This window comes from Pseudomonas sp. T1.Ur, assembly GCF_023516725.1.
Taxonomy (GTDB): domain Bacteria; phylum Pseudomonadota; class Gammaproteobacteria; order Pseudomonadales; family Pseudomonadaceae; genus Aquipseudomonas; species Aquipseudomonas alvandae.
Genome location: NZ_JAMGSN010000001.1, coordinates 1,313,274 through 1,428,616, shown reverse-complemented (window position 1 = coordinate 1,428,616; position 115,343 = coordinate 1,313,274). Strand labels below are relative to the sequence as shown.

At 62.8% G+C, this 115,343-nt stretch carries 72 protein-coding genes and 5 tRNA genes (2 of these 77 cut by a window edge); 23 read left to right on the top strand and 54 right to left on the bottom strand.

The genetic code is table 11. From position 1 onward, the window contains the following. From M8Q45_RS06435 to leuC, 12 genes are all read right to left on the bottom strand, one after another. On the bottom strand, window positions 1-572 hold the 5' portion of the coding sequence (locus tag M8Q45_RS06435) for an SPOR domain-containing protein (protein WP_249873988.1). The gene continues 91 nt to the left of window position 1, outside the view; 572 of the gene's 663 nt are visible here — the first part of the coding sequence; it begins with the start codon at window positions 570-572; the stop codon falls past the left edge of the window. Then, window positions 556-1,863 (bottom strand): bifunctional tetrahydrofolate synthase/dihydrofolate synthase, encoded by a 1,308-nt coding sequence (gene folC / locus M8Q45_RS06430; RefSeq protein ID WP_249873987.1) that lies wholly within the window; start codon window positions 1,861-1,863, stop codon window positions 556-558. Before folC ends, M8Q45_RS06435 begins: the two co-directional genes overlap by 17 nt. After that, window positions 1,860-2,780 (bottom strand): acetyl-CoA carboxylase, carboxyltransferase subunit beta, encoded by a 921-nt coding sequence (gene accD, locus M8Q45_RS06425; RefSeq protein WP_249873986.1) that lies wholly within the window; start codon window positions 2,778-2,780, stop codon window positions 1,860-1,862. The genes folC and accD overlap by 4 nt, the downstream gene beginning before the upstream one ends. A gap of 258 nt (window positions 2,781-3,038) precedes the next feature. Then, complete coding sequence (locus M8Q45_RS06420; RefSeq protein ID WP_249873985.1) at window positions 3,039-3,671, bottom strand: phosphoribosylanthranilate isomerase; 633 nt, start codon at window positions 3,669-3,671, stop codon at window positions 3,039-3,041. A 63-nt stretch (window positions 3,672-3,734) separates the two neighbouring features. Beyond that, window positions 3,735-4,559, bottom strand: a complete 825-nt coding sequence (gene truA / locus M8Q45_RS06415) for a tRNA pseudouridine(38-40) synthase TruA (RefSeq protein ID WP_030142027.1) — start codon at window positions 4,557-4,559, stop codon at window positions 3,735-3,737. A 377-nt stretch (window positions 4,560-4,936) separates the two neighbouring features. After that, on the bottom strand, window positions 4,937-7,528 hold the full coding sequence (locus tag M8Q45_RS06410; protein ID WP_249873984.1) for a FimV/HubP family polar landmark protein: 2,592 nt from the start codon (window positions 7,526-7,528) through the stop codon (window positions 4,937-4,939). A 211-nt stretch (window positions 7,529-7,739) separates the two neighbouring features. Next, window positions 7,740-8,750 (bottom strand): aspartate-semialdehyde dehydrogenase, encoded by a 1,011-nt coding sequence (locus M8Q45_RS06405; RefSeq protein ID WP_249873983.1) that lies wholly within the window; start codon window positions 8,748-8,750, stop codon window positions 7,740-7,742. Between the two features lie 262 nt (window positions 8,751-9,012). After that, a complete protein-coding gene (gene asd, locus M8Q45_RS06400; RefSeq protein WP_053185893.1) occupies window positions 9,013-10,125 on the bottom strand; it encodes an aspartate-semialdehyde dehydrogenase in 1,113 nt (370 codons plus the stop codon). Window positions 10,126-10,179: 54 nt separating this feature from the next. Beyond that, window positions 10,180-11,262, bottom strand: coding sequence for a 3-isopropylmalate dehydrogenase (gene leuB, locus M8Q45_RS06395; RefSeq protein WP_063320312.1), 1,083 nt, complete (start codon window positions 11,260-11,262; stop codon window positions 10,180-10,182). A 57-nt stretch (window positions 11,263-11,319) separates the two neighbouring features. After that, window positions 11,320-12,084: a class I SAM-dependent methyltransferase gene (locus tag M8Q45_RS06390; RefSeq protein WP_181289106.1), complete on the bottom strand. Its 765-nt coding sequence runs from the start codon at window positions 12,082-12,084 to the stop codon at window positions 11,320-11,322. 156 nt (window positions 12,085-12,240) lie between these two features. Beyond that, the gene (gene leuD, locus M8Q45_RS06385) at window positions 12,241-12,885 is read right to left on the bottom strand and encodes a 3-isopropylmalate dehydratase small subunit (protein ID WP_030142033.1); all 645 of its coding nucleotides are present in this window, start codon (window positions 12,883-12,885) and stop codon (window positions 12,241-12,243) included. 11 nt (window positions 12,886-12,896) lie between these two features. Then, window positions 12,897-14,315: a 3-isopropylmalate dehydratase large subunit gene (leuC, locus tag M8Q45_RS06380; RefSeq protein ID WP_003203866.1), complete on the bottom strand. Its 1,419-nt coding sequence runs from the start codon at window positions 14,313-14,315 to the stop codon at window positions 12,897-12,899. Between the two features lie 157 nt (window positions 14,316-14,472). On the opposite strand from leuC, the gene M8Q45_RS06375 reads away from it, so the two are divergent. Both M8Q45_RS06375 and M8Q45_RS06370 read left to right on the top strand, forming a co-directional pair. Beyond that, entirely contained in the window at window positions 14,473-15,363 is an 891-nt protein-coding gene (locus tag M8Q45_RS06375) for a LysR family transcriptional regulator (protein WP_249873982.1), read from the top strand. Window positions 15,364-15,430: 67 nt separating this feature from the next. After that, complete coding sequence (locus M8Q45_RS06370; RefSeq protein ID WP_249873981.1) at window positions 15,431-18,709, top strand: EAL domain-containing protein; 3,279 nt, start codon at window positions 15,431-15,433, stop codon at window positions 18,707-18,709. Between the two features lie 230 nt (window positions 18,710-18,939). Here the strand turns inward: M8Q45_RS06370 and M8Q45_RS06365 are convergent, their stop codons facing one another. The 11 genes from M8Q45_RS06365 to uvrB form a co-directional block, all read right to left on the bottom strand. Beyond that, window positions 18,940-19,392 (bottom strand): Hsp20 family protein, encoded by a 453-nt coding sequence (locus tag M8Q45_RS06365; RefSeq protein ID WP_030142036.1) that lies wholly within the window; start codon window positions 19,390-19,392, stop codon window positions 18,940-18,942. Between the two features lie 118 nt (window positions 19,393-19,510). Further along, on the bottom strand, window positions 19,511-20,470 hold the full coding sequence (locus M8Q45_RS06360; RefSeq protein WP_249873980.1) for a tRNA dihydrouridine synthase: 960 nt from the start codon (window positions 20,468-20,470) through the stop codon (window positions 19,511-19,513). Window positions 20,471-20,848: 378 nt separating this feature from the next. Further along, window positions 20,849-21,298: an acyl-CoA thioesterase gene (locus M8Q45_RS06355; RefSeq protein WP_249873979.1), complete on the bottom strand. Its 450-nt coding sequence runs from the start codon at window positions 21,296-21,298 to the stop codon at window positions 20,849-20,851. 44 nt (window positions 21,299-21,342) lie between these two features. Beyond that, a complete protein-coding gene (locus M8Q45_RS06350; RefSeq protein WP_249873978.1) occupies window positions 21,343-22,176 on the bottom strand; it encodes an alpha/beta fold hydrolase in 834 nt (277 codons plus the stop codon). A gap of 27 nt (window positions 22,177-22,203) precedes the next feature. After that, window positions 22,204-22,743, bottom strand: a complete 540-nt coding sequence (locus M8Q45_RS06345; protein WP_030142039.1) for a TetR/AcrR family transcriptional regulator — start codon at window positions 22,741-22,743, stop codon at window positions 22,204-22,206. 179 nt (window positions 22,744-22,922) lie between these two features. Then, window positions 22,923-22,998: transfer RNA gene (locus tag M8Q45_RS06340), tRNA-Glu, on the bottom strand. A gap of 76 nt (window positions 22,999-23,074) precedes the next feature. Beyond that, window positions 23,075-23,150 (bottom strand) — tRNA-Ala (locus M8Q45_RS06335). Window positions 23,151-23,203: 53 nt separating this feature from the next. Next, window positions 23,204-23,279, bottom strand: a tRNA-Glu gene (locus M8Q45_RS06330). Window positions 23,280-23,358: 79 nt separating this feature from the next. Beyond that, window positions 23,359-23,434, bottom strand: a tRNA-Ala gene (locus M8Q45_RS06325). Window positions 23,435-23,731: 297 nt separating this feature from the next. Continuing rightward, the gene (gene gltX, locus M8Q45_RS06320) at window positions 23,732-25,213 is read right to left on the bottom strand and encodes a glutamate--tRNA ligase (protein WP_249873977.1); all 1,482 of its coding nucleotides are present in this window, start codon (window positions 25,211-25,213) and stop codon (window positions 23,732-23,734) included. A 231-nt stretch (window positions 25,214-25,444) separates the two neighbouring features. Further along, window positions 25,445-27,460, bottom strand: coding sequence for an excinuclease ABC subunit UvrB (gene uvrB, locus M8Q45_RS06315; RefSeq protein ID WP_249873976.1), 2,016 nt, complete (start codon window positions 27,458-27,460; stop codon window positions 25,445-25,447). Window positions 27,461-27,792: 332 nt separating this feature from the next. Between uvrB and M8Q45_RS06310 the strand changes: the two genes are divergently transcribed. The 4 genes from M8Q45_RS06310 to M8Q45_RS06295 all read left to right on the top strand — a co-directional run bounded on the left by M8Q45_RS06310 (window position 27,793) and on the right by M8Q45_RS06295 (window position 30,146). Next, window positions 27,793-28,989, top strand: coding sequence for an amino acid aminotransferase (locus M8Q45_RS06310; RefSeq protein WP_030142042.1), 1,197 nt, complete (start codon window positions 27,793-27,795; stop codon window positions 28,987-28,989). A 357-nt stretch (window positions 28,990-29,346) separates the two neighbouring features. Then, window positions 29,347-29,422, top strand: a tRNA-Asn gene (locus M8Q45_RS06305). Between the two features lie 258 nt (window positions 29,423-29,680). Next, window positions 29,681-29,875 (top strand): hypothetical protein, encoded by a 195-nt coding sequence (locus tag M8Q45_RS06300; protein ID WP_003179723.1) that lies wholly within the window; start codon window positions 29,681-29,683, stop codon window positions 29,873-29,875. 88 nt (window positions 29,876-29,963) lie between these two features. Further along, window positions 29,964-30,146 (top strand): hypothetical protein, encoded by a 183-nt coding sequence (locus tag M8Q45_RS06295; RefSeq protein ID WP_030142043.1) that lies wholly within the window; start codon window positions 29,964-29,966, stop codon window positions 30,144-30,146. Here M8Q45_RS06295 and M8Q45_RS06290 read toward each other — a convergent pair. Beyond that, window positions 30,143-31,204: an AI-2E family transporter gene (locus tag M8Q45_RS06290; RefSeq protein WP_030142044.1), complete on the bottom strand. Its 1,062-nt coding sequence runs from the start codon at window positions 31,202-31,204 to the stop codon at window positions 30,143-30,145. The two genes, M8Q45_RS06295 and M8Q45_RS06290, sit on opposite strands and share 4 nt — an antisense overlap. A 146-nt stretch (window positions 31,205-31,350) precedes the next feature. Between M8Q45_RS06290 and trhP the strand changes: the two genes are divergently transcribed. After that, a complete protein-coding gene (gene trhP / locus M8Q45_RS06285) occupies window positions 31,351-32,679 on the top strand; it encodes a prephenate-dependent tRNA uridine(34) hydroxylase TrhP (RefSeq protein WP_249873975.1) in 1,329 nt (442 codons plus the stop codon). Between the two features lie 347 nt (window positions 32,680-33,026). Here trhP and ctpM read toward each other — a convergent pair whose 3' ends face one another. From ctpM to M8Q45_RS06255, 6 genes are all read right to left on the bottom strand, one after another. After that, window positions 33,027-34,706, bottom strand: a complete 1,680-nt coding sequence (ctpM, locus tag M8Q45_RS06280) for a methyl-accepting chemotaxis protein CtpM (protein WP_030142046.1) — start codon at window positions 34,704-34,706, stop codon at window positions 33,027-33,029. A 227-nt stretch (window positions 34,707-34,933) separates the two neighbouring features. Next, window positions 34,934-36,250: a Na+/H+ antiporter family protein gene (locus M8Q45_RS06275; RefSeq protein ID WP_249877274.1), complete on the bottom strand. Its 1,317-nt coding sequence runs from the start codon at window positions 36,248-36,250 to the stop codon at window positions 34,934-34,936. A 235-nt stretch (window positions 36,251-36,485) separates the two neighbouring features. Continuing rightward, window positions 36,486-37,799 (bottom strand): sensor histidine kinase, encoded by a 1,314-nt coding sequence (locus tag M8Q45_RS06270; protein ID WP_249873974.1) that lies wholly within the window; start codon window positions 37,797-37,799, stop codon window positions 36,486-36,488. Beyond that, window positions 37,796-38,464, bottom strand: a complete 669-nt coding sequence (locus M8Q45_RS06265; protein ID WP_030142049.1) for a response regulator transcription factor — start codon at window positions 38,462-38,464, stop codon at window positions 37,796-37,798. Before M8Q45_RS06265 ends, M8Q45_RS06270 begins: the two co-directional genes overlap by 4 nt. Continuing rightward, window positions 38,464-38,775, bottom strand: coding sequence for a PepSY domain-containing protein (locus tag M8Q45_RS06260; protein ID WP_030142050.1), 312 nt, complete (start codon window positions 38,773-38,775; stop codon window positions 38,464-38,466). The genes M8Q45_RS06265 and M8Q45_RS06260 overlap by 1 nt, the downstream gene beginning before the upstream one ends. After that, a complete protein-coding gene (locus tag M8Q45_RS06255; protein ID WP_030142051.1) occupies window positions 38,775-39,083 on the bottom strand; it encodes a PepSY domain-containing protein in 309 nt (102 codons plus the stop codon). The genes M8Q45_RS06260 and M8Q45_RS06255 overlap by 1 nt, the downstream gene beginning before the upstream one ends. A gap of 139 nt (window positions 39,084-39,222) precedes the next feature. On the opposite strand from M8Q45_RS06255, the gene M8Q45_RS06250 reads away from it, so the two are divergent. From M8Q45_RS06250 to codA, 7 genes are all read left to right on the top strand, one after another. Then, window positions 39,223-40,302, top strand: coding sequence for a patatin-like phospholipase family protein (locus M8Q45_RS06250; RefSeq protein WP_249873973.1), 1,080 nt, complete (start codon window positions 39,223-39,225; stop codon window positions 40,300-40,302). A 108-nt stretch (window positions 40,303-40,410) separates the two neighbouring features. Beyond that, window positions 40,411-40,698: a type II toxin-antitoxin system Phd/YefM family antitoxin gene (locus M8Q45_RS06245; RefSeq protein WP_249873972.1), complete on the top strand. Its 288-nt coding sequence runs from the start codon at window positions 40,411-40,413 to the stop codon at window positions 40,696-40,698. Then, window positions 40,688-40,975 carry a type II toxin-antitoxin system RelE family toxin gene (locus tag M8Q45_RS06240; RefSeq protein WP_283939014.1) on the top strand — a complete coding sequence of 96 codons (288 nt, stop codon included), beginning with the start codon at window positions 40,688-40,690 and terminating at the stop codon, window positions 40,973-40,975. Before M8Q45_RS06245 ends, M8Q45_RS06240 begins: the two co-directional genes overlap by 11 nt. Before the next feature lie 109 nt (window positions 40,976-41,084). After that, window positions 41,085-41,441, top strand: a complete 357-nt coding sequence (gene queD / locus M8Q45_RS06235; protein WP_025212792.1) for a 6-carboxytetrahydropterin synthase QueD — start codon at window positions 41,085-41,087, stop codon at window positions 41,439-41,441. A 273-nt stretch (window positions 41,442-41,714) separates the two neighbouring features. Then, window positions 41,715-42,545 (top strand): alpha/beta fold hydrolase, encoded by an 831-nt coding sequence (locus M8Q45_RS06230; protein ID WP_249873971.1) that lies wholly within the window; start codon window positions 41,715-41,717, stop codon window positions 42,543-42,545. A gap of 189 nt (window positions 42,546-42,734) precedes the next feature. Further along, window positions 42,735-44,006 carry a cytosine permease gene (gene codB, locus M8Q45_RS06225; protein WP_249873970.1) on the top strand — a complete coding sequence of 424 codons (1,272 nt, stop codon included), beginning with the start codon at window positions 42,735-42,737 and terminating at the stop codon, window positions 44,004-44,006. Window positions 44,007-44,018: 12 nt separating this feature from the next. Beyond that, the gene (gene codA / locus M8Q45_RS06220) at window positions 44,019-45,266 is read left to right on the top strand and encodes a cytosine deaminase (protein WP_249873969.1); all 1,248 of its coding nucleotides are present in this window, start codon (window positions 44,019-44,021) and stop codon (window positions 45,264-45,266) included. 218 nt (window positions 45,267-45,484) lie between these two features. Here codA and M8Q45_RS06215 read toward each other — a convergent pair whose 3' ends face one another. Further along, on the bottom strand, window positions 45,485-46,477 hold the full coding sequence (locus M8Q45_RS06215; RefSeq protein WP_249873968.1) for a diaminopimelate epimerase: 993 nt from the start codon (window positions 46,475-46,477) through the stop codon (window positions 45,485-45,487). A gap of 180 nt (window positions 46,478-46,657) precedes the next feature. Between M8Q45_RS06215 and M8Q45_RS06210 the strand changes: the two genes are divergently transcribed. After that, a complete protein-coding gene (locus M8Q45_RS06210) occupies window positions 46,658-47,809 on the top strand; it encodes an MFS transporter (RefSeq protein WP_249873967.1) in 1,152 nt (383 codons plus the stop codon). A 201-nt stretch (window positions 47,810-48,010) separates the two neighbouring features. Here M8Q45_RS06210 and M8Q45_RS06205 read toward each other — a convergent pair whose 3' ends face one another. The 13 genes from M8Q45_RS06205 to M8Q45_RS06145 form a co-directional block, all read right to left on the bottom strand. Then, window positions 48,011-50,440: a TonB-dependent siderophore receptor gene (locus M8Q45_RS06205; protein WP_249873966.1), complete on the bottom strand. Its 2,430-nt coding sequence runs from the start codon at window positions 50,438-50,440 to the stop codon at window positions 48,011-48,013. A 98-nt stretch (window positions 50,441-50,538) separates the two neighbouring features. Beyond that, window positions 50,539-51,510 (bottom strand): FecR family protein, encoded by a 972-nt coding sequence (locus M8Q45_RS06200; RefSeq protein WP_249873965.1) that lies wholly within the window; start codon window positions 51,508-51,510, stop codon window positions 50,539-50,541. 38 nt (window positions 51,511-51,548) lie between these two features. After that, complete coding sequence (locus M8Q45_RS06195; protein ID WP_249873964.1) at window positions 51,549-52,046, bottom strand: sigma-70 family RNA polymerase sigma factor; 498 nt, start codon at window positions 52,044-52,046, stop codon at window positions 51,549-51,551. Window positions 52,047-52,235: 189 nt separating this feature from the next. Beyond that, on the bottom strand, window positions 52,236-53,411 hold the full coding sequence (locus M8Q45_RS06190) for a baeRF3 domain-containing protein (protein ID WP_249873963.1): 1,176 nt from the start codon (window positions 53,409-53,411) through the stop codon (window positions 52,236-52,238). A gap of 10 nt (window positions 53,412-53,421) precedes the next feature. Continuing rightward, on the bottom strand, window positions 53,422-53,844 hold the full coding sequence (locus M8Q45_RS06185) for an HPF/RaiA family ribosome-associated protein (protein ID WP_249873962.1): 423 nt from the start codon (window positions 53,842-53,844) through the stop codon (window positions 53,422-53,424). 223 nt (window positions 53,845-54,067) lie between these two features. Further along, window positions 54,068-54,508, bottom strand: a complete 441-nt coding sequence (locus M8Q45_RS06180; protein ID WP_249873961.1) for a carboxymuconolactone decarboxylase family protein — start codon at window positions 54,506-54,508, stop codon at window positions 54,068-54,070. 386 nt (window positions 54,509-54,894) lie between these two features. Continuing rightward, the gene (locus M8Q45_RS06175) at window positions 54,895-56,337 is read right to left on the bottom strand and encodes a mechanosensitive ion channel family protein (protein ID WP_249873960.1); all 1,443 of its coding nucleotides are present in this window, start codon (window positions 56,335-56,337) and stop codon (window positions 54,895-54,897) included. Between the two features lie 190 nt (window positions 56,338-56,527). Further along, on the bottom strand, window positions 56,528-57,394 hold the full coding sequence (locus tag M8Q45_RS06170) for a pirin family protein (protein ID WP_249873959.1): 867 nt from the start codon (window positions 57,392-57,394) through the stop codon (window positions 56,528-56,530). Between the two features lie 129 nt (window positions 57,395-57,523). After that, window positions 57,524-58,138 (bottom strand): response regulator transcription factor, encoded by a 615-nt coding sequence (locus M8Q45_RS06165; protein ID WP_249873958.1) that lies wholly within the window; start codon window positions 58,136-58,138, stop codon window positions 57,524-57,526. A gap of 114 nt (window positions 58,139-58,252) precedes the next feature. Then, the gene (locus M8Q45_RS06160) at window positions 58,253-58,687 is read right to left on the bottom strand and encodes an ANTAR domain-containing protein (RefSeq protein ID WP_249873957.1); all 435 of its coding nucleotides are present in this window, start codon (window positions 58,685-58,687) and stop codon (window positions 58,253-58,255) included. A 140-nt stretch (window positions 58,688-58,827) separates the two neighbouring features. Beyond that, the gene (locus M8Q45_RS06155) at window positions 58,828-62,109 is read right to left on the bottom strand and encodes a transporter substrate-binding domain-containing protein (RefSeq protein ID WP_249873956.1); all 3,282 of its coding nucleotides are present in this window, start codon (window positions 62,107-62,109) and stop codon (window positions 58,828-58,830) included. A 334-nt stretch (window positions 62,110-62,443) separates the two neighbouring features. Next, window positions 62,444-63,778 carry a lysine N(6)-hydroxylase/L-ornithine N(5)-oxygenase family protein gene (locus M8Q45_RS06150; protein WP_217861593.1) on the bottom strand — a complete coding sequence of 445 codons (1,335 nt, stop codon included), beginning with the start codon at window positions 63,776-63,778 and terminating at the stop codon, window positions 62,444-62,446. A 143-nt stretch (window positions 63,779-63,921) separates the two neighbouring features. Continuing rightward, the gene (locus M8Q45_RS06145; protein ID WP_269807987.1) at window positions 63,922-64,404 is read right to left on the bottom strand and encodes a sigma-70 family RNA polymerase sigma factor; all 483 of its coding nucleotides are present in this window, start codon (window positions 64,402-64,404) and stop codon (window positions 63,922-63,924) included. Window positions 64,405-64,962: 558 nt separating this feature from the next. On the opposite strand from M8Q45_RS06145, the gene M8Q45_RS06140 reads away from it, so the two are divergent. From M8Q45_RS06140 to M8Q45_RS06130, 3 genes are read left to right on the top strand one after another with little or no spacing between them, the layout of a single operon-like run. Then, entirely contained in the window at window positions 64,963-66,111 is a 1,149-nt protein-coding gene (locus M8Q45_RS06140) for an efflux RND transporter periplasmic adaptor subunit (protein WP_249873955.1), read from the top strand. Further along, complete coding sequence (locus M8Q45_RS06135) at window positions 66,112-68,073, top strand: MacB family efflux pump subunit (RefSeq protein ID WP_249873954.1); 1,962 nt, start codon at window positions 66,112-66,114, stop codon at window positions 68,071-68,073. A 10-nt stretch (window positions 68,074-68,083) separates the two neighbouring features. After that, the gene (locus tag M8Q45_RS06130; RefSeq protein WP_249873953.1) at window positions 68,084-69,547 is read left to right on the top strand and encodes an efflux transporter outer membrane subunit; all 1,464 of its coding nucleotides are present in this window, start codon (window positions 68,084-68,086) and stop codon (window positions 69,545-69,547) included. Here the strand turns inward: M8Q45_RS06130 and M8Q45_RS06125 are convergent. From M8Q45_RS06125 to pvdP, 4 genes are all read right to left on the bottom strand, one after another. Then, on the bottom strand, window positions 69,530-70,285 hold the full coding sequence (locus tag M8Q45_RS06125) for a nucleotidyl transferase AbiEii/AbiGii toxin family protein (protein WP_249873952.1): 756 nt from the start codon (window positions 70,283-70,285) through the stop codon (window positions 69,530-69,532). The two genes, M8Q45_RS06130 and M8Q45_RS06125, sit on opposite strands and share 18 nt — an antisense overlap. A gap of 50 nt (window positions 70,286-70,335) precedes the next feature. After that, entirely contained in the window at window positions 70,336-70,491 is a 156-nt protein-coding gene (locus tag M8Q45_RS06120; RefSeq protein WP_249873951.1) for a hypothetical protein, read from the bottom strand. Further along, a complete protein-coding gene (locus M8Q45_RS06115; RefSeq protein WP_249873950.1) occupies window positions 70,472-70,879 on the bottom strand; it encodes a DUF6088 family protein in 408 nt (135 codons plus the stop codon). The genes M8Q45_RS06120 and M8Q45_RS06115 overlap by 20 nt, the downstream gene beginning before the upstream one ends. A gap of 718 nt (window positions 70,880-71,597) precedes the next feature. Next, window positions 71,598-73,214: a pyoverdine maturation tyrosinase PvdP gene (pvdP, locus tag M8Q45_RS06110; protein ID WP_249873949.1), complete on the bottom strand. Its 1,617-nt coding sequence runs from the start codon at window positions 73,212-73,214 to the stop codon at window positions 71,598-71,600. Window positions 73,215-73,473: 259 nt separating this feature from the next. Between pvdP and pvdM the strand changes: the two genes are divergently transcribed. The 5 genes from pvdM to M8Q45_RS06085 all read left to right on the top strand — a co-directional run bounded on the left by pvdM (window position 73,474) and on the right by M8Q45_RS06085 (window position 83,167). Beyond that, complete coding sequence (gene pvdM, locus M8Q45_RS06105) at window positions 73,474-74,844, top strand: pyoverdine-tailoring dipeptidase-like protein PvdM (RefSeq protein ID WP_249873948.1); 1,371 nt, start codon at window positions 73,474-73,476, stop codon at window positions 74,842-74,844. Further along, on the top strand, window positions 74,841-76,121 hold the full coding sequence (gene pvdN / locus M8Q45_RS06100) for a pyoverdine-tailoring periplasmic protein PvdN (protein ID WP_249873947.1): 1,281 nt from the start codon (window positions 74,841-74,843) through the stop codon (window positions 76,119-76,121). The genes pvdM and pvdN overlap by 4 nt, the downstream gene beginning before the upstream one ends. Before the next feature lie 20 nt (window positions 76,122-76,141). Further along, window positions 76,142-77,017: a formylglycine-generating enzyme family protein gene (locus tag M8Q45_RS06095; RefSeq protein WP_249873946.1), complete on the top strand. Its 876-nt coding sequence runs from the start codon at window positions 76,142-76,144 to the stop codon at window positions 77,015-77,017. Window positions 77,018-77,345: 328 nt separating this feature from the next. After that, entirely contained in the window at window positions 77,346-79,004 is a 1,659-nt protein-coding gene (locus M8Q45_RS06090) for a cyclic peptide export ABC transporter (protein ID WP_249873945.1), read from the top strand. A gap of 38 nt (window positions 79,005-79,042) precedes the next feature. Continuing rightward, entirely contained in the window at window positions 79,043-83,167 is a 4,125-nt protein-coding gene (locus tag M8Q45_RS06085) for a non-ribosomal peptide synthetase (RefSeq protein ID WP_249873944.1), read from the top strand. 348 nt (window positions 83,168-83,515) lie between these two features. Here the strand turns inward: M8Q45_RS06085 and M8Q45_RS06080 are convergent, their stop codons facing one another. The 6 genes from M8Q45_RS06080 to M8Q45_RS06055 form a co-directional block, all read right to left on the bottom strand. Then, the gene (locus M8Q45_RS06080; protein WP_249873943.1) at window positions 83,516-83,887 is read right to left on the bottom strand and encodes a DUF6124 family protein; all 372 of its coding nucleotides are present in this window, start codon (window positions 83,885-83,887) and stop codon (window positions 83,516-83,518) included. A 552-nt stretch (window positions 83,888-84,439) separates the two neighbouring features. Continuing rightward, window positions 84,440-84,811, bottom strand: coding sequence for a DUF6124 family protein (locus M8Q45_RS06075; protein WP_249873942.1), 372 nt, complete (start codon window positions 84,809-84,811; stop codon window positions 84,440-84,442). 592 nt (window positions 84,812-85,403) lie between these two features. Next, window positions 85,404-87,869 carry a TonB-dependent siderophore receptor gene (locus M8Q45_RS06070; protein ID WP_249873941.1) on the bottom strand — a complete coding sequence of 822 codons (2,466 nt, stop codon included), beginning with the start codon at window positions 87,867-87,869 and terminating at the stop codon, window positions 85,404-85,406. 330 nt (window positions 87,870-88,199) lie between these two features. Further along, the gene (locus M8Q45_RS06065) at window positions 88,200-91,403 is read right to left on the bottom strand and encodes a non-ribosomal peptide synthetase (protein WP_249873940.1); all 3,204 of its coding nucleotides are present in this window, start codon (window positions 91,401-91,403) and stop codon (window positions 88,200-88,202) included. Then, window positions 91,400-105,346, bottom strand: a complete 13,947-nt coding sequence (locus M8Q45_RS06060) for a non-ribosomal peptide synthase/polyketide synthase (RefSeq protein ID WP_249873939.1) — start codon at window positions 105,344-105,346, stop codon at window positions 91,400-91,402. Before M8Q45_RS06060 ends, M8Q45_RS06065 begins: the two co-directional genes overlap by 4 nt. Further along, window positions 105,346-115,343 carry the 3' portion of a non-ribosomal peptide synthase/polyketide synthase gene (locus tag M8Q45_RS06055; RefSeq protein ID WP_249873938.1) on the bottom strand. 2,785 nt of this gene lie beyond the right edge of the window, so 9,998 of the gene's 12,783 nt are visible here — the last part of the coding sequence; its start codon lies beyond the right edge, outside the window; the stop codon is at window positions 105,346-105,348. The genes M8Q45_RS06060 and M8Q45_RS06055 overlap by 1 nt, the downstream gene beginning before the upstream one ends.

Below are 115,343 nucleotides of genomic sequence, written 5' to 3'. Positions count from 1 at the left end.
TCGATCAACGGACCGACAAAGACCCGATTCTTGCCATCGGCAGAACGGATGTAGGCGTTGTAGCCCTGGCTGCGCAGGTTTTTCTGCAGTTTTTCGGCGCTGTCACGACTGGTCAGGCTGGCCAGTTGTACCGACCAGCTGACCGACAGGCCATTGGCATCCACGCGGCTTTGCGTGGTGTCCGGCTTGGGGGCTGCGGTGATCGGCTGGGTCGGGGCTGGCTTGATAGCAGGTGCCGCCGGAACAGGCGCTGGAGCGGCGACCGGTTTGCTCGGCACAGTCGGAGCGGGCGCGACAGGCGCTGTTGGCGCTGTTGGCGCTGCAGGTTCCTGGGCCAGCTCTTCATCGCTCGGCACTGGCTCCTGGGGCAGCGCCTGGGGCTCGGGAACCGCGACCTGCTCAACCTGCACAGGCGGCACCGAAGGCGCCTGTGGGGCGGCCGGCGCATCAACCGTGACCTGGCGCTGCTCGTCCTGACGGGAAAACAGCATCGGCAGGAAGATCACCGCCAGCGCCACCAATACCAGGGCCCCGACCATGCGCTGCTTGTACGCCTTATCCAGCAATGCCATCTGCAGCTTCCTCCGTGGAGCGCCGGGCCAGCCATTGCAGGGCCTCGGCAACGCAAAAAAATGAGCCGAACAACAGGATCTCGTCATCGGGTGTCGCCAGGGCGCACTGCCCTTCCAGGGCGGCGGCGACGCTGCCATAAGCATCCACCGAAGCGCCACGACGCTGCAAGGCGGCCTGCAACTCACTGGCCGGACGCGAACGCGGCGAATCCAGCGGCGCCACGGCCCAGTGCTGGACACTAGCATTCAACGCGTCGACAACGCCATCCAGGTCCTTGTCCGATAGCAGCCCGAACACCGCCAGGCGCTTACCTGCCACCGGGCGGCGCGCCAGGCGTTCCGCCAGATACAGCGCCGCGTGGGGGTTGTGGCCGACGTCCAGCAACAGGTTCAGGCGCTTGCCTTGCCAATCGAACGAGCGGCGATCGAGACGACCGACGACCCGGGTCGCCTGCAACGCCTGGACAATCTGCCCGGCTTCCCACGGCAGGCCCAACAGAAGGTAGGCTTGGAGCGCCAGCGCGGCGTTTTCCATCGGCAAGTCCAGCGGCGGCAGGTCATGCAGCTCCACCGGGTTGCCCTTGGCATCGCTGCCGCGCCATTGCCAATGCTGCTCGGTCATGGCGAGGTCGAAATCCCGCCCGCGCAGAAAAAACGGACAGCTCAACTCGCGCACCTTATCCAGCAGCGGTTGCGGCGGATCGAGATCGCCGCAGAGCGCTGGCGCGCCCTGGCGAAAGATGCCGGCCTTCTCGAAAGCCACGGATTCGCGGGTATCACCGAGGTAGTCGGCATGGTCCACGCCAATGCTGGTGACCAGCGCGACGTCCGCATCCACGAGATTGACCGTATCCAGCCGCCCACCCAGGCCAACTTCCAGCACGACGGCATCCAGGCCGGCACGGGCGAACAGCCAGAACGCCGCGAGGGTGCCCATCTCGAAATAGGTCAAGGAGGTCTCGCCGCGCCCGGCTTCCACCGCCGCGAAGGCTTCGCACAGTTGCGCGTCAGAGGCTTCGATTCCGTTGACTTGCACGCGCTCGTTATAGCGCAGCAGGTGCGGCGAACTGTAGACACCGACATTCAACCCCTGGGCCCGCAGCAGCGAGGCCAGGAAGGCGCAGGTCGACCCCTTGCCGTTGGTGCCGGTGACGGTGATGACCCGGGGCGCCGGCTTGGCCAGTCCCATGCGGGACGCTACCGCTTGCGAGCGTTCCAACCCCATGTCGATGGCCGATGGGTGCAACCGCTCAAGGTAGGCAAGCCACTCGCCCAGGGTACGTTGGGTCATAGGCCTGCAGGCACCGGCGGAACCACCATCGGCTCGATCGGCGTAGCGACGAACTTGGGCGTCGGCAGGCCCATCAGTTGCGCCAACAGATTGCCCAGGCGCGGACGCAGTTCCTGACGATGAATGATCATGTCGATGGCGCCGTGTTCGAGGAGGAACTCACTGCGCTGGAAACCTTCCGGCAGCTTTTCACGCACGGTCTGCTCGATCACACGCGGGCCGGCAAAGCCGATCAGCGCTTTCGGCTCGCCGACGATCACGTCGCCCAGCATCGCCAGGCTGGCGGAAACGCCGCCGTAGACCGGGTCGGTCAGCACCGAGATGAACGGAATGCCTTCTTCGCGCAGACGCGCCAGCACCGCGGAGGTCTTGGCCATTTGCATCAGCGAGATCAGGGCTTCCTGCATCCGCGCACCGCCGGAAGCGGCGAAGCAGATCATCGGGCAACGGTTTTCCAGGGCATGGTTGGCCGCACGAACGAAACGCTCGCCGACGATGGCGCCCATGGAGCCACCCATGAAGGAGAACTCGAAGGCCGATACCACCACCGGCATGCCCAGCAGGGTACCGCTCATGGAGACCAGGGCGTCTTTTTCACCGGTCTGCTTCTGGGCAGCGGTCAGGCGATCCTTGTACTTCTTGCCGTCGCGAAACTTCAGGCGGTCCACCGGCTCCAGGTCAGCGCCCAGCTCCACGCGGCCTTCAGCGTCCAGGAAAATATCGATACGGGCACGCGCGCCGATGCGCATGTGGTGGTTGCACTTGGGGCAAACGTCCAGGGTCTTTTCCAGCTCGGGACGGTAGAGCACCGCCTCGCAGGATGGACATTTGTGCCACAGACCTTCAGGCACCGAGCTTTTCTTTACCTCGGAACGCATGATCGAAGGGATCAGTTTGTCTACCAACCAGTTGCTCATGCTTTCTTTCTCCAGTACCGGCGGCCCGAACGCTCTGGTTCGCGGCCCCGCGTATGCCCTTGAGCTTAAATTCATTGTGCGGCGAGGATCGAGGAACCACCGCGGTCAGCGCGAAACATGACCTGCGCCCAGCTCAACCATCCCTGCCATTCCCGACAACCGCTGCACCGCGATTGCCACTACCCTATCGGCCCACCCGGAGGCGGCGCCTGCCTGCTTTGTACAGTGCAGGTATGGACGGCGGCAGTCTGCCAGCCGTCACATTGACGATTGGCTGCTGCGCACAGCCGCCATGAACGCCCGGATCTTCGCCGGGTCCTTGATGCCCCTGGCCTGCTCCACTCCGCCGCTGACGTCCACCGCATAAGGGCGAACCCGCATCATGGCCTCGCCGACATTTTCCGCCGTCAGGCCACCGGCCAGGATGATCGGCTTGCTCAAGCCCTGCGGCACCAGCGACCAATCGAAGGCTTCGCCGGTCCCTCCTGGAACCCCCTCCACATAGGTGTCCAGCAAGATACCGCTGGCACTGGCGAAGGTTGCACAGCTGGCCGCGATGTCATCGCCCGCCTTGACCCGCAACGCCTTGATGTACGGACGATGCCAGCCTTCACAGTCAGCCGGGGCCTCGTCACCGTGGAACTGCAAGAGGCCCAACGAAACTGCATCGAGTATTTCGCCCAGCTCGCAACGGCTGGCATTGACGAACAACCCCACCGGGGTCACGAACGGTGGCAGGGCCTGGATGATCGCCCTCGCCTGCTGCACCGTCACCGCCCGCGGGCTCTTGGCGTAGAACACCAGCCCGATGGCGTCCGCACCGGCCTCGACCGCCGCCAGCGCGTCTTCGACCCGGGTGATTCCGCATATCTTGCTGCGAACGACCGGCATGGTGGTTAAAACCTCAGGCAAATCCGTGAAAGTCCCGGATGGTAACAAATGCAACGAAGGGCGTCAGCCGTCGAGTTCCGAGAAGCCCGTGAGGAAATGTGGCCCGATGTAACGCTCCGGCAGCTCGAACTCGTCACGGTATTCGACCTGCACCAGGTACAGGCCGAACGGGTGAGCCGTCACGCCGCCGGAACGGCGAATGCGACTGTCGAGCACTTCCTTGACCCATTCCACCGGCCGCTCGCCGGCACCGATGGTCATCAGCACGCCGGCAATGTTGCGCACCATGTGGTGCAGGAACGCGCTGGCGCGGATGTCGAGCACGATCATCTTGCCGTGACGGGTCACGCGCAGGTGATGCAACTCCTTGATCGGCGACTTGGCCTGGCATTGGCCGGCACGGAAGGCGCTGAAGTCATGCACACCCACCAGGTATTGCGCAGCCTCGGCCATGCGCTCGACGTCCAGCGGACGGTGATTCCAGGTGATCTCCTCGTTCAGGTGCGCCGGGCGGATCTGATCGTTGTAGATGACGTAGCGATAGCGTCGGGCGATGGCCTTGAAGCGCGCATGGAAATGCGCCGGCATCACCTTCGCCCAGCTGACGCTGACATCGTGCGGCAGGTTGATGTTCGCGCCCATGACCCAGGCCTTCATCGAGCGCTCGACCTGGGTGTCGAAATGCACCACCTGGCCGCAAGCGTGCACGCCGGCATCGGTACGGCCAGCGCAATGCAGCGACACGGGCGAATCGGCGACTTTGGACAGCGCATTCTCGAGGGTTTCCTGCACCGTCAAGACACCGGAGGCCTGACGCTGCCAGCCGCGATAGCGAGAGCCTTTGTATTCAACGCCCAAGGCGATTCGGAAAAAGCCGTCGGCCGCCATTTCGGCGGCCGGGTTGTCTATGTTTGCCAAGGAATTACAGCCTGCTGAGGTACGCAAAGGCGGGCATTATAAAGCGGGTGCGGAGGGATGCCAGTGCAACGATGATCCCGGGTTGGAACGACTGGCTCTTGCTCCCGCCAGGCTCTGTAGGCGCTGCGTAGGAGCTGCTGAGTGAAACGAAGCTGCGATCTTTCCGAAATATTTGAATCTCAAGCGAAAGATCAAAAGATCAAAAGATCGTCCGAACGCGGCCCGAGCCTTCGCCAGCTCCTACAGAGACTGGCGGGAGCTTGCCCCCTCGCCACAACAGCCGCGTGAACTGCCCGCAAACAAAAACGGCAGCCTCACCGGCTGCCGTTTTTAGTTTTACTGCCGACTCACGCCAGTCGCGACAACATCTCCTTCGCTTCGCTCTGCTGGGTCGCATCGCCTTCACTGAGGACTTCGCCAAGGATATCCCGCGCACCATCGTTGTCGCCCATGTCGATATAGGCCTGGGCCAGATCGAGTTTGGTCGCGACTTCGTCGGTGCCACTGAGGAAATCGAAGTCCGGCTCGTCGTCGGCGGTCGCCAGGGCATCTTCAGCCGTGAAGGTTGGCTGGGCCAGGCTGTCGGAGAGCCGGTCCAGCTCGGCGTTGACATCGTCCAGCTCGGATTCGAAGGCATCCTTTGGCTGCTCATGGGCATCCATCTCGTCGGCCAGGGACAGGTCGAAATCCGCCGGCAGCTCAAGATCGTCAGACGGCGTATCGTCCAGGAGCGGCGTTTGCTCTGCTGGAACGTCCAGCCCCTTGAGGTCGTCATCCAGGTCCAGCAGGAAATCTTCGTCGGCCAGGGCCGGTGCCGGAGCATCGGCCCCCAGGTCCAGGTCGAACTCCGGCAGATCGTCCAGGCTTTCATTGGCTTGGGTCTGCTGCTTGAGCACCGATTCGAAACTCAGGTCGTCGTCTTCCGGAAACGCGTCCAGCTCGGCCAGCGGCTCGGGTGCCGGGGCGGTCGGAGTTGTGTCCAGGTCATCCAGGCTCAGGTCGAAGGCGCTGTCGAGTTCTTCATCGGTTGCCGGCTTGTCTTCCAGCAGGTCCTTGACGTACTGCGCGTCCAGCTCGGCGGCCACGGCCGCTGCAGCCAGGCCAGCCGAGGCGGCAACGACCATGGCCGGGAAACGGCTCTTGAGCTGTTCCACCTGGGCATAGTTCTCGCCATTGGCGACCAATTGGCGCTCCTGGGCGATGAACGCATCGCGGTCGCCCTGCTGGCCGTAGACTTCCATCAGTTTCAAACGCAGGTCGCTGCGCTGAGGCTCGGCCTTGATGCCTTGCTCAAGCAGGTCAGCCGCCTGGTTCAAGCGACCACGGTCGATGTGGGATTGTGCCTGGGGCAACACATCGTCGGAACGGTCGGCGGCCGGGGCCACCAGCGGCGCGGCGATCGGTGGCGTGACGACCACGGGCGCGACCACCGGGGCTGGCTTCGGTGCCGGTGCCGGGGCTGGCTTGGGTTCGAGTTTTACGCTGGGTGGTGGGACCTCAATGCCCTCGAAGCTGCTCGGGGGCAGATCGAGCTCCGGGGAGAAGTCGGCCTCCTCCTCGAGGGCTCGGGCCATGCGCAAATGTTTCTCGGCTTCCTGCTGGGCCTTGCGGCGACGCGCAAGCAGCAATAGCAGCAGCAACAGGACCAACGCACCGCCGCCAATCAACCCCAGCAGGATCGGGTTGGTCAGCAGGTCGTTGTATTTTTTCTCATCGGAAGCCGCCGGCGTCGGCTCGACCGGCGTGGCCGGTGGGGTCGTCGCTTCAGGAGCCGCCTCGGGAGTCGCGGGTGGCGCGGTTGCCGGTGCTTGTGACGACGGTGCGGGCGTCAGTTCTGCCGACATCGCCGGGGTCGATCCGCCCGCAGGCGGGACAGCGGCGCCTTCGGCCTGCATCTTGGCCAGTTGATTGTTCTTCAGCTCGATCAGACGCTGCAGCTTATCCAACTGGCTCTGCAAATCCGCCATGCGACTTTTCAGTTCTTCGTTGTCGCGACGAGCCGAATCGAGGCTTTCCTGGGTCACGGCAAGCTTGTTGCTCAGCGCCTGGGCATCGCCCGCAGCCCCCTTGCCCTTGCCGCCCGCCTTCGCCGACTCGGCGGAAACCAGGCTCAGGTTATCGCGACCGGCGGCCTGGGCCGGCGCACCGTCCTGGCCGCCACGCCTGGTGGCATCCAACTGTTGCCGGCCGTTACCCGCCACGCCCCGACGGCCCTGGCGCCAAGCGGCATTCTGGGCCGCCACTTCGGCGATCGCCTGGGGTTGCGGCAGCGCAGTGCTCTGCACCGGGTCGGGCAGGCGCAATACCTGGCCAGTCTTTAGCAGATTGATGTTGCCATTGATGAAAGCATTCGGGTTCAACGCCTGGATCGCCAGCATGGTCTGCTGGACCGACCCACCGTTGCGCACCTTGGCGGCGATTTCCCACAGGGTGTCGCGCGGCGTGGTGGTGTACTGGGACGGCTTGGTCGCGCCAGTGACCGGCGTGGAGACCGCTTGGGACGGTTTCGCCCGGGCGGCATCGGCGGCCTGCGGCGAGAATTTGGACGGATCGAGCAGTACGCTGTAGTCGCGCAGCAAGCGGCCGTTGGGCCACATCACTTGCACGAGGAACTTGACCATCGGCTCGGACACGGGCCGGCTGGACGTAACGCGCAGGACGCTCTTGCCGTTGGCGTTGATCACCGGGGTGAAGCTCAAATCGTTGAGAAAGGCTTGGCGATCAATGCCCGCCTTGGCGAATTCTTCGGGTGGGGCCAGGCTCGGCACGACTTCGGCGGCGGTCAGTTGCTGGACATCGAGCAGTTCGATTTCGGCCACCAGAGGCTGGTTCGGCGGCGATTTCAGGGTCAACTCCCCGAGCCCGAGCGCATGCGCCATACCGGAGGACAGCGCCGAGGCGGCCGCTATTGCTAACACCAGTTTGCGAACTTGAACCATAGCCTCTTCCTTTGTTTGAACATTCCTCGGCCAGCGAGAAGGTATTGATGCCGCTGCCGTAAGGCATTGCGCGCAGCCCCGAAGCGACGGTGCGCGCGATCGTTTCACTCATGCCCGGGGAAGCGTCCCCGGGAGGGAGGTTCGCCTTCAGCACTCTGGCCAAGCATAGCGCCCAGCTAGAATCATTCGACAAATTGTTGCCAAGTATCTTTTACAGCAGGTCTTTTATCAACAACTCAGCCACCTGCACCGCATTGAGCGCCGCGCCCTTGCGCACGTTATCTGACGTCAGCCACATATTTAGTTCCGCCGGATCGTCGATACCGCCGCGCACGCGACCGATGTAGACCACATCCTGCCCTACCGCATCGCCTACCGGGGTCGGGTAATCCCCCGCTTCCACCAGCTCGATACCAGGCGCCGCCTCCAGGGCTGCGTTGACCTTGGCCAAGTCAACAGGACCGGCAGACTCCACGGTCACGCTAAAGCTATCGCCAAAAAACACCGGGGCTTGAATGCAAGTGACGGAAATCTTTAACAAAGGTCGCTCCAGCACTTGGCGCAATTCACTCACCAGGCGTCTTTCAAGCTGGGTATGCCCCTGCTCATCGGGAGTGCCCACCTGGGCCAACAGATTGAATGCCATTTGCCGGTCGAAGAATTTCGGCTCGAGCGGACGAGCATTGAGCAACTCGGCCGTCTGGCGCGCCAGCTCAGTGACCGCAACGCGGCCTTGGGCCGATACGGCCAGGCTGGCGGCCAGGCTCACGCGCTGTATATCCAGGCATTGGCGCAGCGGAGCCAGGGCCACGGCCAGGACCGTGGCCGAGGGGCTGGGGCTGCTGACCTGCACGGGCCTGGGCAGGTTGGCCAGCACCTGCGGGTTGGCCTCCGGCACGATCTGCGGCGCCTGGTCGGCCGGCAGCGCACCGGACAGGTCGATCAGCGCGCAACCGGCGGCGGTGGCACGCGGGGCGAAGCTCAAGGTAACCGCCGGCCCCGCCGCGAAAAAAGCCAGTTGGACTTTGCTGAAATCGAATTCATCGACCTCGCGCACCCGCACGTTTTTGCCACGGAACATCACCGAGCTGCCCGCCGATTCGCTGCTCGCCAGCAGGTGCAGGTTGCCGATAGGGAAGTCGCGCTCTTCGAGAATCTGGACGAGGGTTTCGCCGACAGTACCGGTGGCGCCGATCACGGCAATATCAAAGGACTGGCTCATGGGTCTACCTCAGGTAAAACGTGGGGAGCGGCACTTTACCGGGTGGTGGGTGGGCAGGCAATTGGCAAGGGATTTGCGGAGCCTGGGCTGGCCCCATCGCGAGCAAGCTCGCTCCCACAAGTCTTGCGGCCACTGAAGATCCCATGTGGGAGCGAGCTTGCTCGCGATGAGGCCGCCCCTGACACCACATGCCTCAAGCGGCTCTTCCAATAAAAAACCCGCACCTCTCACAAGGTGCGGGTTCTTTCACAGCAGCAATCGATCAACGTTCGAGCAGGATCCGCAACATGCGCCGCAGCGGCTCGGCCGCGCCCCACAACAGCTGGTCGCCGACGGTGAAGGCACCGACGAATTGCGACCCCATGTTCAGTTTGCGCAAGCGACCCACCGGTACATTCAGGGTGCCGGTAACCTTGGTCGGGCTCAGCTCCTGCATGCTGGTTTCGCGATTGTTCGGCACCAGCTTGACCCAAGGGTTGTGCTGGCTGATCAGGCCTTCGATGTCGGCGATCGGCACGTCTTTGTTCAGCTTGATGGTCAGCGCCTGGCTGTGGCAACGCATGGCGCCGATGCGCACGCAGATGCCGTCCACCGGGATCGGGCTCTTGAAGCGACCGAGGATCTTGTTGGTCTCGGCCTGGGCCTTCCATTCTTCACGGCTCTGGCCGTTCGGCAGTTCCTTGTCGATCCAGGGGATCAGGCTGCCGGCCAGCGGCACGCCGAAATTCTCGGTCGGGTAGGCATCGCTGCGCATCGCTTCGGCGACCTTGCGGTCAATGTCGAGAATGGCGCTGGCCGGGTTGGCCAGGTCATCGGCGACGGCGGCGTGCGTCGCGCCCATCTGCTTGATCAGTTCACGCATGTTCTGCGCGCCGGCACCGGACGCCGCCTGGTAGGTCATGGCGCTCATCCACTCCACCAGGCCGGCTTCGAACAAGCCACCCAGGCCCATCAGCATCAGGCTGACGGTGCAGTTGCCGCCGATGTAGTTCTTGGTGCCCGCGTCCAGTTGCTGGTCGATGACCTTGCGATTCACCGGGTCGAGGATGATCACCGCGTCGTCCTGCATGCGCAGGCTGGAAGCGGCGTCGATCCAGTAACCCTGCCAGCCGGCTTCGCGCAGCTTGGGGAAGACTTCGCTGGTGTAGTCGCCGCCCTGGCAGGTCAGGATCACGTCGAGGGTCTTGAGCTCTTCGATGCTGTAGGCATCCTTGAGCACACCGGTGTCCTTGCCCACGGACGGGCCCTGGCCACCAACGTTGGAGGTGGTGAAAAACACCGGCTCAATGAGATCGAAATCCTGCTCTTCCAGCATTCGCTGCATGAGCACGGAACCGACCATGCCGCGCCAACCGATCAGACCTACACGTTTCATCGCAACTACACCTTTACAAAAGTGGGCCACCGTCGAAGCGGTGGGCCCGAAAGATTACAGATTCCGCAGCGCGGCGACTACTGCATCGCCCATTTGCTGCGTACCGACTTTGGTACAACCTTGCGACCAGATATCACCGGTGCGCAAGCCTTGGTCCAGGACCACGCTGACGGCTTTTTCGATCGCGTCGGCGGCATCGTTCAAGTTGAAGCTGTAGCGCAACATCATCGACACCGACAGGATGGTCGCCAACGGGTTGGCAATGCCCTGCCCGGCGATGTCCGGTGCCGAGCCGTGGCACGGCTCGTACATGCCCTTGTTGTTGGCGTCCAGCGAAGCCGACGGCAGCATGCCGATGGAGCCGGTGAGCATTGACGCTTCGTCGGACAGGATGTCGCCGAACATGTTGTCGGTGACGATCACGTCGAACTGCTTCGGCGCACGGACCAGTTGCATCGCGGCGTTGTCGACGTACATGTGGCTCAGCTCGATGTCCGGGTAATCCTTGGCCACCTGCTCGACCACTTCGCGCCACAACTGGCTGGAAGCCAGGACGTTGGCCTTGTCCACCGAGCACAGTTTCTTGCCCCGCACGCGGGCCATGTCGAAGCCGACCCGAGCGATACGGCGGATTTCGCTTTCGCTGTACGGCAGCGTGTCGTAGGCCTGGCGCTCGCCGTTTTCCAGCTCACGGGTGCCGCGTGGGGCGCCGAAATAGATGCCGCCGGTCAGCTCACGCACGATGAGAATGTCCAGGCCGGAGACGATTTCCGGCTTCAGGCTCGAGGCATCGGCCAGTTGCGGGTACAGGATCGCCGGACGAAGGTTGCCGAACAGGCCCAGTTGCGCACGAATTTTCAGCAGGCCGCGTTCAGGGCGAATGTCGCGTTCGATCTTGTCCCATTTCGGGCCGCCCACGGCGCCCAGCAGCACGGCATCGGCGGCACGGGCACGGTCGAGGGTTTCATCGGCCAGGGGCACGCCGTGCTTGTCGATGGCCGCGCCACCGATCACGTCGTGGCTGAGTTCGAAGCCCAGGCCGTACTTGTCGTTCGCCAGTTCCAGGACCTTGACCGCCTCGGCCATGATTTCCGGGCCGATGCCATCACCTGGGAGAATCAGAATCTGCTTGCTCATGCTTTCCTCGTTTGTTCGGTTTTCGGCACCACCCGCTGGGGCTGGCCGGGAAAAATCCTATCGCTCGGCCCACAGCACCAGCACATCCGTACTGAACGAACCATCGGCCTCAATCTGAAAATATTCACGCACTTCGTCGCCCATCGAACGCTGCAGCTCGAGAATCGCCGCACGCATCACCTCGGGGGTGCGCATGCGCTCGACCCAGGATTGGTATTCCAGGCGCAGCCGCTGGCGCGAAGTGCTGCGCGTGTGCAATCCCGCTTCGCTGACCTGGCGCAACCACTCATCAGCCGAATAATCGCGCACATGGCTGGTGTCGCGCAGCACTTCGATGCTTTGCAGGTACGTGTCCAGCAACGGTGTGCCCGGCGACAGGATGTCGATGAACGCCATCACCCCGCCCGGCTTGAGCACCCGGCGCACTTCTCGCAGCGCCAAGCCAAGATCGCTCCAATGATGCGCCGAATAACGGCTGAACACGAAGTCGAACTCACCGTCGGCGAACGGCAACCGCTCGGCGGCGCCACGGACCGTGCTGATATTGCCCAGGCCACGCTCGGCAGCTGCGGCGCTCACCACATCCAACATCTGTTGCGACAGATCGTACGCCACCACCTCACCGGCCAGCGGTGCCACGTGGAAACTCACATGGCCGGCGCCGCAGCCCAGGTCCAGCACACGGGCATCGCCACGACCGGCCAACGCAGCCTGTAGCAGCGCGAACTCAGCGCCCTGGGCGTGCACGGCACTGCTCAGGTAGGCCGAGGCCTGTTCACCGAATTGCTTTTGTACGACTTGGCTGTGGGCGGTGCTGGTCATGGTGACTTCCTTTTGGGGTATAGCCTTGTGGTGTCGGTACTGCCGCCTTCGCGAGCAAGCTCGCTCCCACAGAGGATTTGCGGTGTTCACAAAACACCTGTGGGAGCGAGCTTGCTCGCGATGGGGCCCGCACTGACTACATCGATCTCAGGTCAATCAAGCATCACGAAACAACCAAGGCTGGCTCGCCCGATGCTTGGCTTCGAACGCGGCAATCGCCTCGCCGTCCTGCAAGGTCAGGCCGATGTCATCCAGGCCGTTGAGCAGGCAATGCTTGCGGAACGCATCGATCTCGAAACCCAGTACCTTGCCGTCGGGACGGGTCACGGTCTGGGCCGCCAGGTCGATCTGCAACTGGTAGCCAGGGTTGGCCTCGACCTGCTGGAACAGCTCATCCACTTCGGCGTCGCTGAGGATGATCGGCAGCAAGCCGTTCTTGAAGCTGTTGTTGAAGAAGATGTCGGCGTAGCTCGGCGCGATGATGCTGCGGAAGCCGTACTCTTCCAAGGCCCATGGCGCGTGCTCGCGGCTCGAACCGCAACCGAAGTTCTCCCGGGCCAGCAACACACTGGCGCCCTGGTAACGCTCTGCGTTGAGCACGAAATCCTTGTTCAGCGGACGCTTGGAGTTGTCCTGGTACGGCTGGCCGACATCCAGGTAGCGCCACTCGTCGAACAGGTTCGGGCCGAAACCGGTGCGCTTGATGGACTTCAAGAACTGCTTGGGAATGATCTGGTCAGTGTCGACGTTGGCACGATCCAAAGGCGCGACAAGACCGGTGTGCTGGGTAAAAGCTTTCATGCTGCGCTCCTTCAGATCAATTCGCGGACGTCGACGAAACGGCCATTCACGGCCGCCGCGGCGGCCATCGCCGGGCTCACCAGGTGCGTACGGCCACCGGCGCCTTGACGGCCTTCGAAGTTACGGTTGGAGGTGGAAGCGCAATGCTCGCCCGACTCCAAACGGTCCGGGTTCATGGCCAGGCACATCGAGCACCCCGGCTCACGCCATTCGAAACCGGCTTCGAGGAAAATCTTGTCCAGGCCTTCCGCTTCGGCCTGGGCCTTCACCAGGCCCGAGCCTGGCACCACGATCGCCTGCTTGATGGTCGAGGCGACCTTGCGGCCCTTGGCGATGACTGCGGCGGCGCGCAGGTCTTCGATCCGCGAGTTGGTGCAGGAACCGATGAACACGCGGTCGAGCTGGATGTCGGTGATCGCCTGGTTGGCGCTCAAGCCCATGTATTTCAAGGCGCGGACGATAGAGTCGCGCTTGACCAGGTCCATTTCCTTGGCCGGATCCGGCACGTTCTGGTCCACGGCCAGGACCATTTCCGGCGACGTGCCCCAGCTGACCTGCGGCTTGATCTGCGTCGCGTCGAGCTCGACCACGGTATCGAACTTCGCATCGGCGTCGGACACCAGGTCTTTCCAGGCTTCGACCGCCATGTCCCATTCCGCGCCCTTTGGCGAGAACGGACGGCCCTTGACGTATTCCACGGTTTTTTCATCGGCGGCCACCAGCCCGACGCGTGCACCGGCCTCGATGGACATGTTGCAAATGGTCATGCGGCCTTCGACGGACAAGTCGCGGATCGCGCTGCCAGCGAACTCGATGGCATGGCCGTTACCGCCAGCGGTGCCGATCTTGCCGATCACGGCCAGGACGATGTCCTTGGCGGTCACGCCGAACGGCAGTTTGCCCTCGACGCGCACCAGCATGTTTTTCATTTTCTTGGCGACCAGGCACTGGGTGGCGAGCACGTGCTCGACCTCGGACGTACCAATACCGTGGGCCAAGGCGCCGAATGCGCCGTGGGTCGAGGTGTGCGAGTCGCCGCAGACCACGGTCATGCCCGGCAAGGTCGCGCCCTGCTCCGGGCCGATGACGTGGACGATGCCTTGGCGCACGTCGTTCATCTTGAATTCGACGATGCCGTATTCGTCACAGTTGTCGTCGAGGGTCTGGACTTGCAGGCGCGAGACCTGGTCGGCAATCGCCTCGATGCCGCCCTTGCGCTCCGGCGTGGTCGGTACGTTGTGGTCCGGGGTCGCGATGTTGGCATCGATGCGCCACGGCTTGCGCCCGGCCAGGCGCAGGCCTTCGAAGGCTTGCGGCGAGGTCACTTCGTGGATGATGTGACGGTCGATGTAGATCAGCGCCGAGCCATCGTCGCGCTGCTTGACCAAATGCGAATCCCAGAGCTTGTCGTAGAGCGTTTTGCCGGCCATCAGACGGTTTCCTCATCAGCTTGTTTCTATGCCCCGGGCCTTGAACAGGTCAATGACCCCTTGGCTTGTGAGGCTGATGTTATGAGGCTACATTAAATAACTCAAATTCATATTTTTCATACTTTGCATAACCAACAGGAATTCGACTGAAACGGCCATGGACCTCGCCAACCTCAACGCCTTTATTGCCATCGCCGAGACGGGCAGCTTCTCCGGTGCCGGCGAACGCCTACACCTGACCCAACCCGCCATCAGCAAGCGGATTGCCGGGCTGGAACAGCAGCTCAACGTGCGCCTGTTCGATCGACTGGGCCGCGAAATCGGCCTGACCGAAGCCGGTCGGGCCCTGCTGCCGCGGGCCTACCAGATCCTCAACGTACTCGACGACACTCGCCGCGCCTTGACCAACCTGACCGGTGAAGTCACCGGGCGCCTGACCCTCGCCACCAGCCACCACATCGGCCTGCACCGCTTGCCGCCATTATTGAGGGAGTTCACCCGACGCTACCCACAGGTGGCCCTGGATATTCAGTTCCTGGATTCGGAAGTGGCCTACGAAGAAATCCTCCATGGCCGGGCGGAACTGGCCGTCATCACCCTCGCCCCCGATCCCCACGCCTTGGTAAGCGCCAAGCCGGTATGGGACGACCCGCTGGATTTCGTCGTGGCCCCGGAGCATGCGCTACTGGAAAACGGCGCGGTGAGCCTGGCGGACATTGCCTTGCACCCAGCAGTCTTCCCGGGCGGCAATACCTTCACTCATCACATCGTGCGGCGATTGTTCGAAGCCCAGGGCCTGACGCCGAACATCGCCATGAGCACGAATTATCTGGAAACCATAAAGATGATGGTCTCCATCGGCCTGGCCTGGAGCGTTTTGCCCCGCACCATGCTCGATGAGCAGGTAGCGCGCATTCCTTTGCCGGGCATACAGCTCAGTCGCCAGCTAGGCTATATCCTGCACACCGAACGGACGCTGTCGAACGCCGCGCGGGCCTTCATGGCTCTATTGGACGCACAAATCGATCTGCCAGGGACAAGGGCATAAGTTGTGCTACTCCTATAGGGCCACTACGCCTGCGCATAATGCCCATCTGCCCAAGGCCCGCTAGAGAATGCCCAAACCCGCTGACCATATCCCGCCCCTGCCGCGTATCCAGGCGCTGGACCCGAAACGGTCCGAGCAAAGCTGGGATAGCGCGCCACAGTTGCTGGCCGCCCTGAACGGAGCGCGGCTGGGGGCTTGGTCGTGGGACATCGATACCGGGCAGATCAGTTGGTCGCGGGGCACCCAGGCATTGTTCGGCTTCGATCCGCGCCAGCCGTTGCCGGCGGACGTGGATTACCTCGACCTGCTGCTGCCTGAAGACCGGGCCAGGGCCGTGCGCGCATTTCACGCGGCGGTGGCCGGTGCACCGCTTGAACAGGCGATGCACCACCGCATCGTCTGGCCCGACGGCAGCCTGCACTGGCTGGAAATCAGCGGCAGCGTACTGCCCGACAAGCACGGCCGGCCGCGCATGATCGGGGTCATTCGGGAAATCACCCACCAGCGCGAACGGGAACAAGCGCTGCGCAGCTCGGAAAAGCGCTTCGCCACGCTTTTTCACCTGTGCCCGAACATGGTCCTGCTCACCCGCCAGGAGGACGGGCTGATCAGCGAGGCCAACCAATATTTCGAAAGCCTGTTCGGCTGGCCGGTGCATGATGTGATCGGCCGTACCACCCTGGAACTGGGTTTGTGGGTTGATCCCTCGCAGAGAGCGAGACTGGTGGAAGCGACCAAGGCCAAGGGCGAGCTGATCAGCATGGAAGTGGAATTCCGCGCCAGTAACGGCCAGATCCACAACGGCATTCTCAGCGCCCAGAAGGTCGAGCTTGAAGGCCAGCCTTACCTGCTCAGCACGTTCCTCGACACCACCGAGCGCAAACTCGCCGAACAGGCTCTCAAGGACAGCCAGGAGCGCCTCGACCTGGCCCTCGACTCGGCGCAACTGGGGACTTGGGACTGGCACATTCCCAGCGGCATGCTCTACGGCTCGGCCCGGGCGGCACAGCTCCATGGCCTGGAGCCCAAGGCGTTCCACGAATCGTTCGATGCGTTTTTCGAGGGCGTGCCCACCGAAGAACGCAACAACATGCGCAACGCCTACCGCAGCCTGCGCGAAGGCCCGGCGGGCAACTATCAACTGACCTACCGCGTGCAACTGCCGGACGGCAGCTCGCGCTACCTGGAAAGCCGTGCCCGCCTCTACCGCAACGACGACGGCAGCCCCCTGCGCATGGCCGGCACCTTGCTCGACATCACCGACCAGGTGGAGCGCGAACAGAGCCTGGCGGCCTCGGAAGAGAAATTCGCCACGCTGTTCCAGGTCAGCCCCGATCCGATCTGCGTCACCCACCAGGACGATGGCCGGTTTATCGAAATCAACTCCAGCTTCACCCAGACCTTCGGCTGGGCTGCCAGCGACGTGCTCGGTCGCAGTGCCGACGAGATTGGCCTGTGGGACGCCTCGGGCAGCAGCCTGCAACGCATCGAACGAGTGATTCGCGAACAATCGCTGAGCAATGTCGCCGTGGTGGTCTATCACAAGAATGGCCAGCCGCTGACCTGCGTCATCTCCAGCCGCCAGATCAACGTCGGCAACCAGCCCTGCATCGTCACCACCCTGAGGGACATCACCCAGCAGCAACGCTCCGAAGCGGCGCTCAAGGCCAGCGAGGAAAAGTTCGCCAAGGCATTCCACTCCAGCCCGGACGCCATCACCATCACCGAATTCGAGAGCGGCCGCTACCTGGAGGTCAACGACGGCTTCTGTCGCCTGACCGGCTATCGCGCTGACGAGGTGATTGGGCATACGGTCTACGAAGTCGGCATCTGGGCCGAGGAGAAACAGCGCGCAGCCTTGCTGGCGGAGCTGCAGCTCAAGGGTCGCGTTCTTCACCAGGAAATGCTCGGGCGCAACAAGCGCGGGGAAATCCTCACGGTGGAGGTGTCGGTCGAACCTATTACACTCAACGAGAAGGCTTGCCTGCTGCTGACCGCCCGGGACGTGAGCCTGCTGCGCAACGCCGAAGCACAGATCCGCCACCTGGCCTACCACGATTCCCTGACCAACCTGCCCAACCGGGCGCTGTTGATGGACCGATTGAGCCAGCAGATCGCCTTGCTCAAGCGCCACAATCTGCGCGGGGCCTTGCTGTTCCTCGACCTGGACCACTTCAAGCACATCAACGACTCGCTCGGTCATCCGGTGGGCGACACGGTGCTGAAGATCATCACCGCTCGCCTCGAAGCCAGCGTGCGCCTCGAAGACACGGTGGCGCGGTTGGGCGGCGATGAGTTCGTGGTGTTGCTCAGCGGTCTGGAGGGGACGCGCGGTGCCGTCAGCCAACAGGTGCAGAACCTCGCCGATACCCTGCGCGAACTGCTTTCCGAGCCGATGTTCCTTGACGGTCAACGGCTGCAAGTCACGCCAAGCATCGGCATGGCACTGATTCCGGACCATGGCTCGACGCCCACCGACCTGCTCAAGCGCGCCGACATCGCCCTGTACCGCGCCAAGGATTCGGGACGCAACACCTCGCAGATGTTTCACACCACGATGCAAAAAGCCGCCAGCGAACGGTTGCGCATGGAAACCGACCTGCGCCAGGCCTTGGCCCGCAATGAGTTCAGCGTGCATTTCCAACCCCAGGTCGACGCCCGGGACAACCGCATCATCGGTGCCGAAGCCCTGGTGCGCTGGCATCACCCGGACCTGGGCGCCCAGTCGCCCAACGAGTTCATCAAGGTCCTGGAGGACAGCGGGCTGATCCTGGAGGTCGGGACCTGGATCCTCGATGAAGCCTGCGATGGCTTCAGGCAACTGATTGCCAAGGGCAAGGTCGATCCGCAGCAATTCAGCCTGTGCGTGAACATCAGCCCACGGCAATTTCGCCAGAGCGACTTCGTCGAACGCATCGAAAACAGCCTCGCCCACCACGGCCTGCCGTGTGGCATGTTGAAACTGGAAATCACCGAAGGCATCGTGATCCAGAACCTGGACGACACCATCGCCAAGATGCGCCGGCTCAAGAAGCTCGGAGTGAGTTTCGCCATGGATGACTTTGGCACCGGTTATTCGTCGCTGACGTACCTCAAGCGCCTACCGGTCGACACATTGAAAATCGACCAGTCATTCGTGCGGGACGCCACCAGCGACCCGAACGACGCCGAAATCATCCGCGCTATCGTCGCCATGGCCCGCAGCCTCAACCTGGTGATGATTGCCGAAGGCGTGGAGACCTTGGAGCAACTGCAGTTCCTGCAAGGGCTCGATTGTCATTTGTACCAGGGTTATCTGCACAGCCGACCGTTGCCGTTGGAGGCGTTTGAGCGGTTGTTGCCCTAACATGGAAACGCGGCGGGGAACCCTTGTGGCGAGGGGATTTATCCCCGTTGGGCTGCGAAGCAGCCCTAAAGCCGTCGCCTCGGTGTGTCAGGATAAACAGCGTCGCCTGTTCTTTTTTGGGGCCGCTTCGCAGCCCAGCGGGGATAAATCCCCTCGCCACAATTAATCTTCCACCGATCTCAAAAATGAAAAAGGGCGCCATTTCGGCGCCCTTCTTCAACAGCGATGGATCAATTCTCCAGCGCAGGTTTCTGCTGCGCACCATTGATCGGGATGCGCTTGGCTTTCGCCTCTTCCGGTACCACGCGCAACAGGTCGATGCTCAACAGACCGTTGCTCAGGCCGGCGGATTTGATCTCGATATGATCCGCCAACCGGAAGGACAGCTTGAACGCACGCTGGGCGATGCCCTGGTGCAGGAAGGTCACGCTGTCGTTGCTGGCCTCGCGCTTGCCGCCACTGATGGTCAGCACACCTTTCTCCACTTGCAGGTCCAGGTCTTCTTCCCGGAACCCGGCGGCGGCGACTACGATGCGGTATTCGTCATCGCCATGTTTTTCCACGTTGTAGGGTGGATAGCTGCTGCCCGGCTCGTTGCGCAGTGCGGTTTCGAACAGGTCGTTGAAACGGTCGAAGCCCACCGAGGAACGGAACAGAGGGGCCAGCGAAAATGCAGTACTCATGATTCAAATCTCCTGAAAGTTCAGCAAGTTTTTTTGTCTCCGCGACCCGAATTCGGCATCGCGTACCCCTTATCTAGGGTCCGCCAAAAACTTTTCAAGAGCCTTTTTTGAAATTTTTTCAGGCCGCTTCGGTGCGCTGCACACCCAGCAAATGGCCCACCGCGTCCAGGTCGGTTTCCCGGCGCACGGCGCTGAACAGCTCAACCGCCTCAGGGTAGTTGCGGGTCAGCATGGCCAGCCATTGCTTCAATCGACCCGGCGCCTGGCGTGGCGTCAGTTGCTCGACCACTTGCAACCAGAAATCCTGAAGCATCGGTTGCAGGTCGGCCCAGGTCATCTCGGTGACCTCTTCACCGGCCCGGGCGGCGGCGATCTGCCGGGCCAGGTCGGGACGGGACACCAGGCCACGGCCGAGCATGATGTCTTCGACACCGCTGATTTCGCGACACCGGCGCCAGTCTTCGACGCTCCAGATATCGCCATTGGCGAACACCGGCACCTTGACTACGTCCTGGACCCGGGGAATCCACTCCCAATGAGCCGGTGGCTTGTAACCGTCGACCTTGGTCCGCGCATGCACGACGATGTGCGCCGCGCCGCCTTCGGCCAGCGCGGTGGCGCAGACCAGCGCGCCATCCGGGCTGTCGAAGCCCAGGCGCATCTTCGCCGTAACCGGGATATGCTTGGGCACCGCGCGCCGTACGTGCTCGACAATTTCGTTGAGCAGCTCAGGCTCCTTGAGCAACACCGCTCCACCCCGGGATTTGTTCACGGTCTTGGCCGGGCAGCCGAAATTCAAATCGATCACCTCGGAACCCAGCTCGCAGGCCAGCGCCGCGTTCTCCGCCAGGCACACCGGGTCGGAGCCCAGCAATTGCACTCGCAGCGGCACGCCCGCGGCAGTCCGGGCACCGGTCAGCAGTTCAGGGCCGAGCTTGTGGAAATAAGCCGGCGTGAGCAGACGGTCGTTGACGCGGATGAACTCGGTGACGCACCAGTCGATACCGCCAACACGGGTCAGGACGTCCCGCAGGATGTTGTCGACCAACCCCTCCATGGGCGCCAGGGCAATTTGCATGGAAACACACACTCGAACGAAAAACGTGGGGCAGTTTAGCGGATTTTGCTACCTATCCGGCATCACTATGAGTTCTTTGTGGGAGCGAGCCTGCTCGCGAAAGCGGTGGGTCTGCTTGTGGAGATGCTGACTGTACCGCCGCCTTCGCGAGCAAGCTCGCTCCCACAAGGTTCCAAGGTGCTCACTGAATCGCAATCCACCACCAATCCCTGTGGGAGCGAGCTTGCTCGCGATGGCGGTGGGTCTGCTTGCGGCGATGTTGGCTGTACCGCCATTTTCGCGAGCAGGCTCGCTCCCACAAGGGTTCCGAGGCGTACATGACATCGCAATCCGCCGCCAATTCCCTGTGGGAGCGAGCTTGCTCGCGAAAGCGGTGGGTCAGTCTATGAGGATGCCGGACGGTTCCAGGGCCGGGCCATAACCTTCGATGAATTCCGCCGGCATGCGCTTGGGCCGGCCAGTGGACAGTTCGATGCAGACAAAAGTGGTCTGGGCCCGCAGCAACGTGGTGTTGTCGCTGGGACGGACCAGTTGGAAATGCCGGGTCATTTTCAGCCGCTGGTCCCAGTCGACGATCCAGGTCGCCAACTGCAATTCATCGCCCTCATAGGCCGCCGCCAGGTAATCGATTTCATGCCGCACCACCGCCATGGCCCGATCCAGTCGGCGGTACTCCACCAAGTCCAGGCCCAGGCGCTGGGAATGCCGCCAGGCGCAGCGCTCCAACCAGGTGACGTAGACCGCATTGTTGGCGTGGCCCAGCCCGTCGATGTCCTCGGCATTCACCTGAAGGTCAATGATGAACGGCGTTGCCCGATCCCAGCCCATGCCCGTCTCCTGTCAAATGTGGATCGGGGCAGTGTAACGGAAGCTCAAGCCGATTGCCGCGCTTGCAGGCTGCGTCCGGCCAACAGTGATAACACGCCATCAATGACACGGGGATCGGCCAGGACTCGCTGATGCCCGCCCTGGGGTAACCGCAACAAGCGACTGTCGAACCAGGCCTCATGGATCAGCTGCGACTCCTTCACCGAAACCGACGTATCGTCCTCGGCGTGGGCGATCAACCCCGGAATATCCAACTGATATTGCGCGACGTCCATCTTCGAAGCCCGCATGCCCACGTCTTGCTCCACCTGCCGAATGAAAGCCGAGCGCGCCCGGGGTGGCATTCCCATCATCCGGGCAAAGCCACGCAGCACGCCGAGGATACGCGCCGGCGCGGCGATGCTCACCAGCGTCTCGGTGCGCAAGCCCAACTGAACCGCCAGCATGGCACTGGCGCCGCCCATGGAATGGCCGATCACCGCTTGCAATGGCGGCAATTCCGCCGCGGCCTCAAGCATTGCCCGGGCAAACAACAGAACGTTGGCCTCATGACCGGGCGAGCGGCCATGGGCCGGCCCATCCAGCGCCACTACCGTATAGCCGGCATCGACCAGCGCATTGATCAAGGCCGCGAACTGGGTTGGCCGCCCTTCCCAACCGTGCATCAGCAGGACAGCCGGGCCTTTGCCCCAACGCAAGGCGGACAGGCCGAAGCGCAAGGTGATGCGCTCTGACGAGGCCAGCAATGGCAGCTCCCAATCTCGCGGTGGCAGGTTGCGGGGACTCATGAACACCTTACGCATTTTCTTCGCCACCAGGCGCGGTGCTATCCGGCCAAGGGTGCCATTGACGCCACGAATCCAGCTCAACCTGTCCATGCTCATCTCCAGGGCTTGCGCCTCAGCTCAGCGCACCGCCGACTTGGCGGCGCGCAGCAAACGATCCGATAACTCGCCCGGGCCCAACGCCCGTGCCAGGGCCAGGCCGCCAACCATCAAGGCAATGTCGGCCAGCGCTTTGTCTGCGTCTTCAGGGCTGGCCGCCAACTGCGCGACCATCAACTCGATATGTTCGTTAAGCACCTCGCGAAACGCATCCGGCAGCCGCCCGAGTTCACCGACCGACGCCGGGATCGGGCACGCCTGCTCGGTGGAGTCACGGTGCTTGCGCGACAGGTAGAACGCTGCGACCAAGGCGCGCCGCTCCTCACCCGTCAGTTCCGAATCCATGTCAGCGATCAAGCCACGGCGGCGATTCAGCAATTGCTTGAACGCCTCCAGCATCAACGCGTCCTTGCTTTCGAAATGGGCATAGAAACCACCCACCGTCAGCCCGGCCGCGCCCATCACCTCGCCCACGCTCGGCTCGGCCGGTCCGCGCTGGATCAGTGCATCGCTGGCGGCCTTGAGAATGCGCTCACGGGTTTGTGCTTTTTTATCGCTCATCGTTGCCTCCGAATATTACGATTGAAATATTATTCCCATAATAAATTTCTGCAAGCGAAATATTGACCGCTGGTCAGAAGTATTTTTCGAGGATAAGGGAATTGGCTGAACGCCAGACAAACAAAAGGGCCATTCAATAATTGAATGACCCTTATAAAATCCCGCAGAGCGGGTAATCGTGGCGTCCCCTAGGGGACTCGAACCCCTGTTACCGCCGTGAAAGGGCGGTGTCCTAGGCCACTAGACGAAGGGGACACAAACCTTCTGAACATGATCAGCGCTGAGGACTGATCGCTTCAAGGCCGGTGTGGCCAAACCTTGAAGTGTAAATTGGTGGAGCTAGACGGGATCGAACCGTCGACCTCTTGCATGCCATGCAAGCGCTCTCCCAGCTGAGCTATAGCCCCGGATTTTTCGCCTCGCGGCGGAGCGACATTTTGTAACATCGCTTCTGTAAAACTGGCGTCCCCTAGGGGACTCGAACCCCTGTTACCGCCGTGAAAGGGCGGTGTCCTAGGCCACTAGACGAAGGGGACGCAAACCCTTCTATACAACTGATCAACGCTGAGTGTTGATCGCTTCAAGACCGGTGTGGCCAGGCCTTGAAGTGTAAATTGGTGGAGCTAGACGGGATCGAACCGTCGACCTCTTGCATGCCATGCAAGCGCTCTCCCAGCTGAGCTATAGCCCCTCATCGCTGAGGACGGGGCGAATCTTAAGGGCGTATCGGAGGGCTGTCAAATTTATTTTCAAAGAATTTGAAAATTTTTTGCCGGGATAACAATCACTTACCACCTTCCCCAATAAAACTGGGGCCTCGCCTGTTCCATAGGAGCTGTGTAGGAGCTGCCGAGCGAAGCGAGGCTGCGATCTTACCCCTAGCTATTTGAATCTCAAGCGAAAGATCAAAAGATCAAAAGATCAAAAGATCGCAGCCTCGCTGCGCTCGTCAGCTCCTACACAGCTCCTACACAGCTCCAACGGGGCGTCAGGCAATCGCGCCCAGCAGTTTTTCCCACTCCTTGTTTTCCTTCTTCGACACGCCACCGAGCAGATCGATGGCTTGGCGCAGGCGGAAACGGGTCAGGTCCGGCCCGAGGATTTCCATCGCATCGAGCACCGACACCGAGCTCGCCTGGCCGGTAATGGCGGCAAACATCAGCGGCATGGCGTCGCGCAATTTCAATTCCAGCGATTCGACCACGGCCTGGATGGTCGCGGTGATGCTCTCCTTCTCCCACTGGCGCAGGCTTTCGAGCTTCCACAGGATCAGTTGCATCAACTGCCGTACCTGGTCGCCCGAGAGCTTCTTGGATTCGAACAGCTTCGCATCAGGCGTCACGCCGCCGGCAAAGAAGAACCCGGCCAATGGCGCGATCTGGCTGAACGTCTCGACCCTGCCCTGCACATGCGGCGCGATCTTCATCATGTATTCGGGGTTGAACGCCCACTTCTGAACGCGAGTGGCGAACTCTTCGACCGGCAGATCACGCAGCCACTGGCCGTTGAGCCAGGACAGTTTCTCGACGTCGAAGATCGGCCCGCCCAGGGAGACGCGGGACAGATCGAAGTGCTCGACCATTTCCTGCAGCGAGAACTTCTCGCGCTCGTCCGGCATCGACCAGCCCATGCGTCCCAAATAGTTGAGCATCGCCTCGGGCATGAAGCCCATGCGCTCGTAGAAGGTCACCGAGGTCGGGTTCTTGCGCTTGGACAGCTTGCTCTTGTCCGGGTTACGCAGCAGCGGCATGTAGCACAGCTGCGGTTGTTCCCAGCCGAAGTATTCGTAGAGCAGGATCAGTTTCGGCGCCGACGGCAGCCATTCTTCACCGCGCAGGACGTGGGTGATGCCCATCAGGTGGTCGTCGACCACGTTGGCCAGGAAGTATGTCGGCAGGCCGTCGGTCTTCATCAGCACTTGCATGTCCATGCGATCCCACGGGATCTCGACATCGCCACGCAGCATGTCCGGCACTACGCAGATGCCTTCGGTCGGCACCTTCATGCGGATCACGTGGGGCTCGCCAGCGGCCAGGCGACGGGCGACTTCTTCCTTGGACAGCAGCAGCGCGCGACCGTCGTAGCGCGGGGTTTCGCCCCGGGCGATCTGCTCGGCGCGCATCTGGTCGAGTTCTTCGGCGGTGCAGAAGCAAGGGAATGCGTGCCCCATGTCCACCAACTGCTGGCAGTACTGTTTGTAGATCTCGCCGCGCTCGCTCTGGCGATACGGGCCGTGCGGGCCGCCAACGTCCGGGCCTTCGCTCCAGTCGATACCGAGCCAGCGCAGGGCGTCGAAAATCTGCTGTTCCGATTCGCGGGTCGAACGCAACTGGTCCGTGTCCTCGATCCGCAGGATGAACTCACCGCCGTGCTGCTTGGCAAAACAATAGTTGAACAGGGCGATGTAAGCGGTGCCGACATGGGGATCGCCAGTGGGCGAAGGCGCGATGCGGGTACGGACGGTGGTCATGGCATGTCTCGGAAAGAAGATAAAAGCGAAGATCAAACAGGGGGCGAATGGTAACAGGCGATGGTGGGCGGGCTCCAGTGAGAGCGGGATTTGTGTGACCTGCCGTTAGACCGAGTCGCGCCCATCGCGAGCAAGCTCGCTCCCACAGGGAACCAGGTTGTCCGGGCTGGACACGGTCCAATGTGGGAGCGAGCTTGCTCGCGATGAGGTCCTAGGCATCGCCACAAAACCTCAGACAGCCAACAACCGCTCCCGCAACTTGCCAATCTCATCACGCAACTGCGCCGCCGCCTCGAATTCCAGGTCCCGGGCCAGTTGGTACATTTTCTCTTCCAATTGCCGGATCCGCTTGGTGATCTCACTCGGCGAGCGCAGTTCGGCCTCGTAGCGGGCGCTCTCTTCGGCGGCCTTGGCCATGCCCTTGCGCTTCTTGCTGCGCGAGCCGGGCACGGTGGCGCCTTCCATGATGTCGGCGACGTCCTTGAACACACCTTTGGGGGTGATGCCATTGGCCAGGTTGAAGGCGATCTGCTTGTCGCGGCGGCGCTCGGTCTCGCCGATGGCCCGCTCCATGGAGCCGGTGATGCGATCGGCATACAGAATCGCCCGGCCATTGAGATTACGCGCCGCGCGACCAATGGTCTGGATCAACGAGCGCTCGGAACGCAGGAAACCTTCCTTGTCCGCGTCGAGGATCGCCACCAGCGACACCTCGGGCATGTCCAGGCCTTCGCGCAGCAGGTTGATGCCCACCAGCACGTCGAAGGTGCCCAGGCGCAGATCACGGATGATCTCGACCCGTTCAACCGTGTCGATGTCCGAGTGCAGGTAACGCACCCGCACGCCATGGTCGGCGAGGTAGTCGGTGAGGTCTTCGGCCATGCGCTTGGTCAGCGTGGTGACCAGCACCCGTTCCTCCAGCGCCACGCGCTTGGTGATTTCCGACAGCAGGTCGTCGACCTGGGTCAGCGCCGGGCGCACTTCGACTTGCGGGTCGACCAGCCCGGTCGGCCGTACCACTTGCTCGACCACGCGACCGGCATGCTCGGCCTCGTAGTTGCCAGGGGTGGCCGAGACGAAAATCGTCTGCGGGCTGACGCTTTCCCATTCGTCGAAGCGCATTGGCCGGTTGTCCAGGGCCGAGGGCAGGCGGAAACCGTATTCCACCAGGGTTTCCTTGCGCGAACGGTCGCCTTTGTACATGGCGCCAACCTGGGGCACGCTGACGTGGGATTCGTCGATCACCAGCAAGGCGTCAGGCGGCAGGTAGTCATACAAGGTCGGCGGCGGCGCGCCCGCCGGACGACCCGACAGGTAGCGCGAGTAGTTCTCGATGCCGTTGCAGTAGCCCAGCTCCAGGATCATCTCCAGGTCGAAACGGGTCCGCTGCTCCAGGCGCTGGGCTTCCACCAGCTTGTTGTTCGAACGCAGGTATTCCAGGCGCTCCTGCAGCTCGGCCTTGATCCCTTCGATGGCGTCCAGCAGGGTCTCCCGCGGCGTCACGTAGTGGCTCTTGGGGTAGAACGTGAAGCGTGGCAACTTGCGGATCACTTCGCCAGTCAGCGGATCGAACGCCGAAATGCTCTCGACTTCATCATCGAACAGCTCGATGCGGATCGCTTCCAGGTCCGATTCCGCCGGGTAGATGTCGATCACATCGCCGCGCACGCGGAACGTCGCCCGGGCAAAATCCATGTCGTTGCGGGTGTATTGCAAATCCGCCAGGCGCCGGAGCAAGGCGCGCTGGTCGAGTTTGTCGCCGCGGTCCACGTGCAGCACCATCTTCAGGTAGGTCTCGGGACTGCCCAAGCCATAGATGCACGACACCGTGGTGACGATGATCGCGTCTTTGCGCTCGAGCAATGCCTTGGTCGCCGACAGTCGCATCTGCTCAATGTGGTCGTTGATCGAGGCGTCCTTCTCGATGAAGGTATCCGACGACGGCACGTAGGCCTCGGGCTGGTAGTAGTCGTAGTAGGAAACGAAGTACTCCACGGCATTATTCGGGAAAAACGCCTTGAACTCGCCGTACAACTGCGCCGCCAGGGTCTTGTTCGGCGCCAGCACCAAGGTCGGCCGCTGCACCTGGGCGATCACGTTGGCGATGCTGAAGGTCTTGCCCGAGCCGGTCACACCGAGCAATGTCTGGTGCGCCAACCCGGCCTCGATGCCTTCGACCATCAGGCGGATGGCCTCTGGCTGGTCGCCGGCGGGCTGGAAGCGAGTGACGAGCTGGAATTCAGACATGACATGACCCCTGGGTTCATTCCCATCAGCCAGGCGACGGGAACAAGAAAGACCGAAACGACTGACGCCGCCCGAGGAAAAAGTTGGAATTCACACAATGTGGAGGTGAATGCCTTCGCTTTCAAGACGAACGTCCTACACGCCTTGCAGACTTTGACGCTGCGAAGGGACTAACGGTCGAAAAAAATCGAAAATACTTACGGTAAACACCGAATAGCCTGTCGCCGTGTTCGGTGATGGCCTCTATACTAGCTCCCCGTTTGTGCACCGCTCTAGTGCATCCGGCTGGAGCGCGACACGTCCCCTCACTCTCCATTCAGAGCCGCGCACTAATGAGCCTGTTTTCCGCTGTCGAATTGGCACCACGCGACCCCATCCTGGGCCTCAACGAAGCTTTCAACGCCGACCCCCGTACCAATAAGGTCAACCTGGGCGTGGGTGTTTACTGCAACGAAGAAGGGCGCATTCCATTGCTGCGCGCCGTGGTCGAAGCCGAGACGATTCGCGTGGCCCAGCACGTTTCCCGTGGCTACCTGCCGATCGACGGCATCGCCGCCTACGACCAAGCGGTCCAGACCCTGCTGTTCGGCAAGGACTCCGCGCTGATCGCCTCCGGTCGCGTCATCACCACCCAGGCCGTAGGCGGTACCGGCGCATTGAAGATCGGCGCCGACTTCCTCAAGCAACTGCTGCCTGACGCCGTCGTCGCCATCAGCGACCCGAGCTGGGAAAACCACCGCGCCCTGTTCGAAACCGCCGGCTTCCCGGTGCAGAACTATCGCTACTACGACGCCGCCACCCACGACGTGAACCGCAGCGGCCTGCTGGAAGACCTCAACGCCCTGCCCGACCGTTCGATCGTTGTGCTGCACGCCTGCTGCCACAACCCGACCGGCGTGGACCTGAGCCCGGAAGACTGGAAAAACGTGCTGGCCGTGGTCAAGGCCAAGAACCACGTTCCGTTCCTGGACATGGCCTACCAGGGCTTCGGCAAAGGCATCGATGAAGACGCCGCCGCCGTGCGCCTGTTCGCCGAGTCGGGCCTGACCTTCTTTGCCTCCAGCTCGTTCTCCAAGTCGTTCTCGCTCTACGGCGAGCGCGTCGGCGCCCTGTCGATCGTCAGCGAGTCGAAAGAAGAAAGTGCCCGGGTGCTGTCCCAGGTCAAGCGCGTGATCCGCACCAACTACTCCAACCCGCCGACCCACGGCGCCAGCATTGTCGCCGCGGTGCTCAACAGCCCAGAGCTGCGGGCCCAGTGGGAAGAAGAACTGGCCGAGATGCGCCTGCGCATTCGCGGCATGCGCGACCAGATGGTGGACATGCTGGCCAAGGCCGCGCCGCACCACGACTTCAGTTTCGTCGCACGCCAGAGCGGGATGTTCTCCTACTCCGGCCTGACCGTTGAACAAGTGACGCGCCTGCGCAACGAGTTCGGCATCTATGCCCTGGACACCGGCCGCATCTGCGTGGCCGCGCTGAACCAGAACAACATCGAAGCGGTGACCAAGGCCATCGTCCAGGTGATCTGACGCTCGATGGGTTGAAAAACGGGAGGCCCTTGGCCTCCCGTTTTTTTGGGCCAAACCCTGTGGCGAGGGAGCTCGCTCCCGCTGGGGCGCAGGAGTTGCGTAGGAGCTGTCGAGTGCAACGAGGCTGCGATCTTTCCCCAGCCACTTGAATCTCAAGCGAAAGATCAAGATCAAAAGATCGCAGGCTTCGCCAGCTCCTACAGAGCCCAGCGGGAGCAAGCTCCCTCGCCACGAAAGCCCCGAGTAACTGTGTGAAGCGGTAACATTTTGCTACCCAAACACCTCAGCCACAAAAATCCCGCCCAATCATCAACCCAAGCTTGACTTCTCTTTTCCAATCAGTAACATACGCGTCATTCCGCGATAGCTCAGTTGGTAGAGCAAGTGACTGTTAATCACTGGGTCCCTGGTTCGAGTCCAGGTCGTGGAGCCAGACAGCAACAATCAAAGCCCCTGAATCGAAAGATCCAGGGGCTTTTTTGTGGGCGCTTTTCAGCCTTCAAGGCCCGCGGATGGCCGTGGACCGCCTGCCCAAGGTCGCTACCAGAACAATAATCTGGCGCCAATGCGGCATCATGGTCTGAATCCTGCTTTGTTTTTTCGACTCCCCAAGCTGTCACCTGAGCGTCATGGCGGTGCCGCACACTGTCCCGGTCCGCCATTGCAGCTTCACAACAACAAGGACGAAGCCATGCCAACACAAAACCCTCACCGCATCGTTGGACTGTGCACCTCGAGCAAGGTGTACAACGCACTGACCGAGCTCAAGCACCTGGAAGGCCACCGCAGCGCCAAGTTCCTTTCCCTGCTCGCGGAAAACCTGGTCCGCAAGGGCCTGCTCAACGAGCAGGAGGTGGTGCACATGCTCGATCTGGTGGTCGATTGAGCGACGTCGATTCCCACTATCGAGCCTGTTGATTTTTCCCCATCCCGCAGGACACGTAAGGTAACCCCATCGATTGATGGAGGTTCCCATGCCCAAGGTTCAAATCATGTCTGTTGTTGGCAGCGCCGTCCCCGCCCCGCTCAGGGAGCGCGGCCTGTTGGCTTGCTGGTACCTGGTGCAGGACGGCGTGACCGTCAGCGGCCCGCTGACTTCCCTGCCCGCCGCCCAAGCCATGTCGCAGCGTATCGGTCCTTACTTGCTGCGCGCCTAGGGCAATTGCACCCGAGGCGTGTTCTCGACGAACAACGCCCAGCAGGACATGAACAGCGCCGCGATCAACGGGCCGATGACGAAGCCGTTCAGGCCGAACACCGCCAGCCCGCCCAGCGTCGAGACCAACACCATGTAGTCGGGCATCTTGGTGTCCTTGCCCACCAGGATCGGACGCAGGAAGTTGTCCACCAGGCCGATCACGAAAACGCCGAACAGCACCAGCACCACGCCCTGCCAGATCGACCCGGAAAGCAGGAAATACACGGCCACCGGCGCCCAGACGATACCCGCGCCCACGGCCGGCAACAGCGACAGGAACGCCATCAGCACCGCCCAAGGCAACACCGTCGGAATGCCCAACACCCAGAAAATCAAACCACCCAGCGCACCTTGGGTGATCGCGACGAGCAGGTTGCCCTTCACGGTCGCCCGCACCACCCGGTTGAATTTCAGTTGCAGGCGGCGCTTCTGGTGCTCGGCCAAAGGCACGGCCGAGCGCACCTTGCGCACCAGCTCCGGACCGTCGCGCAGGAAGAAGAACAGCAAATAAAGCATCACGAAAAAACTCACCAGGAACTGGAACGTCCCTTGGCCGAAACTGAATGCCTGGGTGGCGAAGAACTCGCTGCCCTGCATCGCGCTCTTGACGATCTTGTCCCGCAGCCCGCTCAGGTTGCCCAAGCCGAAACGATCCAGCAGGTGCTGGAAGTACGGCGGCAGCGCGTCCTTGAAGCGAGCCAGGTAATCGGCAACGTCCAGCTCGCCGCTTTCCAGGCTCTTGTACAGCGCAGCACCTTCCTGAACCAGCAAGGTACTGATGACAATCACCGGCAAGATCGCAATCAGCGTGCAGATGGCCAGGGTCAACAGCGTGGTGAGGTTGCGTGGCCAGTTGAGCTTGAATTGCAGGCGACGCTGCAGCGGCGCGAAGACGATGCCCAGGATGACCGCCCAGAACACCGCCCCATAGAACGGCAGCAGGATCCAGACGAAGGCGATACTGACCAGGATCAGCAACACCATCTGCGATTTGTTTTGGAGGTTCTTTCGGTTCATTTGCTTTCCATGTCCTTGGCAGTTAAACGTTAGTCCGCCAGGACTCGCCGGAGTGCCGTCGCGTCTGCAGCGCACCCTTGATCCAGATCAATACCACCGGGCCGGCCGTGGCATACCCTCGCCGCCTTTTGCGATCCGACGCCACCATGCCCCTCGTAGCCCCCGAACTGCTCGCCCCCGCTGGCACCCTGAAAAACATGCGCTATGCCTTTGCCTACGGTGCCGACGCGGTATACGCCGGCCAACCGCGCTACAGCTTGCGGGTGCGCAACAATGAATTCGACCACGCCAACCTGGCCGTCGGCATCGACGAGGCCCACGCGCAGGGCAAACGTTTCTACGTGGTGGTGAACATCGCCCCGCACAACGCCAAGTTGCGCACGTTCCTCAAGGATCTCGAACCGGTGATCGCCATGGGGCCGGACGCCTTGATCATGTCCGACCCCGGCCTGATCATGCTGGTCCGCCGGCATTTCCCACAGATGCCGATCCACCTGTCGGTGCAGGCCAATACGGTGAACTGGGCGAGCGTCGAGTTCTGGCAACAACAGGGGCTGGGCCGAATCATCCTGTCCCGGGAGTTGTCCCTGGAGGAAATCGCCGAGATTCGCCAGCAGGTGCCGGCCATGGAGCTGGAAGTGTTCGTCCACGGCGCGTTGTGCATGGCCTATTCCGGACGCTGCCTGCTGTCCGGCTATCTGAACAAGCGCGATGCCAACCAGGGCAGTTGCATCAACGCCTGTCGCTGGAAATATTCGGCGCAACCAGCGGTGGAAAACACCGTGGGTGATATCGTCCAGGTGTATCAGCCGGAACCGACCCTGGGCCTCGGCGCGCCGACCGACCAGGTGTTCCTGCTGCAAGAGGCCAATCGCCCGGACGAAGCCATGCCTGCCTTCGAAGACGAGCACGGCACCTACATCATGAACGCCAAGGACCTGCGAGCCGTGCACCATGTGGAAAAACTCACCCACATGGGCGTGCACTCATTGAAGATCGAGGGCCGGACCAAGTCGCATTTCTATTGCGCGCGCACCACCCAGGTGTATCGCCGCGCCATCGATGACGCGGTGGCGGGTCGGGAGTTCGATCGCAGCCTCATGGCCGACCTGGAATCCCTCGCCCAGCGCGGCTACACCGAAGGCTTCCTGCGCCGGCATGTGCATGATGAATACCAGAACTACCAGAACGGCAGCTCGGTGTCGGAGCGCCAGCAGTTCGTCGGGGAGCTGACCGGCGCCCGGCGCGAGCGCTTGGCCGAGGTCCGGGTGAAGAACCGCTTCGGCCTGGGGGATCACATGGAGCTGATGACACCCAAGGGCAATTTCCACTTCGACCTGCATCAGTTGCAGAACGTCAAAGGCCAAAGCATCGACGTCGCGCCGGGGGATGGGCACGTGGTGTATGTGCCGATTCCGGATGCGGTGGATTTGCGGTTCGGGTTGTTGATGCGGGATGTAGCGACGGCGCCCTGAGAGCGATTCTTGGCGAGGGAGCTTGCTCCTGCGGGGGCATAAGAGCTGCGTAGGAGCTGTCGAGTGAAACGAGGCTGCGATCTTTCCCCAGCCACTTGAATCTCAAGCGAAAGATCAAGATCAAGATCAAGATCAAAAGATCGCAGGCTTCGCCAGCTCCTACAGAGCCTAGCGGGAGCAAGGTCCCTCGCCACAATGTGTATGACTTGAGTTGGGGGAACGACTTGCCGGCAGAAACTGCCGAAGGCTGCGATCCTCCGCTTCCGATAGGGCCTGGTAGCCCAGGCGAAAACATCTGGATCGAAAGCGAAAGATCGCAGCCTTCGGCAGCTCCTGCTGCCCCGGGATCAGATCCGGAACTGCCCCACCAACTTGCCCAGCCGCTGGCCCAGGTCGGCCAGGCTACGGGAAGTCTGCGCGCCGAGCTGGGTTTCGTCGGCGACGCTGTCCACGGCCACGGCGATCTGGTGCACGCTGCGGTTGATTTCCTCGGCCACCGCTGTCTGTTCCTCGGCGGCGCTGGCGATCTGGGCGTTCATCGAGTTGATGGTGCCGATCAGCTGGGCCATCGTGTCGAGGGAGGCGCCCGCCTCGTTGGCCCGTTCCGAGGTGCCGTCGCCGGCCTCACTGGAACGGCGCATCGCTTCCACCGCCGCATGGGTGCCCGACTGCAGGCGGTCGATCATGCCCTGGATTTCCTGGGTGCTTTGCTGAGTCCGGCTGGCCAGGGCGCGAACTTCATCCGCCACCACCGCAAAACCACGCCCCGCCTCACCGGCACGCGCAGCCTCGATAGCAGCGTTGAGGGCCAGCAGGTTGGTCTGCTCGGCAATCGACCGAATCACCCCAAGCACGCTGACAATCGAAGCCACGTCCTGTTGCAAGCTGTCCAGGGACACCCCGCTGCTGCGGATATCGTTCACCAGTGCATGAATCTGCTGGATGCTGCCGGCCACCACCCGCTTGGCGGACTGGCCTTCTTCATCGGTCTGCTGGGCCGCGACGGCGGCGCCCTGTGCACTGCGAGCGACTTCCTGGGCCGCGGACGACATCTCGTTGATCGCCGTGGCGACCTGATCGGTCTCGTGGCGCTGACGTTCCATCGCCTGTTCGGAGCGCTGGGCCTGCTCGGACACCTGTGTTACCAAGCCGGTCAGTTGCGAGGTCATGTCGGTGATCTGCCGCACCAGGCCATGGATCTTGTCGACAAAACGGTTGAACGAACCGGCCAGTTGGCCCAGCTCATCCTGACTGGTGATCGCCAGGCGCCGGGTCAGGTCGCCCTCGCCCGCCGCGATGTCATCGAGGTTGTCTTTCATCAAATGCAGCGGACGCAGGATGGTGTTGGCGAGCAGCAGGCCCACCACCGCGATCACCAGCAACACCACGGCGGCGATCCCGACGATGCTCAGGATCACGCCTTGCACACGATCGTGGACCTTGGCTTCCACCAGCGCCACCTGGGCTTCGATGCCGTCCAGGTTGACCGAGCTGCCGACCGCCATGTCCCATTTGGACAGGTATTCGGTATAGCCGAGCTTGGGTACCAGGTCCTTGCTGCCGGGCAGCGGCGAGCTGTATTCCAGGTAATGCGTACCGTCCTTGGCGACTTTCACCAGGTCACGGTTGACGTAGACACCGTTCGGGTCGCGGTTGTCCTTGAAACTCTTGCCCACGCCATCGGGGCTGTTGGCCTTGAACAGGCGAATGGTCTCGGAGTCATAGCCGAAGAAATAACCATCCTTGCCATAACTGACGTTGGACAGCAGCTTGATCGCCTGGGCGCGCGCCTCGTTGTCGCCAGGCGCGGCGGCATCGTAGAGCGGCTTGATCGCGGTAAGACCCACCGCCACGTAGTTCTGCAACGTGGCCTTGGCTTCGCTGAGCAGACGTTCACGGGTTTGCTGGACTTCGTTGCTGGCCTGCTCTTTCAAGATGAATGCGGTGGTCAGGCTGATGATCACCGCAGACAGCAAAACCGGCAGTATTGCCAGGGACAGGACTTTAGCCTTCAGGCTCAGGCGCATGCTGTTCACTCTTGTAGATGTTATGGCGTGGTTAGCTGGGTTAACGGCAGCGCACGGCAAAACTGTAGGACAAGGTGAACAGGGCTTATGGGAAGGATTGACTTTAAGGGCCCCATCGCGAGCAAGCTCGCTCCCACAGAATTCGGTGGCGTACACAACTTCTGTGTTCACACCGCCCTCCCCTGTGGGAGCGAGCTTGCTCGCGATGAAGGCGACTCGGTCCCGAGTTACAACACCATCGCCGCCACCCAACCAAACGCCAACAGCGGCAGGTTGTAGTGGATGAAGGTCGGGACCACGGTGTCCCAGATGTGGTGGTGCTGGCCATCGATGTTCAGGCCGGAGGTCGGGCCCAAGGTCGAGTCCGAGGCGGGCGAGCCGGCGTCGCCCAGGGCACCCGCGGTGCCGACGATGCAGACGATCGCCAGCGGGCTGAAGCCCAGCTGCAGGCACAGCGGCACGAAGATGGTCGCCAGGATCGGCACCGTGGAGAACGACGAGCCGATGCCCATGGTCACCAACAGTCCCACCAGCAACATCAGCAGCGCGCCGACAGCCTTGTTGTGGCCGATCCAGGCCGCCGAGGTTTCCACCAGGCTCTGGACTTCACCGGTGGCCTTCATCACCTCGGCGAAGCCCGAGGCGGCGATCATGATGAAACCGATCATCGCCATCATCTTCATGCCTTCGGTGAACAGGTCATCGGTCTCGCGCCAACGCACCACACCCGAGACCGAGAAGATCAGGAAGCCGGCCAGCGCACCGATGATCATCGAATCGAGCAAGAGCTGGATGGCGAACGCCGCCGCGATCGCCAGCCCAGCTACCAGCAGGGTCAGCGGGTTGTAACGCACCGCGACTTGCTCGACCCGAGCGATTTTCTTCAAGTCGTAGACCCGCTTCTTGCGGTACGTGACAAACGACAGCACCAGGCCAAACACCATGCCCAACGCTGGAATGCCCATCGCGTGCGTGACGTTGATGCCAGTGACGTCCACGCCACTGCGGGCGATATTGGCGAGCAGGATCTCGTTGAGGAAGATGTTGCCGAAGCCCACCGGCAGGAACATATAGGGCGTGATCAGGCCGAAGGTCATGACGCAGGCGATCAGCCGGCGGTCCAGCTGCAGCTTGGTCAGCACGTAAAGCAGCGGCGGTACCAGCAGCGGAATGAAGGCAATGTGGATAGGCAGGATGTTTTGGGAAGCCACCGCAACCGTGCCCAGCAGGCCGATCAGCACCCATTTGACGCCAGACCCGCCGGCGGCTTCCTGGCGGTCCACCAAGGCCAGGGCCTTGTCGGCCAAGGCGTGGGCCATACCGGATTTGGCAATCGCCACCGCGAAGGCGCCCAGCAGCGCGTAGGACAATGCCACCGTCGCACCGCCACCGAGGCCTGCATTGAATGCCTTGAGCGTCGCCTCGATCCCCAGGCCACCCATCAAGCCGCCGACCAATGCGCCGACAATCAGCGCGATCACCACATGCACGCGGGACAGGCTGAGCACCAGCATGACGCCAACCGCGGCAATTACTGCATTTATCATCGTTACCTCAAAGCACAGCGATGGAAAGCCACCGGACAAAAAGGTCGCGACTTTGCAGCAAGCGGCGGCAAGCTGCAAGGGTCATGCAGCGGGTTTTGCAGTCACTGCCCATCCATTGTGGGAGCGAGCTTGCTCGCGATAGCGGAGGGTCAGTTGATATTCATTTTGCTGAACTGACGCTATCGCGAGCAAGCTCGCTCCCACAGGGGCTCTGCGCCACCATTGGTATGTTTCAGCGCCTGGGCAATTCGATCACGACCTTCAATCCACCCCACTCGCTCGCATCCAACGCCAACGTCCCGCCCCAGGTATCGACGATGTCGCGCACGATGCCCAGGCCCAGGCCGTGGCCGTCGGTCTGCTCGTCCAGGCGCGTACCGCGGCTGAAGACCTGGTCGCGGCGGTCTTCTGGGATGCCCGGGCCGTCGTCCTCCACGGTCAGACGGAAGCCTTCGGCCGTCTCGGTCACGCTCAGGCGCACTTCGGCGTCGGCCCATTTGCAGGCGTTGTCCAACAGGTTGCCCAACAGTTCCAACAGGTCTTCCCGATCCCACGGCAGGTGCAAGCCGGGCGGCGCGACGCAGGCCAGATGCAGGTGCTCGCCATGGATCATGTTCAGCGTCGCCAGCAACCCCGGCAATTCGGCGTCGCAGTCCAGGTGCGCACCCGGCAAGGCATCGCCCGCCAACCGGGCGCGGTTGAGTTCGCGGTTCAGGCGCTGGCGGACCTGCTCAAGTTGTTCAAGCAACAGCTTGCGCAACTCCGGGTAGGGATCGAGCTTTTCGTTCGAGGCCAGGCTTTGCAGCACCGCCAGCGGGGTTTTCAAGGCGTGGCCCAGGTTGCCGAGGGCATTGCGTGAACGCTTGAGGCTGTCTTCGGTATGGGCCAGCAGGTGGTTGATCTGTGCCACCAGCGGCTCCAGTTCCCTGGGTACTTGTTCATCGAGTTGCGAACGCTGCCCGCGCTGCAACTGGGCGATCTGCTCCCGGGCTTTCTCCAAGGGACGCAAGGCGCGCTGCACCGTAAGCCGTTGCAACAGCAGAATCAGCAGCAAGCCCGCCAAGCCAAGGCCAAGGCCGACCTGCTGCATTCGCAGGAAGCTGTCACGCACCGGGGTGTAGTCCTGGGCGACGCTGATGGAAATGGCCTGGCCCAAGCGTCGATAGTCGGTGCGCAAGACCAGCAGTTTCTGGCCTTCGGGGCCCAGTTGCAGGTTGCTGTGCAGCCCCGGATGGTCGAGTTGGGGCAGTTCCTGGTCCCAAAGGGAACGGGAGCGCCAATGCTCTTCGGCAAAATCGATACGGAAGTAATGCCCCGAAAACGGTCTCAGATAAGCCGGAGACAAGCGCCGCTCATCCAGTTGCAGGCCTTGCGGTCCGCGTACCAGGGCCACCAACAGGTTTTCACTGTCGTTGCGCAATCCTGCTTCCAGGTAACGCTGCAAGCCCAACTCGAATAACCACAAGCTGGTCTGTGCCAGGATCAGGCCGACCACGACCATCACACCGATCAATCCAAGGCTCAGGCGCCGCTGGATGGATCTCACTGCGCCTGTCCGCCGAACAGGTAGCCTTGGCCGCGGCGGGTTTCGATCACGCTGCGCCCCAGTTTGCGGCGCAGGTGGTTGACGTGGACTTCCAGCACATTGGAATCGCGCTCGGTTTCACCGTCATACAGGTGCTCGGCGAGGTGGCTTTTGGAAAGAATTTGCTCGGGATGGAGCATGAAGTAGCGCAACAGGCGGAACTCGGCGGCGGTCAGTTGGATTTCCGCGCCGTCGCGAATCACGCATTGCCGACCTTCGTCCAGATGCAACCCCGCCGCCTGGAGCGTCGGCTGATTGACCTGTCCATGGGAACGGCGCAGCAGCGCCTGGATGCGCAGGTGCAGTTCCTCGGGGTGGAACGGCTTCGTCAGGTAATCATCGGCCCCGGCCTTGAGCCCTTCGATGCGCTCGGCCCAGGAACCGCGGGCGGTGAGGATCAGCACCGGAGTGCTCAAGCCTGCGGCCCGCCATTGGGCCAGGACATCGAGCCCCGGCACTCCGGGCAGGCCGAGGTCGAGAATGATCAAGTCGTAGGGCTCGCTGCTGCCCTGGTACACCGCATCGCGACCATCGGCGAGCCAATCGACTGCGTAACCCTGTCGGGCCAGCCCGGCCATCAGCTCGTCGGCCAGGGGCACATGGTCTTCCACGAGGAGCAGGCGCATCAATCTTCCTTATCTTTGAGTAAACGGCCGGTTGCGGCCTCAAGGTCCAGTTCGCGCACTACGCCATCGGTATCCAGCAGCTCGACTTCATAAATGTAGACGCCGTGCTTTTCCTCAAGCTCGGCTTCCAGCAACTTGGCGCCGGGGTGGCGGTCCAGTGCCTGTTGGAGCAAGTGTTCCAAGGGCAGGATCACGCCCTGCTGGCGCAATTGCAGGGCTTCGTCCTGATCCAGGTCTCGGGCTGCCGCCAGCGAGCAAAACGTCAACAGCGCCAGCGCCCAGCGGCTGCGGGCGCGTAGATTAAGCTTCATTACGTATCCTGATGATTCTTGAGCACCTCGCCGGTAACGGCGTCGAGTTCCAGGTCCCACTCGATGCCTTTGGCATCACGCAGGTCCACCTTGTAACGGTACTTGCCGTAGTCCTCTTCCAGCTCGGTATCGGTCACCTTGGCATCCGGGTGTTTGGCCAGGGCAGCGGCGTTGAGTTTCTCGAAGGACAGGATGGTACCAGCGTCCAGCAGTTTTTTGGCCTCGTGGTCATGGAGGTCTCTTGCTTGAGCCAAGCCAGCGGTCAGGATCATGAACGTCGCGATAAAAAAGGCAGTCAGGCGGTTCACGGGTTATCTCCTTTTTATAATCTTTACCGGAAAACTGTATCGGGGTGAACTTAACTGAAACTGAATTGCCATCATGGAATACGCCTCTCCCCTGCAAGACTCCCTATAATCGCTGCACCCGCTAGACCATGAGACCGGTATGACCGCCATCCATATCAAGTTCCCCGCCCTTGCCCTCAAGGCCGGCCCCCGTGCCTTCCAGCGTATCCGCCAGGCGGGCCTCAGTGCCGCCGACGTCGGCACCCTGCCCGGCGCCGCCGGTGGTCCGAAGGCATTGGGTATCCAGGGGCTGGACCTGGCACTGTTCGGTGAATGGCTCCCCGCCGCGCCCCGGGAGCGTTCGCTGATCGGCGCTTCGGTCGGCTCGTGGCGCTTTGCCAGCGCCTGCCTGCCAAACGCCGCCGAGGGCATCCAGCGCCTGGGCACGTTGTATAACGAACAGAGTTTCGCCAAAGGCGTGACCATGGCCGGCGTCAGCCAAAGCTCCCGGCGCATGCTCGATGACTTGCTGGAAGGCCGCGACCTGACGATCCTCGACAACCCGCATTACCGGCTCAACATTATGGTAGTCAAGAGCCACGGCCTGCTATCACAAGACCACCGAGGCCGGCTGGGCCTGGGTTTGTCGTCGGTGATCGCCGACAACCTGCGGGGCCGTGCACGCCTGTCGCGGCATTTCGAACGGCTGATCGTGCACGACCCACGCCTGGCCCCACCGCTGCATCCGCTGACAGACTTCCCATCGCGCTTCGTGCCGCTGGTGGCCGGCAACCTGCGCCAGGCATTGCTGGCGTCCGGCTCGATTCCAATGGTGATGGAAGGCGTGCGCAACCTGCCCGGCGCCGGCGCGGGCACCTACCGCGACGGTGGACTGCTGGACTACCACCTCGACCTGCCCTACAGCGGCGAGGATATCGTCCTCTATCCGCATTTCACCGACCGGATCATTCCCGGCTGGTTCGACAAGGGCCTGCCATGGCGCAAGGGCAACGCCGAACGCCTCCAGGACGTGCTGTTGCTCGCCCCGTCGCGCGAATACCTCGCCCGCCTGCCCTACGGCAAACTGCCGGATCGCAACGACTTCAAGCGCTTCATGGGCGACGACCCGAGCCGTCGCAAATACTGGCGCACGGCGATGGACGAAAGCCGCCGGCTCGGCGACGAATTCCTGGAACTGACGGCCAACGGTGGATTGGGCGAGCGTTTGCTGACCCTTTAGTCAGCATGCTCGCGCATCACGGCGGTGAAGGTAGGAGGTCTTGGATTAAAGCTTGTCTGAACGAACCAAACAAGACCAAAATAAAGCCCTTTTAAAGGAGCCAACTTCATGCAAACCGTTTTGGCTGATGTGGCCGTCAGCGTCTCTGAACTGAAAAAAAATCCATCTGCGGTCCTGAGCGGAGCGAACGGTTCGCCCGTGGCGGTGTTGAACCATAACCGCGTGATGGGCTACATGGTACCGGCCGATGTCTACGAGGCGATGATCGAGCGCCTGGATGAATTGGAATTGGCCCAAGTGGTCAAGGCGCGGCTCGAGGCCAACGAAACACCCGTTCGGGTATCACTCGATGATTTGATTGGCGAGGCTGAGGCTGATATAGCCAATGGGCATTGAATACGGTGTTGAATGGGACCCAAAGGCCCTGAAGGAACTCAAGAAACTGGACGGTGCCGTCCGTCTGCAGTTATTGAAGAAACTTCGAGAACGACAGGGGCACCCTCGTATACCGGGCGATGCCCTTCACGGAATGAAGGATTGCTACAAGATCAAATTGCGCGGGGCGGGTTATCGACTCGTCTATCGAGTTGAGGATGAAAGGATCGTTATCCTGGTAGTAGCGATCGGCAAGCGAGAGCGTAGCAACGTCTACGATTCGGCAAAGACCCGCTAGCACGACTGCATTTGCTGACCCTTTAGTCAGCATGCTCGCGCATCACACGAATCAACCTGATAAACTCCGCCGCCTGCCTCGCGACCGCTACCTTAAAGAGCCTGAACCTGTGGAAATCTTCAAAGAATTCACCTTCGAATCCGCCCACCGCCTGCCCCACGTGCCCGAAGGCCACAAGTGCGGCCGCCTGCACGGTCACTCGTTCAAGGTGGCGATCCACCTCAGTGGCGACATCGACCCGCATACGGGCTGGATTCGCGACTTCTCGGAAATCAAGGCGATCTTCAAGCCGCTCTACGAACGCCTCGACCACAACTACCTCAACGACATCCCTGGCCTGGAAAACCCGACCAGCGAAGTCCTGGCCAAGTGGATCTGGAATGAGTTGAAGCCGCTGCTGCCGGAACTCAGCGCCATTCGCATCCACGAGACCTGCACCAGCGGCTGCATCTATCACGGCGAATAACGCCGCTCTGCGGCAAAGGCGCTTTGGTGGCGAGGGAGCTTGCTCCCGCTGGGCTCTGTAGGAGCTGTGTAGGAGCTGTGTAGGAGCTGCCGAGCGAAGCGAGGCTGCGATCTTGGTCCAGGCAATTGAGTGGCAAGCGAACGCTCAAAATCAAAAGATCGCAGGCTACGCCAGCTCCTACACAGCCCAGCGGGAGCAAGCTCCCTCGCCACGGTTTGTTCTACCGATGTATTGGCCTATGATTCCAAAGCCAATTCAGACGGGAGTTCGAGCATGACCCACTGGCTGCTGGATCAGGTCTACAACTTCAACGGGCACTCTGTCCGCTACGCCATCCACGGCGATGGCCCGCCGCTGGTATTCGTCCACGGCACGCCGTTTTCTTCTTATGTATGGCATCGGATCGCGCCGCTGTTCTTCACTACGCACCGAGTGCACTACTTCGACCTGCTGGGTTATGGCCAGTCCGCGCAACCAGATGCCGATGTGTCCCTGGGCGTACAGAACCAACTGCTCGCCCAACTGCTGGAACACTGGAAGCTGGAACGCCCGGACGTGGTGGCCCATGACTTCGGCGGCGCCACCGCGCTGCGTACGCACTTGCTCAATGACAAGGACTACCGGAGCCTGACCCTGATCGACCCGGTGGCCCTGTCACCGTGGGGTTCACCTTTTGTCCAGCACGTACGCCAACATGAAGCGGCGTTCAGCGGCCTGCCCGACTACATCCAGCACGCCATCGTCCCGACTTACATCCGCGGCGCGATCAAGCGAGACATTCCTGACGCAGAATTGGCGCCCTACGTGCAGCCGTGGCTTGGCGAGCCGGGCCAGGCGGCGTTCTATCGGCAAATTGCGCAGATGGACGAGCGCTATACCGACGAGGTCGAGGTCCTGTATCCGAAGGTGCGCTGCCCAACGCAAATCCTATGGGGCGAGGATGACCAATGGATCCCCATCGAGCGCGGCCGGGCGCTGCACGGGATGATTCCCGGGGCGCTGTTTCAGCCCGTGCCGAGCGCCGGACACCTGGTCCAGGAAGACGCGCCGGAAGTGATTGTCGCGGCGGTTTTGCGGTTCTTGGCGGTGCATCGTGCCTCCTGAAGGAACCGCTCCCACAAAGTAACCGCCTACACATCAAGGCCTGTGTTCCAACTTGAATCACCGCCGCACCGCTTTTGCTCCTCGCAGCACACCCTACCCGTGGATTGACTATAAATAACCAGCCCTCAGCCGCTTGGCACGGCCGCTGCACGCTTGCGACTTTCCCTCTCCTACGCAAGGACCGCCACAATGACTCAGAACGATCCAGGCAACGATTATCCCTTGAGCGAGGTCCCGATGAATGCTCGCAAGGGTTTGGCCTCCACGGCCATGGTGCTGTTGGGCTTCACGTTTTTCACCGCGACCATGTTTGCCGGCGGCAAGCTGGGCGTGGCGTTCGGTTTTGCCGAGATGCTCACGGTCATTGTCATCGGTAATCTGCTGCTGGGCCTCTATGCCGCAGGCCTGGGTTATATCGCCTTCAAGAGCGGGCTCAATTCGGTATTGATGGGCCGCTTCTGTTTTGGTGAGGTGGGCAGCAAGCTCAGCGACTTGATCCTCGGCTTTACCCAGATCGGCTGGTACGCCTGGGGCACGGCCACCGCGGCGGTGGTGCTGGGCAAGTATTTCGAATTGGGCCAGGGGACGGTGCTGGGGCTGATGGTGCTGTTCGGGCTGGGGTTCTGCGCCACGGCGTATATCGGCTATCGCGGACTGGAAATCCTCTCGTACGTCGCCGTACCGGCCATGCTGTTGCTGCTGATGCTCTCGATGTGGGTCGCGACGCAGAAAGTTGGCGGCCTCGACGGACTGATGGCGGTGGTGCCCACGGGCAACCTGGACTGGTCGACCGCGATCACCCTGGTTTTCGGCACGTTTGTCAGCGGCGCCACCCAGGCGACCAATTGGACTCGATTTTCCCGTTCGGCGAAGGTCGCGGTGCTGGCGAGCCTGATCGGTTTTTTCCTCGGCAACGGCCTGATGGTGCTGATCGGCGCCTACGGGGCCATCGTCTACCAACAGCCTGACGTGGTCGAAGTGCTGCTGTTGCAAGGCTTTGCCATGGCCGCGATGGCGATGTTGCTGCTGAACATCTGGAGCACCCAGGACAACACCATCTACAACTTCGCCGTGGCCGGCTGCAACCTGCTGCGCACCCGTCGGCGCAAGGCCGTCACCCTGGCCGGCGCGGTGATCGGCACACTGCTGGCGCTGCTAGGCATGTACGACATGCTGGTGCCTTATCTGATCCTGCTCGGCACGGTCATCCCGCCGATTGGCGGCGTGATCATGGCCGATTTCTTCTTTCGCTGGCGCGGTCGTTACCCGCGCCTGGCAGAGACACAGCTGCCAGCGTTCAATTGGCCCGGGCTGTGCGCCTATGGCGTTGGCACCCTGGCCGCTTTCAACGCGCCATGGATCGCACCACTGGTAGGAATCGCCGCCGGCGCGCTAACGTATGTGCTATTGATCGGCGTAACCGGCACTCGTACTGCTGACGCGCCCCTACAAGACCTCTAAAGGACTCGCCCGATGCACATCATCAACGCCCGCCTGCGCAATCGTGAAGGCTTGCATGAACTGCACCTGGAAAACGGCCTGATCGCCAGTATCGCCCGCCAGACCGAGGCTCCCAGCCTCGGCCCTGAAGACATCGATGCCGGAGGCAACCTGGTGGTGCCGCCCTTCGTCGAGCCACACATTCACCTGGACGCCACACTGACCGCCGGCGAACCGCGCTGGAACATGAGTGGCACGCTGTTCGAGGGCATCGAGTGCTGGGGCGAACGCAAGGCCACCATCACCCACGAAGACACCAAGACCCGCGCCCGGAAAACCCTCCAGGCCCTCGCCGCCCACGGCATCCAACATGTGCGCACCCACGTCGACGTGACCGATCCCGCACTCACCGCCCTCAAGGCAATGCTCGAAGTGCGCGAAGAGAGCCGTCATCTGGTGGACATGCAGATCGTCGCGTTTCCCCAGGAAGGCATCGAGTCCTACCGCAACGGCCGCGAGCTGATGGAAGAAGCGATCCGCATGGGCGCCGACGTGGTGGGCGGCATTCCGCATTTCGAGTACACGCGCGACCAGGGCGTCAGCTCGGTGAAATTCCTGATGGACCTGGCCGAGCGCACCGGCTGCCTGGTGGACGTGCACTGTGACGAAACCGACGACCCGCACTCGCGCTTTCTCGAAGTGCTCGCCGAAGAAGCCCGCAGCCGCGACATGGGCGCCCGCGTCACCGCCAGCCACACCACCGCCATGGGCTCCTACGACAACGCCTATTGCGCCAAGCTGTTCCGCCTGCTCGGGCATTCGGGCATCAGCTTCGTGTCCTGCCCGACCGAGAGCATCCACCTGCAGGGACGCTTCGACAATTTTCCCAAGCGCCGCGGCGTCACGCGGGTCAATGAGCTGCTCGAAGCCGGGATGAACGTGTGCTTCGGCCAGGATTCCATCGTCGATCCGTGGTACCCGCTGGGCAACGGCAACATCCTGCGAGTGCTCGAAGCCGGGCTGCATATCTGCCACATGCTCGGCTACCGCAACCTGCAAAGCGCCCTGGACCTGGTCACCGACAACAGCGCCAAGGCCATGGCCCTGGGCGAGCGCTACGGTCTGGAGCCCGGACGCCCGGCCAACCTGCTGGTCCTTTCCGCCGACAGCGACTACGAAGTGATCCGCAGCCAAGGCCTGCCGCTCTACTCGATTCGCAACGGTGAAGTGTTGATGAAGCGGCAGATGCCGGTGGTGGAGTTCGGGCCGCAGCTGGGATGAAATCCCCAACACGTGGGAGCGAGCTTGCTCCCGGCGGCGATCCGACGATAGCAGTCTCCCAGTTAATACCTTTGCGGCTGGGCTGACGCCTTCGCGAGCAAGCTCGCTCCCACAGGGATCTTCAGCTGACACAAATATTGTGTCCGGCGTCGCTCCAATGTGGGAGCGAGCTTGCTCGCGAAGAGGGCATTGACCACACCGCAAAATTTGCGCAGACGCTAAGGCACAGGCCGCGCCGCACCAAACAATCTGACCCGCACCAGCTCCCCCGCCTCTTCTTCCAGCAGAATCGGCGCAGTCCCGCCCGGCATCACGACCCTGACCACCCCGGCCTTCACCCAACCCACCCGCCACGCGGCACTGGCCACGGCGCTGGCGCTGGTGCCCGACGACGCGGTAGGGCCTTCGCCCCGCTCGAACACCCGGGCGGCGATTTGTCCTTCGGCTTCAAGCCACGCCCACTGCAGATTGATCCCCGCCAGACATGGGTTCCCCGAGCCGCCGGGCGCCGCATAGGCAATGTCGGTCAGGTGCTGTGAGAGGGCCGGCGCGCGCATCTGCGCAAGACTCGGCAACGCCGCCGCATCACCGAGCAAAGTCACGCAGTGAGGATTGCCGATGCGCACGAACTGGCTGTAGCCCCACGCCCTGTTCAACGCATGAAGCGCTGGCACACGGCTCACTTCGCAGGGGCCGAACATCACGCTTTCGACACCTTGGGCAGCCACGGCTCGTGGTCCGAACAACGGCGCGCCCAGGTCCAACCAAAAACCCTGGACACCTTCGAATTCAGCAGCGCGAACCGAGGTCTGCACCGGTGAGACGCCTTCAGGTTTGTCGTGATGAACCTGCAGCAGACATTCACCGTCGCCCACCAGCAAACCTCGCGCCTGCAAGGCCAGGGAGAAAATCGTCAAGCCATTGCCGCTGCGCTCGGCCAACGTCCCATCGGTATTGACGATCAACAGATCAAACGGCGGTGCGTCCTGGAACGGGCCGATCAGCAGGCCGTCACTGCGATGGGCCTTGGCATCCGGCGGCGCTTCACCCGGCGCCCATGCACAAAAAGCCTGCACGGCGGCAGCGCTCCAGGTCTCTCGGGTTTGCGCAGCCTGGGCAGCAGACGACGGCAGGTCGATCCCCAGGGCACGGACTTGCCGTGGCGAAGCGACGCCATAGATATTGCCGCGTGCATCGTAGAACTGTGCCATGGACAAACCCGGATCGATCAACAAGGGCCGTTACTGTATGCCGGCGAAGACTACGAGGGCAAAGCTTGCCGGACACCCTGGCATTCGCGTCGGCACCTTGAGGTCGCAGTGAGGTCAGTGGATATGCAAGCATAGGCGCCTGCTCGCAACACCGTACCGCACCAAAGCCAAGGATGTTTCATGACCGCGATTACCCCTCCACCTACCTTTGCTCCCGGACGCCTGGAACAGATGTCCACCCGCATCGCCTACCTCATCGCCGGGATCGGCATCGCCGCCTGGGCGCCGCTGGTGCCTTACGCCAAGGTGCGGGCGAACCTGGACGAAGGCACCCTGGGCTTGCTGCTGTTGTGCCTTGGGGTCGGGTCGATCCTGGCGATGCCGATTTCCGGTGCGCTGGCGGCACGGTTCGGCTGCCGTCGGGTGCTCAGTGGCGGCACGCTTTTGGTCTGCCTGGCGCTGCCGCTGTTGGCAACGATGAGTTCCCTGCCGTGGTTGGTGGCTGCATTGTTTTTATTCGGCGCCGGGCTCGGCACCGTGGACTCCACCGTGAACCTGCAAGCGGTCATCGTCGAGCGCGCCAGCGGCAAGACCATGATGTCGGGGTTCCACGGCATGTTCAGCCTCGGCGGGATCATCGGCGCGGCCGGCGTCAGTGCGCTCCTCGGCCTGGGGCTTTCACCGCTGGTGGCGACGCTGGCCGTCAATGCCGTGCTGTTGGTGGCGCTGTTCAAGGCGGCGCCGCACCTGCTGCCCTACGGCAGTGAAAGTTCAGGACCGGCGTTTGCCATTCCCCACGGCGTGGTGCTGTTTATCGGCATCCTGTGCTTCATCGTATTCCTGGCCGAAGGCGCGGTGCTGGACTGGAGCGCCGTATTCCTGGCTAGCGAGCGCGCGGTGGATACCGCCTATGCCGGGTTGGGTTATGCCGCGTTTGCGTTGACCATGACCGTCGGCCGGCTGACCGGCGATTCGGTGGTGCATCGCCTGGGCGCCAAGCGCGTGATCATCTACGGCGGGTCGATCGCGGCGGCGGGTTTCCTGATGGCCACCGTCGCGCCGATGTGGCAAGCCGCGCTGCTGGGTTATGCATTGGTCGGCGCCGGGTGTTCGAACATCGTGCCGGTGCTGTACACCGCCGTCGGCAAACAGACATTGATGCCCGAAGCCATCGCCGTGCCGGCCATCACCACCATCGGTTACGCCGGCATCCTTGCGGGGCCGGCATTGATCGGGTTTGTTGCCCATGGCAGCAGCCTGGGCATTGCGTTCGGCTTGATTGCGCTGTCGTTGGTGGCGGTGGCGGCCAGTGGGAAGGTGTTGAAAGTCTGAAGCCTTGCAGATTTTCCCGTGGCGAGGGCGCTTGCTCCCGCTGGGCCTGTAGGAGCTGTCGAGCGAAGCGAGGCTGCGATCTTTTTCCCAGGTATTTGAACTCAATTGAAAAATCAAAAGATCGCAGGCTTCGCCAGCTCCTACAGAGCCGAGCGGGAGCAAGCGCCCTCGCCACGGGGGGACCTCAACCTTGCGGCTTGATCAAAACCCCACGCTCGCCTGCACAAAGAACGTCCGCGGCGCGCCAACGTAGATACCCGAGTTGTTGTCGCTGGAACGGGTGTAGTACTGGTGATCGAACAGGTTCTTGACCCCGGCGCCGACTTTCAGGTTCGACAATTGCTCGCCGAAGTCATAACCGGCCCGTACGTTCCAGAGCATGTAGCCCGGCATGTCGCCGTACTGGCCATCGGCGCTGCCGTCGGTGATGTAGTTGTCGCTGAAGCTGCCGTCAGGATTGACACTGTTGCCCGGTGAACGCTGCTTGGACTGGGCGAAGCCGTCGAGGTTGTAGGTCCAGCGATTGACGTCGTAGCGCAAGCCCACGGTGGCTACCTGGCGAGAGTAGAACGGCAGGTCGCGGCCCTTGAAGCTTGGGATATCCCCTTCATAAGTCGCGCGGGTGTAGGTAAAACCAGCACTGGCGGTCAGGCCCTCGAGGCGCGGATCGAGCGCGGCCATGTCGTAGTGCACCGACGCTTCCACGCCCTGGTGCTTGGTGGCGCCCATGTTGGTCCAGCCGACGTCGTTGCTGATGTACTGCAATTCGTCGTCGAAATCGATGTAGAACAGCGTCACTTCGCCGCCCCATACGTCATCGTTGTAGCGCGTACCGATCTCGTAGGTCTTGGCCTTTTCCGGGCTCAGGCCATTGGCGGTGTTGTTGCCCTCACCGCCCTGGCCCAATTGGAAATACTGCAGGCTGCCAAACGAGGTTTCGTAGTTGGCGAACAGCTTCCAGGCGTCGGACAGGTGATACATCACGCTCAAGGCCGGCAGCGGTTCGTTGCTGTCGATGCTGCGGCGCTTTTCCTGCACGGGATTGCCGGCGGTGTCGAGCACCGGGCGGTCGTGCCATTCGGTGCTGATGCGTTCGAAGCGGATGCCTGGGGTGATGGTCCACTTGCCCACATCGATCTTGTCATCGATGTAGACCGCGTGCGCTTCGGTGCCACCGGTCCGGTCCTGATAGACGTGGCCGTCGGAACCCGGACGCACAACCGGTTCGTTGTTACGCAGCGCCAGGCGGCTGGCCTCTTCGTGCATGCCTTCCTTGAGGTAGCGGTAACCGACACTGGCTTCCTGGGTGGTGGGCCCGAAATCAAACACATGGGAAACCCGAGGCTCGATGCCGAAGGTGTAATACGTGCGCGGGTAGGACACCAGGTTGCGCTGGTCCCGGGACGCGATGGTGCTGCCACGGTAGCTGTCGGAGTAGTAGGTCAGCACCTCGGCCTGGGTACGATCGCTGATTTCACGAATCCACTTGAACGACACATCCTTGCGCCGCCCGCTGAAGTTGTCCCAGTCGCGATCGGACTGGTACGGATCGGCGTCGTACTGGGCCTGGGTCAAACCGCCCGGCATGTCGGCCTTGGCGTCGTAGTAATGGAAATTCAACGAGAAGTCATCGACATCGGTCGGCGCCCAATGGGTCTTGAGAATGACGTCGTCGATGTCGTTGCCGTTGTTGCTCTTGCGAAAACCGTTGCCGTTGACGCCGGAATACAACAGCGCCACGCCCAGGCCGTTGTCAGCGGTGCCGCCGAGAAAAGCCGTGTCGATGTGCTTCCAGCCGCCGCGCTGGGACGTTTCCAGGGTGCTGCCGATATCCCCGGTGGCTTTCTCCGGAATGGCGCGGGTGACGAAGTTGATCACCCCGCCGACGTTCTGCGGCCCATAGCGCACCGACCCGGCGCCGCGCACCACGTCGATGCTGTCCAGGTTGCCGGATGAAATCGGCGCCATGGACAGTTGCGGTTGGCCGTAGGGCGCGAACGCCGCGGGTACGCCGTCGATCAACACCGTGGAGCGTGGCGACAGGCGCGACGTGAGGCCGCGCACGCCGACGTTCAAGGAAATATCGCTGCCGCCGGTGCCGTTGGCGTCCTGCACTTGCACACCGGGCACGCGACGCAACACATCGCCGACGTTCATCGCGCCCTGCTCGACCATGGCTTCGCGGCGGATCACCGTCCGCGCGCCGGCGTGGTTCTGCACCACTTCGGCATTGGCATCGCCGAGCCAGTCGCCGACCACCTGGATGTCGGTGGTGCCCAGCTCCAGCGGGCCCGCCGTGGGCGCCGGCAGAATAGTCACCGAGCCTTCATCGATCTGGTATTGCAGGCCGCTGCCCCGCAAGAGTTGGCTGAGCGCCGCCTCCGGGGACAAGTTGCCTTCCACCGCCGGCGCGTGCTTGCCAGCCACCCGTTCCGGACTGAAGAAAACCTGCAGCGAGGTCTGCTGGCCCAGTTGGCTCAGCGCCTGGCCCAAGGGTTGCGCCTGGATATGGATCGCCGTGGCGACCTGGTCGGCAAAAGCCTGGGGCAACCCGGCGCTGACAGCCAGGCTCAGGGCCAGCGGCAGCCAGCGTACGGGGAGGCGTTTGTTGTTTTTGGCGGAAGTTTTCACGTCGAACCTTGTCCTGTCGAATCGCAAGAATACGCGTCTGTTAATGCAAACCAGTTGCAGTTGAACAAGAAGACGAAGAACTCGAAAAAAACCTGAATCTATTTCGAAATTATTTCCTGGCTGCCGTCATCCAGCGTGCGCACGGCCACTGGCAGGATGTTCGGCAAGGCCTTGAGCAGTGCCTCGGGATTGTCCGAACGAAACACGCTGGTCAGGCGCAGGTTGCCCACCGATGCGCTGGCGACCCGCAGGGGCTTGGCGCGATAACGGGACACTTCCTCGGCCACTTCACTCAAGGGCGCATTGTTGAACACCAGTTTGCCGTTGCGCCATGCCGTGACTTCACCGGCATTGATCGCATAGGGTGACGCGACCTTGCCCTGGGCATCGATCCGGGTACCGAGGCCGGCCGTGAGGTGGACGGGCCTGTCGCGACCCAGGACCCGGACGCTGCCCTGCTCCACCGCCACCCGGGAACCGTCGACATCACGGCGCACATCGAAGCGCGTACCGGTGACCGTCACCTGGCCGTTGCCCGCGTCCACGGTGAACGGGCGCCCCGTATCATGCTCGACGCTGAACAGCGCCTCGCCCTCGACCAGTTCCACCCGGCGTTGGTGATGGGCGAACTGGACACGCACGCGGCTACGGCTGTTGAGGTCGATTGCCGAACCATCCGGCAAGGCAACATGCCGACGCTCACCCAGCGCGGTGGCAAATTCGCCGCTGTAATCGCCCGCAGCGTCCAGGCCACTGAACAGCCCCAACCCGACCGCCACCGCCAGCAGCCCCGCGGCCACGGCAAAACGCAGCAGCGGTCGGCGCTTCGCACGTTCGGCGGGCTGCTCGCACAACGCTTGCAGACGCTCCTTGGGCAGCAGATCCGTTGCGCTCCAGATGCCTTGGAGCAGTTGAATCTCATCGCGATGGTTGGGGTGTTCGCCCAACCAGGCATCGAAACGCTGGCGCTCCTCGATGCCCATGACCGGGTTTTGCAAACGCATGAACCATTGCGCCGCCTCGTCGCGAACCCTGCTCTGCCCGCACGGGCATTCACGGCTATCCATCATGGAAGGGTCCTGTGGCTCAGGTGGAAGAGGACGGCGGGTCATTGAGCAGGCCCGTCCAGGCGATCCCGCAGATGGCGCAGGGTGCGGATCATATACTTTTCCACCATGTTTTTTGACAGCCCCAGGCGCTCGGCGATTTCCGCCTGGGTCAGGCCTTCGATCTTCTGCCAGACGAACACCGTGCGGCAGTTGGCCGGCAGTTCGGCCAGTGCCCGCTCGATGGAGTCCGCCAGTTGGATCGCGTGCATGTAGTGCTCCGGGTCGCTCGCAAGCGATGGGGTATCGAACGCCACTTCCTCCAGGGCGCCCCGTCGATCTTCACGCCGATAGCCGTCCACCGCAATGTTGCGCGCCGTCTGGTGCAGGTAGGCCCGTGGCTGCTCCACTTGCGCCGAATCGGATTCGAGCACCCGCACGAAGGTATCGTGGGCCAGGTCCTCGGCCTGCTGGCGATTGCGCAGGCGACGGGTCCAGGTGCCAATCAACTCTTCGTAATGCTCGAAAAAGCCGGGTCTGCGGGGCAGCTTGGGGATCATCGCGGCGCGCTGTGGGAACGGGGCGTGAATAGTAATGCTTCCTATTAATAGGAAGCAAACGCCGCCCGACCGGCTGGCATCAAAATAAAAGTGTGGGAGCCAGCCTGCTCGCGAAAGCGGTGTGTCGGTCAATCATTTTATTGACGGTCGGTCCGCCTTCGCGAGCGGGCTCGCTCCCACAGGGGCAGGTCAGAATCGGCACACCGCCGCCGCCCCCGTGCCGGTCGGCATGACATGCTCGGGCGGCACTACTACGACTTCGCCGCCTTGGCGGGTCACGGCCAGGATCAGCTCATCAAGCACATCGGGTACCTGCTCATCGCCCGTCTCGTCGATCAGCAGCCGGCCTTTGTCCAGGTCGAGCTGCCCAGGAACCTGGCGCTCCGCCTCCACCAGCAACAGCGCGACGCGGCCTTCCCAGGCGGCCTTGGCGATCTCCGCCAGTTTGTCCAGCGAGCGCCCCTGCCCCACCGCGACGCCATAGCGATTCAAGCTGTCGACAACGCGGTCAGCGTGGCTGTGGGCCATGAGTTTCGAGCAGTGGACACGCAACTCCTCCACACTGAATCGCGAAGGATCACCCTCGATGCCCTGCGCCAGTACGTTCGGGTTGTGACTGACGGCACGGAACACCGCCTGGTTCTCCGGCAGGGCCACCAGGATCATCGGCAGGCCCGACGGTTGCGAATGGTATTGCAGGATGGCTTTGTCCACGGCGCGGAAGAACCGTTCGCGGTCCAGGTTGATTTCGTCCTGCTTACCGCCGCCGGCGGCCTCATGCATCATCGCATCGCCGCGTTCGCCGCTGCGGCTGAAACCATTGGGAAAGCCCTGCTGGTCACCCGGCGTCAGCTCGTCACCGAGCGCCTCGTTCTGGTTGCGCGGCACTTGTTCGGCCAGCTCGATTTTCTCCAACTGCTCCGAGGAACCTTCGTAGAGCCAGACTTCGTTACGGGTCAGGCACAGCGCTTGATAACGCTCGGTGGATTGGACCAGGCGCAACAACGGCTTGAGGTAAGGATGGCTGTTGGCGAAGGCACATGGCGGCACGCGCTGGCTCAACGAGATGACTTTGAAATAGTCACGGGCGCCAAACACTGCGATGCCGTCGCGGTTGGAATTCCAGAAGCCCTGGTCCTCCACCAGCGCCAGGAATGGCTCGAGCAAGGGCGCGCAGTCCGTGTCCGGGTGTTGCTGTTCCAGCTGGGTCTGCAGGTCGCGCACCAGGTTCTTGTAGCGGATCGGGTCCTGGCTGCGCTCGGGGAATGTGCGGTGGGTGGGCATGTACAGCGAAAGGCTCGGCTGTTCCTCGAACGCCAGGAGCTCGGCCAGCACTTGCCGGCTGAAGGGTTGATGAGCGGTCATGATCGCCTCCTTATTCTTTGCCACGAGCCTCTTGGTTTTCGAGGAAGTCTTCCTCCAGCATCGCGTCCACCCTTTCGGGCGGCGCTTCATCGGTGGGTGCGGTCACACGCCCCATCGACTCGACGGCGGGGTTGAGTTTGCCGATCTGGTGATCGAGCGCATGCAGCATTTTCTCGGCGGCGCCCTCCACGGCCAGTTCGAGGCTCTCGGCCTTGTGGCTGACCGACATCGGCGAAAGACCTTGCACGCGCGCCTCGATCTGGCAGCGCTTGTCGGCGGCGCCGCCCTTCTGGGCGTTTTCATCGCTGACGTGGATCTCGACGCGGGCCAGTTGCTCCTCGAAACGCTGTAATGCGTCCACCACCGTACTGCCGACCCACTCCTGCAGACGGGCACTGCCTTCGATATGGTTGCTGTTGACTTGAACTTGCATGATCGACTCCTTTGCAAAAGACGGCTGGCGCCGCCTGTTGTAGGTAGAAGAAGATCAAACGGGCGAAGTTCCCGGCGCGGGATGACTGGAGCCTGAGCGGCTGATGATGACTGCTGTGGGAGCGAGCTTGCTCGCGATAGCGGTCGGTCAGTCGATTTCACCATTGACTGACATACCGCAATCGCGAGCAAGCTCGCTCCCACAGGATACGACCTGAGCGGGATCAAGCCTCGGGCATTTTCCGGAAGCCCACCGCCAAGCGATTCCAGCCGTTGATGGCGTTGATCGCCACGGTCAGGTCGACCATTTCCTTGGGCGTGAAGTGTTCGCTCAGCAGTTCGTAGTCGGCGTCAGGCGCGTGGGTCTCGCTCAGGCGCGTCAGGGCTTCGGTCCAGGCCAGCGCGGCGCGCTCACGACCGGTAAAGAACGGTGTCTCGCGCCAAGCGGTCACGGCATACAGGCGCCGCTCGGTCTCGCCGTCCTTGCGCGCATCGGCGGTGTGCATGTCGATGCAGAACGCGCAGCCATTGATTTGCGAAGAGCGCAGCTTGACCAGTTCGATCAAGGACTTTTCCAGGCCCAGTTTAGAGACCGCGTTCTCCAAGCCCAGCATGGCCTTGTAGGCATCAGGGGAAGCGGCATAGAAATCGATACGCGGTTGCATGGTGAACTCCTGAACAATGGGGTGTAGCGCTACGTTAGCCCTGCACTGGCGCAGGACAAATAGCCAATTGTTGGGAAGTTCGGGTGGCCAATGGGAACCAAGGCCTCCCCTGAAAATGACGCAAGCGCTTGTGGCGAGAGAGCGTGCTCCCGCTGGGCTCTGTAGGCGCTGCCGAGCGAAGCGAGGCTGCGATCTTTCCGAGGCCACTTGAATCTCAAGCGAAAGATTAAAAGATTAAAAGATTAAAAGATTAAAAGATTAAAAGATCAAAAGATCAAAAGATCAAAAGATCAAAAGATCAAAAGATCGCAGGCTTCGCCAGCGCCTACAGGCCCAGCGGGAGCACGCTCCCTCGCCACAAGGGCGCGGCGTGCTTTCGAAGGGTGTCAGGCCCGGCTGCGCAACCATTGCAAGAAGCGCTTCTTGGCGATCGGCTTGGGCAGTTCGCGGGTCAGGTTCTGGGCCAGGTGGATGCGCACGTCCAACAGGTTTTTCATGGCGTCGCCGATGTCGCGACGGGCCTCGAGGCAAGGTTTGAGGTAGCTGTTCTCGATGCGATAAAGCGTGCAGAAAGTCTTGGCGTTGAAATTCGCCAACGCCGCTTGTTCGGCGACGATCCCGGCTTCACCGATTACTTCGCCTGGCCCCATGCGCCCGCCCTCGATGGGCTGGCCGTTACGCAGGAGGCTCACGCTGACGACGCCGGACTCGATGATGAACAGATGATCGCTGACCTCCCCGGCGGCCAGGATCACGTCGCCGGCGCGAAACGTCTGCAGGGTCATGTTCTGGCTGAAAGTGTCTTTCTCGTCCGGGCGCAGCGTGGAAAAAATGCTCGAGCTTTCCAACAATGCGCGGGGCCGCGACACCGCCAGGGCCGCAGTGCTTTCGCTGGTGGACAGCAGGCTCACGCCCGATGCATGCAGATGCCGGAAAGCCAGGTCGAACAGTTGATTGCGCACCTCGCGTTTCTGCCCCATCGAGGCCACGAATCCGCTGATTTCATATTCCGCCCCGGCGCTGCTGGCGCTCTTGAGCGTGACGCAGGGCGCCGGGCTCGCAAGCAACGCGCGACAGCCGATCATTGCCCGTTCCAGCGCTTCGATCACCTTTTGCGGTCGCGCATGTGGGCTGACCTGAACGCTGATGGACAAGCCATGCATGTCGCTGGGTCGGCTGAAGTTGACGATCTTGGCTTTCGCCGCCAGCGAGTTGGGAATGACCGCCATGCTGCCCTGGGAGGTCTGCAATCGCGTGGCGCGCCAGTCGATGTCGGTGACCCGGCCTTCGGTGCCGTCGATGGAAATCCAGTCATCGACCTGGTAGGGCTTGGTGGTGTTGAGCACGATCCCGGAAAACACGTCGCTGAGGGTGCTCTGCAAGGCCAGGCCGACGATGATCGCCATCGCGCCGGAAGTCGCCAGCACGCCCTTGACCGGCAGGTCGAGCACATAGGCCAGCGCGGCGATGACCGCGACCAGGAAGATCAGCGCGCCCAGCAGGTCCTGCAACAGCCGCCCCGTATGGCCGACCCGTTGCATCATGACCGCGCCGATCATCACCGTCAGGGTCCGCGCGGCGAACAACCACCAGGCAATCTGCAAACCGGTCGCCGCCAGGTGCCGTGGCACGTCATCGACCCACTGTGCGGTCTGCATGGGGTTGAGGCCTTCGTTGAACAGCAGCATGCTGAACAACATGAAAATCACCAGCCGTGCACCGATCTTCCAGTACATCCGTTCGGCACTGACGAACCGCCACGCCAGCAAATCGAGCACAAGCAATGCCAAGGCACTGAGCAGCGGGTGGTCGGTGATCAGGGAGAACATCGGGGACAGCTCCAGAAGGGTCGTTGGCGTGAAGATTGGCACAGAATCAACACGCTGTAGAGATCACCGCAAGACGCCTTGTGGGAGCGAGCCTGCTCGCGAAAGCGGCGGGACAGTCAACTCATCATTGAATGTCCTACTGCATTCGCGAGCAGGCTCGCTCCCACGATGGATTCGTGTTGCTGCTTAACTAGCCTTCCATCCGCCCAAAGCGTCCGGAATGAAAATCCTCGAAGGCCTGGTGAATCTCCTGCTCGCTGTTCATCACGAACGGACCATGGCCGACAATCGGCTCGTCGATGGGCTCGCCGCTGAGCAGCAGCACCACGGCGTCGTTATCGGCTTGCAGATTCACCTGGTCGCCGGCCCGATCGAACAAGGCCAGTTGTCCCGCCTCGACCCGCTCGCGACCATTGACCTGGACCGCACCTCGCAGCACCACCAGCGCCGTGTTATGGCCCTCTTGCAAATCGAGGGTCAGGTCCTTCCCGGCATTCAAGCGAATATCCCAGACCTCGATGGGCGTGAAGGTCTTCGCCGGGCCCCGATGCCCCTCGAAACGCCCGGCGATCAGTCGCAGGCTGCCAGCGTTATCCTTCAACGCAATGTTGGGAATGTCACTTTTGAGCAGGGTCTGGTAGCCGGCCGGGGCCATTTTGTCCTTGGCCGGCAGGTTGACCCACAACTGGACCATTTCCATGAACCCGCCCTGTCGAGCGAAGGCCTCGGAATGGAATTCCTCGTGGATGATCCCGGAGGCGGCGGTCATCCATTGCACATCACCAGGGCCGATCTTGCCGCCGCTGCCGGTGGAATCACGGTGTTCAAGCTCGCCCTGATAGACGATGGTCACGGTCTCGAAACCGCGATGGGGATGCTGGCCGACGCCACGTCGCTCTGAAGTTGGGGAAAATTCGCTGGGCGCCGCGTGGTCCAGCAGCAGGAACGGACTGATGTGCTTGCCCAGGTTGTCGTAGGAAAACAACGTGCGGACCGGAAAGCCGTCGCCGACCCAGTGGGCCCGCGGGCTGGTATAGAGGCCGATGATATTTTTCAAGCCGTGTCTCCAAATCTGGTGTTGCGATTCGATGGACACAGCTTAAAACCCGTACCGTTGATGCACCAGACTGCAAAAACCGGCCATAGCGTTCTATTGGCAGAACAGCCAACAGGCTCGCTTTACCGTTTAAAGATGATTGCGCTTGGCAAATTCCGACAGCCCCACCAGGGAGCTGAGCCCGAGTTTCTCCAACAGGCGAGTCTTGTAGGTACTGACCGTTTTCGGACTGATGAACAATGCATCGGCGATGTCCTTGCCACGCATGCCCATCGACAGCATCCGCAGGATGGACAGCTCACGGGTGGAGAGGCTTTCCAGGGCCTGCTGTTCGCCACGCTGCTGAAAATCCAGCCTGACGGACAGCTGTGGGAAATAGGAGTAACCGGATTTCAACGCATGAATCGCCTTGATCAACTCCTTCAGGTCGCTTCTCTTGGTGACAAACCCCCTGGCCCCGGCCGCAATACAACGGTTGCAGAAATGCTGGGCATCCTGGGAAGTGAACACCAGCACTGCGCACCTGGGAAATTCCGTCAGGATCCAAACCAGCAGGTCCAGGCCATCAAAACCATTCATCACCAGGTCCAGGATCACCAGGTCGGCTCGCGCCTCCTTGATCTGCGCCTTGGCCTCAACCACGCCGCTGACATCACTGATATGGGTAAATCCTTCGTTCTGGCACACGAGCCGCAAAGCGCCACGTATGACAGGGTGATCATCCACGATCATTACATGCTTCAAGACAGCTCCCCGGATGAATGCAAACCACGCCCGATGCTCAAACTCCAGCGGACTGTTACATAAGCGACAGGCCGCGCCACCTGTCAGACCTGACAGTGCCGACCAACGGTGCGATCAGCTTCCCAAGCCCTGCCTGCAGGCATGAGGCCAAGGCTGGGCCGACTCGTTGGCCTCGGGGTCAATGAGGGTCATCAGGCGTTCCAGCACGGCCGAATCGGGCAACGCGGCAGTGCTCACCTGCAAGCAGGGCGGATGCGCGACGGGCACCGATTCCAAGAGTGCCTGTTGGGCGTTATAGATCATTGAATGACGAACCTGCAGGTTGCCGCGCAGGAATCCGGTCAGATCCAGTGAACCGTTTGCGAGGTCGGCATTCACCAGGATCAGGTCGAAAGGCTTGCTGCCGTATTCCACCAACGTCAGGAGTTCCGCCAGGCTACCCACCGGCGCGATGCAGAAATAGCCGTGATGGTTGAGCAGCCGTTCAAGCTTCATCCGATGATAATGCTCCGTGTCGGCAATCATGATTCGTAGTGCTTTGTTCGGCATGGCTGGCATTCCAATGGCAACGCGACAGGTGTAAACCGGGTCGGAAACGTTAAGTCGCGACAGGCTAGAGGAAGGTTTATTAGGACGCTGTAGGATAATTCCCAAATAAATCACGGAAAAATCCGCACCCGACTTGCGGCTCAGGGCGCCTTGGTCTGGCGGTGATCGGGCGAATCCTCAAGAGCTTCGCCGGCCGGCCCGGGGGGAGCGGACTCTCCAGCCATATAAAAGTGCAGCCGTTCCGTGAGGTGCTCCATCGCCTGGCACACCATTTCCACCGATTCGGTGAGCGCCGCGTTGATACCCTCGCGGCAAGCGCTTTCCAGCGCTTCGCACGCCACGACCAGCGGCTCTGCCTGGACAATCCGTGCGCCGCCCTTGATCCGATGCGCCAGGTCGGTCAATCCCGACACGTCATGGCGCGCGGATAAATCCAGCAATCGCGCCCTGTCCATGGCGTTGCTGGCGACCAGTTCCATCAACAATTTGTGAATCGACAGCCTGTCGCCACCGGTCAACTGCTCCAGGGTGGTCAAATCGAAGTCGCCCGTGGATGCCGGCGCGTCGCGCTGGGGCGTGATCAATACCAGGCGCGCATTCAATTGCTGCAGGCTGATGGGTTTGAACAGGCAGTCATCCATGCCCGCCTCGATGCAGCGAGCCTTTTCCTCGGGCTGGGCATTGGCCGTGAACCCCAGGATTACCGTTGGCGACAAGGCCCTGGCCCGCTCTTCTTCGCGAATGGCGCGGGCCATTTCATAACCGCTCATCAACGGCATGTTGCAGTCGGTGATGACCACGTCGAACTGGCCGTCGCACCAGGCACGCAGCCCTTGGACGCCGTCTTCGGCCTGCTGCACCGGGTGCCCCAGGTACGTCATTTGCTGGCACAGCAGCAAACGATTGGCTGGATGATCATCAACGACCAAGATCTTCAGCACCTGGCCCGGCGACGTCTGAACCTCGACTGCGGGCACGCGGGGCAACGCCTCCAGCAACGGCACCGCCAGCCGGATCTCGACCTGCGTGCCCTGCCCCGGCACGCTGCTCAACACCAGGGTGCCGCCCATCATTTCACACAGGGTGCGGCTGATCACCAACCCCAGCCCGGAGCCACCGCGAGTGCCCTGGGCGTGGTCGCCGACCTGGGTGAACGGGCTGAACAGGCGTTGCTGGTCTTGCGCCGAAATGCCGGGGCCGGTGTCTTCGATCAACACGCGAATGGCCAGGTGCTTGTCATCCTCCGCCGGCCCAGCGCCCAGGCTCAGGCGCACCTGGCCTTGTTCGGTGAACTTGATGGCGTTGCTCAGTACGTTGGAAAGGATCTGCTTGAAGCGCAGCGGGTCGATCAAGACGTCATGGTCGCTGGCTGCATCCAGGTCCAGACCCAAGCGCAGCTGTTTTTGCCGAGCCAGGCCATCGAACATTCGCGCCACGGCCTCGACCAGTTCCCGCGGGTTGGCCCGCGCCGGCACCAGGGAAAGCTTGCCGGATTCGATGCGAGCGATGTCGAGGATGTCACCGATCAGGTCCAGCAAGCCACGGGCGGCAGCGGAAGCCACTTCGAGGGCCGACTTGTCCATGACGCCCTGGTCGGCTTTTTTCAGGGCCAGTTCCAGCATGCCGATCACGGCGTTCATTGGCGTGCGGATTTCATGGCTCATCGTCGCGAGGAACGTGGTCTTGGCCCGATTGGCGTCGTCGGCGCTGGCCTTGGCCTCGCGAACCTGCTCCAACAGCCGCCGCAGGTAGATGGCCCAGCCCAATGCCAGCAGCAAGAGCAGCGCAGCGATGGCGAACCCTTGGACAATGGCGGTGCGATTACGCAGCCAGTAGCTGTCGTCGATCACCACTTCGCTGCGCCAGCGGTTGGTGAGCTCGTCCATTTCCTCTGGGGAAATGCTCAGCAGCGCCTTGTCCAGGATCGAGTAGAGCTCGGTTGCGTTGCGGCTCGTCGCCAGGGCAACGCGGGCGGGCACCGTGCCCACGGTGCTGGTGACTTGCAATGTGTCGCGGTACTGGCGCGAGATCATGTAGCGGGCACTGATCAGCGAGTTGATCGCGCCATCCGCCCTGCCCGCGGCGACCATGGCCATGGCATCGGCCATGTTTTGCGCCGGCACCCGTTGCACCCCGGGGAACTGCTCCGACAGGTACTCACGCAACACGTTGCCACGCACCAGCGCCAGCCGCTTGCCGGCCATCCGGTCCACGGTCAGGGCGGTCGTGGCTTTGGCCGGCACCACCAACACGAAAGGGCTTGTCAGGTACGGGCGGGTGAAGCGCAGTTCACTTTCAAGCTCGGCGCTGGGGATCGCGGTTGCCAGGACATCGGCCTTGCCAGTGGCAATCCGGGCGATCAGGTCGTCCACCGAGTCGCCACGCTGGATGTCGAATTTCAGCCCGGTGCGCAAGCTGATCCTGGCCAGCACATCGGCACCGATGCCGCGCAATTGGCCTTGCTCATCGAAGAAGGTCAACGGCAGGAAATCTGCGCTGACGGCCACGTTGATACGCGGATGAGCATCGAGCCAGCGCTGTTCATTGACACTGAAATGCAGCGTTTGCTGGCCCGGCACGCTCGCCCCACCGGCACTCCAACGCCGCAGGATGCCCATGCGTTCGCCGACGGGAATGGCCTGCAGCGCGGCATTGACGATGCGCAACAGGCGCCCGTTCTCGCGGCTGACCGCAAAGGCGAACGGCTGCACTTCCATGCGGGAGAAATCCGTCAGTTGTACGTTGTTCAGATAATTCTTGCTGATCAGGTAATGGGCGCTGATCGAATCCCCCAGGTAAACGTCGGCCTGGCCGAACGCCACGGCGCCGATGGCGCTCAAGGTCGAGGGGAACAGCTGCAAGGAGGCGTCCGGATAAAACGCTTCGACCGTCTCCGGTGGCAGGTAGTGATAGAGCATGGCCAGCCGTTTGCCCGCCAGGTCCGCCGGCAGCTCTTCGCTGTCGTCGACACGGGTCACCAGCGTCGGCACGTCATCGGCATACGCCCGGGACATTGCCAAAGCCGGGTCGCTGGCCTCGAAACCGTTGGCGGTGCCGAGCAGATCGATTTCCCCGCTACGCAGGGCCTGGAGTGATGCATCCCGCGACGCGTACCGCCGCACCTGTACCTCGATGTGCAACAGCTGCCCCAGCAACTGCCCATAGTCAGCCGTCAGGCCTTCATAATCGTTGCCATTGCCGGTGATGCTGAACGGCGGGTAATCCGGTGCCGAGGCCCCCAGCAGCAACGTGCCCTTGCGCCGCAGCCAGGTCCGGTCAGCCTCGTCCAGGGTCACCGAATAGTCGCTCACGGCAGAACGCCCGAGCACATGCAGCGACTCGGGTGCCGCGCCCACCTGCGGCGCCACACTTGATAGACCCAGCCATATCGCCGCCAGGCCTGTGCGCAGGAACAGCATCATTCGATCAGGTTTCGCTTGGCGAAATCGGCCCGGACGCTACATCAGCGACCGGCTGATCGGTTCGAACTGCCAATGCAAGGGAACAGTGAACCGTCTACGTACCCCCCGGATAACCAGGAGGAATGTGAGGTGAGTGTAGGAAGTTTCTGAGGAATTTCCTGACGGACTTGCGATTGTCCTGTAGGAGCTGGCGAAGCCTGCGATCTTTGGTCTTGATCTTGATCTTGATCTTGATCTTTCGCTTGAGATGTAAATGTCAGGGGAAAGATCGCAGCCTCGTTGCACTCGGCAGCTCCTACAGGCAGCTCCTACAGGCAACTCCTACAGGCAGCTTCTACACCGCGGCCAATCGCAAATCGCGCTCCGGACGAGCCTGTCCGCGATTGTTTCCATGCTCATAGAGAGAGCCGGCGATCTCATCGGCGCGCACCGGCAGGATCGACAGCAAGGTGTCGCTCAGCCCGTGGCTGGCCTGGCAGAAACCCTGCATATAGATCGCGGCCTTGCAGCGCTCGTCGGTGATCAATTTGTAGTTGCGATCCACCTCGAAATCCCCGAGGTATTGCGCCAGCGGCTCCAGCAAGGTGCGGTGCATCTGGCGTTCGTAGCCGGTGGCGAGCACCACCGCGTCGTAACGGCGCACCGACAATTCGCCAGTGGCGTTGTTGCGCACCGCCAGCTCGACGCCGTCCTTCGTCGCCGTGGCCTTCTCCACCGTGGTCAGCGTGCGGAACCCATGACGGGCGATGCCCGAGACTTTCTGGCGATAGAAAATCCCGTAGATGCGCTCGATCAGGTCGATGTCCACCACCGAATAATTGGTGTTGTGGTACTCGTTGACCAGGCGCTCGCGTTCGCTGTGAGGCTGCTGGAACACCAGGTCGGTGAATTCCGGCGAGAACACTTCGTTGACGAACGGGCTGTCATCCGCCGGCTTGAGGGCCGAGCCGCGCAGGATCATGTCGACCTGCACCGACGGGAAGCTGTCGTTGAGGTCGATGAACGCTTCCGCCGCGCTCTGCCCGCCGCCGATGATCGCAACGTTCATTGGCTGGCCGCTCGTGCACGGTTGGCTTGCCATGCGCTCCAGGTATTGCGAGTGATGGAACACCCGGGCGTCATCCTTGAACGTCTTGAACGCCTCAGGAATACGCGGCGTGCCACCGGCACTGACCACCACCGAGCGGCTGATGCGCACGCACTCTTCCCCTTCGCGGGTGCGGGAAATCACCCGCAAGGCTTCGACCTGCTGGTGATGCAGCACCGGCTCGATACGCAGCACTTCCTCGCCGTAGCGGCTCTGCCCGGCAAATTGCGCCGCCACCCAGCGCAGGTAGTCGTTGTACTCCATGCGGCACGGGTAGAACGTCCCGAGGTTGATGAAATCCACCAGGCGGCCATGGTGCTTGAGGTAATTGACGAACGAGTAAGGGCTGGTGGGGTTGCGCAGGGTCACCAGGTCCTTGAGGAAGGAAATCTGCAGCTCGCTCTGGGTCACCAGGGTGTTGCCGTGCCAGCGATAGTCAGCCTGTTTGTCGAGGAACAGCACGTCCAGTTCGCCCTGCACCGGGCCACGCTCCTGCAGCGCGATGGCCAGCGCCAGGTTCGAGGGGCCGAAGCCGATGCCGATCAAGTCGTGAACGTGGGGCGCTGCAATTGCCTGAGTCATGTCCAGTGTCCTCTGGAAAAGCCCCTCAACAGGGCACGAAAGCCGGTGACCTGTTCGGCGCGCATCGTGCCGCCAGATCGTCTGTTCAGAGGAACGAGGAGGATGTCGGAAAATTTACCGCCGCTGGGTTCACGCCGGATGAATCAGGTCGCGTCCCACTGCCGTACGCGAACGCGGCAATGCTTCATGGCGTTGACGATGTGTTTTTCCACCAGGGCGCGGGAAATGCCCAGGCGCTCGGCAATCTGCGAGTGGGACAGGCCTTCGAGCTTGCGCAGCAGGAAGCTTTCGCGGCACAGCGGTGGCAGTTCGGCCAGGGCGCGCTGCAGCATGTCCAGGCGTTGGCCGTGGTCAAGGCTGGTATGGGGCGACGGGGTGAAGAAGCGTTCTTCAGTGTCGAGCACATCGAGGGATTCGGACTGGCGCAGTGTGTTGCGCCGATGCCCGTCGATCACCAGGTTCAGTGCCGTGCGATACAAGAACGCCCTTGGCTGCTCGATGGGCGTATCGCTGGCGCGCTCCAGCACCCGCACATAAGCGTCATGCACCACATCTTCGGCCGCCTGGCGGTTGCCTAGCCTGGCGTTGAGGAAACACACCAGTTCGCGATAGTAGTTTTCCAACATGGCTCCCGTGCGCAATGCCTGCGACAGCTTTCCCTGGGCCACTCGGCATGCCGGAAAACGCATGGCACGATGGTGGCAGATTCAATCGCGTAATTTATAGTAATTCTCATATAGATTTAAAGCTTTGGTTTGTATCAGGGCCGAATCCTTCATCTGATTGGGCGTCTGAAACCGCTTCTGTGGCGAGGGAGCTTGCTCCCGCTGGGGCTGTAGGAGCTGCCGAGCGAAGCGAGGCTGCGATCTTTTGATCTTTTGATCTTTTGATCTTTTGATCTTTTGATCTTTTGATCTTTTGATCTTTTGATCTTTTGATCTTTTGATCTTTTGATCTTTTGATCTTTTGATCTTTTGATCTTTTGATCTTTTGATCTTTTGCTTCGGATTCAACTGGCCGTGGAAAGATCGCAGCCTCGCTTCGCTCGGCAGCTCCTACGGTCCTCCACCATCCTATGAAGTATTCCTGCCGCTAAATTCCCGCCCCGAACGCTCGTCTACCAGAACAGCCTCCCGTCCCGATCCTCCGTGCGACGGGCCCGACACCACCGGCCGGAACCCTGCATGAAACGTCCCCGCCTCACCCGCCCCGCCTGGCTCCTGACTGTCGCCCTGCTTCCGGCCGTGGCTTTCGCCGCGTGGCAAGCGGTCGGTTCGGGCCACGAGCCTGTCGCCACCGCCCCGGTCACCCGTGGCGATATCGAAAACAGCGTCACCGCCCTGGGTACCTTGCAGCCGCGTCGCTACGTGGATGTCGGCGCCCAGGCGTCCGGGCAGATCCAGAAGATTCACGTCGAGGCCGGCGACGAGGTCACGGAGGGCCAACTGCTCGTGGAGATCGACCCATCGACGCAAAAAGCCAGGCTCGACGCCGGACGGTTTTCCATCGAAAACCTCAAGGCCCAGCTTCAGGAACAGCGCGCCCAGCACGACCTGGCGCAGCAGAAATTCCGTCGCCAACAACAGCTCAAGGCCGGCGGCGCCACCCGCGAAGAAGACGTGCAGACCGCCCAGGCCGAGGTGCGCGCGACCCAGGCGCGCATCGACATGTTCCAGGCGCAGATCCGCCAGGCCCAAGCCAACCTGCGCAGCGACGAAGCGGAACTGGGCTACACGCGCATCTATGCGCCCATGAGCGGCACGGTGGTTGCCATCGGCGCCCGGGAAGGCCAGACGCTCAACGCCCAGCAGCAGACGCCGTTGATCCTGCGCATCGCCCGGCTGTCGCCGATGACCGTCTGGGCAGAGGTTTCGGAAGCCGACATCGGCCACGTCAAGCCGGGCATGACCGCCTATTTCACCACCCTCGCCGGCGGCGGCCGGCGCTGGAGCAGCACCGTCCGGCAAGTCCTGCCGGTGCCGCCGCGTCCGCTGGAGGCCAGCCAGGGCGGCAGCCCCTCCGGTGGGCGCAGCGGCAGCGAGCGGGTGGTGCTCTACACCGTGTTGCTCGATGTGGACAATGTCGACCGCGCCTTGATGACCGACATGACCGCCCAAGTGTTTTTTGTCGCCGCCCAGGCCAAGGATGTGCTGACCGTGCCCATCGCCGCCGTGCAAGACGCCGATCAAGTGCGAGTGCTCGCCGACAACGGCGACGTCCAGCCACGTACCGTTCGCACCGGTGTCAGCGACCGCTTGCGCACGCAGATACTCGACGGCCTGCGCGAAGGCGACCGCGTATTGATCGGCCCGGCCACCGGCACCGGAGGCTGAATGGACACACCCCTGATCGAACTGCGGGACATTCGCAAGGCTTACGGCGGCGGCGACAGCCCTCGGGTCGAGGTCCTGCGGGGCATCGACCTGGCGATTCATGCCGGCGAATTCCTGGCGATTGTCGGGGCGTCCGGCTCCGGCAAATCCACGCTGATGAACATCCTCGGCTGCCTCGACCGCCCCACCAGCGGCGAGTACCGCTTTGCCGGCGAAGACGTCGCCAGGCTGGGCAGCGATGAACTGGCCTGGCTGCGCCGCGAAGCATTCGGCTTCGTGTTCCAGGGCTATCACCTGATCCCCTCCGGCACGGCCCAGGAAAACGTCGAGATGCCCGCCATCTATGCCGGCACCTCGGCCGCCGAGCGCCACGCCCGGGCCAGCGCCCTGCTCGAACGCCTGGGCCTGGCGAGCCGCACCGGCAACCGGCCCCATCAACTCTCCGGCGGGCAGCAGCAACGGGTGTCGATTGCCCGGGCCTTGATGAACGGCGGCCACATCATCCTCGCCGACGAGCCCACCGGCGCCCTCGACAGCCAGAGCGGCATCGAAGTCATGGCGCTGCTGGACGAATTGGCGAGCCAGGGCCACGTGGTGATCCTGATCACCCACGACCGCGAAGTCGCGGCCCGGGCCAAGCGCATCATCGAGATCCGCGACGGACTGATCATCAGCGACAGCGCCCCCACCGCACCGCCGGCCAATGCCAAGGCGTTGCAAGCCGTGGACCTGCGCCAGCGCCTGAGCACCGGCAGCGAACACAACGGCGCCTGGAAAGGTGAATTGGTGGACGCGGTGCAGGCGGCCTGGCGGGTGATGTGGATCAATCGCTTCCGCACCGCCCTGACCCTGCTCGGCATCGTCATCGGCGTGGCCTCGGTGGTGGTGATGCTGGCCGTTGGCGAGGGCAGCAAGCGCCAGGTCATGGCCCAGATGGGCGCCTTCGGCTCGAACATCATTTACCTCAACGGCACCGCTCCCAACCCGCGGGCGACCAAGGGCATCATCAGCGAACAGGACATTGCCGCCCTCGCTGCCCTGCCCGAAGTGCAACGCATCATGCCGGTCAACGGCAAGAACGCCAGCGTGCGTTTCGCCAATCTCGACCACACCAGCTACGTGGGCGGCAACGACACGAATTTCCCGATCATCTTCAATTGGCCGGTGGCCCAGGGCACGTATTTCAGCGACGCCGATGAACGCAGCGCGGCGGCGGTGGCAGTGATCGGTCACAAGGTCCGGCAAAAGCTGCTCAAGGACGTCGCCGACCCGATCGGCCGCTACATCCTGATCGAAAACGTGCCGTTCCAGGTCGTCGGCGTACTGGCGGAAAAAGGCGCCAGCTCCGGGGATTCCGACGCCGACAATCGCATCGCCGTGCCCTACTCCGCCGCCAGCGTGCGACTGTTCGGCACGCGCCATCCCGAATACGTGGTGATCGCCGCCCGTGACGCGGGCAAGGTCAAGGAGGCCGAGCAGGCCGTTTCCCGCACCTTGTTGCGGCTGCACAAGGGCAAGCAGGATTTCGAGCTGACCAACAACGCCGCGATGATCCAGGCCGAGGCCCGCACCCAGGGCACGCTGTCGTTGATGCTCGGCGCCATTGCGGCGATTTCGCTGCTGGTGGGCGGCATCGGCGTGATGAACATCATGCTCATGACCGTGCGCGAACGGACCCGGGAGATCGGTATCCGCATGGCCACCGGCGCCCGCCAGCGCGACATCCTGCGCCAGTTCCTCACCGAAGCGGTGATGCTCTCGGTGGTCGGCGGGCTTGCCGGTATTGGCCTGGCGCTGCTGGTGGGCGGTGCATTGCTGCTGGGCAAGATCGCCGTGGCCTTCGAATGGCTGGCCGTCTTCGGCGCCTTCGGTTGCGCGTTGGTCACCGGCGTCGTCTTCGGTTTCATGCCCGCCCGCAAGGCCGCCCGCCTCGACCCGGTCGCGGCCCTCACCAGTGAATGAACCCCATCTTATGAAAGCGCACCTGACCCTCCTGGCCGCCAGCCTGTTGCTGGCGGCGTGCGGCACCCCGCTGTCGACACCCGACAGCGGCATTCAACCGCCCGAGGCGTGGCAGAACCTGGACAAGCCAAGCGCTGCTGTTGATAACCCGCAATGGTGGACGCAGTTCGGCAGCCCGCAACTCGATCGGTTGATCGAACAAGCACGCCAGGCCAGTTTCGACCTCGCGGCCGCCATGGCCCGGGTTCGCCAGGCCCAAGCCAGCGCGGTGATCGCCGGCGCGCCGTTGCTGCCGGAAATCAGCGCCGGGCTCAACGGCAATCGCCAGGAACTGCTGCGCGGCAAGGGCTACAGCCAGTTGGACGTGGATCGGAACAACCGCACCATCGACTACTACGATGCCCACCTCAGCGCCAGTTACGAGCTGGATTTCTGGGGCGGCAAACGGGCGGCCCGGGACAGCGCGCTGAACGCATTGTCGGCCAGCCAGTTTGATCGGGCGACCGTGGAGCTGACGCTGCTCAGCGCCGTCGCCAATAGCTACAGCCAAGCGTTGTCACTGCGTGAACAACAGCGTATCGCCGAGCTGAACCTGACTAACGCTCGCAATGTGCTCGACCTGGTGCAAACCCGCCATGACGCCGGCAGCGCCACGGCCCTGGAATTGTCCCAACAAAAGAGCCTGGTGGCGGCCCAGGAACGACGGTTACCGCAAGTGCAGCAACAGGCCCGCGAGGCATTGATCACCCTGGCGGCCCTGTTGGGCGAACCGGTGCAATCGCTCAAGCTCGACGATGAACCCTTCGACGCATTGCGCTGGCCCGCCATCGACGCCGGGGTGCCCAGCGACCTGTTGCTGCGCCGTCCCGACATCGCCGCCGCCGAAGCACGCCTCGCCGCCGCCCAGGCCGACATCACCGTCGCCCGCGCCGCCATGCTGCCCTCGGCCACCCTGGGCCTGAGCCTGGCCACCGGCGCCGACATCGCCGACCAGTTGCTGCGCAACAACGTCTACAACCTCACCGCCGGGCTCGCCGTGCCGATCTTCAACAACGGTCGCCTCAAGGCCGAACGAGACAGGACAACCGCGCGCCAGGAGGAACTGCTGGAGCTCTATCGCGCCGCCATCATCAACGGCTTCGCCGACGTCGAAAAAGCCCTGAACGGCATCCACGGCCTGGACCAGCAGCGCCAGTGGCAGCGCGAAGAACTGGACCAGGCCCAAAGCGCCTTCGACATCGCCCAGCGCCGCTACCAGGCCGGCGCCGAAGACCTGCTCACCGTACTCGAAACCCAACGCACGTTGTACGCGGCGCAGGACATGAACGTGCAGTTGCGACTGGCGCGGGTGCAGGCGAGCGTGGCGTTGTACAAGGCGCTGGGTGGGGGTTGGCGGGGGACGAAGGTAAAGCTAGATGACATTCAGAGCAGCGGGCCAACGACTTTGACCAAGAACTCAAAGAGTCCGAATTAACGCCTCGGCGTGCTTTCGAAACACTGTAAAAGCTTCATCGAAACTTGGGCGGACGGAACCAAAAATCAGCGGCATCAGCCTCGCGTTATATTGGCCACGAATCGCCGCGTCCGAGCTTGTTTGATCCAAGGCTCTCTGCATGACCTTTCCTGGATTGGCAGCGAACGGAGGAAACTGTCGACCAAACTCAGCGGCGTCAAATTCAACCAACTTTTTGAAACCGCTGGCGGCTCGTTTGCTGACTGCCGGATCGTCAAGGCTGATGCAATAAACATCGTAGATATGACGCACCAATGCCTCGTCCCACGGCTGAAGCATAGCCCCGGCCTGGTGTTGGGCATAACGCCGAAGGAATGAAATTACTTTTTCTGCAAGCGTTTCCTCGACCGCAACACAGAGGATACTCCCCATGTACCCAGGCCTTGCGGCAAGTCTATCCACCAAGTTTTCCAGCGGTCGCAGAGTCACTTCGAACTCGGGCGTTCGTACGGTCAATTCGAGACTCAGATAAGGTCGCAAACTGACGTCGTGCGGGTACTGGGGGGCATATTGCCAGCGACTGGAGAAATATCGGTTTTCATTCCGGGCAATACGCGCATCCACAGTTTCTTCGAAACCAAGCCTAGCGAGGACCTGGGCGACCTCAGCCTTAAGTTGGCTGAGGTGTCGCTTTTTAGCCGAAGCACTGAACGTGTTCGACTCATCCCATACGATCTTCAAGTCGATGTCTTCTGACATGCGCTCGATCAATCGATAGGCCTTGGACAGGCTCGTCCCACCACAAAATACTATCGAATGCCAGGGAATGGCATGTTCATCAGATGCTGCAAGGCATCGGTTACGTGGATGTCTTTTTCCAAGATGCTGGCGGTCAGAAAACCGACGTCAACCTCAGCCAGTACCGCATCAATCAACTCGACCTGCTCAGGCGTGATGGTTTTCATAGACTACGTAGCGCCCACCAAAGCCGAGCTTCCGGTTAATACGGCGTGAGCCCGTATCGAAAACAACGCCCGCCGGTAGCTGCAAACTGTCGCCGGCATTGTATTCACGCAACGCGCGCCCCGCCGTGATCTTTACGCCAAGTTTTTGCAGAGCCATAGGCGCCAGAACTTCAAGCGGACGTATCGGAATTGGCTTACCGGAGAGCACACTGGTTTTAGCCTTTGCAAAGACGCCAACACCAAGCCTGACCAAGACACCGCTAGCTACAAGATGACGCAATGCTCGGGATACCTGTGCGGAGCTGCCGAACTTGGAAAATTCAGAGCGCAGAAATACGTCGTCCTTTCGCAAGGCGATTGATCTCTTGATACGCTCCTCGACAATCACTCCTCACCTCCAACAGCACTTGCGCCTAAAAAATACATAAGCTACTGTTTTATAACGATTTTTAAATACAAACTGTGCTCATGCATGCTCAGTATAGATCAGCATGGAAATACAGGCCAATGCGATAGGCGGCGATAAGCTCAACCTACCGATGAGACCCGAGACGCAAACCCAGTAATAGAGTGTGGCTAAGGCTATCCCCAGTGGCGAGGGAGCTTGCTCCCGCTGGGCTGCGCAGCAGCCCCAATGGCTAGCACCTCGGTGGGCCAGTTGTTTTGGGGTGACTGGTTTTGGGGGCCGCTTCGCAGCCCAGCGGGAGCAAGCTCCCTCGCCACAAATGATTCTCTAGTTCTCATAAACGGTGTTCGGCTTCGGTTCTGTTTATCCGGTCATGTAGGACTACCGAGTAAGGCTACGTTGCCTTGCGTCATTACCTACAACTACGCCAGAATCCGCCGGCTTGTGCGCCTAGCCCCCTGTCGATAACTTGTTCCCCGTCACTGCTGATCAGTGATCGGGTCTGCAAGCCCGACGAAATACCAGGCGCATAGCCCAAGCCAATCGACAGATCCGTGTCGCTCAATGGCGGCTGTGTGCGGGAGACCTTCGGGTCTGCCGGGTTCCTGGTTTCCCGGTCTTGCAGACCCGCGCATAGCTGCCACCGATCATCTGCAAGTGATGTCTGGCAGCGCCTTGTAAATAAAGTTCGAGCCTGGGTTCACACCACCTTGGCCTTGAGATTGCGCGCATACCAAGGCCTCTGCGGCACGCGGCGCAACAGCTGCGCCAGCTTGTCGTCATCGCTGCCAAAGGTAATGCGCAACGCCAGTTTCATGGTTTCGGGGTCCATCTCCACCGAGCGCCCGACCTGCAACCCCGGCGTCGAGCTACAACCGTGGGTGTCCGGGCCGAGCCACGGGTCGGCGATTTCGACCCAGCGGCCCGGGGCGAACCAGGGCACGCCGTTGACGTCGAGCCGACTCACTTCGCCAGGATGAAAACGTTCGTGGGCGCGGAACCAGTCTTCGAGGCGGTCGTCGATCCAGCCGTGGAAGGCCCAGAACACCGGATTTACGTGGGAGGAAAACGGATCGCCGAGAAAATCGTTTTCCGGCTCGAACCAGCGCTGGGCGAAGTCCGCCTGATCACGGGCGAACGGTACCGGATGGCCGTTGGACGGATCGCGCGGCACCGAGGCCCAGCGCATGTGCAGCCAGTCGTGCAGGCCCAATTCCACTTCCGAACCGAACTGGCCCAAGGTCAGTTGGGATAGATAGCGCGGGTCGCGATAGCGCGATTCCCAGACCTGGAAATTGCTGTGGTAGGTCTCGGCGGTCTTGATGTCGCTGACCCACTGGGCGTATTGCTCGTCGCCACGGGCCAGCCAGGTCGGGGGCAGCGCCGTCCCGTCGACGTTGTCGAAATACCGGGCAAAGCCCAGGCGATCACGCTCCAATTCGGGTTGCGGCAATGGGAAACGTTGCCATGACGGCAACGGTTGGAAAGAACGCGCGGTGCCGAGCATATGCCGGTGCATGAAGAAGAAATCCACGCCCGAGCCGTTGCGATCCTTGCGCGGCCCACGGGCGTCACGCTCGCTGTCTCGCGGCCCGGGTTGCCAGCCGATGCCACGCAGGGCATCGCGCTTGTCTTCGTCGAGGGTGTGCCATTTGTCCCGCGAGGCGTGCCAGAGTTGATGGAACAGCCGGTGCTCGGGCGACACCAGCCAGGCCAGCAGTTTCGGGCTTAGCGGCGTGCGTTCCCGGGCTTCGGGGAACCGTTGCTTGACGGCGACGAACTGATTGTCCAGTTCCGGCAGCGCCAACGGGCGATCCAACCGCAACACCCGGCCGCTGAGGGTCGCCGTGCCGGCATTGCCGAAACCGGCCCAGACTTCGTCGAGGGTCATGATGAATTCGTAGTCCGGCGCGTCATGCTCGGCGCCGATCAAGCGCCAGCTCAACTGCTTTGGATCGCTACCGGCCAGGTCACCCAACACCCGGTAACGCGGCTCATCCCCGGCGCGCAGGCGCTCGGCGGTGTCGAGGTAACCCACCAGGCCACGGCCCTTGTGGGCGATGTCGAGGAATACTTCCAGGTTGTCGTCCGGCAAGCCGTCGAGGCCGGCGTCGCGCCCGCTGAAACGGATCGTCCAGACGCCCCGCAGCACGTTCGCCCGACGCTGTCCGGCAACGTCGGCCACATCGAATGAAGCCTCGCCGGGCGTGATGGTCGGGTCTGGCCGGGTCAGTTCACGATGCCCGTAATACACCGCAGGCACGGCGGCACCGGTCAGCGCCAGGCCTGCCATGAACCATCGTCGAGAAATCGTCATTGCCTTACCTGTGTTCGCCCTGGGGTGGGCTTTATCCAAGCTAGAACGATGGGCGTCCTGACAAATTTATAGAGGCTGTGAGGGCCTCATCGCGAGCAAGCTCGCTCCCACAGGTGAGCGCATTCCAAAATGTGGGAGCGAGCTTGCTCGCGATGGCGGTCTCGAGAACACCTAAATTTCCCCGCCGATCACTCGTTCCCCCCAGATAGCAAAGGCCCCCGCGCCTGTCCTTCCAAGGCGAACCAGACTGAGATCGGCAATGACAACACCACGTTCTAGAAAGGCTCTTTTCACCGGCGTGCCCCTGGCCCTGGCGCTGGTCGTCGGTGGCGGGCTCGCGGCCTGGGATCACTGGTGGCGGGATAATCCCGGCTATCCGGTCAAGGTCATGAAAGAAGCTCGGGAATTGCACGAACGGCTGCTGTCCTTCGACAGCCATATCACCGTGCCGCTGGATTTCGGCACCGCCGGCAACGAAGCGGATAAAGACGGCAAGGGCCAGTTCGACCTGGTGAAAGCCAATCGCGGCCACCTCTCCGGTGCCGCATTGACGATCTTCGGCTGGCCCGAGTTGTGGAACGGGCCCAATGCGCCACACAGGCCCACCGCCGGGTTCGTCGAGGAAGCGCGCAACCAACAGGAGGTGCGCTACAAGATCATCACCGGCATGGTCCGGGATTTCCCGAACCAGGTCGCCATTGCCTACACCCCGGACGATTTCCGCCGCCTGCACGGTGAAGGCAAGTTCGCGATTTTCATCAGCATGCTCAACGCCTATCCCCTCGGCCACGACCTGAGCCTGCTGGACCTGTGGACGGCGCGGGGCATGCGCATGTTCGGCTTCAGCTACATCGGCAACAACGACTGGGCCGACTCCTCGCGCCCGCTGCCATTCTTCAACGACTCGCCCGACGCCCTCGGCGGCCTGTCGGACATCGGCAAGCAAGCAGTGACGCGCCTGAACGACCTGGGCGTGATCATCGATGTGTCGCAGATGTCGACCCAGGCCCTGGAGCAAGTCGCGCACCTGAGCCGCACGCCCCTGGTGGCCTCCCATTCCGCGCCACGGGCGATGGTGGACATCCCGCGCAACCTCAGCGACAAGGAAATGCAGTTGATCAAGGCCAGTGGCGGCGTGGTGCAGATCGTGGGGTTCTCCCAGTACCTGCGCCCGCTGACGCAAAAGACCCAGGACAAACTCAACGCCCTGCGCGAACGCTTCGACCTGCCGCCGCTGCCCAACCTGGCGATGGCCTTGATGCCGGGCGACCCGATCATCGCCGCGTGGCCGGAACAGAAGTTCGGCGAATACGCCGGCCAGCTCTACGGCATTCTCGAAGAGGAACCCAAGGCCAGCCTCAAGGATTTGGGCGATGCCATCGACTATGCCGTGCGCAAGATCGGCATCGATCACGTCGGCATCAGTTCGGACTTCAACGAAGGTGGCGGCGTGAAGGGCTGGGAGAACGTCGGCGACATCCGCAACGTCACCGCCGAGCTGCTGACCCGCGGCTACTCCGAGGCCGACATCGCCAAGCTGTGGGGTGGCAACTTCTTGCGGGTCTGGGACCAGGTGCAGAAAGCCGCAAGCCCCGCTATCGCCTCGGCGCAGAAGGCCGCCCAGCCATGAACGAGCGCCGGATCTTTCTCAAGCAAGCCGGGGTCCTTGCCGCCGGCCTGTCATTGCCCGCCAGCCTGCCCGCCACGGCGAGCGCCGATCCAATGCCACCGCTGCCCAAGGACAAATGGGCGCAGTTGCGCTCGCTGTTCAACCAGGACCCGGACTATCTGCACTTTTCCAACTTCCTGGTCACCACCCACCCGCGCCCGGTGCGCGAGGCCATCGAACGGCACCGCGCCGCCCTGGATAAAAACCCCGGGCTGCTGATGGACTGGGACTTGGGCGTCACCGAAGCGCGCGAGGAAAACGTGCGGACCTGGGCCGGTCGCTACCTGCAAGCGAACCCGAAGCAGATCGCCCTCACCGGCAGCACCACCGAAGGCCTGGCGATGATCTATGGCGGCGTCCATGTACGACCCGACCAGGAAATCCTCACCACCGCCCACGAACATTACGCCACCCACACCATCCTCGACCTGCGCAAGCAACGGGACGGAACACGGGTGCGCAAAATCAAGCTGTTCGAGAACGCCCACGGCGCCAGCGAGGCGGAAATCCTCACCGCCATCGACCGCAACATCCGCCCCGAGACCCGCGTGCTCGGCATGACCTGGGTGCATTCGGGCAGCGGCGTGAAGTTGCCCATCGGCAAGATCGGCGCCCTGGTGGACCAGCACAACCAGGGCCGCAGCGATGAACAACGCATCGTCTATGTGGTGGATGGCGTGCACGGTTTCGGCGTCGAGGACGTGAGTTTCCCGCAGATGAATTGCGATTTCTTCATCGCCGGCACCCACAAATGGATGTTCGGCCCACGGGGCACCGGCGTGGTGTGCAGCCGCCGCGAAGAGGTCAAGTACGTCACACCGATCATTCCGACCTTCTCCGAAGCCACGACGTTTTCCACCACCATGACCCCGGGCGGCTACCACGCCTTCGAGCATCGCTGGGCGGCGGACGAAGCCTTCAAGCTGCACCTGCAACTGGGCAAGGCCGAGGTCCAGGCGCGTATCCACGCGCTTAACACTGATCTGAAAAAACGCTTGCTCGCGCTGCCGCAGATCGAGCTGGTGACGCCGCTGAGCCCCGAACTGTCGGCCGGTTTCACCTTCTTCCGGGTCAAGGATCGCAAGAGCGATGAGATCGCTGCCTACCTGATGCAAAACCGCGTGGTCGCCGATGCCGTGCACCGCGATGCCGGACCGGTAATCCGCACTGCGCCGGGGCTGCTCAACACCGAAGCCGAGATCGATCGCTTCATGGCGCTGTTGGGCAAGACACTCTGATGACTGATCGAGAGCAATCGATGAACCGATTTTTATTGAAGACGCTGCCGGCATTGGCCCTCACTGCCCTGTTGCCCGCCAGTGCCCAGGCCTCGCAGCCGGGCCAGGTGTTCCGCGACTGCAAGGACTGCCCCGAGATGGTCGTGCTGCCCACCGGCACCTTCCAGATGGGCACGCCCGAAGATGAAGTCGGCCGCGAGCCCGACGAAGGCCCGATGCACCCGGTGACCTTCGACAAGCCCGTCGCGATCAGCCGTTTCCAGGTGCTCAAGGGTGAATGGTTCGCCTATCTGCACGATACCGGCTACGTGATGCCCGACGGCGACAAGCGCCCCGGCCGTGTATGCCAGGCCGGGGTGCCGGATTACCAGGGCAGCGACCCGCGCAAGCAATACACCGACCGGCACCCGGCGGTGTGCATGGACTTCGAAGAGGCCAACGCCTACGTGGCGTGGCTGTCGAAAAAAACCGGCAAGCCGTATCGACTGGTCAGCGAATCCCTGCGCGAATACGCCGCGCGCGGCGGCAGCAGCGGCCCGTTCCCCTTCCCGTTTGACGCGGGCAAGGACTACAGCATCGCGCAGCACGCCAACACCTACGGCGCCGCCGATGGCTACAACTTCACCGCCCCGGCCGGCAGCTTCGCACCCAACGCCTTCGGTGTGTTCGACATGCACGGCAACGTCTATGAGTGGACTGCCGATTGTTTCAACGAAAACTACACCGATGCGCCGAGCGACGGCAGCGCCGCGCTGACGGGCAACTGCAAGGTACGGCGCATCCGTGGCAACGACTGGGGCGAAGCGCCGGTGTTTTCCCGTTCGGGCAACCGCAATGCGGTGTTTTCCGATGCACGTGGTGACTGGCTGGGGTTTCGGGTGGCTCGGGATATGTAGATCGGCAGGTCCACCCAAATACCTCTTTGGACATGGTGGCCCTGTGGCGAGGGGATTTATCCCCGCTGGGCTGCGAAGCAGCCCCAATGAAATCGCCGCGTGATCTCGGACTGATCGGTGTTGCCTGCTTGGGGGCTGCTTTGCAGCCCAGCGGGGATAAATCCCCTCGCCACAAATGATGTGGGTTAGATGGTTCCGCGTTAAATCCCCTTCCCCTCCAATCGTTCCTTAGGTGGGCGCGCCCCAACCGGCGTGCCGCTGTCCTCCAGCCCATGCGGTGAATGCCCGCGATGGCCTTCGCCTTTTTTCATCTAGCAGGGAAACCTCCATGAGCCAACCAAAACGCGGGGTGATCGCTGAGCTGTTCATCCTGCTCAAACCCTTCCGGCTGATTGTCGCAGGCTCCATCCTGCTCGGCATGCTCGGCGGGCTGAGCATCACCGCCCTGCTGGCAACCATCAACGACGCCTTGAACGCCGACGCCGGGCCGACGCCGCAAGTCCTGATGACCTTCGCCGGCCTGTGCGTGGCGGCGCTGCTGACCTCGATCCTGTCGGACATCGGCACCAACCACGTCGGCCAGAACATTATCGCCACCCTGCGCAAATCCCTCGGCCAGAAAGTCCTGCTGGCGCCCATCGAGCAGATCGAGCGTTTCCGCAGTCATCGACTCATCCCGATCCTGACCCACGACGTCAACATGGTCAGCAACTTCGCGTTTTCCTTCGCGCCGCTGGCAATTGCCTTCACCGTCACCCTCGGTTGCCTGGCCTACCTGGCCTACCTGTCGTTGCCGATGTTTGCGCTGCTGTTGGTGGCGCTGGTGATCGGCACGGTTATCCAGTACGTGGCGCGAGCCCGTGGGATTCGGGGGTTCGAAGCGGCCCGCGAGGCTGAAGATGCGCTGCAGAAACACTACAGCGCCATCGCTGCAGGCGCCAAGGAACTGCGCATCCACCGCCCACGCCGCCAACGCATGTTCAGCCAGCGCATCGAAGCCACTGCCGAGCAGATCTGCGACACCAACATCCGCGCGGTCAACACCTTTGTGGTCGCCAAGACCTTCGGCTCGATGCTGTTCTTCGTGGTCATCGGCCTGGTCCTGGCCCTGCAATCGCTGTGGCTGGGCACCGACAAAGCGGTGCTCAGCGGTTTCGTGCTGGTGTTGTTGTACATGAAGGGGCCGCTGGAATACCTGGTCATGACCCTGCCGGTCATCAGCCGCGCCAACATCGCCTTCAAGCGCATTGCCGAACTGGCCGAGCAGTTTTCCTCGCCGGAGCCGCACCTGCTGCTCAACGACAAGAGTGTGCCCAAGCCGACGATCCAGCAGCTTGAATTGCGTGACGTGCATTACGCCTTCCCAGCGGTCGCCGGCAGCCAGGCCTTTGCCCTCGGACCGGTCAACCTGTCCATCGCCCAGGGCGACATCGTGTTCATCGTCGGCGAGAACGGCGGCGGCAAGACCACGCTGATCAAGTTGCTGCTGGGCCTCTATGCGCCCCAGGGCGGCGAAATCCTTCTGGACGGCAAGCCGGTATCGGCGGCGGGACGCGACGATTATCGCCAGCTGTTCACCACGATCTTCGCCGACTACTACCTGTTCGACGACTTGGTACAGGGCGACCAGCAAGTGCCCGGGGACGCCAACCGCTACCTCGATCGCCTGGAGATCGGCCATAAAGTCAGCATTCTCGATGGCGCCTTCAGCACCACCGATCTCTCCACCGGCCAGCGCAAGCGCCTGGCGCTGCTCAATGCCTGGCTGGAAGAACGCCCGGTCCTAGTCTTCGACGAATGGGCCGCCGACCAGGACCCGGTGTTCCGGCGGGTGTTCTACACCGAGTTGCTGCCGGAGCTGAAGGCCCTGGGCAAAACCATCATCGTCATTTCCCACGACGACCGTTACTTCGATATCGCCGATCAACTGGTGCGGATGCAGGCCGGCCGGGTGATCAGTGAAAAGGTCCCCGCAGCCTTCGCCTGAACCTGCCCGACGCCAATGCCGCTTACCGCGAGAACACCATGAACGAACTGCTAGATGATGATCTGCTGGCGCTGCTGCTCGATGAGGTCGCCGACGACCTGCACGCCCAGGCCAGCCGCGGCAGGCTGGACCGCGCGCCCCTGTCTTTCGCCCAGCAACGCTTGTGGCTGGAGCAGCAGCGCGACCCCACCCGTTCGGCCTACAACCTGCCACGGGCCTTGCGCCTGACCGGCGAACTGAATGCCGACGCCTTGGAAGACGCGCTGAACCGGGTCATCGACCGACACGACATCCTGCGCACCGCGTTCATCGAAATCGACGGCGCCGCCACCCAGGTGGTCGAGCGCAGCGCCTGCCTGGTCCTGCACCGCGAAGACCTCACCGGGCTCGACCAGCCGGCGCTCTCGCAGCGCATCGAGCAACACGCCCGACACCCGTTCGATCTCACCCAGGCGCCGCTGATGCGGGCAACCTTGCTCAGATTGAGCCGTGCCGAACATGTGCTGTTGCTCAACATGCACCACATCGTTTCCGATGCCTGGTCCAACACGATCCTGATGCAGGACATGACCCAGGCGTATGGCCGGGCACTGCTGGGTGATCGGTCTGAGCTGCCATCGCTGCCGATGCAATACACCGACTACGCGACCCACCAGCGCGGCGACTATCTGCAAAGCGCTGCCTGCCGACGCAGTGGCGAATACTGGAGCCAGTACCTGGGCCGTGACTTGCCCACGCTGGAATTGCCCCAAGATTTCCCGCGCAGCGCGACCCAGCAACACCGGGCCGGTCGCGTACACGTATCGCTGGGTCCGTCGTTGGCGCAAGCGCTGGAGGTTTTTTGCCAACGCCAGGGGCTGACGCCGTTCGTGGTGGCGCTGGGCGCCTGGCAATTGCTGCTGGCCCGCTACAGCCGCCAGGACGATTTCACCGTCGGCGTCCCCAACGCCAACCGCAACAGCCATGAAAGCCAGGATCTGGTGGGGTTTTTCGTCAGCAGCCAGGTGTATCGGGCGCGGATCGACTCGACCCGCAGCGCGTTGGATTTTTTACGGGCGCTTCGCGGGCAATCCCTCGCCGCGCTGGAGCATGCCGATTACCCGCCGGAATTGATCCTCGATCAATTGGGCGCCAACCCGCTGTTCCAGGTCCTGTTCAACTGGCGCACCGGGTCACAGGCGGCGCTGCCAAGCCCGGATCTGTTGACGTTGGAATTCCTCGACACCGGTGAAGGCCAGGCCAAATTCGATGTATCGCTGGACGTCGACTATTCACAGCAGCAGATACTCGCGACGTTCGAATACAGCCGTGACCTGTACCGCACGACCACCATCGAGCGCATGGCCGAGCATTGGCAGAACCTGTTGCGAGGCCTGATCGAGGCGCCCGACTGCGCTGTGGGCGAACTGCAATTGTTGAGCGCCGATGAACGCCGGTTGATCCTGAACGACTGGAACCGCCAACCCACCCGGCTACGCAGCGAAGAATGCCTGCACCGGATGATCGAAACCCATGCCGCCCACACAGGTGAGGCAATCGCCCTGACGTTCGACGGGCAGCACATGGGCTATGCCGAGCTCAACCGCCGCGCCAATCGACTGGCCCATCGCTTGATCGAGCAAGGCGTTGGCCCCGACGTGCTGGTGGGCATCGCCGTCGAGCGCACGCCGCAGATGATCATCGGCCTGCTGGCGATTCTCAAGGCCGGTGGCGCCTACGTACCGCTGGACCCGGCCTACCCGGCCGACCGACTGGCCTACATGATCCAGGACAGCGGCGTCCGGCAGATCCTGACCCAGGCCCACCTGCTTGAGTCATTGGCGTTGCCGGCTGGCATCGACTGCCTGCTGCTGGATCCGAGCGATGCCGATAGCGCCTGGCCTGAGCACAATCCCGATGTGCCCATGGATCCGGACAATCTGGCGTACGTGATCTACACCTCCGGTTCGACCGGCAACCCCAAGGGCGCATTGCTCGCGCACCACAACGTCAGCCGGCTGTTCCGGGCCACCCAGCGCTGGTTCGATTTCGACCACAGGGACGTGTGGTGCCTGTTTCATTCCTACGCCTTCGACTTTTCGGTGTGGGAGATTTTCGGTGCCCTGCTGCACGGTGGTCGGTTGGTCATCGTGCCCCACGCCGTGAGCCGTTCACCCGAGGACTTCTACGCCCTGCTCTGCCAGGAAAAGGTCACGGTGCTCAACCAGACGCCGTCGGCGTTCAAGTCCTTGCTACGCGTTGCCTGCGAGCCTCGCCAGCCTCTCGTCCATCAATTGCGCCAGATCATTTTTGGCGGCGAAGCGATTGACGTGCAGAGCCTGCGCCCTTGGTTCGAACGTTTCGGGGACCAGTCACCACAGCTGATCAACATGTATGGCATCACCGAAACCACCGTTCATGTCACCTGGCGGCCACTGACGATGCAGGACTTGCATAGCCAGGCCGCCAGCCCCATCGGCGAGCCCATTGTCGATTTGTCCTGGTATGTGCTCGATGCGCACCTGAACCCGGTGCCCAAGGGTTGCGTCGGTGAGCTGTATGTCGGCCGCGCCGGCCTGGCCCGTGGTTATCACCAGCGTGCCGATCTCACCGCCAGCCGTTTCATTCCCGACCCGTTCGACCCGCTGCCAGGTGGGCGCCTGTACCGCACCGGGGACCTGGCCCGCTACCTCAGCGACGGCAGCATCGAGTACATCGGGCGCCTGGATCACCAGGTCAAGATCCGCGGCTTCCGCATTGAACTGGGCGAGATCCAGGCACGCCTGCAAACGCTGCCGGGCGTGGGCGATGGTGTGGTGCTGACCCACGACGGCCCGGGTGGCCTGCAATTGATCGCCTACGTCATTGCGACACAACCGACCACGGCCGAGCTGCGCGAAAACCTGCTGGCCGCGCTCAAGGCGCAATTGCCGGACTACATGGTGCCCAGCCATCTGCTGTTCATCGATCACCTGCCGCTCAATGCCAACGGCAAGCTCGACCGCAGGGCCTTGCCCGAACCTGACGCCACACTCCGGCATACGAATTACGCGGCGCCCCGCACGCCGTTGGAGGAAGCCTTGGCGCAACTCTGGCAGCAGTCCCTCAAGGTCGAACGCGTGGGTATCAGCGACAGCTTTTTTGAACTGGGCGGGCATTCGATCCTGGCGATCGAGCTGATCGCCAAGCTCAAGGCGAGCCTGAACATCACCGTGCGCCTGCAAGAATTGCTGGCCAACCCGAGCATCGCCGAGCTGGCCCTGTTCATCTCGCAGAAACACCGCGAGCAGACGCAATGCCTCGTCGCCCTGAACAACGCCCCCGCCAGCGCACCGCGGCTGTTTTGCCTGCACCCCAGCGGCGGCATCGTGTTCTGTTATCAACCGCTGGCGCGCAAACTGCAAAACCGGGCACGCACTGTCGGCATCATGCACCGCGGCTTCAGCGAACCCCATGCAGGTCCTGACGCCTGGCACGAGATGATTGCCGACTACAGCAAGGAAATCGTCGCCGCCCAACCGCAAGGTCCCTATCACTTGATGGGCTGGTCCCTGGGCGGGGCGATCGCGTTCGACATCGCGGCGATGCTGGAAAGCCAGGGGCACATGGTTGGTTTTCTCGGGCTGGTGGACAGCACCATCCCGGAACACTTGTATCCCTCAGGATTGCCGCGTCATCGGCATTTGGCGGGTGACCGAAACGACGATGCCGCCTCCCAGGATCTGCTTGAAGCCATTGAATACTTCGACCTGCTGTTCCCTTCGCTGACGGAGCGCACGGCGGCTTATCGGCAGGAGCGACCGGACAGTTCGGTCAAGGCGTTCCATGAGTGGGCGGCCGGCCAGATCGAGCCTGGGCGAGGCGACTTGCTATCGATCGTGCAGAGCGTCAAGGAAGAGGTCATGAATGCCCAGGCGTTCTCGGTGCATGATCGGTTGCTGGAGGCGTTTGAGGGGTTCAGTTTCAAGCCGGTTCGGGTACGGCCCAGTTGCTGGTGGACACAGGCGGAGAAGACCGCCGAGGAAATGGCATTCTGCGAAGCCCTGCTGATGGAACACAGCCTGACGGGTGAGCTGCAATGCTCGGTGCATTCGCCGTTGCGCCATCGAGGCATGATCTTTGATGAGGGGCTGCTGGGGGAGCTGGTCGAGACTTTTCTGGCCAGTACGGTAGAAGGGAAATAACCCCCCTGGTCCTATGGAACCTGTGGGAGCGAGCCTGCTCGCGAAGAGGCCAGCACATCCAACCTCTTCATTGACGGTGACACCGCCTTCGCGAGCAAGCTCGCTCCCACAGTGGATCTTCGGTCGGCACAATATTGTGGTGAGGAAGCTTGCTCCCGCTCGGCTCTGTAGGAGCTGTGTAGGAGCTGCCGAGCGAAGCGAGGCTGCGATCTTGATCCAGGCAATTGAGTGGCAAGCGAACGATCAATATCAAAATCAAAAGATCGCAGCCTCGCTTCGCTCGGCAGCTCCTACGGTGCAACCCAGCGGGAGCAAGCTCCCTCGCCACGGGGGGCTGCGGTGCTGCGGTTAGCGTGGAGGCTGGGGCAGCTCGATGTCATCCAGCGCTCGATTGGCCAGTAGCGTTCCTAACTCGATCAATTGCTGAAGCCCCAACGCCACATGCCGCCGCGAGCCTTCCAGGTCGAAAGCCAGGTCGTTGGCCATGGCATTGGCTGAGGCCAGGGTTTCGCTGAGGGTGGTCAGTATGGATTCGGTGTTGAGGCCCTTGACCACGGTAAAGATCTGGCCGTCCTGGGTGTCGGGCTTGGCTGGCTTGTTGGGCGATAAGTGGATGTCGAGTGCTCGATCGGCCGCTTCGCGACGTTCTGCTGAGTCGAGGCGGGTGTACGCGGAGAGATCTGCGGCTTTTTTTGGGGGGTTGGGGGTGTTCTTGACCATGACGTGCAGCTCCATTCTGAAGTGGAGTTCACCATTTCCGCGACCAAGCAGAGGGGTGGCGAACTGTACGCAGGTTGGTCGACCAGGGAATGGAACCCGGCAGGGCCGAAGCCCTCCCACGCACAGTCAGCCATAAGGCAGGCAGCCGCTCACGCGGCTGAAAGTGCGCCATTCTAACCCCGGGCGACCAAACCCGGTCGCTGATTTTGCAGCGACGGACAAAGCCTATCCCCTCCGCTTCCGAACCACCAACCGACACGACTCGTCAGAAATTTCCGGCTCGCCACACTTTTTGTAGGAACACACTTCCCCGTGGCGAGGAAGCTTGCTCCCGCTCGGCTCTGTAGGAGCTGTGTAGGAGCTGTGTAGGAGCTGTGTAGGAGCTGCCGAGCGAAGCGAGGCTGCGATCTTGATCCAGGCAATTGAGTGGCAAGCGAACGATCAAAATCAAAATCAAAATCAAAAGATCGCAGCCTCGCTTCGCTCGGCAGCTCCTACAGTGCAACCCAGCGGGAGCAAGCTCCCTCGCCACGGGGGGCTGCGGTGCTGCGGTTAGCGTGGAGGCTGGGGCAGCTCGATGTCATCCAGCGCTCGATTGGCCAGTAGCGTTCCTAACTCGATCAATTGCTGAAGCCCCAACGCCACATACCGCCGCGAGCCTTCCAGGTCGAAAGCCAGGTCGTTGGCCATGGCATTGGCTGAGGCCAGGGTTTCGCTGAGGGTGGTCAGTATGGATTCGGTGTTGAGGCCCTTGACCACGGTAAAGATCTGGCCGTCCTGGGTGTCGGGCTTGGCTGGCTTGTTGGGCGATAAGTGGATGTCGAGTGCTCGATCGGCCGCTTCGCGACGTTCTGCTGAGTCGAGGCGGGTGTACGCGGAGAGATCTGCGGCTTTTTTTGGGGGGTTGGGGGTGTTCTTGACCATCTAGAAACTCCTGACTTGATAGTGAGCTCACCCACCTCGTGACCAAACGAGGGTGGTGGGCTATGCGCAGGTTGGTCAACCGGGAAGTCAGGCACCCGGCGCACTCGAGAGTGCCCCGCGCACAGCCCGCCGCAAAGCATACCGGCAAAAGCGCCGAGATGCTGAGTTGCGCTTGTGCGCCTGACTTCGAACAGGTGACCAAACCCGGTCGCTGATTTTGCAGCGACGGACAAAGCCTACCCCCTCCGCTTCCGAACCACCAACCGACACGACTCGTCAGAAATTTCCGGCTCGCCACATTTTTTGTAGGAACACACTTCCCCGTGGTGAGGAAGCTTGCTCCCGCTCGGCTCTGTAGGAGCTGTGTAGGAGCTGCCGAGCGAAGCGAGGCTGCGATCTTGATCCAGGCAATTGAGTGGCAAGCGAACGATCAATATCAAAATCAAAAGATCGCAGCCTCGCTTCGCTCGGCAGCTCCTACGGTGCAACCCAGCGGGAGCAAGCTCCCTCGCCACGGGTTTGCGTGTTCAGCCAGGTTGCCCCCATAAAAAAAGACCCGCACTAGGCGGGTCTTTTTTTGTTTTGGAGGAGATCAGAACTGTGGCGTGTACTTCACGGTGAACATCAAGTTACGCGGATCGCCAAAGTTGTTGTTGCCATTGAGCTGGTTGTAGGCCGGCGTGATGTAGGTCTTGTCGAACAGGTTGTTGGCATTGAGCGCCAGATCGATCTCTGACGTCAGCTTGTAGCCGACACGGGCGTTCCATACCGTGTAACCCGGGACCTCATAGTCAGCTTGATAACCCAACGTATGACTTTGGGTGGTAAAGCCCAGACCGGTGCTGACACGATTCCAGTCCCCAGTGAACTGGTAGTTGCCCCACACGCGCAGCATGTGTTTCGGCGTCCAGCTGCTGAACACTTTGCCTTCATCCGCGCCATTCAGACTCTTGGTGGTGTTGTAGGTGTAGCCCGCGAACAGTTGCAGATTGTCGATCACTTCACCACTGATTTCGGCCTCGATGCCCTGGCTGCGCACCTTGCCCGAGGCTGTCGAGCAGCCGAAGCCACCACACCCCGAACCGCCGTCATTGAGGGCACGGTTTTCATGATCGTAGCGGAAGACAGCCAGGGAAGTATTGACCCGACCGTCCATCAACTCACCTTTAAGACCCACCTCGTAATTGGTGCCGACGACGGGCTTAAGCACGGAACCGCTGGCATCAACGTTAGTCTGCGGCTGGAACACATCGGTATAGCTGGCGTAAACCGCCCATTCGCGGCTCAGGTCATAGACGATACCGGCATAGGGCGTGACCACGCCGGTTTCGGTTGAGTAGCTTGGCGTGTTGCGTGTAATTCCGGCTGCCAGTTCATTCTTCGATTTGTAGCTAAAGTCGTACCAGCTGACCCGGGAACCCAGGATCAGTGTCAAGTCATCCACCGGCTTGACGCGCCAGGTACCGTACATGCCTTTCTGGCGCACGTCGTACTTGCTCAGGACGCCCATGCCACCCGCGGCGATCAGACTGTCGTAGCTGATGTCCGGGCGGTCATTGTCCAGGTCGAAGATCGAGTCGCTGGTGCTGTTGAAGGTACGGGCATATTTATCATCCGTCTCCAACTGCGAGAAGTTGCCACCCAGCATAACCTCCTGTTCCATCGACAAGGCTTCGAACTTGCCGGTCAGGTTCATGTCGAGACCGGCCTTGGTGGACTGGAAGTCGGTCAGGAAGTCGGCATATTGCACGCCACTGCCATCGGGCAAGAGGCCACCGCCTCGTTGGACCCGCTGGTTCTTCGCCTGGTTGTCCTCAGTCATGTACACGCCCCCGACCTTGAACGCCCAATCCTCATTGAAGCGGTGCTCCAGATCGGCATAGTAGGTGGTGACATCGATTTCAGATCGGTTCCAGCGCGCGCCGGTGTAGGTCGAACGCGACACGTCCGGCATCGAACCGTCGGCGTAGCGCGGCAAACCACGGATGTTGCCGCGCGACTCGCCATTGGATTGGCTGACCGCGAAGCCCAGGGTGGTGTCTTCGCTCAGGTCAACGTCCAGCGCGCCGTACAGCGAATGGGTCTTGCTCCAGGCATGGTCAACGAAGGAATTGCTCTGGTCTTCGTCGAGGACGATGCGGCCACGGACATTGCCGGCGTCGTTCAGCGGGCCGCCAGCGTCCAGTTGCAGGCCGTAGTGATCCCAGGAGCCGGCCTTGCCGGTGAGGGTCACGGTCGGTGCGCTCTGGCCGCGCTTGCGCACCAGGTTGACGGCGCCGCCGGGGCTGCCGGTGCCTTGCAGCAGGCCGGAGGCGCCACGAAGGATTTCCAGGCGGTCGTAGAAAATCAGGTCCTGGGTCGCCCAGTTGCCCAGCGAATACGTGTTACGCGGGATCGGCACGCCGTCGTACTGCCAGTCATCGATCTGGAAACCGCGCGACGACAGGATCATGCCCTGGCCGACGCCCTGCAGGCCGACGATGCCGGTGGTCTGGTTGACGGCGTCCTTGAGGTTGACCAGGTTCTGGTCATCCATCTGCTTGCGCGTCATCACGGTGATGGATTGGGGAATTTCCTTGAGGGTGTGGGTGCCCTTGCCGATCGTCACGGCATTGCTGGTGTACGAGTGGCTGCCTTCGGTCGTCGCGCTCAACTGCTCTGCATTGATGGTCGTCGCGCCCAGTTCCAGGCCCGCGCTGGCGGAACCCTTCACCAGCATCAAGGTGTTGCCCTCGACGCTGTGGCGCACGCCGGTGCCCTTGAGCAATTCGGTGATGGCTGCCTGGGGGCTCATCTTGCCGCTGACGCGATTGCTTTTCAGGCCGGCCAATTCGTCGGCGTTGTAGATCACTTGCTGGTTGGTCTGTTGGCCGAACGCTTGCAGCGCCTGCGGCAGCGGTTGCGCGGGGATGTCGATGCTGATGTCTTCAGCCATCACTTGGGCGCTCAACGACAATGCACCGACCAGACCCAGGCCCGACAACACTCGGCGCGAACGCAGGCCGCGGGACATGACCAGTGCCTTGAACAACGGTTTCAACTCATGAATTGCCGACATCGTGCTCTCTATTATTGGTAGAAGTGAAAAGTCCATGGGGGCCGAATGGCCTGCCGTTCGCCAGCACGGTCTAACGGCTGACCGGCCCCTCCCCGGGCACGGTCATCCGGCTGGACGACAGCGAAATTTTCCTGGACATAACCGGCGCCTGGGCTGCCCTGCCCGAGCCGATTTGCCCGCATACCTTAGTAAGACGCAGCACCTGGGCAAAACCGGAATGAGTTTATTTATCATTCGCGAGAAAGTTACAAAAAAGGCCGTCGCATGCGGGCGTCGGCCTTTTCTTGGGTTGAGCCATCGTTCCTGCGCTCCCGCGTGGGAACGATCAGATCAACGACCCTGCGCCGCCTTGGCCGCTTGCAGCTGCCGAGCCTGTTCGGTCAGGCGGGCCTTTTCCTCTGGGCTCATCGCCTCCATGCGCAGGCGTGCCTGGGCGATTTTCTCCAGTTGCCCAGGGCTGCTCTCCTGCGCGCGCAAGGCCGTCGCCAACGAAGCCACGGTCGGATGATCGAAGACCAGTCCCGGATGGATGTCGCACTGCAACAGCTTGCGAATGCCGGCCACCAACTTGATCACCAGCAACGAATGACCACCGGCAGCGAAGAAGTCGCGGTCGATGCCCAATCGCTCCAGCCCAAGCAACTGGGCCATGCGCGCAGCGAGCAATTGTTCGAGTCCGTCACGGGGCGCGGCGCCCTCTTCATCGCCCGTCGCGACTGCCAACTGCTGCAACGCCTGGCGATCGATCTTGCCGTTGGCCAACCGAGGGAAGCGCTCGATCAGGTGCCAATGCTGCGGCACCATCACGCTGGGCAAGCGTGCGCTCAGTTGCGTCCGCGCGGCGTCCAGCACATCCGAAGGCAAGCCTTGCGGTGCCACGATAAATGCCAGCAAGCCCTGCTCGGCCGGCAGTACCAGCGCCTCGGCCACCTGGGGCACGCGCAGCAGCTCGGCTTCGATCTCCGCCAGCTCGATACGGAAGCCACGCACCTTGACCTGCTGATCGCGCCGCCCTTGCAGTTGAATCCCGCCGTCCGGGCGATAGCGCGCCAGGTCGCCCGTGCGGTACAGGCGCTGCGCCGGATCGAACGGACTCTGGATGAACGTCTGCCCATCGGCCTCGGCATTCAGATAGCCCCGGCACAACTGCGCGCCGCCCAGGTACAACTCGCCCAGCACGCCCACCGGCGCCAGCCGCCGCTCGGCGTCCAGTACGTAGATTTGGTTGTTGCCCAGCACCTGGGTCAGCGCCGAACAATCCTCGGCAGCACCTTCCAACGACACCGGATGAATCATCACCCCAACGGTCGCCTCGGTCGGTCCGTAGTGGTTGAACACCCGGCAATCGCTGCGCAACCGGGCGATGCGTCCAATCAACGCCGGCGCTATCAGCTCGCCACCGAGCACCAGGGTGCGCGGCAATGTCGCCTGTTCGCCGTCAAGCAATGCCGCGAGGTGCGACGGCACGATCTTCAGGCAATCGATTTGATGCTGGCGCATGAACGTGGCGAACAGCGCGCCGTCCTGCATCTGCTCATCGCTGGCGACATGCAGGGTCGCGCCATTGAACAGCGCGCCAAACAGCGCCGTGTTGCCCAGGTCCGCCGCCACGGTGGAGCTGAAGGCCACGTGTCTGCACTGATCCAGCGCCAGCGCCTGGCTGGCCTGGGCGGTGTAGTTGAGCAATTGCCGATGCTCGATCACCACGCCCTTGGGCACACCGGTGGAGCCGGACGTGAACAACACGTAGGCGATGTCGTTGCCCTTGGTCGCCAGCGCCGGCAACGTCGCGTTCGCTGGGTTGAGCCCGGCCAATGCCAGCGCTGTGTACGGCTGGTCCTGCCACGCCGGCAGGTATGCCGCATCGGTGAGCACCACTGCGGCGCCGGCCTGTTCCAGCATCAATGCCTGACGGGCCTGGGGCCATTGGGTGTCCAGCGGCAGATACGCCGCACCGATGCGCCAGCTCGCCAGCATGGCGATCACCAGCTCCGCCGAGCGCGGCAAGGCCAGGGCGACAATCGAACCCTCGCCCAGGCCTTGGTTCTGGAGGCCGAGGGCCACGCGTTCGACCTGCACCTTCAACTGGCCGTAGCTCAAGGACTGATGGGCGTCGGTCAGCGCGATAACGTCCGGCGTCCGCAGCGCCAGATCTGCAATACGTTGCGGCAGATAACGGTGATCGGCCAACGCCTGCATCGGCGGGTTGATCGCGCGCAAGCGCTGTTCCTCGCTGCGGCCCAGCAGGTTGAGCTGCGCCAGCGGCGTTTGCGCATCCGCAGCGATAGAGGCCAGCAGCACGTCGTATTGTTCCAGCACGGCGCTGGCAGCGGCTTGCGAGTAACGAGCGGCGGCATAATGCAGGCCGATCGCGACAAGCTGCTGGGCATCGTCCAATTGAACCTGCAACAGCAGCTCCAGCGGATCAGCCTGCACAGGCGAGGATCCCGTCCACTTCAGGCTGCTGTCGCCGTGGACGAAACTGGCCGGAGCGACTGCGAATCCATAGGCCGGATACGCCGCGTCAGGCGCCAGTTCCGGCATCCAATATTCCTGCCAGGTGCGATGGGCTTCGAGCCGCGTCGCCAACGCTCCCAGCCACTCGCTGAACGGTGCACTGGGGGACGACGGTACGCAAAGCGGCAGGGTTTTCTCGAACACGCCGATGGCATTGGCGAAGTAATCGTAGTCGCTGCGGCTGTCATGACGCACGCCCACCAGTGCCTGGTCGGAACCGCCCAGGCGTCCCAGCAGCAGCCACCATGCGCCCTGTAATAACGTCGCCAGCGGTTGCCCGAGCTCATCAGCCAAGCATTGCAAAGCATCGCGCCGGGTCGGTTCCAACGCCAATGACACACGCGCATCGGCGGTCCCGCTGCCGGCGCGGCGCGCCGCCAGCCACGGCGTGTCGATCTGCGTCTGCACGCCTTGCAGATGGTGCTGCCAATAGGTCCGCGCTGTGGCCGCATCTTCATCCAGCACCACTTCGCTGCGCCATTCCAGGTACTGGGCGAATTCGCCCGGCGCTTCGTCTTCGCAAGACTGGCCCGCATACGCTTGCCGTACCTGTCCGAGCAGCAGGTTCATCGATGGCGCATCGGCACCGTAGCGCGCAATGCCCAGCAACAATTGCCATTGCCGTGGCGCCAAACGATAAAGCACCGCCTGGACGCCGGCCGATTCGCCGACCACAAAAGCCTGGCCCAGGGTTTCGTTGATCTGCGCCTGGACCTCTTCAGCGGATTGTTCGCTTGCGTTTATCGTCAGCGGGAAGCGCCCGGCGTGGGCCAACTGACGCAAGCCGTGGAAACCGGCGACCTTGACCAACCGCGCCAGCAACATCGGCTGCTGCGCCGCCAGTGTGTCGAAGGCACCCTGCAACCGCTGCGGATCAAGATCGCCGTCGATAGCCACGCTCACCCAGCGCAAGGCCTCGCCACAGGTCACCGTGCCCGACAATTGTTCAAGCGCCCGTTGCTGCTCGGGTGCCAGGGCGAAACCCGCATCCTGCGCCTCCATCATCACCTCGTTCATGCTCCTGTTTCCTCGGTAGTGAATGCGCCCCGGGCGGGTTGCCCGACGGTCGCTGGCCGTTGCAGGCTGGCGTGGTCGTACATATCACCCATGGCGACGACGATTTTGCGTGGTCCTTCGAACGGGTCGCGGGCGTGGGCCACCAGCATGTTGTCCAGGAGGATCACATCGCCCTTCTGCCAGTCGAAACGCACCGCGCAGGCTTCGTACAACTCACCGATACGCGCCATCACCTCGTCTTCGATCGGTGTGCCGTCGCCGTAATAGACGTGCCGGGGCATGCGCTCCAGGCCGTACATCGACAACAGGTCCTGGCGCACATCCGGCTCCAGCCAGTGGATGTGATGCAGCTGCACCTGGTTGAAGAAGGATTTTTCCCCGGTGATCGGGTGCGTGATGATCGCCGGCCCTGGCGTGCGGGTTTGCAACTCGTCGTTGTCGAGCCAGCGCCACTGGATGCCGCCTGCCCGGCAGCGGGCCTCCACTTCGCGGCGATCCTCGGTCTTGAAGAAGTGCTGCCACGACACGTCGAGCTTGTCGGTGAAGGTGCGCACGTAGAGCAGCCCCTTGCCTTCGAATTTTTCGCGAAGGTCCGCTGGCAACTTCTCGTACATCAGGCGGCAGTCCACCACCGGCGTCGCGCCGCCGACGGGGGCGGCCTGCTCGCAGTAGAACATCTGCTTGCGCGGCCAGCGGTCCTGGTGGGAGCTTTCGTTGTGGAACAGGATCATCTTGCGTTCCGGGTACGGCGTGGAACGGTAGGTGTTCTTGCCCCCTTCTTTCTTCGGCAAGTCGCCGTACTGGCCGTACAGCCCCGGTTGAATCGCTTCGGCGAACGCTTCGAAGCCCTGGATACCGTCCAGCGCGAAACCACGGAACAGGATGCCGGCGTGTTCGGCCAGCTTCTGCTCGATCAGGGGTCGGTTCTGCCGGATCCACTCGATGACGTCCAGGTGCGGCTCGCCGGGCTCCAGCATCAGCGGGAAACGTTGAGGCGCCGCCACCAGCGATTCACGCACCAACGCCGGGCGCGGCCGCGCGGCCGGTGTCGCCGAGCGCTTGAGGAATTTGCCCAGTTTGTCGGCCTTGGGCCCCGGGACGTTGGTTGGCGCGGCGGCTGTCGCCACGTTGTCGACTGGCATGCTGATAGCTCCCAATTGAATGTCCTGATCAGCGACGATCTGTTCCAACAGGGCCGTCCAGGCCCGGATCAGGTACTGGATGCGCTCATGTCCGAACAAGGCTGTGGCGAACTGCCAATTACCGCGCAATTGCCCTTCTTCTTCGTCAACGAACAACGCCATGTCGAATTTAGAATGGGTCTGCAGCGCCGGCAGGAACTCCACGCTCAAGCCCGCCATGGAGCGCGTGCGCACCGGCACGTTGTTCATCACGAACAGCACCTGGAGCAACGGGTTCATGCCTTTGTGACGAGGCACGCCCGAGGCGTCGACGATCTGGTCGAACGGCAGGTCCTGATGCTCCAGCGCGCCGAGCAGATCGTCCTGGGCCTGGGCCAGGAATCGGCTGAAGGTCACGCCCGCATCGAAGCGCGAACGCAGCGGCAGGACGTTGACGAAGAAGCCGATCAGGCGCTCCAACTCAGGTTGCTCGCGCCCGGCTACGTCAGCACCCACCACCAGATCCCGGGTGGCGCAGAAGCGGTGCAACAACACCTGGAACGACGCCAGCAGCGTGCTGTACAGCGTGACACCGGCCTCGCTCGACAGCCGCCGCAATGCCGCGCTGAGCCCGGCAGGCAGTTCGAACTGCAACGCATCGCCCTCATACGACGAGGTCTGCCCACGAGGATTGTCCAGCGGCAGGTCAAGACGCCCGTTGTAGCCGTCGAGCCGCTGTTTCCAATAGTCGGCCTGGCGCGCCAGCACGCCCTGGTCTTCCAGCGCCTGCTGCCACAGGGCGAAGTCATGGTATTGGACCTCCAGCGGCGCCAGCGGCATCGGCTCATGGCGCGAAGCGGCTTCGTAGATCTGCACCAGTTCGTTGATCAACAACCCCATCGACCAGCCATCGGAAATGATGTGGTGCATGGCGTACAACAACACGTGCTCGGTCGGGCCCAGGCGCAGGATCCGCCCGCGCAGCAGCGGCGCCTGTTCCAGGTCGATCGGGGTGCGAGCATTGTCCAGCGTCGCCTGGGCCACCTGCTCCTGCTGGGCGCCAGACGATAGGTCGGAGAGGTCGACCAGCGGGAAAACCAACTGGACGTCGTCGGCGATTACCGCCAGCGGATCGCCTTCGTCGTCCTGGACATACGCGGTGCGCAGCACGGCGTGACGTCGCGTCACTTCGGCAAAGCTGCTCATCAGCCGCTCCACCGACAACTCGCCGCTCAGGCGCAGGGCCATGGGCATGCCATACGCCGAAGTACCGCCGGACAGTTGCTCGGCGATCCACAATCGCCGTTGCACCCGCGACAGCGGTGCCGATTGCCTTGGCCCATGGGCCTTGAGCCGGACCTTGCTGGAATCGCCTGCGCGCACGGTTGTGTCACCGGCCTCGCTCATCAGCGCCGCCAATGCGCTGAGCCTTGGATGGTCGAACAGATCGCGCAAGCTCAGCGGATAGCCCGTGAGTTTGCGCAGCCGGGAGATGGCCTGGGTCGCCAGCAATGAGTGACCGCCGCGCTCGAAGAAATGATCGTTGCGGCCAACCTGTTCTACTTCCAGGACTTCTCGCCAGATGTCGGCGATCTGTTGCTCCAGTTCGCTTGCAGGTGGCGCGTAACCGTTTTGCGTCGCCCCGGTTTCCACGCCCGGCAGGGCCTTGCGGTCAAGCTTGCCGTTGGGGGTCAGTGGCAGGTGATCGAGGAACAGCCAGTGGGCCGGGATCATGTAGTCGGGCAGATGCTGCTTGAGTCGGGCCTTGAGTGATTCGCGCAGTGTGTCGGCGTCCGCCGAGGCCACCACATAGGCCACCAACTGCTGACCGCCCGGCCCTTCCTGGGCCAGCACCGCGACTTCGTTGACCTCGGGCTGCTGCAACAGCCGCGCCTCGATTTCCCCCAGCTCGATGCGGAAGCCGCGAATCTTCACCTGATGGTCGATGCGGCCCTGGTATTCGAGCACGCCGTCGGCGCGATAACGGCACAGGTCGCCGGTGCGGTACAGGCGTTCGCCGGTGGTGGAGAACGGGTTGGGCACGTATTTTTCGGCGGTCATGGCGGCGCGACCGAGGTAGCCCCGGGTGATGCCGGCGCCGCTCAGGTACAGCTCAGCGCAGACGCCTTGGGGGACCGGTTGCAGGTTCGCGTCCAGGAGGTAGCTGGCGGTGTGCTTGAGTGGGCGGCCGATGTTGGCCGTGCCGCCTTGAGTGCGACGGGTCCAGGTTGAGTAGGTGGTGTCTTCCGATGGGCCGTACAAATCGTAGACATGCTCGACACCACCCTCCACCTGTCCACCCAACTCCTGTGGGAGCGAGCTTGCTCGCGATAGCGGTGGGTCAATCAATGATGGGCTAACTGACAGGACCCCATCGCGAGCAAGCTCGCTCCCACAGGTTTTGGGTGGGTAGAGAGAGTCCACCAGGCTTTGCTTCAGCGGCTCACCGGCCAGGTTGATGATGCCATGGACATGCTCACTCCCACAGGTTTTGGGTGGGTAGAGAGAGTCCACCAGGCTTTGCTTGAGCGGCTCACCGGCCAGGTTGATGATGCCATGGACATGCTCACTCCCACAGGTTTTGGGTGGGTAGAGAGAGTCCACCAGGCTTTGCTTGAGCGGCTCACCGGCCAGGTTGATGATGCCATGGACATGCTCAATCCCTTGTGGGAGCGAGCTTGCTCGCGATAGCGGTGGGTCAATCAATGATGGGCTAACTGACAGGACCCCATCGCGAGCAAGCTCGCTCCCACAGGTTTTGGGTGGGTAGAGAGAGTCCACCAGGCTCTGCTTCAGCGGCTCACCGGCCAGGTTGATGATGCGCACGCTTTGCGGGATATCCCCGCTGCGCTGCAACGCGGCGATGGCCGAGGGCACGGTGTTGATCAGGCGCACCTGGTCGCGGGCCGGCAGGTGCGGCAGTTCCAGGGCGTTGCGGGCGATGATCAGTGAGCCGCCGTTGGCCAGGGTGACGAAGAGCTCCCACACCGACAGGTCGAAGCACACCGAAGTGGATGCCAGCACGCCTTGGATGTCGTCGCGGCTGTAGACGGTTCTGGACCAGTCGATCAGTGCCTGGACGTTACGGTGGACGATGGCCACGCCTTTGGGTTTGCCGGTGGAGCCGGAGGTGTAGATGACGTAGGCGAGGTTGTCCGGTGTGACTTGGGTAACCGGCTCGCTCAACGGATAACGTGAAAGGTCGAGCTGATCAAGCATCAACACTTCGGTTCCAGCCGGAACCGTCAGGGCCACCGCCTGCTCGGTCAGCAACACCCGCGCCCGACTGTCATCGAGCATATAGGCCACGCGTTCAGCCGGGTAATCGGGGTCCAGCGGCACATACGCACCGCCCGCCTTGAGCACCGCCAGCAAGGCGATCAGCAATTGCTCGGAGCGCGGCATCGCCACCCCCACCCGCACTTCCGGGCCGACGCCCAGTTCGATGAGCTTGTGGGCCAGGCGATTGGCCCGGCCGTCGAGTTCGCTGTAGCTCAGACGAACATCATTGACCGTCACCGCCAAGGCATCCGGGGTGTTGTCCGCTTGGCGGGCGATCAGTTGATGGATGCACAGGTCTTGCTCGAACGGCGCATCCACCGGATTCCAGTCATGGGTCAGGCGTTGATGCTCATCGAATTCCAGCATCGACAGTTCACCCAACGGGCGCTCGCCCTGAGCGGTCATCTGCCCGAGCAACTGCGCCAGATGCGCCGCCAGCCTTTCCACCGTGGCCGGGGCAAAGCTAGCCCGTTGATAACTCATGTGCACCGACAACTGCCGCTCCAACCCCACCAGCAGCGTCAACGGATAGTTGGTCTGTTCCTGGGTGATTGGCGAACCAAAACGCAAACCGTCCGGCGCGCCCTGCTCCAAGGCCTCGGCAATCGGGTAGTTCTCGAACACCAGCAAACTGTCGAACAACGCGTCGCCGCCCTGCCCGGCCCAGCGTTGGATATCCAGCAACGCGGTGTGCTCGAACTCCCGCAGGGCGAGGTTCTGCGCCTGCACCGCTTGCAGCCAACTGTCCAGGGACTGCTCCGCCCGAGGGCTGGCGATCACCGGCAAGGTGTTGATGAACAGGCCAATCTGCTGCTCGACGCCAGGCAGGTCAGCCGGACGACCGGCGACCGTCGCCCCGAACGCCACGGTGGATTTGCCGGTGTAGCGCTGCAACAGCAGCAGCCATGCCGCCTGCACCAGCGTGTTGACGGTGACTTTCGAGGCGCGAGCAAAGGCTTCCAGGCGTCGGGTCAGTGCCTCGTCCAGCACCTGCATATGATCGCCATACCCCACACCCGCGTCCGTCGGTTTGCCAACCGCATCGGCCAGCCGCGTTGGTGCTTCGAGGCGTTCCAGCGCAGGCTTCCAGAACGCCTCGCTGGCCGCCCCATCCTGGCGCTGCAGCCAGGCGATGTAGTCCCGATAGCGTCCACCGGACACAGCAATGGACTGCCCGCTGTAGCGCTGCAGCACTTCGCCGAGCAGCTGCGAATTGCTCCAGCCGTCCATGAGGATGTGATGACAGGTGTAGATCAAGTGATAGCGGTCGTCCGCCACGCGCACGACCACCAACCGCAACAACGGCGCCGCTTCCAGGGCAAACCCTTGCTGGCGCTGGGCCGTTGCGAGGTTTTCCAGGTAGCGAGGCAAATCAGCCTCCGTGCGCGCATCGTGCACCTGCAACGCAACCTCCACACGCTTGTGCACCACCTGCAACGCACGCTTGAACTCGCCTTCCCAGACAAAACCGCTGCGCAGCACGTCATGGGCGTCGGTCGCCGCTTGCCAGGCCTGGCGGAAGCGTTCGACATCCAACCCTTCGACCTCGACGCGCATCTGGTTGATGTAGTGGCCGGCCTGTTGTTCATACAAGGTGTGGAACAACATGCCCTGCTGCATCGGCGACAGTGGATAGAGGTCCTCCACCTCTCGGGCCACCAGCGGCAAGGCGTCCAATTGCGCCTGGTCGAGCCCGGCCAGGGGGAAGTCCGACGGCGTGAAGCCGTGGCGCTGGGTCTCGCAACAGTGCTCGATCAATCCGCGCAATTCCCGAGCGTAATCCACGGCGAGTGCCTGGATCGTCGCTTCGTCGAACATCTGCGTGCTGAAGGTCCAGTCGATGCTCAACTCACCGGCATAGACGCTGCCATTGAGGGTCAACCAGTTATCCAGCGGTGCCAACGGACTCTGGGCCGCGCCCGCCGACTCGCTGGCCGGGACAAACAAGCCGTCGGCCTCTGTATTGAAGCCGCTGTCGAACTGCCCCAGGTAATTGAAGGTGATGCGCGGCACCGGCAGTGCCGCGAGGGCACGACGCGTCGGTTCATCGCCCAGGTAGCGCAACACGCCGAAACCAAGCCCTTTGTCCGGGATCGCCCGCAGTTGCTCCTTGATTGCCTTGATCGAGCCTTCGGCAGTCGCCGTCGGGGTCAGGCGCACCGGAAACAGGCTGGTGAACCAACCCACGCTGCGGCTCAGGTCCAGATCATCGAACAGCGCCTCGCGGCCATGGCCTTCCAGCTGGATCAAGGTCGACGCCCGGGCAGTCCAACGGCCGATCACCCGGGCCAGCGCCGTCAACAGCAGATCGTTGACCTGGGTGCGGTAGGTCGCCGGCGCTTGTTGCAACAATCGTCGGGTCAGTTCCTTGTCCAGCCGCGTCTGGACTTGCGCCCCATGGCACCTGCGCAAATCACTTCCGGGGTGGTCGCAAGGCATATCGTGGCAAGCGCCTTCCAGTTGCGCCTGCCAGTACGCGACTTGGCCCTGCAACGCCGCGCTGCCGGCATGGGCCTGCAACCGTTGCGCCCAGGCCTGTGCAGACGTGGTCTTGGCCGGCAATGTCGGCGTCTGGCCGGCCTGCAGTTGCTCATAGGCCCGTTGCAAATCTTCCAGCAGAACCCGCCACGACACGCCGTCCACCACCAGGTGATGGATCACCAGCAACAGCCGCTGGCTGCCATCGGCCAGGGTCGCCAGGACACCGCGCAGCAGCGCGCCGCTGTCCAGTTCAAGGCTGCGCTGGGCGCGTTCGGCCAGGCGTTCGAGGGCCTCCGCGTCGGGAACCGACGCGGTCCACAGCAGGGGTGAGTGCTGCCAGAGTGAACGCTGCTCCATCAAGGTTTTATGGCCAGCGATCCAGCCGCCATCCTCATGGGTGAAGGCCAGGCGCAACGCATCGTGATGTTCGACCAAGGCTTGCAACGCCTGCTCCAGATACCCGGCGTGCACCGGTCGCACGCCCTTGAGCAGCACCGACTGGTTCCAGTGATGAGGCTCGGCCATGGCCTGCTCGAAGAACAACTGCTGGAACGGCAGCAACAACGCGTCCCCTGTCACCGGGCCCTGGTCGATGACCGGCCCGCCGTCCCCCGTTGTCGCCACGCCAGCCAGCCCTTGGATGGTCTGGTGCAGGAACAGGTCCTTGGGGCTGAAATGGATACCGGCCTGACGGGCCCGGCTCACCACCTGGATGGAGATGATCGAGTCGCCGCCCAGCTCGAAGAAATTGTCGGTCACGCCCACGCGATCGCGTCCGAGCACGCTTTGCCAGATATCCACCAGCGTCTGTTCCTGCGCGGTCATGGCTGCGATGTAGGCCTGGGGATGGGCGCATGGCTCGGCCTTGGGCAGTGCCTTGCGCTCGAGCTTGCCGTTGGGGCTGACCGGCATTTTTTCCAGCCACACCCAGTGTTGCGGCACCATGTAGTCGGGCAAGGATTGGCTCAGATGTTCCCTGAGGCGCGCTTGCAGCGCTTGGCGAACGGCGTCATCGGCGGCCAGCAGCTCGGCGCGCGCCGGCACCACATAGGCGACCAGCAGCGTGCCATCCTGGGCCAGGACCACCGTTTCGCGCACCGCATCGTGCTCGGCCAGGCGCGCTTCGATTTCGCCCAGTTCGATGCGCAGGCCACGGATCTTCACCTGATGGTCGATCCGCCCGGCATATTCGATCACACCGCCAGGGCGATAACGCGCCAGGTCGCCGGTCCGATACAAGCGCTGGCCATGGCCGAACGGCCCGGTGACGAAGCGCTCGGCGGTCAACGCCGCGCGTCGGTGGTAACCCCGCGCCAGCCCCTCGCCCGCCAGATACAGTTCGCCAATCACGCCCACCGGTACCGGCGTCAACTCGTCGTCGAGGATGTAGGTGCCGAGGTTGGCGATCGGCTGGCCGATCGGCACGCTGTCGCGCTGCTCGTCGACACAGGTCCAGTGAGTGACGTCGATGGCCGCCTCGGTCGGGCCATAGAGGTTGTACAGATTGGCGTTGGGCAACTTGGCGAACACCTGCTGCTGGGCATCCACCGGCAGCGCTTCGCCGCTGCAGACGATCCGCTTCAAGCTCGTGCATTCGGCCACGCGCGAATCCTGCACAAACGCCTGGAGCATCGACGGCACGAAGTGCAGCGTCGTGATGCCCTCGGCCGTGATCAGTTCGATCAGCAGCGCCGGGTCGCGATGGGCGCCCGGTGCAGCCACCACCAGCGTCGAACCGGTCAGCAGCGGCCAGAAGAATTCCCACACCGACACGTCGAAGCTGAACGGTGTTTTTTGCAGCACGCGGTCCGAGGCATCGAGGCCATACGCCTGCTGCATCCAGCACAGCCGGTTGACCAGGGCGCTGTGGCGATTACCCGCGCCCTTGGGCTTGCCGGTGGAGCCGGAGGTATAGATCACGTAAGCCAGGTTTTCGCCGTGGACTTCGACGTCGGGATTGCCGTCGCGGCTGGCGTACACGCCGTCGTCGGGCGAGTCCAGCACCAGGCTGCGCAGCCCGTCCGGGATCGGCAAGGCCTCCAGCAGGTGTTGCTGAGTCAGCAGCAAACCAATGCCGCTGTCTTCGAACATGTAGGCCAGGCGATCACGCGGGTATTCGGGGTCCAGTGGCACATAGGCGCCGCCGGCCTTGAGGATCGCCAACAGGCCCAGCACCATCTCCACGGAACGCTCCACGGCGATGCCCACCAACACGTCAGGTCCAACGCCCTGGTCGATCAAGCGATGGGCCAGGCGGTTGGCCCGGGCATTGAGTTCGCGGTAGCTCAGGCGCTGTCCGCCGAAGACCAGCGCGGGCGCGTCCGGGGTCCGGCGCACCTGTTCCTCGATCAGGCTTTGCACGCTGCGCTCGAGCGGGTATTGCTGCGCCGTCGCGTTCCAATCGATGAGCATGTGCCGGCGCTCGTCCGCGTCCAGCAGCGACCACTGCGCCACCGGGCGATGCAGGTCGTGCACCAGCTCGTGCAACAGGTTGAGCCAATGCCGGGCCATGCGTTCGACGGTCGCCGGCTCGAACAGATCCGTCGCATAGGTCAGGGCTGCGTGCAGGCCCTGCGGGCTTTCGACCGTGTCCAGGCTCAGGTCGAACTGCGCGGTGCGCTGCGTCCAGCCAAGGGGTTCGACGCAAAGGTCCGGCAAGGCATTGGCGAACGCCGAATCGGCTTCATTGCGATGGTTGAACATCGCCTGGAACAGCGGGCTGTGGCTGAGGTTGCGCTGCGGTTGCAAGGCATCCACCAGTTGCTCGAACGGCAGGTCCTGGTGCATCTGCGCGGCCATCGCCGTTTGCTTGAGCTGCTGCAGCAGCGCGGCACCGGTCAGCTCACTGTGGAATTCGCTGCGCAGGACCTGGGTGTTGACGAAAAAACCGATCAGCCGCTCGGTTTCCAGCCGTTGTCGGTTGGCGATCGGCACGCCGACGCGGATGTCGGCCTGGCCGCTGTAGCGGTGCAGCAGCGCCTGGAACGAACCGAGCAACAGCACGAACAACGTGACGTTTTCCCGTCGGGCCAGGGCCTTGAGACCAGCGCTCAAGGCCGCGTCCAACACGATAGGCAGGCGTGCGCCGCGCAGGCTTTGCTGCGCCGGGCGCGGATGGTCGATGGGCAGTTCCAGCAGCGGTTGCTCTCCGCCCAGTTGCCCGGACCAATAGGCCAACTGGCGATCCCGCTCACCGGCCGCCATCCATTGCCGCTGCCAGACGGCGTAGTCGGCGTATTGCACCGCCAACGGTGGCAGATGCGCTTGCTGGCCTTGGACGAACGCCGAATACAGGCTCATCAGGTCATCGACCATCACCTGCAAGGACCCGCCATCGGAGACGATGTGATGCAGCGTCAACACCAGGATGTGATCCTGCTCGTCCACTTCCAGCAGCGCGACGCGCAGCAACGAATCAGTCAACAGATCGAACGGACGTTGTGTCTGCTGTTCGACAAAGCCGTGGATGTCACGCCCTTCCAGGCGCTGCTCGACGAAGTCGACCTCCCCCTGCCCGCGAATGACCTGGCAGGTGCGCCCATCTTCTTCAACGAACAAGGTGCGCAAGCTTTCGTGACGCTCGATCAGCGCGGCGAAACTCTTGCGCAGCGCCTCCTTGTCCAGCGTGCCGCGCATCCGCAGGGCCGTGGGAATGTTGTAGGCGGCGCTGTCCGGGTCCATTTTCCACAGGAACCATTGGCGTTCCTGGGCAAACGACAGCGGCAGTGGCGCATCGCGAGGCACCGGCACCGGCACCAGCGCCGGAGCCTGTTCGCCGGGCGTGGCCTCGAACGCGGCGACAAACGCCTGCAAGGTGCTGTGTTCGAACAGGCTGCGCAGCGGCACCTCGATGCCCAGCATCCGACGGATCCGCGACACCACCTGGGTCACCAGCAGCGAATGCCCGCCCAATTCGAAGAAATTGTCCTTCAGGCCCACGCGCTCAAGCTTGAGCACGTCCTGCCAGATCGCCGCGACTTGTTGCTCGACCTCGCTGCGAGGCGCCACGTAGGCCTGTTGCAAGTCGCTGGCGTCGGGCGCCGGCAAGGCCTTGCGATCGATCTTGCCGTTGGGCGTCAGCGGCAATCTTGCCAGGAACAACAGGTGCGCCGGGACCATGTAGTCCGGCAACTGCGCCTTGAGGGTCGCCTTGAGCGTTGCGCGCAGCGGCGCATCGGGCGCCGGCACTGCGCCGCTGGCCGGCACGACGTAGCCCACCAGTTGCGCACCGGTCGGGCCTTCGTGGGCGACCACCACGGTTTCGCGCACGCTGTCCTGGGCCAGTAGCGCGGCTTCGATTTCTCCGAGCTCGATGCGCAGGCCGCGAATCTTGACCTGATGGTCGATGCGGCCGAGGTATTCGACCACCCCTTCGGCGCGATAACGGGTCAGGTCGCCGGTGCGGTACAGCCGTTCACCGCAGGTGGAAAACGGATCGGGCACGAAGCGTTCGGCGGTCAGCCCCGGGCGCTGGAAATAACCACGGGCCAGGCCGGCGCCACCGATCAGCAGCTCACCCGGCGCGCCGGGCGGGTTGAGCGTCAGGTCGCAGCCGACGATGTAGAGCGCGGTATTGTCCAGCGGCTGGCCAAGGAAGGGCCGGTCGCGCTCGGGGCTCAACGGGTGCAGCGCCGACCAGATGGTGGTTTCGGTCGGGCCATAGAGGTTCCAGAGCTTCGGCGAGAGTGCCAACAGGCGTTGCGCGAGTTCCTGGGGCAAGGCTTCGCCGCCGCACAGGAAAGTCCGGCCGGCCAGCACCGAGGCCTGCTCGTGGTCGAGCAGCATGCGCCAGCTCGACGGCGTCGCTTGCAGCACCGTGACGTCGTGTTGTTCGGCCAGCGCCAGCACCGCTTGCGGATCCTGGTGCACGTGCTGCCCGGTCAGCACGATGCGGGCCCCGGCGCAGAGGGGCCCGTAGATTTCCAGGCCGAAAATATCGAAGGAGAAGGTCGTCAGCGACAGCATGCGGTCGCTGGCTACGAGCCCCGGCTGGGCGATCATGCTGGTGATGAAATTGCCCAGCGCGCCATGGCGCACCATCACGCCCTTGGGCTTGCCGGTGGAACCGGAGGTGTAGATGACGTAGGCCAGGTGCTCGCCGGTCAACGGCACCACCGGGCAGGTTTGCGGAGCGTCTGGCAGGGCGGCGTCCGGCTGGTCCAACAGCAGGGTCCGGAGGGTTTCCGGGATCGGCAATCGCGCCTGTAGAGGGACCTGGGTCAGCAGCAACCCGATGCCGCTGTCCTCGATCATGTAGGCCAGGCGATCCTCGGGATACGCCGGGTCCAGCGGCACGTAGGCGCCGCCGGCCTTGAGGATCGCCAGCAGGCCGACAATCATCTCGACGCTGCGCTCCACCGCGATGCCCACCAGCTCGCCTGGCGACACGCCCAGATCGATCAAGCGGTGAGCCAGTTGATTGGCGCGGACGTCCAGTTGCCGATAGCTCAGGGATTGCCCGTCAACAGTCAGCGCCAGTGCATCGGGCGCCCGATGTGCCTGTTCGGCGATGCGCTGGTGGACGCACACGGCTTCGACGCCGTGGTCGGCGACGCGCACCCATTGCTGTTGCGTGAGGCGCTGCTGCGCCGGGTCGAGCAGCGGCAGTTCGCCAACCCGCTGGCGGGGTGCATCGACGATGCCTTGCAGCAGGTTTTGCCAGTGCTCGGCCAGGCGCTCGATGGTCTGCGGTTCGAAGAGATCAGTGGCGTAGGTCAGCTCCGCGGCGATGCCCAGCTCGGTTTCGTAGGTGCCCAGGGTCAAGTCGAACTGGGCGGTGCGCCCTTCCCATGTCAGGTCCTCGACTCGCAGTCGTGGCAGCTGCATCTGTCGGTGGTCCGTGGCACCGGCGTTCTGGTGGTTGAACATGACCTGGAAAATCGGGCTGTGGCTGAGACTGCGCTCCGGTTGCAAGGCTTCGATCAGTTGCTCGAACGGCAGGTCCTGATGGGCCTGGGCCGCCATGGCCGCTTGCTTGGCCTGGGCGAGCAATTCATCAAACGGCATGTGCCCATCGACGTGGGCATTGAGCACCTGGGTGTTGACGAAAAAACCGATCAGCCCTTCGGTCTCGACCCGGTTGCGATTGGCCGTCGGCACGCCGACGCGGATCTGCGGCTGGCCGCTGTAGCGGTGCAGCAATGCCTGGAACGAGGCGAGCAAGACCATGAACAGGCTGGCGCCTTCACGCTGGGCCAGTTGCTTGACCGAGGCGGCCAGTTCCGGCGCCAGCGTCACATCCAGCCGTGCGCCACGAAGGCTTTGCACCGAGGGGCGCGGATGATCGAACGGCAACTCCAGCACCGGTTGCTCGTCGCCCAGGGTCTGGACCCAATAAGCCAACTGGCGTTCGCGCTCGCCGGCTTCCAGCCAATGGCGCTGCCAGATGGCGTAGTCGGCGTATTGCACCGGCAGCTCCGGCAATGCCAGCGGCTGGCCGCCGGTGTCGGCGGCGTAACAGCGCACCAGTTCGTCCACCAGCACGCGCATCGACCAGCCATCGGCGATGATGTGGTGCTGGATCAGCACCAGCACATGGTCGTCCTCGGCGATTTTCAACAGCGAAACCCGTAGCAACGGCCCCTGGCGCACATCGAACGGGCGCGCGGTTTCGCCTTCGACGTAAGCCTTGATGCGCGCGTCCTCGCTGATCGGTGAACCAGCAGGCAGCGCCTCGACAGCGATGCTCAGGGGCATCTGCCGGTGGATGATTTGCACCGCTTGCTCGCCGAGCTCACCGAACGTGGTGCGCAAGCTTTCGTGGCGCTCGACCAGGGCATTGAAGCTGCGTTCCAGGGCCGGCACGTCCAACTGGCCTTTGAGGCGCAGGGCGCTGGGGATGTGGTAGGCCGAACTGTGGGGGTCCATTTGCCAGAGGAACCACTGGCGCTCCTGGGCGTAGGACTGCGGAATGTGCTCGAACCCGGAACGCACTTCGGGGATCGGCAGGTTGGCCGGCGAGACGCCCTCCTCCAGCATCTTCTCCAGGTACAGCCTGCGTTTGTCCAGCGGCAGAGTGATAAAGCGCTTGGCAACCCTCAAAGCAACACTCTTGTCCATCAGACTTCCTCCATTTCATCAAGCAGGGCGTCCAGCTTGTTCAGTTTCTCTTCATTGATTGGCCCGTCCGTACTGTCGAGTCGGGCGACGAAATCCTGCAGGACGGGGTGCTGGAACAGCAGTTGCGGGGTCAGGCTCAACCCCAGTTCGAGGGCCATGCGCGAGACAGCGGTGACCGCCAGCAGCGAGTGGCCGCCCAGCTCGAAGAAGTGATCGTTCAGGCCCACGCGCTCGACGGTGAGCACCTGGGCCCAGATCGCCGCGACGTGCTGCGCCAGTGAGCTGACCGGTGCTTCGTATGCGCTTTGCGAGCGCCCGGCCTCGATGCCCGGCAACGCCTTGCGGTCGAGCTTGCCGTTGGGGGTCAGTGGCAGGTGATCGAGGAACAGCCAGTGCGCCGGAATCATGTAGTCGGGCAGATGCTGCTTGAGTCGGGCCTTGAGTGATTCGCGCAGTGTGTCGGCGTCCGCCGAGGCCACCACATAGGCGACCAACTGCTGACCGCCCGGCCCTTCCTGGGCCAGCACCGCGACTTCGTTGACCTCGGGCTGCTGCAACAGCCGCGCCTCGATTTCCCCCAGCTCGATGCGGAAGCCGCGAATCTTCACCTGATGGTCGATACGGCCCTGGTATTCGAGCACGCCGTCGGCGCGATAACGGCACAGGTCGCCGGTGCGGTACAGGCGTTCGCCGCTGGTGGAGAACGGGTTGGGCACGTATTTTTCGGCGGTCATGGCGGCGCGGCCGAGGTAGCCCCGGGTGATGCCGGCGCCGCTCAGGTACAGCTCAGCGCAGACGCCTTGGGGGACCGGTTGCAGGTTCGCGTCCAGAAGGTAGCTGGCGGTGTGCTTGAGCGGGCGGCCGATGTTGGCCGTGCCGCCAGGGGTGCGGCGGGTCCAGGTGGAATAGGTGGTGTCTTCCGATGGGCCGTACAAATCGTAGACATGCTCGACACCACCCTCCACCTGCCCACCCAACTCCTGTGGGAGCGAGCTCGCTCGCGATAGCGGTGGGTCAATCAATGATGGGCTAACTGACAGGACCCCATCGCGAGCAAGCTCGCTCCCACAGGTTTTGGGTGGGTAGAGAGAGTCCACCAGGCTTTGCTTCAGCGGCTCACCGGCCAGGTTGATGATGCCATGGACATGCTCAATCCCTTGTGGGAGCGAGCTTGCTCGCGATAGCGGTGGGTCAATCAATGATGGGCTAACTGACAGGACCCCATCGCGAGCAAGCTCGCTCCCACAGGTTTTGGGTGGGTAGAGAGAGTCCACCAGGCTTTGCTTCAGCGGCTCACCGGCCAGGTTGATGATGCCATGGACATGCTCAATCCCTTGTGGGAGCGAGCTTGCTCGCGATAGCGGTGGGTCAATCAATGATGGGCTAACTGACAGGACGCCATCGCGAGCAAGCTCGCTCCTACAGGTTTTGGGTGGGTAGAGAGAGTCCACCAGGCTTTGCTTGAGCGGTTCACCGGCCAGGTTGATGATGCGCACGCTTTGCGGGATATCCCCGCTGCGCTGCAACGCCGCGATGGCCGAGGGCACGGTGTTGATCAGGCGCACCTGGTCGCGGGCCGGCAGGTGCGGCAGTTCCAGGGCGTTGCGGGCGATGATCAGTGAGCCGCCGTTGGCCAGGGTGACAAAGAGCTCCCACACCGACAGGTCGAAGCACACCGAAGTGGATGCCAGCACGCCTTGGATGTCGTCGCGGCTGTAGACGGTCCTGGACCAGTCGATCAGTGCCAGGACGTTGCAGTGGGCGATGGCCACGCCCTTGGGTTTGCCGGTGGAGCCGGAGGTGTAGATGACGTAGGCGAGGTTGCCTGGTGTGACCGCTGTGACCGGTGCGGTGACGGGATACGAGGTCAACTCCACCCGGTCCAGCATCAACACTTCGGTTCCCGCCGGAACCGTCAGGGCCACCGCCTGCTCGGTCAGCAACACCCGCGCCCGACTGTCATCAAGCATGTACGTCAAGCGCTCAGCCGGGTAATCGGGGTCCAGCGGCACATACGCACCGCCCGCCTTGAGCACCGCCATCAAGGCAATCAGCAATTGCTCGGAACGCGGCATCGCCACGCCCACGCGCACTTCCGGGCCGACGCCCAGTTCGATGAGCTTGTGGGCCAGGCGATTGGCCCGGCCGTCGAGTTCGCTGTAGCTCAGGCGCGTGTTGGCGAAGGTGACTGCCAAGGCATCCGGGGTGTTGTCCGCTTGGCGGGCGATCAGCTGATGGATGCACAGGTCTTGCTCGAACGGCGCATCCACAGGATTCCAGTCATGGGTCAGGCGTTGATGCTCATCGAATTCCAGCATCGACAGTTCACCCAACGGGCGCTCGCCCTGAGCGGTCATCTGCCCGAGCAACTGCGCCAGATGCGCCGCCAGCCTTTCCACCGTGGCCGGGGCAAAGCTAGCCCGTTGATAACTCATGTGCACCGACAACTGCCGCTCCAACCCCACCAGCAGCGTCAACGGATAGTGGGTCTGTTCCTGGGTGATTGGCGAACCAAAACGCAAACCGTCCGGCGCGCCCTGCTCCAAGGCCTCGGCAATCGGGTAGTTCTCGAACACCAGCAAACTGTCGAACAACGCGTCGCCGCCCTGCCCGGCCCAGCGCTGGATATCCAGCAACGCGGTGTGCTCGAACTCCCGCAGGGCGAGGTTCTGCGCCTGCACCGCTTGCAGCCAACTGTCCAGGGACTGCTCCGCCCGAGGGCTGGCGATCACCGGCAAGGTGTTGATGAACAGGCCAATCTGCTGCTCGACGCCGGGCAGGTCAGCCGGACGACCGGCGACCGTCGCGCCGAACGCCACGGTGGATTTGCCGGTGTAGCGCTGCAACAGCAGCAGCCAAGCGGCTTGCACCAGCGTGTTGACGGTGACTTTCGAGGCGCGAGCGAAGGCTTCCAGGCGTCGGGTCAGTGCTTCGTCCAGCACCTGCATATGATCGCCATACCCCACACCCGCGTCCGTCGGCTTACCAACCGCATCGGCCAGCCGCGTTGGTGCTTCGAGGCGTTCCAGCGCAGGCTTCCAGAACGCCTCGCTGGCCGCCCCATCCTGGCGTTGCAGCCAGGCGATGTAGTCCCGATAGCGTCCGCCGGACACAGCAATGGACTGCCCGCTGTAGCGTTGCAGCACTTCGCCGAGCAGCTGCGAATTGCTCCAGCCGTCCATGAGGATGTGATGGTGGCTGTAGATCAGGTGATAACGCTGTTCATCGAGGCGCACGATCATCAGCCGCACCAGGGCCGGCGCGCTCAGGTGAAGTTGTTGCCGTTCAGCATCGGCCAGGGCCTGCAAGGCCTGGTCAGGCAGCGGATCAGCGCGCAGATCGTGCAGGCTATAAGGCAGTTCCAAGTACTTGCCGACCACTTGCACCGGTGCCGGCAAATCGCCCTGCCAGACAAACCGCGTGCGCAGGATGTCATGGGCATCCACCGCCGCCTGCCAGGCCTGGCGGAAGCGTTCCGGCTCCAGCCCTTCAATGTCCAGGCGCAGTTGGTTGATGTAGTCGCCGCTCGCATCGCCGTACACGCCATGGAACAGCATGCCTTGTTGCATCGGTGACAACGGATACAGGTCGACGATCTGCTCGGACGGCAGCGGCAGTCCGTCCAGTTGCTGCTGGTTCAGGCTCGCCAGCGGGAAGTCCGACGGCGTCACGCCGCTGTGCTCGCCACGGCAGCAATGCTCGATCAGCCGCTGCAACTCCAGGGCATAATCATCGGCCAGCGCCTGGATGGTGGATTCGTTGAACTGCTCGCGGCTGAAGGTCCAGCCCAGGTTCAGTTCGCCGCCGAACACCTGGCCGTTCAAGGCCAGCGCATTGGACAGGGGTGCTTCGGCGTCCAGCTCATCGCCGGCGCCTTCGTCGGCCGGGATGAACAAGGCGCCGTCGGCTTCGTTGAAGCTGGCGTCGAACTGGCCCAGGTAGTTGAAGGTCAGGCTGGGCGTCGGCAGCCCGGCCAGGATCGCCCGTGTCGCGTCGTCCGCCAGATGGGCCAAGGCACCAAAGCCCAGGCCCTTGTCAGGCATCGCCCGCAGTTGCTCCTTGATCTGCTTGAGGCAATCCCCCAGGTCCGCCCGTGGCGTGAGCCGGGCCGGGTACAGGCTGGTGAACCAGCCGACGGTGCGGGTCAGGTCGACGTCATCGAACAACGCTTCGCGACCATGGCCTTCGAGCTGGATCAGCGCGCTGTCGTGGCCGGTCCAGCGCACCATCACCCGTGCCAGTGCCGTGAGCAGCAAATCGTTGACCTGGGTCCGATAGGCCTTGGGGGCGTCTTGCAGCAGTTGCCGGGTCAACGCGGCGCCGAGTCGCGTACGCACCGTCACCGCCAGGCGGTTCTGCTGGCCGCCCGCCGGGTTATCCATCGGCAACGAGGCATCGACGTCTTCGAGCCGGGCCTGCCAGAACGCCAATTCCTGCGCCAGCCGGTTACTGCGGGCATGCGCTTGCAGGCGCTCGGCCCAAGCCTGCGCCGACGTGGTTTTCAGCGGCAATCGCACCGCCACGCCGCTGGACAACTGGCGATAGGCACGTTGCAGATCCTCGAACAGGATTCGCCACGACACGCCGTCGATCACCAAGTGATGCACCGCCAGCAACAAACGCTGGCTGCCATCGGCCAGCGTCGCCAGGACCGCCCGCAGCAAGGGCCCGTCTTGCAGGTCCAGGCTGCGCTGGGCCTCGTTGGCGATGCCTTGCAAGGCCTGCGCATCAGGCGCGTCCCCGGTCCAAAGCAGGTCTTCGCATTGAGTGCCAGCAGGACGATAAGCCGCCCTCCAGCCGTCGTCCTGCTCGGTGAAGCTCAAACGCAGGCCATCGTGATGTTGCAGCAGCGCGTTCAACGCCTGGTTCAGAATTGATGCGTCCAGGCGCTGGGTCGGCTTGAGCATTACCGCCTGGTTCCAGTGATGACGCTGCGGTATCGCCTGCTCGAAGAACACACGCTGCACTGGCAACAGCGCCAGCTCCCCGGTCACCGGCCCCTGGTCGATGACTTGCGCGGTTTCACCCTGGCGAACCACCGTCGCAAGCCTTTCCAGGGTCTGGTGCTGGAACAGGTCCTTGGGCGTGAAATGCATGCCGGCCTGGCGGGCGCGGCTGACCATCTGGATCGAGACGATGGAATCGCCACCCAGCTCGAAGAAATTATCCCGCAGGCCCACCCGTTCAAGCTTGAGCACGTCCTGCCAGATCGCCGCCAGTTGCTGTTCCAGCGCAGTGCGCGGCGCCAGGTAGGCGTGTTGCGATTGGCTGGCGTCGGGCTTGGGCAGGTTCTTGCGGTCGAGCTTGCCGTTGGGGGTCAGCGGCAGGCGTTCGAGCAGCAACAGATAAGCCGGGACCATGTGCGCCGGCAACGTCGCCTTGAGTTGCTCGCGCAGGTACTCGGCAAAATTTTCGCGGGCCAATTCTGCCGCCACCACATAGGCCACCAGACGCTTGCCGCTGCCGGCGGTGCCTTCCTGGGCCACGACCACCGCTTCACGCACGCCATCGAGGGCCTGCAGGCTAGCTTCGATCTCGCCCAGCTCGATGCGGAAGCCGCGGATCTTCACCTGATTGTCGATGCGATCCAGGTAATCGAACGTACCGTCGACGCGCTGGCGCACCAGGTCTCCGGTGCGATACAGCAAGCCGCCAACGCTGAACGGGTCGGCGACAAAGCGCTCGGCGGTCAGCCCCGGCCGGTTCAGGTAACCGCGGGCCAATCCCGTGCCGCCCAGGTACAGCTCACCGGCCATGCCTTGGGGCAACAGGTTCAGGTCGGCATCGAGCACGTAGGCGCTGCGGTCGCCGATGCGGCTGCCGATGGGCGCGTAGGCGGCGCCACACGACACCTCGCGACCGGCCTTCCAGATCAGCGGCGTCACCACCGTTTCAGTCGGGCCATAACCGTTGATGATGTACTCGGGACGCAAGGCGCGCTTGACCCGTTCGAAACTGGCGATGGGCACCGCGTCACCGCCGAAGCAGTAGACGCGCACCTTCGGCGGGTTGCCTTCGCGCTCGGCGTGTTCGGCCAGTTGCTGTAAATAAACGGGCGGGAACGCCACCACCGTCACGCCGTGCTCGTGCATGGCGTTGTAGGTCTGTTCCGGGGTCCACAGGCTGTCATCGCGGATCAGCAGCGACGCACCGTGGGTCAGGCTGGTGAGCCAGCGTTCGTGGGCACCGTCAAAAGCGAACGACATGAAATGGAACTCGCAATCGCTGTCGCGCATTTCATAACGCTCGCCAATGGCCTGGCAGTGCATCGCCAGCGGACCATGGGCCACGCTGACGCCCTTGGGGTTGCCGGTGGAGCCGGAGGTGTAGATGACGTAGGCGAGGTTATGCGGGTCGGGTTGAACCGTTGGCGCGCTGGTCGGCAGCTCGCGCAGGTCGACACGGTCCAGCTCCAGCAGCGGCAACGACTCATCCACCGGCAACTGCGCCGATACCGAGGAGTCGCTGATCAGCAGCGCCAGCCCGGCGTCCTTCATCAAGTACGCCAGGCGTTCACGGGGATAGCTGACGTCCAACGGCACGTAGGCAGCGCCGGCCTTGAGCACCGCCAACAGCGTGACGATCACCCCTTCGCTGCGCGGCAGGGCCACGCCCACGCGGGTTTCCGGGCCGACGCCGCGGCTGATCAAGGCGTGGGCCAGTTGGTTCGCGCGCCGGTCGATCTCGCCGTAGCTGAAATGTTGGCCATTGAAAATCACCGCCGTGCGCTGCGGGCGTTCGGTCGCCAGCGCAGCGATCCGCTGGTGCACGGGAATGTCCACCGGGTACGGCTGCGGGTGGTTGTCAGCCTGTTGCCGGGCGTGTTCTACACCGTTGGCCAAGGCGACTTCACCCAGGTTGCGTCCGGCGTCCTGGCTGAATTGCTCGAGCAGGTGCAGCAGATGGGCGCTGATGTGTTCGATCATTTCCTCGGCAAACTGACGGCGCTCGTAGCTGTAGTGCAGCGCCAGTTGTTCGCCGAGGGTGACCGCCACGCTCAGGGCGTAATGTGTCTGCTCTCGGTTGGCAACGTCGCCGAACGTGACATCGCTGCCGGTGCCTTGCTGCAAGGCCTGGGCAATCGGGTAGTTTTCGAACACCAGAAGGCTGTCGAACAGCGCCTCGCCGCCCTGCCCGGCCCAACGCTGGATGTCCGCCAACGGCGTGTGCTCGAACTCCCGCAGGCTCAGGTTCTGTGCCTGCACCGCTTGCAGCCATTGGCCGACCGTCTGGTCCGGACGTGGGCTGCCGATCACCGGCAAGGTGTTGATGAACAGGCCGACCTGCTGCTCGATGCCCGGCAGATCCGCTGGCCGACCGGCCACGGTCGCGCCAAACGCCACGGTCTGGTGCCCGGTGTAGCGTTGCAGCAACAGCAGCCAGGTCGCTTGCACCAGCGTGTTGACGGTGACTTTCTGCTGGCGGGCAAACACTTCCAGCGCTTGGGTGCGCTGCGCGTCGAGCGTCAGGAAATGATCGCCGTGGCCGCTCTCGCCACCGCCCGAGGCCGCGCGGGCGAGTCGGGTCGGCTCCTGCAGCGGGGCCAGCTGCACGCGCCAGAAGTCCTGGCTGAGCTGGCCGTCCTGGCGTTGCAGCCAAGCGATGTAATCGCGATAACGCCCACCACTAGGGGCCGGCGCGCGGCCGCTGTAGCGTTGCATCACCTCGCCGAGCAACTGCGCATTGCTCCAGCCATCCATCAGGATGTGGTGATGGGTGTAGATCAGGTGCCATTGCTCGACGCCGGTCCGCACCAGCACCAGGCGCAACAGCGGCGCCTGGCTCAAGTCGAAACCTTGCGCACGCTCGGCGTCGGCCAGCGCGGCGAGGGCCTGGGCCGGGTCGGCCTGCTCGCGCCAGTCCAGCACCGTGAACGGCAACTGCACCTGCTTGTGGACGATCTGCAGCGGTTGCGACAGTTCTCCCTGCCAGACGAACCCGCTACGCAGAATGTCTTGCGCCGCGACGGTGCCCTGCCACGCCGCGCGGAACCGCTCGGCATCCAGGCCTTGCACGTCCACCCGCAACTGGTTGACGTATTCGCCGGCCGCCTGCTCGTACAACGTATGGAACAACAAGCCCTGCTGCATCGGCGACAGCGGATAGACATCGTCCAACTGACCGGCCGGCACCGGCAAATGATCGAGTTGCGACTGGGTCATCCGCGCCAGCGGAAAATCCGACGGCGTGGCTTGCGGCTCAGGCAGGTGGACGCAATGGTCGATCAGCGCCTTGAGCTCAATGGCGTATTGATCGGCCAGTTGCTGCACGGTCGCGCTGTCGAACATGTCACGGCTGAAGCCCCAGCTTATCGCCAGCTCGCCGCCGTGCACCTGCCCTTCCACCGTCAGCCAGTTGGCCAGCGGTGCCGTCGGGTCCTGGGCGAGGCCACTGCCTTCGCCGGACGGCACGAACAGCGCCGCCTCATCGAACTGGCGGTCGAATTGGCCGAGGTAGTTGAAGGTGATGCGCGCAGGCGCCAGATCGGCCCATTGCGCTTGCACCGACGGCGTCGCCAGATGACGCAGCACGCCGTAGCCCAGGCCCTTGTCCGGGACGCTGCGCAGTTGCTCCTTGATGGCCTTGATCGAGCCGCCGATGTCGTCGGTGGCGGTCAGCTTGACCGGGAACAGGCTGGTCAGCCAACCCACCGTGCGGGTCAGGTCGATGTCATCGAACAGGTCTTCGCGACCATGGCCTTCGAGCTCGATCAATGTGCCCGGCTGCCCGCTCCAGCGGCGGATGGTGCGGGCCAGCGCGGTGAGCAGCAAGTCATTGACCTGGGTGCGATAGGCCGCGGGGACCTGTTGCAGCAATTGCCGGGTCAGTCCGGCCTCCAGGCGCCATTCGATCTTCGCACCGTGGACGTTTTGCAAGCTGCCCTGCGGGCGCTCGCACGGCAGGTCCCGCGCGCCCTCGTGCTGGGCTTTCCAATAGGCCGACTGATCGGCGAAGCGCGAGGCTTCGGCGCTCAACCGCGCAGTCCAGTCCTGAAAGGCGCTGGTCTTGGCCGGCAACGTCACGCCGCCACCGGCCGCCAGTTGTTCATAGGCCTGCTGCAGATCTTCCAGCAACACCCGCCATGACACACCGTCCACCACCAGGTGATGGATGATCAGCGCCAGCCGCTGGCTGCCGTCGGCCAGGTTCACCAGCAGGGCGCGCACCAGCGGCCCGTCTTGCAGGTTGAGGCTGCGCTGCGCCTCGTCGCACAGCGCGTTCAACTGCTCGATGGATCGGGCATCGCGTTGCCACAGATCGGCGCTTTGCAAAAGCGGTCCATGGCTCTGCCGCCAGCCGTCGGCACCTTCGACAAAGCGCAGGCGCAAGGCATCGTGATGGTTGATGACGCAGGTCAGCGCCGCGTCGAGCCGCTGTGCATCCAGCGGTTCCCGCGGGGTCAGCAACAGCGATTGATTCCAGTGTCCGCGGGCCTGCATCGCCTGGGCGAAAAACTGCTGCTGGATCGGTCCGAGCACGGCATCGCCAGTGACCGGACCTTGGTCCACGGCACTGTGGCTGTCACGGCGAGCCACCGACGCCAGGCTGCGCACGGTCTGGTACTGGAACAGGTCACGGGGATGAAGAGGGATACCGGCCTGCCGCGCGCGGCTCACCACTTGGATCGAGATGATGGAATCGCCGCCCAGTTCGAAGAAGTTGTCCTCGAGGCCGACACGCTCCACCCCGAGCACGTCCTGCCAGATTTCAGCCAGGGCGATTTGCAGCCCCTCCTGCGGGGCGACGAACGCTTGCCGGGGCGCGGCGTCCGGTTGTGGCAGGGCCTTGCGATCGAGCTTGCCGTTGGCGGTCACCGGCAGGCTGGCCAACGGCATCAGGTAGGTCGGCACCATGTATTCCGGCAGGCCGGCGAGCAGCCAGGCCTTGACGTCCTGTTGCCACTGCTCGTGCGGGTCGCGGTTTTCCAGCACCACATAGCCCACCAGATGCTTGCCGTCCTGGACCAGCACCACGGCCTCGCGCACCCGCGGATGTT

Excerpts from the sequence above, each read along its gene's own strand:
- M8Q45_RS06150 (WP_217861593.1), bottom strand. The coding sequence starts at position 63,778 with ATGACTCAGGCAATTGCAGCGCCCCACGTTCACGACTTGATCGGCATC.
- M8Q45_RS06360 (WP_249873980.1), bottom strand. The coding sequence starts at position 20,470 with ATGCAAATTGCCCTGGCGCCCATGGAGGGGTTGGTCGACAACATCCTG.
- M8Q45_RS06130 (WP_249873953.1), top strand. The coding sequence starts at position 68,084 with ATGAAAGCGCACCTGACCCTCCTGGCCGCCAGCCTGTTGCTGGCGGCG.
- uvrB (WP_249873976.1), bottom strand. The coding sequence starts at position 27,460 with ATGTCTGAATTCCAGCTCGTCACTCGCTTCCAGCCCGCCGGCGACCAG.
- M8Q45_RS06080 (WP_249873943.1), bottom strand. The coding sequence starts at position 83,887 with ATGGTCAAGAACACCCCCAACCCCCCAAAAAAAGCCGCAGATCTCTCC.
- M8Q45_RS06185 (WP_249873962.1), bottom strand. The coding sequence starts at position 53,844 with ATGCAAGTTCAAGTCAACAGCAACCATATCGAAGGCAGTGCCCGTCTG.
- M8Q45_RS06420 (WP_249873985.1), bottom strand. The coding sequence starts at position 3,671 with ATGCCGGTCGTTCGCAGCAAGATATGCGGAATCACCCGGGTCGAAGAC.
- M8Q45_RS06095 (WP_249873946.1), top strand. The coding sequence starts at position 76,142 with ATGAACCGATTTTTATTGAAGACGCTGCCGGCATTGGCCCTCACTGCC.
- M8Q45_RS06190 (WP_249873963.1), bottom strand. The coding sequence starts at position 53,411 with ATGACCGCTCATCAACCCTTCAGCCGGCAAGTGCTGGCCGAGCTCCTG.
- M8Q45_RS06370 (WP_249873981.1), top strand. The coding sequence starts at position 15,431 with ATGCCCAAACCCGCTGACCATATCCCGCCCCTGCCGCGTATCCAGGCG.
- gltX (WP_249873977.1), bottom strand. The coding sequence starts at position 25,213 with ATGACCACCGTCCGTACCCGCATCGCGCCTTCGCCCACTGGCGATCCC.
- asd (WP_053185893.1), bottom strand. The coding sequence starts at position 10,125 with ATGAAACGTGTAGGTCTGATCGGTTGGCGCGGCATGGTCGGTTCCGTG.
- trhP (WP_249873975.1), top strand. The coding sequence starts at position 31,351 with ATGCCCCTCGTAGCCCCCGAACTGCTCGCCCCCGCTGGCACCCTGAAA.
- leuC (WP_003203866.1), bottom strand. The coding sequence starts at position 14,315 with ATGGCCGGCAAAACGCTCTACGACAAGCTCTGGGATTCGCATTTGGTC.
- M8Q45_RS06365 (WP_030142036.1), bottom strand. The coding sequence starts at position 19,392 with ATGAGTACTGCATTTTCGCTGGCCCCTCTGTTCCGTTCCTCGGTGGGC.
- M8Q45_RS06155 (WP_249873956.1), bottom strand. The coding sequence starts at position 62,109 with ATGATGCTGTTCCTGCGCACAGGCCTGGCGGCGATATGGCTGGGTCTA.
- pvdP (WP_249873949.1), bottom strand. The coding sequence starts at position 73,214 with ATGACGATTTCTCGACGATGGTTCATGGCAGGCCTGGCGCTGACCGGT.
- M8Q45_RS06345 (WP_030142039.1), bottom strand. The coding sequence starts at position 22,743 with ATGAGCGATAAAAAAGCACAAACCCGTGAGCGCATTCTCAAGGCCGCC.
- M8Q45_RS06180 (WP_249873961.1), bottom strand. The coding sequence starts at position 54,508 with ATGCAACCGCGTATCGATTTCTATGCCGCTTCCCCTGATGCCTACAAG.
- folC (WP_249873987.1), bottom strand. The coding sequence starts at position 1,863 with ATGACCCAACGTACCCTGGGCGAGTGGCTTGCCTACCTTGAGCGGTTG.
- M8Q45_RS06195 (WP_249873964.1), bottom strand. The coding sequence starts at position 52,046 with ATGATCCCCAAGCTGCCCCGCAGACCCGGCTTTTTCGAGCATTACGAA.
- M8Q45_RS06060 (WP_249873939.1), bottom strand. The coding sequence starts at position 105,346 with ATGGACAAGAGTGTTGCTTTGAGGGTTGCCAAGCGCTTTATCACTCTG.
- M8Q45_RS06200 (WP_249873965.1), bottom strand. The coding sequence starts at position 51,510 with ATGATGGATAGCCGTGAATGCCCGTGCGGGCAGAGCAGGGTTCGCGAC.
- M8Q45_RS06260 (WP_030142050.1), bottom strand. The coding sequence starts at position 38,775 with ATGAAGCTTAATCTACGCGCCCGCAGCCGCTGGGCGCTGGCGCTGTTG.
- M8Q45_RS06300 (WP_003179723.1), top strand. The coding sequence starts at position 29,681 with ATGCCAACACAAAACCCTCACCGCATCGTTGGACTGTGCACCTCGAGC.
- codA (WP_249873969.1), top strand. The coding sequence starts at position 44,019 with ATGCACATCATCAACGCCCGCCTGCGCAATCGTGAAGGCTTGCATGAA.
- pvdM (WP_249873948.1), top strand. The coding sequence starts at position 73,474 with ATGACAACACCACGTTCTAGAAAGGCTCTTTTCACCGGCGTGCCCCTG.
- M8Q45_RS06355 (WP_249873979.1), bottom strand. The coding sequence starts at position 21,298 with ATGGGCTGGGATCGGGCAACGCCGTTCATCATTGACCTTCAGGTGAAT.
- M8Q45_RS06240 (WP_283939014.1), top strand. The coding sequence starts at position 40,688 with ATGGGCATTGAATACGGTGTTGAATGGGACCCAAAGGCCCTGAAGGAA.
- M8Q45_RS06390 (WP_181289106.1), bottom strand. The coding sequence starts at position 12,084 with ATGACCAGCACCGCCCACAGCCAAGTCGTACAAAAGCAATTCGGTGAA.
- leuB (WP_063320312.1), bottom strand. The coding sequence starts at position 11,262 with ATGAGCAAGCAGATTCTGATTCTCCCAGGTGATGGCATCGGCCCGGAA.
- accD (WP_249873986.1), bottom strand. The coding sequence starts at position 2,780 with ATGAGCAACTGGTTGGTAGACAAACTGATCCCTTCGATCATGCGTTCC.
- M8Q45_RS06245 (WP_249873972.1), top strand. The coding sequence starts at position 40,411 with ATGCAAACCGTTTTGGCTGATGTGGCCGTCAGCGTCTCTGAACTGAAA.
- M8Q45_RS06210 (WP_249873967.1), top strand. The coding sequence starts at position 46,658 with ATGACCGCGATTACCCCTCCACCTACCTTTGCTCCCGGACGCCTGGAA.
- M8Q45_RS06075 (WP_249873942.1), bottom strand. The coding sequence starts at position 84,811 with ATGGTCAAGAACACCCCCAACCCCCCAAAAAAAGCCGCAGATCTCTCC.
- M8Q45_RS06265 (WP_030142049.1), bottom strand. The coding sequence starts at position 38,464 with ATGCGCCTGCTCCTCGTGGAAGACCATGTGCCCCTGGCCGACGAGCTG.
- M8Q45_RS06070 (WP_249873941.1), bottom strand. The coding sequence starts at position 87,869 with ATGTCGGCAATTCATGAGTTGAAACCGTTGTTCAAGGCACTGGTCATG.
- pvdN (WP_249873947.1), top strand. The coding sequence starts at position 74,841 with ATGAACGAGCGCCGGATCTTTCTCAAGCAAGCCGGGGTCCTTGCCGCC.
- M8Q45_RS06405 (WP_249873983.1), bottom strand. The coding sequence starts at position 8,750 with ATGAGCCAGTCCTTTGATATTGCCGTGATCGGCGCCACCGGTACTGTC.
- M8Q45_RS06295 (WP_030142043.1), top strand. The coding sequence starts at position 29,964 with ATGCCCAAGGTTCAAATCATGTCTGTTGTTGGCAGCGCCGTCCCCGCC.
- M8Q45_RS06310 (WP_030142042.1), top strand. The coding sequence starts at position 27,793 with ATGAGCCTGTTTTCCGCTGTCGAATTGGCACCACGCGACCCCATCCTG.
- ctpM (WP_030142046.1), bottom strand. The coding sequence starts at position 34,706 with ATGCGCCTGAGCCTGAAGGCTAAAGTCCTGTCCCTGGCAATACTGCCG.
- M8Q45_RS06160 (WP_249873957.1), bottom strand. The coding sequence starts at position 58,687 with ATGCCGAACAAAGCACTACGAATCATGATTGCCGACACGGAGCATTAT.
- M8Q45_RS06230 (WP_249873971.1), top strand. The coding sequence starts at position 41,715 with ATGACCCACTGGCTGCTGGATCAGGTCTACAACTTCAACGGGCACTCT.
- M8Q45_RS06215 (WP_249873968.1), bottom strand. The coding sequence starts at position 46,477 with ATGGCACAGTTCTACGATGCACGCGGCAATATCTATGGCGTCGCTTCG.
- M8Q45_RS06135 (WP_249873954.1), top strand. The coding sequence starts at position 66,112 with ATGGACACACCCCTGATCGAACTGCGGGACATTCGCAAGGCTTACGGC.
- M8Q45_RS06065 (WP_249873940.1), bottom strand. The coding sequence starts at position 91,403 with ATGAACGAGGTGATGATGGAGGCGCAGGATGCGGGTTTCGCCCTGGCA.
- leuD (WP_030142033.1), bottom strand. The coding sequence starts at position 12,885 with ATGAAAGCTTTTACCCAGCACACCGGTCTTGTCGCGCCTTTGGATCGT.
- codB (WP_249873970.1), top strand. The coding sequence starts at position 42,735 with ATGACTCAGAACGATCCAGGCAACGATTATCCCTTGAGCGAGGTCCCG.
- M8Q45_RS06120 (WP_249873951.1), bottom strand. The coding sequence starts at position 70,491 with ATGAAAACCATCACGCCTGAGCAGGTCGAGTTGATTGATGCGGTACTG.
- truA (WP_030142027.1), bottom strand. The coding sequence starts at position 4,559 with ATGGCGGCCGACGGCTTTTTCCGAATCGCCTTGGGCGTTGAATACAAA.
- M8Q45_RS06090 (WP_249873945.1), top strand. The coding sequence starts at position 77,346 with ATGAGCCAACCAAAACGCGGGGTGATCGCTGAGCTGTTCATCCTGCTC.
- M8Q45_RS06250 (WP_249873973.1), top strand. The coding sequence starts at position 39,223 with ATGACCGCCATCCATATCAAGTTCCCCGCCCTTGCCCTCAAGGCCGGC.
- M8Q45_RS06375 (WP_249873982.1), top strand. The coding sequence starts at position 14,473 with ATGGACCTCGCCAACCTCAACGCCTTTATTGCCATCGCCGAGACGGGC.
- M8Q45_RS06290 (WP_030142044.1), bottom strand. The coding sequence starts at position 31,204 with ATGAACCGAAAGAACCTCCAAAACAAATCGCAGATGGTGTTGCTGATC.
- M8Q45_RS06140 (WP_249873955.1), top strand. The coding sequence starts at position 64,963 with ATGAAACGTCCCCGCCTCACCCGCCCCGCCTGGCTCCTGACTGTCGCC.
- M8Q45_RS06350 (WP_249873978.1), bottom strand. The coding sequence starts at position 22,176 with ATGGACAGGTTGAGCTGGATTCGTGGCGTCAATGGCACCCTTGGCCGG.
- M8Q45_RS06085 (WP_249873944.1), top strand. The coding sequence starts at position 79,043 with ATGAACGAACTGCTAGATGATGATCTGCTGGCGCTGCTGCTCGATGAG.
- M8Q45_RS06410 (WP_249873984.1), bottom strand. The coding sequence starts at position 7,528 with ATGGTTCAAGTTCGCAAACTGGTGTTAGCAATAGCGGCCGCCTCGGCG.
- M8Q45_RS06175 (WP_249873960.1), bottom strand. The coding sequence starts at position 56,337 with ATGTTCTCCCTGATCACCGACCACCCGCTGCTCAGTGCCTTGGCATTG.
- M8Q45_RS06125 (WP_249873952.1), bottom strand. The coding sequence starts at position 70,285 with ATGTCAGAAGACATCGACTTGAAGATCGTATGGGATGAGTCGAACACG.
- M8Q45_RS06145 (WP_269807987.1), bottom strand. The coding sequence starts at position 64,404 with ATGTTGGAAAACTACTATCGCGAACTGGTGTGTTTCCTCAACGCCAGG.